Here is a 115343-nt window from a genome sequence, read left to right on the forward strand (position 1 = left end):
CGAAGGTGCCGGAACCCTGCATGAGCACGGCCGTGTACTCGTTCGGATCGCAGTGGGCGAGTTCAAGCAGCTGACGGCGGATCTTCTGGGTGATCTGCTGGTAGTCCTCGTCCCACGTGCAGTGGTCGAAGAGCATCTCCTCCTTGACCGTGCGGGTCGTGGTCAGCGGTCCGGGGGTGAGCAGCTTGTATTCGTTGGTCATTGGTGTTCCTTCTCTATTGGTTTGGTTATGGGATAAAAGATCGATGCGATTGGTGCGGCGGCATTGAATGCCGTGGCCGTGGGGCGTCGATATGCTCTGCTCGACACACTCATGGCCGTTCGGCCTCGCTCCGGGGTTTGCTCGCGCAGCGTAGCAAACCCCTTCGCTGCCTACGGTCGAGCAGAGCATATCGATGCCCTGTTCCTTCTCCGCGTCTGATTCATGGGGTCAATCGGCGATGCCCGCCGAATCAGGCTTTGAAGCGAGAGGCGTCAGCCTTCCTTGGCGGCTCGCTTGCAGGCTTCCGAGAAGTCCTGATGCTGTTGGAGCAGGTCCACGGTCAGGGGCTTGTCGAAGGTCTTCGGGTACTTCGAACCGTTGGACGGCTCCTTCTCGCCCTGGTACAGCGGCGTCGGATAGGTCTCGAGCAGTTCCTTGCGGCCCTGGTCGATGATCACCCCGGCCATCTTCTGCGCCAGCGGGTTGGTCTTGGCGCCCTTGTCGAGCACCGCCACCGACTCGGTCAGCGAGTAGTTGCCTTCGGTGGGATCCACGTAGTCGATCGGCAGACCCTTCTTCTTGTCGGCCGCGGCCTGATGCCGCAGACCGAATCCGACGGCCACCTCGCCCGAGCGCACCGACTTCAGCGGGCCGGAACCGGACTGTTCGAGGTGCGGACCGGCGTTCTTGTAGATGTCGGTCAGGATCTGACGACCTTCGTCGCCGGTGCCGTAGGCGCCCACGATGGCCTGCACCATCAGCCAGCCGGTGGAGGAGCCTTCCATGTCGGGCACGGAGATCAGGCCCTTGTACTTCGGGTCGGCGAGATCCTTGAAGCTCTTCGGCACGGGCACGCCCGCCTGCTTGATCGCCTCGGTGTTGTAGAAGATCGCGCCTTCCTGAGCGGTGGTGGGGCTGCGGTACTTCGGGGCCTTGGTGTTCTCGTTGGTGTTGAGCAGCTTCGAGTGCACGTCGGTCAGGTCGGCGAACATGTGGTTGCGCTGCTGCGCGGAGTCCACGTAGTAGGAGCTCATGGTGAGCATGTCGGCCTCGAGGCTCTTGCCTTCGGCCAGCATCTTGCCGCCCAGCTCGGAGGTGCCGAAGCTCTGCATGATGTACTTGCCCTTGTAGCCGTTGTTGTCGAGCGCGTGCTCGAACGCGGCCACGGCCTCGTCATCGGCGTTCGTGTAGATCACGACCTGCTGGCTGGCGGCCGCGGTGCCGGAGAAGGCGCCGAAGCCGAAGGCCACGAGGATCGCGGCGGCCACGCCGGAGGCGATGCCGGTCACCACGTTGCGTCCGTGGGAGCGCGGGTTGATCGGCGGCAGGGCGAAGTTGCCTGCGGCGATCTGCTCGGCGGTCTTGCGGGCGCCCTGCTTCACGGTGGCGGCCGCGGCTTCGGTGGCCTTGACCTTCACGGGCTTCTTGCGGGTGGCGAAGGCGATCACGCCCTTGACCACGAGGTTGGTCACGAGGATCAGCAGCGAGAGCGCGAAGATGTCGTCGAACTTGGCGAGGTGCTGTAGCGCGGAGATCTTCGTGGTGATGACCTGGGTCTTGGCGCCGGTGAGGAACACCACCGCGGAGATCGTGACCATGGCGTTGACGAAGTAGTAGCCGAACACCTGCAGCACGGTGGGCCACGCGTTCGGGGTGACCACGCGCACGATGGTCTTGAACCAGCTGTCGCCCATGAGCTTCGCGGTGGTCTCCCACGAGGCGTTCATCTTCGACAGCGAGTCCTTCATCATCTGGTACGGGGTGGCGAAGTAGTGGATCATGTTCGCGATGATCAGGATCCAGAAGGTGTTCTGCATCGGCGTGCCGCTGAAGGCGAACAGGAACGCGATGCCGAGCACCATGCCGGGGACCGTGTTGATGATCGAGCTGATCGAGTCGACGAAGCGCTTGGCCGCGGCCGGCAGCTTCGAACGGGAGGTCACCAGCGCCGCCGCGTAGGCGAACAGGCAGCCGAGGATGGCGGTCATGACGGCCACGTACACCGAGTTGGTGAACACGGCGGTCAGTTCGGAGTCGGCGAAGATGCCGGTGATGTGGCTCAGCGTGAAGTTGAGCTTGAACGGCCACATCTCGACGAACGGGATGAGCAGGATCACGGCGAACACCGAAAGCACGCACACGAGGACGACCACGGAGGCGATGGCGCAGAACAGGTCGCGCTTCTTGCCTTCGGGCAGATCGATCTGCGAGACCTTGGAGTAGCGGATCGAGTACTTCTCGAGGATCGTCATCAGGATGATCGAGATGATCGACGGGATCAGCATGAACACGGCGATCACGGCGCCGCGGTTGAAGTTCGGGATCGAGCCGAGCATCTGGTTGAACAGGGTCATGGCCAGCACGTCGTAGGTGCCGCCCACGGAGGTCGGGATGCCGTAATCCGTGAAGCTCAGGAAGAAGCTCTGGATGAAGGCCACGCACATCGTGCCGATCAGCGGCCGGACGGTGGTGACGAAGAACGTCTTGATGTGGCTGTCGCCCATGATGTGGGAGACGATGATGAACTTCTTGTCGACGAACTGGAAACTGTTGTTGATCAGCAGGAAGCAGGTGGGCAGCGTGTAGATCACGTAGCCGATGAGCAGGCCGTTGAATCCGTAGATGTCGAACAGCTGGTGGCCGAACAGCTTGGTGATCAGGCCCTCCTTGCCGAAGGAGTAGATGATCGCGAAGCCGTAGGTGATGGTCGGCAGCAGCATCGGCACCTGGGTGAGCAGGGCGATGGCCTTCTTGAACTTCGGCGGCAGGTTCGTGCAGTTCACCGCGTAGGCCAGCAGGAACGCCAGCAGCATGGCCACGAGGGCGGCCGCGGCGGCCACCTTGAGGCTGTTGAACACGGAGGTGAGGAACTCGGGCCTGGAGAGGATGGCCGTGTAGTTGGCCATGGTGGCGGCGCCGTCGCCGGTCTGGAACGACTTGGCGAGCACCAGCACCATCGGGATCACGAGGAAGACGGCGAAGATGACGCTGACGGCCACGAGCAGGGCGGTCAGTTCGGGCTGCCGGGGCTTGGCCGGCCGGCTTTCGTGGTTCTTGATCTCAGGCGCGATGTTGGGCAATTGCTTGCCGGCCTGAATGGCTTCGACGCTCATGCTCAGGCCTCCTGACCGGCGAGGGCGGGCTGACGGTTCGCGGCGTCATCCTCGTTGAACAGCGTGTAGATGTTGTTGCGCTTGACTTCCAGCTGGTGGAGGATGAACTTGCGCACGAACTCGCTGGCCGGGTGGTGGATGATGTCGTCGGGGGAGGCGAACTGGGCGATCTTGCCCTGGTTGAGGATCAGCACCTTGTCGCTCATCGTGCAGGCTTCCTCGGGATCGTGGGTGACCATGATCGTGGTGAGGTTGTACTGGTTCACGATCTGCTTGATCTTGGCCTTGATCGACTCCTTGATCACGCCGTCGAGGGCGGAGAGCGGCTCGTCGAGCAGCAGCAGCTTCGGCTTCATCACCAGCGTGCGGGCGAGGGCCACGCGCTGCTTCTGGCCGCCGGACAGCTCGTCGATCCGCTTGTTCAGGTGCTCCTCGAGGCCGAGCAGGGCGATCATCTCCTTGATCTCCTTCTCGGTGGAGATGCCGGGGTTGTTCTTCAGGCCGTAGGTGATGTTCTCATAGGCGTTGAGGTTCGGGAACAGCGCGTAGTCCTGGAACACGATGTTGAAGCCGCGCTTCTCCATCGGGACGTTCGTCAGGTCCTCGCCGTTGTACAGGATCTGCCCGCTGGTGGGCTGCGTGATGCCGAGGATGATGTTCAGCAGCGTGGTCTTGCCGCCGCCGGAAGGTCCGAGGATCGACATGATCTGACCGTCCCCAATGGTCAGCGAGATGCCGTTGAGCACGTGGGCATCCCCGAAGGATTTGGTGATGTTCTTCAATTCCAGCATGATGTCTGCCTTCTGCGGGGCGCTGCAAGCCCCGCTGTTGGTTTACTTACACAAGCGATGTTCAGTTATGGGTCCGGGTGATTCGTTACTACATCGATCCGGTTATTCAGTTGTGCCGAAAGGTCTGAAATCCGGGTACTGCATTGGCTTTCCGCCTTCCGATAATGATTCTTTCACCGTGAAGGGGCCGTTTTTCATGCCGGTGCTGAAGAGTTCTGTAAACCAAGGTGAACAGTAAGCAAAATTACGTGCCAAAGACGTAGTTTTGTAGTTTTCAGGGCTTTCTTCCGGGCTTCTCCTTGAGGGGAAGCTGGCAGCCGAAAGCTGACTGATGAGGTGACAGGCGAAGTCGGCGTTGAGAGGTCGAACCGTGCGAATGGGTCGGTGTTTTGCCGGTCACCTCATCCGGCCGACTACGTCGTCCACCTTCCCCTCAAGGGGAAGGCAAGATAGGGGTGCAGTATCCCCTGAGGGGAAAGATGAATGGAGGGTAGGGCAAATTCTTTCCGGGCTTCCCCTTGAGGGGAAGCTGGCAGCCGGAGGCTGACTGATGAGGTGAGATGGGTNNGAATGGAGGGTAGGGCAAATTCTTTCCGGGCTTCCCCTTGAGGGGAAGCTGGCAGCCGGAGGCTGACTGATGAGGTGATGGGTGAAGTCGGCGTTGAGAGGTCGAACCGTGCGAATGGGTCGGTGTTTTGCCGGTCACCTCATCCGGCCGACTACGTCGTCCACCTTCCCCTCAAGGGGAAGGCAAGATAGGGGTGCAGTATCCCCTGAGGGGAAAGATGAATGGAGGGTAGGGCAAATTCTTTCCGGGCTTCCCCTTGAGGGGAAGCTGGCAGCCGGAGGCTGACTGATGAGGTGACAAGCGAAGTCGGCCCTTCAGAGGGAAGGCAGGAAAGGTTGGATCGGGTTATGAGTGCGCTCACCCGTGGAAGACGCGGTCGCGGATGTAGCGGCCGGAGTCGTCGAGCGCGGCGGAGTAGCGCGTGTAGTCGCTGAGGATCACGCCCATGTAGAGCATGTCGACGATGGCGACGTGCGAGACGCGGGAGAAGATCGCGTTGCCGTAGATGGTGCGTTCGCCATGGCCCGCGTACAGGCACACGTCGGCCCAGTTGGCCAGGGGCGTGCCGTTGGAGTTGGTGATCGCAATGGTCTTGGCGCCCTGATTGCGGGCGAGGCGCAGTGCCCGCACGGTGTCGTCGGAGCTGCCGGAGTAGGAGAACGCCACGGCGACGTCCTGATCGGTCAGGTGCCCGGCGCTGATCCGCTGCATGTAGGCGTCGGTGTTCATGCGGCACTGCAATCCCAGATAGCCGAGCTTGATGTTGAGGTCGTTGGCGGGGACCACGGAGTTCTCGACGCTGTAGATGTCGATGACGCGGGCGTGGCCGAGCAGGTCCACGGCCCTGCGGAAGTCCTTGGTGGACAGGGATTCGAGCAGATCGTCGAGCATACTCTTTGCGCCGGCGACCGCGCGGGTCGGGATCTCGTCGATGTTGTCCCACGGATGCAGGTCGAATCCGTCGAGCGGATCGAACGACTGGGGGCTTTCGGTGGGGTGGTTGAACGTGTAGCGCAGATCCCGGTAGCCGGTGAAGCCGAGCTTGCGGGCGAACCGGATCACGGTGGGCTGGCTCACCCCGGCGCTGTCGGCGAGTTCGGCGACGGTCATCGACGCCACGTCGTCGTAATGGTCGCGGATATAGGTCGCCACCATGCGCTCCGCCGGTCGGAGCGAAGCGTAGATATTGCCGATTCGTTGACGTATATCGACGGGAATGCCCACGCGGATCCCTCCATCATCGCTGCAAGACAATTGGGAAGCTACCACACACAATCTAGTGCAACGGAGCCGACGGAGAGAACCGGTGGGCTGACGTGAAGATGAACGGGCGGTGAATATCGTGAGGGAGACCGTTCACCAGACCTCCCTCACGATCGCGGTCAGCGTCGCCGCAGCGGCGCCAGTTCGAACACCTCGTCGGACTGGCGGGCCACGTCGGGGCTGTGCGTCACGATGATCACGCACTTGCCCTCCGAGTGCGCCAGCTCCCGGAAGATGCGCATGATGTCGTCCTGCGTGGCGAGATCGAGGTTGCCGGTGGGCTCGTCGGCGATGATTACGTCCGGTCCGTAGCTCAGCGCGCGGGCGATGGCCACGCGCTGCTGTTCGCCGCCGGACAGATGCAGGATCCGCTCGTTTGCGTATTCCTCGGCCAGTCTCACCTTGGCCAGCAGCTCGCGGACGATCTCGGGCTTCGGCCGGTCGAAGGACTTGCCGCTGGCGTCCATCGACAGGACGATGTTCTCCTCCACGGTGAGCGAGGGCAGCAGGTTGAAGCTCTGGAAGATCACGCCGATATCGTGGCTGCGGAAGTCATAGCGGTTGGTCCGTTCCAGATCCTTGCCCTTGTAGAGAATCCGTCCCTCGGTGGGGGAGGTGAGACCGGAGAGCAGGGAGAGCACGGTGGTCTTGCCCGCGCCGGACGGGCCGGTGATGGCATGCACCCGGCCCGCCTCGAACGTGTGGCTCAGATCGTGGATCACCTGCTTGCCGCCCTTGGTGTAGGCATAGGACACGTGGTTGAGCGCCAGCACGGCCGTGTCGGCGGTCGTGGCGTCCTCCGGACGATCGTCGGTGACGGTGTCCTCGGACCGATCGGTGGACGTGGTGGTTTCGGTGGACGTGGTGTCCTTGTCGGTTTCGGTTGTCTTGTCGGTTTCGGTTGTCTTGTCGGTTTCGGTTGTCGTGGTCATGATGACTCCTTCCGAGGTCTGGTACTGACCTGATACGGGTATTCGGATGGTACGGGGACGGGGATCAGGACCGGTCGGCCAGGATCTGCAGCGGCTCGTACCGGATCACCGAGATGATGCCGGCCAGTGCCGAAAGCAGCGTGAGTCCCAGTCCAATGGCCACCATCTTGGCCACGATCGCGAAGTTCACCGTGGCGTTGACGTTGCTCACGTAGCTGATCGCCCGCTGCATGCCGCCCGGTCCGCGCTGGCTACCGGACTGCTGCGCGTTCGACTGCGTACCCGAGGAGCCCGTGGAATCCGAGGAATCATAGGAGTTGGAATCGGCGGAATCGGAACTCGAGGAGCCGGAATCCGTATTCGATGAATCCTGCTGATCGGGGCCGCCCATGTCGGCGTTGCGACCGAACTGCGCCTGCTGCGACTGGGCCTGCGATTCCTGCGACGAGATCTGCTGGGCCAGCAGCTGATTCGACACAGGCACCGACGCCGCCGCGCCGCCGGCCACGCCGAGCGCGATGCCGATCATCGTCACGATCAGCAGCTCGACGGCGAATTGGGCCGCGACCTTCGCCTTCCGCACGCCGATGGCGGTGAGCACGCCCACCTCGTACTTGCGCTCGCGGATGTTGAACAGGTTGATCACGATGAGCACCACGGCGCCCACGGCCAGCACGATGATCAGCAGCGTCAGCGCGAACTTGGCGAGATTGTCGAGCGGCACCAGCGAGGCCTCGTAGTTCTCCACGTCGGACGACTGCACGGTGTAGGTGTCGTCGAGGCCGGCCTTCTCCACATCCTTGGCGAAGGTCTCGTAATCGCTCTTGCTGCCGAGCACATAGGTGAAGTTGAGCTGGGTGGCCGCGGTCTTCGAGGAGGAATCCGAGGAACTGCTCGAGGAGGCGGCCTTGGCGGTGGTGTCGGAGTCAAGGCCAAGCGACTTGAGCGTGGAGACCGAGGTGTAGATCGCGTTTGCGGCGTCCTGGCTGGTGCCGCCCATCGGACCGCTCTGCGTGGTGTTCTCGCTGGTCGTGTTCTTGTAGATGCCAACGATCTTGAGCTTGTAGGTGACGGACTCGTCGGTCGGGCTGGTGACGGTGATGGTGTCGCCCACCGACAGATCGTTGAAATCGGCCAGCGACTTCGAGATGATGGCCTCGCCGTTGCTGGCCGAATCGTAGCCGAAGACCTCGCCGTCCACCATGGTGAACGAGCCGTTGCGGGCGTTGGCCACCGCGGTGTCGGAGGAGAAGCCGGTCAGGGAGAAGTCACCCTGCGTCATGCCTCCCATCTGACCGCCGTCGCCGCCGGGGCCGCCCTGACCCTGTGCGTCGCCGCGGTTGGCATTATCGGAGCCGGAGGAGCCGGAGGAACTCGACGACGAGGACGACGAACTCGAGGAGGAGTTGCTGGCGGAGGTGCTGCTCTCCACCGGCTGGAAGTCGTCGGTGGCGCTTACCGAGGTCTCCTCGGTGTAATAGGTGCTCACATCGACGCTGGAGGCCTTGGCGTACTTGAGATAGTCGGCCAGGGTGAGTGAGCTCTGATCGAGCGCGGAACGCATGGCGTCGAAGTCCGGCTTGCCGTCGGAGCTGGAGGAGCCCGACGACGAGGACGAGCTGCGCGCCTGACTCATCAGCTTTTCACGGTCCACGCTGATCGTGGCCGTCACCGTGGTGTTCTGCAATCCCTCGTCGCGAGCGGTCTGCGCGGCGTCGCGTATCGACAGTCCGATGGTGGCCGCCGCGGCGATGATCGCCACGATGATGACGATGAGGATGTTGCGCCCCTTGTTCCTCGTCACCGACCTGACGGCGTTCTTGACAATAAACATGATCGTCCTTTGATATCGGGCCGTGTCCGGCCCCGGTTGATTGGTCCTGCGCGTCGCCCTTCGCTCGCGCGCTACTTTCGAGGGTCGTCCGCGTTGATGGAAGATCTCTGGCGCACGACTCGAAACGTCCCGGCAAAAACGCCGAAATTGCCCGAACGATTCCTGAAAGTCGACTGGGAGCCGAAATCCGCGGTGTTGTGACGGCAACGGAGTCGTGACGGCAACGGAGTCGTGACGGCAACGGAGTCGTGACGGCAACGAAGTCGTGACGGCGGCGGAAGCGGAGGCGCTAGCATGGAACACATGCTTGACACGTATGGAATCCTGTATGACGAAACGCTCGACAATCCCGACGCCACGCGCATCAAACGAGTGGCCGAACTCATGAAAAGCCGTGGCCGCCGCAAGGCCGGCAAGTTCCTCATCGAGGCGCCGCAGGCCGTACGCGAGGCGCTCGCCTGCCGCGCCGATTTGATGGAGGACCTCTACGTCGAGGTGGACGGCGAGGGCTCCCCGGTCAGCGAACGGGCCGGCGAGATCGAACGGGAGATCCTGGCGGGGACTCCCGAACGGGTGCCGGCCGGCGCCCGCCGCGTGTTCATTCACCACGTTTCCTCCCGCGTGATGGCCTCGATCACCACGGACGCGCAGGGCATCTTCGCCATCGCCGACATGGGCGATCTGGTCGGACCCCTCGCCGACTTCTCCCTCTACGAATCGATCGGCCGGGCCGAAGGGGCGCGTGGGACGGACTCCGCCGAAGGGTCGGCGGCCCACGTCCCGATGGTCGCCGCGTTCTGGCAGGTGCGCGATCCGGGCAACGCCGGTACGGTGATCCGCACGGCCGACGCCGCCGGCGCGGACGCCGTGGTGCTGGTCGACGACTGCGTGACCCCGTACAGTCCCAAGGTGATCCGTTCTACGGCCGGATCCCTGTTCCACATTCCGGTGCTGCGTGCCTCGGTCGACGACTTCTTCGAATGGTGCGCCTCCAGCGGTCTGACCACCATGGCGGCCGACGTGTACGGCACGGAGACGACGAAGCCGCGGTCGCTGAGCGAGTTGATCGCCGCTCCCCGCGGCGGCGACGATTCGCGGTCGGGCCGCGCCGTACTGTTCGGCAACGAGGCGCGCGGACTGGAGACGTCGATCCTCGAACGGTGCAACGACATCGTCTCCATTCCGATCTACGGACGGGCGGAATCGCTGAACCTCGCCACCAGCGCCTCGGTGCTGCTCTACTCGCTCGCCATGCGCGACCGCGCCTGACCGTACCGTGCGACCGCGCGTGACCGTCCTCATCCCGAGTCCATCCCCCTAATGTCCATCAATATCCACATGCCCTATGTCTAGTCATATGGGGACAATGTGAGATTGGTGTTTCGCGCCGGGGCCGGTCCTTCCGACCATCCGCTCCGGGGCGGAAATGTTGTAAGCAAACGTTGTTATGCCTATGGAAAGGTGTCCCTGTGGCAGATGTTGCATCATTCGATGCCGAAGCGGTGACGGCTGCCGTCGCCGAAGGCATCGAGAAGATTCAGAACGCCTCCACCCTGGAGGAGTTGAAGGCTATCAAGTCCCGGTACGCCGGCGCCGAATCGGCGATGACCCTCGCCAGCAAGGCCATCGGTGCGCTGCCGAAGGACCAGAAGAAGGACGCGGGCAAGCTGATGGGCAAGCTGCGCGCCGACTTCGGCCGCGCGTTCGGCACCAAGGAGTCCGAGGTCAAGGCCGCCGAGGAGGCCGCGAAGCTCGCCAGCGAGACGGTGGACATGACCCAGCCCGTCAACCGCAAGCCGCTGGGTGCCCGCCACCCGCTGCCCAAGGTGATGGAGGACGTGCAGGACTTCTTCGTCTCGATGGGCTGGCAGGTCGCCGACGGTCCCGAGGTGGAGACCGAATGGTACGACTTCGACGCCCTGAACTTCGGTCCCGACCATCCCGCCCGTCAGATGCAGGACACCTTCTACGTCAAGGGCAATCAGGCCAAGGACGCCGCCGGCTTCGTCGGCTCCAACATGGTGATGCGCACCCAGACGTCGTCCGATCAGGTGCGCGCGCTGCTCACCCGCGGCGTGCCGCTGTACATCGCCTGCACGGGCCGCGTGTTCCGTACCGACGAGCTTGACGCCACCCACACCCCGGTGTTCCACCAGTGCGAGGCTCTGGCCGTCGACAAGCACCTGACCATGGCCAACCTCAAGGGCGTGCTCGACAAGCTCGCCGTGGCCATGTTCGGCCCGGAGGCCAAGAGCCGCCTGCGCCCGAGCTACTTCCCGTTCACCGAGCCGAGCGCCGAGCTCGACCTGTGGTTCCCCGACAAGAAGGGCGGCCCCGGCTGGATCGAGTGGGGCGGCTGCGGCATGGTGAACCCGAACGTGCTCAAGTCCGCCGGCATCGACCCGGACGTGTACACCGGCTTCGCCTTCGGCGTGGGCATCGAGCGCACGCTGCTGCTGCGCCACGACATCAACGACATGCACGACCTGGTCGAGGGCGACGTGCGTTTCTCCGAACAGTTCGCGATGGGGGAGTGAAGTACCATGCCGATGATTGATATTGATTGGCTCAAGGACCATGTCGAGGTTCCCGAGGACCTCACCTACGAGCAGCTGGCCAAGGATCTGGTGCGTGTGGGTCTCGAGGAGGAGGAGATCCACCGTTCGCAGCTGACCGGCCCGATCGTGGTCGGCTACGTGGTGGACGCCACCCCGGAGCCGCAGAAGAACGGCAAGATCATCAACTGGTGCCATGTGGACGTCGGTGACGAGTACAACGAGACCGACGAGAACGGCAACAAGGTGCCGCGCGGCATCATCTGCGGCGCGCCGAACATGGCCGCCGGCGAGAAGGTCGTCGTCACGCTGCCCGGCGCTGTGCTGCCCGGTGACTTCCGCATCGAGCCTCGCAAGACCTACGGCCACATCTCCAACGGCATGTGCGCCTCCGAGCGCGAGCTCGGTCTGGGCGATGCCCACAACGGCATCATCCTGCTGCGCGAATACGGCTTCTCCAAGGAGGAGTACGACGCGCTCGAGCCGGGTGACGACGCCATGGAGCTGCTGCACCTGAACAACCCGCTGCTGGAGATCAACATCACCCCCGATCGCGGCTACGCGTTCTCCTACCGCGGCGTGGCCCGCGAATACCATCACGCCACTGGCGCCGCCTACGTCGATCCGGCCATCGAACTGGGCGAGAAGGCCCCGCACGAGGCCAAGAGCATCGACGGCGCGGCCCCCGTGAAGGACATGGACGTGTTCGTGGAGGACAATAACCCGATCCACGGCGTCGTCGGCTGCGACCGCTACTACGGCCGCATCGTGCGCGGCTTCAACCCGAGCGCCCCGACGCCGAGCTGGATGCGCCGCCGCCTGATCCGCGCCGGCATGCGATCCATCTCTCTGGCCGTGGACGTGACCAACTATGTGATGCTCGATCTGGGCCAGCCGCTGCACGCCTACGATCTGAACAAGATCGAGGGGCCGATCGTGGTCCGTCGCGCCGGCGAGGGCGAGCAGCTCACCACGCTGGACGAGAAGGAGCACAAGCTCAGCCCCGAGGATCTGCTGATTACCGATTCGCCGAACGGCGAGCGTGCCTCGCGCATCCTCGGTCTGGCCGGCGTGATGGGCGGCCTGTACGGCGAGGTCACCGACGAGACCACCGACCTGTTCATCGAGGCCGCGCACTTCGATCAGGTGACCATCGCGCGTTCCGCCCGCCGCCACAAGATCCCCTCCGAGGCGTCCCGTCGTTTCGAACGCGGCGTGGATCCGCAGCTGCAGCCCGCCGCCGTGGAAATGGCCGTCGAACTGCTGACCCGCTACGGCTCCGGCGAAGGCTCACGCACCCCGGTCGACTACAACCAGACCAAGCGTCCGAACGACATCCGCTTCAAGGTGAGCGAGGTGTCCCGCGTGGCCGGTCTCGACCTCGACACCAACCGCATCTCCGACATCCTCACCGACATCGGCTGCCATGTGGGCGGAGGCGGCAACGGCGAGTTCTCCGTGCTGCCCCCGACGTGGCGTCCGGATCTGACCGAGCCGTGCGATCTGGTCGAGGAAGTGGCCCGACTGGTCGGCTACGACGAGATCCCGGTGATCGTGCCCCCAGTGCCCGTCACCGGCGACACCGGTCTGACCCTCGAACAGCGCCGTCAGCGCTGGGTGGCCGATACGCTCGCCCAGTACGGTCTGGTGGAGACGCTGAGCTACCCGTTCGTCGGCGACGCCGACTACAAGGCGTTCGCCATGGACGCCAAGGCGATCAAGCCGGTGAGCGTGGAGATCACGAACCCGCTGGCCGGTGACCGTCCGTTCCTGCGCCGCTCCCTGCTGCTGACGCTGGCCCGCACCGTGCAGCGCAACATCCGTCGCGGCCTGCAGAATGTGAGCCTGTACGAACTGGGCCATGTGTTCCTGTGGGATCCGAACGCTCCGGCGATTCCGGCCCTGCCCGGCGGCGTGAAGCCGACCGACGAGCAGCTGGCCGCCCTTGACGCCGGTCTGCCCGATCAGCCGCAGCATGTGGCCGCCATCTTCACCGGCAAGGCCGAGGATTCCGGCTGGCTGGGCGAGACCCGCGACGTGGACTGGTCCGACGCCGTCGAGGCCGTGCGCCGCGTGTTCGACCGTCTGGGTGCCGAGCTGAATCTCGTGCAGCCCGCCGCGGCCGACGTGCCGGCCGAATGGCATCCGGGCCGCTACGCCGAGATCGTGGCCGCCGACGGCACCAAGGTCGGCGAGGTCGGCGAGTTCCACCCGCACGTCAACGAGGCGCTGGGCTTCCCGGAGCACTCCGCGGCGTTCGAGCTGAACCTCACCGCATGGCTGCCGACGCTGGACGATAAGCCGGTGCAGGCCAAGCCGATCTCCACGTTCCCGCCGGTTCGTCAGGATCTCGCCTTCACCGTGCCCGAGTCGGTCACCGCCAGGCAGCTCGAGGACGTGATCCGCGAGGCCGCCGGTGACGCGCTGGAATCCATCGAACTGTTCGACGTGTTCTCCGGCGAGCAGGTGGGCGAGGGCCAGAAGTCGCTGGCCTACGCCGTGGTGTTCCGTTCCCCGGTCAAGACCCTGGACGCCTCCGACAGCGAGGCGATCCGACAGGCCATCGTCGAGAAGGCCGCCACGCTGGGCGCCCAGCTGCGCGCCTGACATCCTGACCCCCGCGACCCAGTGAGGTTGCGGGGGTCTTTTTTCTCTTCCGGTTTTCCTCTGCGGGCGAAGATCGCGCGGGTTTGCGGGCAAATCCGTGATTTTCCCGGCGGCCACTGCTATGAAAGGAACTATGAGCACACAGCACGTATGGAACGATCAGGCTCCCGAAGACCGTCCGTCCGCGGATCGGTCCGGGGGCTCGACCGGGAACCGATCCCGCGGGACGGAGACGCCGTCCGTCCGTCAGCAGCCGGAATACGGCCAGTATCTGGAGCCGGAATACGGCGAGATGGCGAACCGGTACCCGAACTGGAATCCATACGTGTACGGCGAACCGGATCCGGAGCCGGCGAAGCAGGACGGTCCGGCCCCGCAGACGCCGACGGCGAATCCCAACGGGCAGTATGGACAGAACGGTCGGTATGGTCAGACCGGCGGCAATGATCCGTACGGACGATCCCCGTATGGTCAATCCCCGTACGGTCGTTCCCCATACGGCACGCCGGGATACGGCTATGGTCCGCAGACGCCGCCGCCCGGCGACCCCAACGATCGCAGCCGGTATCGCGGCGGCATCGATCTTGAGGACCCGAATCAGAACCCGCTGTACGGCCGATGGGATCCGACCGCGATCATCGCGTTCATCATGGCGCTGATGGGCGTGCCCATCATCCCGATGCTGCTCGGCGGCCTTTCGGTGTACCGCACCGGACTGTTCCGCATGAAGGGCCGCGGACTGGCGATCGCCGCCGTGATCATCAGCCTGATCACCATGGCGCTGGCGGTGTACCTGACGGCCACCGGCATGGACCCGTACCAGTTCATCGCCCAGCTGTACGGATTCGATTCCTCCGGCGGCACGGGCGGATCCGGTGGTGCGGGCGGTTCCGGGGACGGGGCGACCAGCGTCTGACGGCGTCCGACACCGTCAGACAGTGTCCAACAGTGTCCAACACGCGGACTCTCGATATATTGCATAATTATGCATAGTTCTGCATAGGTGTGTATAATCGTCGCTTGTTACTGGACGAGAAGGCCGTAATGCCATCCATTGCGGCCGATATAGGGAGAGTCATGGCACGATATACGGTCGCGGTTGCCGGAGCCACCGGATATGCGGGTGGCGAGGCGTTGCGCATCCTTGCCGCGCATCCGAATATGGAGGTCACCTGCGTGGCGGGTCACTCCTCGGTGGGGGACAAGCTGGGCAAGCACATGCCGCACATTCCGCAGCTGGCCGATCTGACGGTGGAGGACACCACCCCCGAGGCGCTCAATGGTCACGATGTGATCATTCTGGCGCTGCCGCACGGGGCATCCGGAGCCCTGGCCGCACAGCTCGACCCGAACAGCGTGGTGGTCGATCTGGGCGCCGACCACCGTCTTGAGGAGCAGTCCGCCTGGGACGAATACTACGGCGGCGACTTCTACGAGCACTGGACGTACGGCATGCCCGAACTCATCACGGGCAAGGCCGCCGACGGCTCCTACCTGCGTCAGCGCGCGGCGCTTCCCGGCGTCAGGCGCATCGCCGGACCGGGCTGCAACGTCACCGCGACCACGCTGGCCATGCAGCCGGGCATCGCCGAAGGCCTCGTCGAGCCCGACGATCTGGTCGCCGACCTCGTGGTGGGTTATTCGGGCGCCGGCAAGAACCTCAAGCGCACCAATCTGCTGGCCGCCGAGGCCATGGGCTCCGCGCTGCCCTACGGCGTGGGTGGCACCCACCGTCACATTCCCGAGATCCTGCAGAACTTCGCGCATGCCGCCGGTCTTGACGCCGCCGAGGCAAGCCGGTTCACGCTGGGCTTCACGCCGGTGCTCGCGCCGATGTCCCGCGGCATCCTCGCCACGGTCTCCTCGCGCATGACCGACAAGGCCCTTGCCATGAGCGACGCCGAGATCCGCGCCGTATGGGAGAACGCCTACCGCGACGAGCCGTTCATGATCCTGCTGCCCGAAGGCGTGTTGCCGGCCACCGGCAACATCATCGGATCGAACGCCGCGCACATTCAGGTGGCGGTCGACCGACGCGCGAAGCGCCTGCTGGCGTTCGCGGCCATCGACAACCTCAACCGCGGCACCGCGGGACAGGCCGTGCAGTCGCTCAACATCGCGCTTGGACTTGAAGAAAACACTGGACTGACAATGATTGGAGTGGCACCGTGAGCGTAACGTTCGCCAAGGGATTTTCCGCAGCCGGCGTGGCCGCCGGCGTTTCGGCGGTGAAGGGCAAGAAGGATCTGGCCGTGGTGGCCAACGACGGCCCGCTGGACGTGGCCGCCGGCGTGTTCACCTTCAACCGGTTCTGTGCCGCACCCGTGCAGTGGTCGCGCAAGGCCGTGGCCGACGGTCACATCAAGGCCGTCGTGCTCAACTCCGGCTGCGCCAACGCCTGCACCGGCGAGGCCGGCTACCGTCAGTCCGCCGACACCGCGGCCGCGATGGCCGGGCTGGAGGGCGTGGACGCCGCGAACGTGGCCGTGTGCTCCACCGGCATGATCGGCGACCTGCTGCCGCTCGACAACGTGCTCGCCGGCGTGAAGGCCGCGCACGCCGAGCTCGCTTCGAGCGCGGAGGCCGGCGAACTGGCCGCCGAGGCCATCCTGACCACCGACACCAAGAAGAAGACCGTGGCCCTCGAGGGCGCCGGCTACCGCATCGGCGGCATGGTCAAGGGCTCGGGCATGATCGCCCCGCAGCTGGCCACCATGCTGTGCGTGATCACCACCGACGCCAAGGTGAGCGCCGAACAGGCCCGCAAGGCGCTGGGCGCCGGCGTGGAGACCTCGTTCAACCGCATCGACGTGGACGGCTGCATGTCGACCAACGACACTGTGCTGCTGCTCGCCTCCGGCGCCTCCGGCGTGGAGCCCGACGAGGCCGAGTTCGATGCGCTCGTGGCCCAGGCCTGCGCCTCGCTGTCCCGCCAGATCATCGGCGACGGCGAGGGTGCCTCGCACGACATCCGCGTCACCGTGACCGGCGCCACCAGCGAGGAGGCCGCGCTGGCCTGCGCCCGCGCCGTGGCCGCCTCCAACCTGCTCAAGTGCGCCGTGGCCGGCAACGACCCGAACTGGGGCCGTGTGGTCTCCTCGCTGGGCACCGTGCCCGAGGAGGTCGCCCCCTACGATCCGAACAACGTGACCGTGGACGTCAACGGCGTGCGCGTGTGCGACGGCGGCAAGCCGGGCGCCCCGCGCTCCGACGTGGACATGACGCCGCGCGAGGTGCATTTCGACATCGATCTGGGCGAGGGCGAGCAGAGCGCCACCGTGTGGACCGACGATCTGACGCACGAATACGTGCACATCAACGCCGACTACGAGTCGTGAGCCGGCCGAGGGCAATGATTCCGATTCCAAGGAAATAAGGACAATGGTTAAGGCGGAAACGAAGAACGTGGTAGGCCCCGGATTCCACTTCGACGTGCATACCGATCTGCGCGCCGATCAGAAGGCCGAGGTGCTGATCGAGGCATTGCCGTGGCTGGAGGAGTTCTACGGCCAGCGCGTGGTCATCAAGTACGGCGGCAACGCGATGGTCGACGAGAAGCTCAAGCAGAACTTCGCCGAGGACATGGTGTTCCTGCGTCAGGTCGGCCTGCATCCGGTGGTGGTGCACGGCGGCGGCCCGCAGATCTCCAACATGCTCAAGGCCCTGGGCATCAAGTCTGAGTTCAAGGGCGGTCTGCGCGTGACCACGCCCGAGGCCATGGACGTGGTGCGCATGGTGCTCACCGGCAAGGTGTCGCGCGAGCTCGTGGGACTCATCAACTCCCACGGTCCGATGGCGGTCGGCCTGTCCGGCGAGGACGGCGGCCTGTTCTCCGCCATGCAGCGCAAGCCGATCATCGACGGCAAGCCCACCGACATCGGCTTGGTGGGCGACGTGGTGAGCGTGGACGCCTCTGCGGTGGAGGACCTCATCGCGGCCGGCCGCATCCCGGTCGTCTCCTCCGTGGCGCCGAACGAGGACGACCCCACCGAGGTGCTCAACGTGAACGCCGATTCCGCGGCCGCCGCGCTGGCCGCCGCCCTTGGCGCCCGCAAGCTCGTGATCCTCACCGACGTCGACGGCCTGTACGCCGACTGGCCCGACCGTGATTCGCTGGTCGGCCGCATCGGTGTGGAGAACCTGCGCGATATGCTGCCCGAGCTGGAGTCCGGCATGCGTCCGAAAATGGAGGCGTGCGTGCGGGCGATCGACGGCGGCGTCGAGCAGGCTCACATCATCGACGGTCGCAAGCCGCATTCGATCCTGAACGAGATCTTTACCACGCAGGGCATCGGCACCATGGTCGTGCCCGAGGATGGCATCGAGATGAGGAGCGCATATTATCATGGCTGATAATCTGGAAACGCTGGGAAGCAACGACAACAAGTGGCTGGGAGCCTACAAGGACGTCCACATGAACGTCTTCGGCACCCCGCTGCGCGTGATGGACCACGGCGAGGGCGCCCACCTGTGGGACGTCGACGGCAACGAATACCTTGACTTCCTCGGCGGCATCGCCGTCAACGCGCTCGGCTATGCCCACCCGGCATGGGTGAAGGCCATCGCCGAGCAGGCCGCCAAGGTGGCCCATGTGAGCAACTACTTCGCCACCGAGCCGCAGATCGAACTGGCCTCGAGGCTGGTCGAGCTGGCCGGCGCCCCGAAGGGCTCCCACGTGTACTTCGGCAACTCCGGCGCCGAAGGCAACGAGGCGGCGATCAAGCTCGCCAAGCTGTACGGCCGCACCCTGCCCGGTGCGCTGCCCGACATCGGCGGCAAGCCCGCCCGCATCCTGGCCATGACCCACGGCTTCCACGGCCGTACGCTCGGCGCGCTCTCCGCCACTTGGAAGCCGGCGATCCGCAAGCCGTTCGAGCCGCTGGTGCCCGCGATCGAATTCGTGGAGGCCGGCAGCGTCGAATCCCTGCAGCGCGCGTTCAACGAGACCGGACTCGGCCACTACGGCAAGGGACCGGTGGCCGCGGTGATCATGGAGATGATCCAGGGCGAGGCCGGCGTGGTCCCGCTCGGCGCCGACTACGTGAAGGCCGCCCGCGAACTGTGCGACCGTCATCACGCGCTGCTGATCATCGACGAGGTGCAGTGCGGCATCGGCCGTACCGGCAAATGGTTCTCGTTCCAGCGTGAGGATCTCTCCGGCGGCATCACCCCCGACGCCATCACCTTCGCCAAGGGCGTGGCCGGCGGCTTCCCGATGGGCGGCCTGATCGCCTTCGGCGACAAGCTCTCCTCGCTGTTCACCCCCGGCTCGCACGGCTCCACCTTCGCCGGCAACCCGCTGGGCGCGGCCGCGGGCCTCGCCACCCTCAAGGTCATCGAGGACGAGAACCTGCTGGCCAACGTGGAGGAGCGCGGCCGTCAGCTGCGCGAAGGCCTCGCCTCGCTCGACAACCCGCTGTTCGGCGAAGTGCGCGGCCGTGGTTTGCTCGACGCGGTGCAGCTGGCCCATCCGTGCGCCCACGCCGTGGCCGACTGGGCACTCCAGCGCGGCCTCATCGTCAACGCCGTGGCGCCGAACGCCCTGCGCTTCGCGCCTCCGCTGATCATCACCGAGCACGACGTGGACCAGTGCCTCGAGATCCTCTCCGGGGTGCCCGCCGATCTGCCCGACGACTGATCGCCTGTATTGCACCTGTATCGATCGTCCGATGGCATCACGCCGGCTGATCTGCCGGTCGGTGCCGTCGGACCGTTTCACCATTCAACCCTTCCGTCAATCATCCGTAAACCCGAATCCGTAAGGAGCACACGATGGCACACGAACTGCGGCACATGCTGCGCGACGACGACATCAACCACGAGGAGCAGAAGCAGATCCTCAAGCTCGCGGAGAAGTTCCGCGCCAACCGCTTCTACTCCCGCCCGTTCGAAGGCCCGCAGGCGGTGGCGGTGCTGTTCGACAAGCCCAGCACCCGCACCCGCTCCAGCTTCTCCATCGGCGTGGCCGAGCTCGGCGGCTACCCGCTGGTGATCGACAAGTCCAGCTCCCAGCTGGGCCGCGGCGAACCCGTCGCCGACACGGCCCGCGTGCTCACCCGCATGGCCTACGGCATCGTGTGGCGCACCTTCGGTCAGGAGCGCGTCGAGGAGATGGCCAAGTATGCCACCTGCCCGGTGGTCAACGCGCTGACCGACCAGTTCCACCCCTGCCAGGTGCTCGCCGACCTGCAGACCATCGCCATGCACCGCGGCGGCGTGGATGCGCTGGCCGGACAGACCATCGCCTACCTCGGCGACGCGGCGAACAACATGGCCAACTCCTACCTGCTCGGCGGCGCCGTCGCCGGCATGAACGTGCGTGTGGCCGGCCCGGAGGGCTATCTGCCCGATCCGCAGATCGTGGCCGATGCCAAGCGCATCGCGGCCGAGAACGGCGGCTCCATCCTCGTGACCACCGACGCCAAGGAGGCGGCGGCCGACGCCGACTGCGTGTTCACCGACACCTGGGTCTCCATGGGCGAGGAGGCCGAATACGCCATCCGATCCAAGCCGTTCTGGAACTATCAGGTGAACGCCGAACTGATGTCGGTGGCCAAGCCGGACGCCCTGTTCCAGCACTGCCTGCCCGCCTACCGCGGCAAGGAGGTCACCTCCGAGGTGATCGACGGACCGCAGTCGGTGGTGTGGGACGAGGCCGAGAACCGTCTGCACGCGCAGAAGGCCCTGCTCACCTGGCTGATCGCATGGCAGCGTGAGGATCCGTCGCTGTTGGGAGAGCTCGCCTGATATCCATGTCATCCATATCATCCATGTCCGATTCCACTCCGTCATTGCAGCGGCCGGCGACCCGTGCGGCGCGACTGAGCGCCATCGAGCAGGCGCTGGTCCATCACATCGTCACCTCGCAGTCGCAGCTTTCCCAGATCCTCGCCGATCAGGGCATCGCCGTGACCCAGGCCACGCTGAGCCGTGATCTCGATGAGATGAACGCCACCAAGACCCGTCTTGCCGACGGGACGGTGGCGTATGCGATCGGTCATGCCGCCACGGCTCCGGCCCGAGGGGAGAACGGGGGAGAGTCCCGGGGCGAACAGCAGATGTCCCGGGTGCTGTCCGGTCTGATCACCTCGGTGGCCGCGGCGCGGAATCTGGTCGTCGTGCATACGCCCTCCGGGGCGGCGCAGTACGTGGCCAGCGTGATCGACAAGCAGCCGGCCGCCGACGTGCTGGGCACCATCGCCGGAGATGATACGGTAATGATGATCTGCATCGACGACGACAGTGCGCAGAGCCGGGCCGACTGGCTGCTCGCACTGGCGTCGAAGAACTGAATATCAATACATGTATTGACGGTGGGTCGAGGCTGGTCCGACGCTGCGCGACTCACCGATTTGCATACTTATGCATACTCATGCATAATATACGCAGCACCATTCGCGAACCAAGCCATACCGGCCGTACGTCCGGCTAGAAAGGGAAGTCATGGCGGATAACAATCGTCTTGTTCTGGCATATTCCGGCGGTCTCGACACCTCCGTTGCCATCTCGTACCTCAAGGAGCGCACCGGCAAGGACGTCGTCGCCGTGTCCCTCGACGTCGGTCAGGGCGGCGAAAGCCTCGAAACCATCAAGCAGCGCGCGCTTGCCTGCGGTGCCGTCGAAGCCTACGTGGTCGACGCCCGCAACGAGTTCGCCAACGAATACTGCATGATGGCCCTCAAGGCCAACGCCATGTACGAAGGCGTGTACCCGCTGGTCTCCGCCATCTCCCGCCCGCTGATCTCCAAGCACCTCGTGCGCGCTGCCCACCAGTTCGGCGCCGACACCATCTCCCACGGCTGCACCGGCAAGGGCAACGATCAGGTGCGTTTCGAGGTGTCCATCGCCTCCATCGACCCGAAGCTCAAGGCCATCAGCCCGATCCGTGATCTGGCCCTGACCCGCGACGTGGAGATCGCGTTCGCCAAGGAGCACAAGCTGCCGATCACCCAGACCGAGAAGAGCCCGTACTCCATCGATCAGAACGTGTGGGGCCGCGCCATCGAGACCGGCTTCCTCGAGGATCCGTGGAACGGTCCGACCAAGGATTGCTACTCCTACACCGACGATCCGGCCTTCCCGCCGGTCGAGGACGAGGTGACCATCGAATTCAAGCAGGGCATCCCGGTGAAGATCGACGGCCGCGACGTCACCCCGCTGCAGGCCATCGAGGAAATGAACCGTCGTGCCGGCGCCCAGGGCATCGGCCGCATCGACCTGATTGAGGATCGTCTGGTCGGCATCAAGTCCCGTGAGCTGTACGAGGCTCCGGGCGCCGTGGCACTGATCACCGCCCATCAGGAGCTCGAGAACTGCTGCCTCGAGCGCGAGCAGCACCGCATCAAGCGCGACATCGACAAGCGCTGGGGCGAGCTCGTGTACGATGCGCAGTGGTTCAGCCCGGCCGTCAAGTCGCTCAACGCGTTCATCGAGGACACCCAGAAGTACGTCTCCGGTGAGGTGCGCATGGTGCTGCACGGCGGTCGCGCCGTCGTCACCGGCCGTCGCTCCGACAGCTCGCTGTACGACTACAACCTCGCCACCTACGATTCCGGCGACAGCTTCGACTCGAAGTCCTCCAACGGCTTCATCGACATCTACGGCCTGCCGAGCCGCGTCGCCGCCGCCCGCGACATCAAGTTCGGCAACGGCATCGACGTCCCCGAAAACGCCGTCGAGTAAGAGGTGTCGAGTAAGCGTCGCGGAGTAAGTCATGTAAGACGCATCATCGGATGAGGACTCCCATGCCCGCATCCAAATCCACGGGAGTCGGCCCATCAAGGTCGGCTCCCTTTGTCTTTATCGCACGTCAGCGGTGGGCGTTGATCCACAGGATGGCGAGCTGGGTGCGGTTGGTCAGGCCGAGCTTGTCGAGCGCGCTGCTGACCCGGTTGCGCACCGTGCCTTCGCTGAAACACAGTCTCTTCGCGATATCGCGGTTGTCGAATCCCTCGGCCACGAGCGCCGCGACCTCGCGCTCGCGCTCGTTGAGCGTCGACTCCAGCGCCGCCACATCGGCCGACGGCGTGCCGTGGTCCGGCGTCGATCCGGCGGTCGATGCCCTGCGCCGTTTTGATGGGGAGGCCGAATCGTCTGCAAGGGCATCCGCGCCGTCATCACCGCCGCCGGTGAGCTTGTCGAGCACGTCGGAACCCAGCACCACTTGGCCGGCCATGACCGCCTGCAGCGCCGGCCCCACGGCCGTGACGTCCTGTTTGATGAGATAGCCCTTCGCGCCCAACGCCATCGCCTGCGCGATGTACGCGCGGTCCGCGAATGTGGTAAGGAACAGAATGCGCGCCGCCGGGTCTCGCTCCAATATTTCCCTCGCCGCGTCGAGCCCGTCGAGCCCCGGCATCTGGATGTCGATGAGCAGGATGTCCGGATGCATGCCCGGTGTGGCGAAATACCGTCCGGCCGCATCGTCTCCGTCATTCGCCGTCCACAGCACGTCGGCCGCTTCCGTGGCGGTCAGAATCGTCTCCAACGACTGGCAGACGATCGGATCGTCGTCCACGATCGCGATACGCATCATGCACCCGCCTTTCCATGAGTCCCACGACCTCCACGGGACTCATGACTTTCGTGAATCCCGTGAGTCCCCGTGTCCGGAGCCTTCCGTGTATCGCCGTCCATGTCCCACCGGGCCTTCGGGATCGAAACGAACACGCGCCAACCCCCATCGTAGGGGCCGCAGTACGCGGTGCCGCCCAACGCGCGTACCCGCGATTCGATGTCGGAGATCCCCATGCCGTGTGGGGGAGCGCCGGCGGGATCCACATCGTCGCCTGATGGGACCGCCGGGCCGGGATCGGACACGACCAGCTGCCAGAACGCGGGGAAATCACGCAACGTCACCCGCGCATCACGCGCCATGCTGTGATGCGCCACGTTCGCCAACGATTCGCGGATCACCGTCGCAAGGCACCGCGAGACCGGTGCGGGAGCCGCGTCGACGTCGTTCTCCAGACGCACCTCCAAACCCCGTCCCGTGCCGGCGGATGCGGCGAACGATCGGGCCGCATCCTCGATCTGCGCGGCGACATCGGTGCCGTCGTCCTCCAGATCGTGCACGGACCGGCGCACCATCGTCATCGCATCGTCCAACGTCGTCCCCAATGCGTCGAACCCTCGCGCGGCGACGGCGTCGCCGGTGGCTTCGGCCACCGCACGCCCCGCCTGCGCCTGCATGATCGCGCGCGTCAGCAGATGGCCGACGTTGTCATGGATGTCGCGGGCGATGCGCGTGCGCTCGCCGAGCGTCGCCATGCGCACCGACTGCGCACGTTCCTCGTCCAGATCGGCGATTCTGATCCGGGACGAACGCGACGATTCCCGCAATCGGTCCTCGGTACGGCGCAACGCCTTGCTCAGCACCGGGACGTCGCGCAAATCCGAGCCCATCAGAAACCCCACGCACGTCGCCATGATCAGCAGCGCCGCCGGGGCGACGACACCGCCGAAACGTGCCTCGGCCGCCGCCGGAATCAGCGGCAGCACCCACAGCCAACGCACGATGGCCGGCATCAGCGTGACGAGACGATTCGGATGGTTCGTATGATTCGCGGCCATCGGAAGCCGTGCCATGTCGAAGGCGACGAGCGGCAGGAACAGGCGGCAGTCGCCGATGACCACGGCGACCAGGCAGAACACCGTCGCCGGCAGGAACGCCATGCGTCTGCCGGACAACCATTCGGACAGGCCGGAAACGATCACGGCCATAAGCATCGCCGTGACCAGCACCGCGTCCACGGCCTCGCGCATGACCGGCGCGAACGTGAGGCATAGCGCGAGCAACAGCCCCTTCCCGATCACCGCCCGCATGAGATCCTCCGTCGTCCGTACCGAACCGTCACCACCCAGCCTACCCGCTTCGCCGCGGGACGCATCCCGGACCGCTCCGTGTCCGTCCGCCCGCTCCCGTAACACGTACCCGCGATTAGTCACCTCCGCATTCCGCTCCCTTCCGGACATATGGTGACGAATGTCACCCGCCCCATGCGGATCGGTGACGTTTGCAGGTGGCGGGGCGCATACGCGGGTGGGACGATGAAGACAACCACCCACGGAAGGGAACGGACATGACGTACGACCACACGACCACCGCGACTTCGACGCCGACCGCCGTGACACCGACGACGGCCGAGACACGGACCGCCGACACGTCGACGGCCGCGACGCCGGCCATCAGCGTGGCGAAACTCGTCAAACGCTACGGCGACATGGTGGCGCTCGACCATTTCGACCTCGACATCCGGCAGGGCGAGATCTTCGGCCTGCTCGGCCCCAACGGCTCCGGCAAGACCACGGCCATCAACTGCATCCTCGCGCTGCTCTCCTACGATGCGGGCGCGATCCGCGTGTTCGGCGAGCCGATGACCCCGACCAGCTACGCGCTCAAACGGCACATCGGCCTCGTTCCGCAGAACGTCGCCGTGTTCAACGAGCTGACCGTCGAAGAGAACATCGACTACTTCTGCTCGTTATACGTGGCAAGGAAAGCCGATCGTGCGCCACTCGTCGAAGAGGCGATTGACTTCACCGGACTCGGCGAATTCCGCCGGTTCCGTCCCGGCAAACTCTCCGGCGGTCTGCTGCGGCGTCTCAACATCGCGTGCGGCGTCGCGCACAAGCCCGACCTCATCTTCTTCGATGAGCCTACCGTGGCCGTTGACCCGCAAAGCCGCAACGCGATCCTCGAAGGCATCGAACGGCTCAACGCGGCCGGCGCGACCATCGTCTACACGAGCCACTACATGGAGGAGGTCGAACAGATCTGCGACCGCATCCTCATCATGGACCACGGGCGGCATCTGGCGCTCGGCACCGCCGACGAACTCAAATCCATGATCGACACGGGCGAACGCATCACCGTCGAAACGCTCGACCTCGGCGATGAGACGCTCGCCCACGTGCGTGCCCTCGGCTTCGTCGTCGAGGCGGACTGGAACGGGCGCGAACTCGATGTACGCTGCCGCCGCGGCGATCACAACCTCGTCGACCTGCTCGGCGTGCTGCGCTCCGCGGACGTGAACGTCGGCCATCTCACCAGCCGGCCGCCCACCTTGAACGACGTGTTCCTCGAACTCACCGGCAAGGCGCTGCGCGACTGACCGGCGCACGTCGCACGCCCCACGGAAAGGAGGCAACCATGTGGACCACATTCGTCATGACGTTGAAAACGAACCTGCGCAACAGGCAGTCGCTGTTCTGGCTCATCGTGTTCCCGATCGCGCTCGCCACCCTGTTCAACGGTCTGCTCGGCAATCTCGCGGAAGGCTATGAGCTCAAAGCCATGCCGATGGCGGTCGTCGAGGATGCGAACTGGGCGAAGTCGCCCGGCGCGAAGACATTCATCGACGGACTGTCCGGCAAGAGCGACGCCACAAGCAAGAGCGGAAGCGGCGCGACGGGGGAGAGCTCCAGTGCGAACGATTCTGGCGGCGTGAACGATTCCGGCGGCGCGACCGCGACCGTCACCAAGCTACTTGATGCCACAACGGCCGCCACGGTCGACGACGCTCGCGACAAGCTCGCCGACGGCACAGTGAAGGGCTATCTGCGCGTCGACGGCGACGGAAACATCCGACTGACCCTGTCGTCACGGGCGGCCGAGTCGATGAAGGGCACGGCGGCCACCGATTCGAACGGCGCCGTCACCGTCGCCGCGCTCTCCGGCGTGATCGACCTGTACAACCGGACCGATGCGGCGACCCGCGACCTGCTCCAACGCCACCCGGAGGCGATGCGGGCCCGCGCGTTCTGGTCGTCCATCGGCGACATCGCGGATACGACGCGCGAGACCACGCTCACGAACTCCACGCCGAACGTGACCGCACGCTACTTCTACGCGCTGCTCGGCATGGCCTGCCTCATGGCCATGGGGTATTCGATCGCCGCGGTCACCAGCGCGCAGGCGAATCTGTCTGCGTTGGGCATCCGGCGCACGGTCGCGCCGCTCGGTCGCGGCCGGCAGCTCATGGCCGGATTCCTCTCCAGCTGGCTGTGCTCCGACGTGAGCCTCACCATTGCGCTCGCCTATATCCGCTACGTGTGCGATGTACCGTTGGGAGGCCGCGAGCCGGCCGCCGTGGCCGCTGTCGCGGTCGCCTCGTTCATGGCGTGCGCGTTCGGCACGATGATCGGCGCGATTCCGGGACTCAGGAACAGCGTGAAGGTCGGCCTGACAAGCGCGATCCCGTGCACGCTGTCCCTGTTCTCCGGCCTGTACGGCGGCTTCGCGATGCAGCTGAGCGACTGGATCACCCGTCACGCGCCGCTGCTCGCGCTTGTCAACCCCGCCCAGCAGGTGACGAACCTGTTCTACGACATTCTCTACTACGACGACTACCGTCCGTTCGCCACGACCTGCGGCGTGCTTATCGCGATGAGCGCCGTGTTCCTGGCCTCTGGCGTCGTCATGCTCAAGGAGCAACGCTATGAACACCTGTAAGGCCACGCTGCGCGTGCTCGCCGCGCACAAGCTGTACATCATCATCTATCTGGTGCTGATCGGCGTGATGATGCTCGCCATCAGCGGTTCCGCGCTGCTGGGCGGCGGGAACGACACGTCCGACGCGTATGAGCCCGGCCGCGCCACCGTCGCCGTCATCGACCGGGACTCCGACCGAGGAGGCGTCGCTTCTTCGCTACGCACCTACCTCGCCGCGGACAACGACGTGATCGACCTCGACGACGACTCCCAGACGATGCAGCAGGCGGTCGCCTCGAACTGGGTGGACCTCATCATCATCGTCCCGGATGGCTATGCGAACAAGCTGCTCGACTCGGCCACGGAATCCGGGAAGGTGCCGGTCGTCGAAACCGTCACCAGCTACACGTCCGGCGTCGGGTCGATGGCGTCGATGGCCACCGGCGGATTCCTTTCGCTGACGCGCACCGAACTGATCGGTGCGAACGTGACCGGTACGGGCAACATGACCGGTACGGCGAGTATGACCGGTACGGCGAGTATGACCGGTGCGAGTGGCATGACCGGTGCGGCGGGTATGGCCGGTACCGTTGCACGCCCCGACCTCGACGACCTTACCGCCGCGACGAAACGGGTGCGTGCGTTCGCCCGCGACAAGAACGTGAACCACGAGATCACGGTCGACCACACCGACGCGGCCGTCGACGCCGATGCCGCGTCTGCGGTGGAACGTGCGGCGGCCGGCTTCGGTTCCACGATTAAGGTCGCCCTCTACCCGCTGTTCCTTGCGATGACCGTGTGCACGGCGCTCGTGTCCGGCGTATTCAACGTGGGGGAGACGCGGAGACGGCTGTTCGTCTCGCCGCAACGATCCTCGACGATGGGCATGCAGCGCATGGCCACCCTGTGCGGGTTCGCGCTCGTCGTGGTCGCCGCCTATCTGCTCGCCACCGTCGCGCTGATGCTCGCCGCCGGACTTGATCCCACATCCCTCGCACCCGCAGGCATGGCGATGACGATCCTGTCGGCCTGCGTGTACGCGCTGATGACCGTCGCCTGCGGCTTCCTGCTCGGCGAGGCGGGATTCAGCGATACGATGGCCAACGGTTTCGCCAACGTGTTCGGCCTGCTGCTGCTGTTCACCTCGGGCGTGTCCCTGCCCGTGGACATGATCCCCGACTCGATGCTCGCGGTCGGGCGGATGCTGCCCGGCTGGTGGTATTGCACGGCGATCGACGACGCGCTCGGCATCGGCACGGCGTCGTCCGGCGGCGTCGACGCGGGCGGTTGGGCGACGGGCACCGGCATCGTCGCGCTGTTCGCCGTCGCGTTCGTCGCGCTCGGACTCGCCATCGGTCGCATCCGCCGCTCCCGCCCCGCGCCGGTCTCCGCCGCGACGACGCAGCTCGCCGAAGCGTGACGGAAGAGGGCGGCGTCGTGTATGCGAGGGCGTGCGCAGCGCGGTCCAAACATCCGTTCCCCGCTCTTTACAGCGTCGAATACCCGTTCGGAAAGCCCAGAAACGGGTGTTTGGCACCGTAAATCCGGAATACGGGTGTTTCGGCCCGCGACATCAGGTTCGGCATCGGCATCGACGTCCCCGAAAGCGCCGTGGAGTAAGTGCCGCGGAGTGGTCCGCTGATTGCTCCTAGCCGACCGAGGCCCGCATTCTCCCCATGGTGTGCGGGCCTCGGTCGGCTAGGAGCAAGGTTCTTTACGCTGGTAAAATCTGAGAAGGAGGTCGGTGCCTTTCACCCTTAAAACCGCTTATAACGGACATGGTGGAGGGTTCCCGGCCTTTGAAATACGTCTTGTCACCGTCGACAACCTCGTACGAATAAAGCGGAAGTAGCCCCCCGTAAAAGGTCGGCGGGATGCTTCCGCTTATGTCTTCATAATATCACCGTCCCCGCGAGTGCGGGGCAAACTAGTCTAGCCAGTTCTCGTTGTGGGTCATGTTCGGATCATCCCCGCGAGTGCGGGGCAAACGCTATAATAATCATTTAGAGATGCGGCCTCTGGTCCTGAATAGGAACTTGGGTCGCATCTCCTTTATACGTCGAAGAAATCATCCCCGCGAGTGCGGGGCAAACGTGGGCGTACATCCTTATACGGTCCCACTGGTACGTACCGCGCCGAGTCGCTAACGAGACTCTATGCCCGGCATGGAATTGTCTAGAGTCATTGAGTTTGATATTTTTCATGCCCGTATGTAGTCGATCATAGACATTTCGGATACAATCGTGCTCACCACAGTATAGCGAGGTGAGTCATATGGGACTAAGAGAGATACGCAAGCGTCGTGGCATCACTCAGGCCATGCTAGCCGAGTTAAGTGGCATACCCAGACCGAATATCAGCGATATCGAGACGGGTAAAAAACCAGCCGAACAATTATGGTTGGTAACGGCATTGAAACTAGCGGACACGCTGGATTGCGACCCACATGAATTGCTTCACTAGCCCCTGAATTCTCTTTACTTTGGCATACCTGTTGCGGGTATGCTTGAAACCACTAGTGAAAGTGAGGTGATATGGTATGACAACGCTTGTAAAGGAACGTCGCGCCAAGCGCATAGCAAGCGTACACCTTCGTGACTGGTCCGCTGTACGTCGTGAGACGGAGAGAGTTCGCGTCGTTGGCTACGACAACGACGGGCCCATTCTGGACATACCAGATAGTTTCGTCTATCATCCAAACCGCTCCAAAGATGGCGCTCTCGTTCTGCCTAAGGAGTGGGTAGATTGAACTGGACGCCAAACGTGCCGGATAACCAAACGTGCCGGATAGACTGAGAAGTTTCGACGTGGTCAGGATCGATGTTGAGTATGAGGATAATGACGGACATAAGAAAAGGCCTGTTGTTATCGTGCTTATCGGCGATGGTCTCAGCTATGTCGGTGTGAAGCTGACCGGTAAGGATCATCATAATATCGGAGACGTTAGGCTAGCCGATCCTAGCAAGACTGGACTGCATGACAGTGTGGCGAGGTGTGCCCAGCTGGTGAGGATCATCCCCGCGAGTGCGGGGCAAACGGCGTGCGTCTCTTTTGAACGCACCCATCATGCGAATTGAACTAGGGAAGTCGACACGGTCGAGGATCATCAAATGGAAGATTATGACGGACAGAGTTTACGAGGGCAAACGTTCTATGCGCGGACAAGTGATCATGGCTATGAAACTTGCGCGGAACATTTGTCCATGGCTGGCTGTCTGTCAGGGGCCTTCGCGCGGGACTTCGGACATCTGGATGATGGTTTGCTGGCGGGGCTGTTCCATGATATTGGTAAATATTCTGATGCGTTCCAGAGAAGGATTCTTGATCCCAAGCACTCGGGACGGGTTGATCATTCCACTGCAGGAGCTCTTCTGCTGGTACAAAATGGGCGTCCCGAGGCAGCACTGGCGGTGGCTGGGCATCATGCCGGATTGGCTGATGTGGGCAGTCCCGGCGAGTTGGATGGAGCGACCTTCAATGGTCGCATGGCCAAGGCGATAGCGGCGAATGATTGCAACCCTCTTGAATTAGCTGGGGCATGGGGAACGCAGTTGCATGTCCCTCGACAGGCATTCCGGAAGAATGCAGTACATGATTCGGATTCGGTGCATGATGAGGCAGTGATAGAACGGTCTTTCTATTCAAACATGATGTTGACGCGTATGCTGTTCTCATCATTGGTGGACGGTGACCGACTCGATGCAGAGTTCTTCACATTGAACCGCGTGGAACGTGCTGAGCACGAATTGCTGGAACATGTGAAGGCCCAGTTGGGCCCTACGATGATGTCCGAGGGACAAGCACCCTCATGGGAATCATTGCTCGAAGCGGCATCCGCATCATTTGTAGAGCGTGAAGCCAATAACCATGTTGAGATTGAACGACTGACCGGCATGGTGGAACGTGCGGTTCAGCATTATCTCGACAAACCTGACAAGACCTCGTTAGACATCAAGAGATGCGAACTGTTGACTCGATGTCTTGAACATGGGCGAGACGAATCATATGGGACAGGACTGTACACGCTTACGGCGCCAACCGGAAGTGGGAAAACCATATCGTCGATTACATTCGCGGTAGAGCATGCGCGCTCTCAGGGACTCCGCCGTGTCATCTACGTGATTCCTTATACTTCAATCATCGATCAGACCGTCGAACAGTTCGAGAAAATCTTCGGATCAGATGTCGTTCTGCCACACTACGCCGAGGCGCCATATCAGCTTAAGGACGAATCCGACATGAGCGGTATCGACCTAAGGCGCTCACTTGCTGCGGAAAACTGGAATGCGCCGATTGTAGTCACTACAGCCGTACAGTTTTTCGAAAGCCTGTATTCGAATAAAACATCCCGTTGTCGTAAACTCCACAACATTGCGAATTCGGTCATAGTGTTCGACGAGGCACAGACGTTGCCGGTACCGTATCTACGTCCCTGTGTCAGGGCTATCGCGGAACTTGTAAAGCATTACGGTGTTACTGCAGTACTGTGTACTGCCACTCAACCGGAGCTTAAACCACTGTTCGATCAGATTCCCGGAGTTTCTCCAAGAATTCCAGAACTCTCGCCTTTTTCCGAAGCGGAGTATGATGTGTTCCGTCGTGTGACGATTGAACGAATCGGTGACATGGAGTTGGATGCGCTTGCTGACCGACTGAAGCAACACAAGCAGGCGCTATGCGTCGTGAACACGCGCAAGAAGGCCCAGTATCTCTATGATCGGATCGCTGAATCAGAGAATGAGGGTGTCTACTGTTTGACGACGTTGCAATGCGCAGCCGACCGTAAGCGTCTGTTTTCTGAGATTCGCAAGCGTCTTGCAGCCGATGAACCATGTCGTGTGATATCCACATCCCTGATCGAGGCCGGAGTGGATGTCGATTTTCCCGTCGCATACCGGGAGGAGGTCGGACTTGATTCTGTCATTCAGACGGCGGGACGGTGCAACCGTGAGGGCGGGAGCGCGGCGGAGGTAAGCATGGTGTACGTGTTTTCCACGGAAGGCGGCTGCGCGCCATTTCTCACGCAGAATATATCGGCGTTCCGAGATATTGCGGAGCGATATTCGAATCTGGCTTCGAATGATGCGATTCGTGAATATTTCAGGGATTTGCTAGAGATGCGTGACGGTGAAATCGGCGGCAGGGCCAGCGGAAATGATGCATTGGACAAGCGGGGGATTCTGCCGCTTCATGGCTGGGATGCGAGTACTCCCATGCCGTTTGAGCGTATCGCCCGGCAGTTCAAGCTCATCGACACTCCGACCGTGCCCGTATATATTCCCTTGGTTGATGAGGTTTCCGACGAGGGGGCGCGATTATGCGATCGTCTGGAGCGAGGCGATATCGATCGGACGCTCTTCCGGAAGTTGGGTAAATATGCAGTTGAAGTATGGCCGCGGCATCTTGAGCAACTTCGGTCGGCCGGAGCCGTCTTACCGGTCGGATATGGGAAAAATGTCGAAGAGGACTGTTTCATTCTGAGGGATATGAGCCTGTATTCGTCACGGCTGGGGCTGAAACTGGATGACGTATCTGCAGATGGCATCTTTATGTAAGTGTGTATTTCGTGTGTCCAGTCTGTACTTGGCTGGACACACGAAAATGATATGTGGATGAAAACCAACATATTTCAATCCACGCCTTCAAGAGGCGTCCGTCATCTCTAATGAGAATCGCTGCATATGCAGGAAGCCTGTCTCGTTGAGATGCTGCAAATATAATATCGCGGGCCCTTCTTCTTTATGGCTATTCTTAGGTTCATGTTTGTTTTTATCAATCAGTGTTGTATACTCAGAAACCAAGAACCAAAAAAGGTTCTAATCAACTGCTCTCTCAATGAAAGGAGGGGCAATGCCAATACGTTTGGAAGTTTGGGGAGAACGTGCTCTCTTTACCCGACCGGAGTTCAAAACCGAACGTGTCACCTATGATGTCATGACGCCATCGGCGGCACGTGGAATATTGGACGCCATCTTTTGGCATCCTGGTCTGTACTGGCGGGTTGATCGCATTCATGTGCTTAATCCCATCAGATTCGACAATATACGTCGTAACGAGGTTGACAGCGTCGTTGTCGCGAGCAAGATTCGTTCGATGGCGGAAGGCAACGGTGACGGCGGTGCGATTTACGCTTCAGAATCCATCCAGCAACGATCATCCATGGTATTGCGTGACGTCAGATATGTGATTGATGCGCATTTTGAACTATTGCGGAACAAAATGTCGCTGACCGATTCCGCGGCGAAGTTCCAAAATATCTTCGTGCGGCGTGCGTCCAAAGGACAGTGCTTCCATCATCCCTACTTCGGGACTCGCGAATTTCCCGCGAATTTCCGTTTGTGGGAAGGCGACGATGATCCCATCGGTTTTGAGCAGGGGCATCGTGAATTGGGCTACATGTTTTACGACTTCGACTACCATGATTCCGCCCATCCCAATCCGTTGTTCTTTCGGGCTGCGCTGGATAACGGTGTGCTGGATCTTGAATCAGTGGAGGTCCGATCATGATTATCGACGATTTGTGCCATGAATATGACGTTTTGGTATCCAAGAATCAGGCGCCGGTCTACGGATATGACAATATCAATGCGCCGTATGGTTTGGCCATTAATGACGATGGAACATTGATTGCGGTACATCCATTGGGGGATTTCAGTGGGAAGAAACCAAGAAATATCATTTCGGTTCCTGCCCGTGTTACCCGATCCTCGGGCATTGCATCCAATTTCCTCTGCGACACCGTTGCTTACATGCTCGGCTATGACGCTAAAGGTAAGCCGGAGCGTGCAGCGCGGTCATTCAAAGCCTGTGGGGAACTGCATCATCTCATACTGAAAGGAGTCAAGGAGCCAGCGGCAGTTGCGGTATGCAAGTTCTTCGAACGTGAAGCTCAATGGGAGACCGCGCGTCGTCTGATGGGAGACATGGTCTGGGAAACCGCTCTGTCGATGAACTTCGTCTTGCAATACTCCGATGGTTTGCATACAGAATTTGTCGGAGATGTTGTTAGCGTGAAGGAAGCCTGGGATTCCTATTACAATCGCGAAGATCAGAACGATTCGGAGACGATAACCAGTCTGGTTTCCGGGAAAAAAATCATTCCGGAAAAAACCCATCCCAAAATCAAGGGGGTTGTTGGGGCTCAGTCATCTGGAGCCTCATTGATATCATTCAATGCCCCAGCGTTTTGCTCGCGTGGCGCCGAGCAAAACGAAAACGCACCGATGAGCAAGCGAGAAGCCTATGAATACACAACAGCGCTGAATGCATTGCTCAGGGATCAGGATCGAGTCCAACGTCTCGGTGACGATACGATCGTATCGTGGGCACGTTGCGGCGAGACCGCATATCCTGACTTGTTCGGCCATTTGCAAGGCCACAAATCCAATGGATTGAATGAGTCAACGATCAAAGCGGCAATGAGCTCTCTGGCACAAGGCCATCCCTACGACTATGGAGGTATTCATCTTCGGCCTGATGAGGAGTTCCATGTGCTTGCATTGACTCCTAATGCTGCACGACTATCGGTTCGTTTTTATTTGACCAATTCGTTCGGTGAATTCGCCCGCAATATTGAACAGCATTATCGTGATACCGAGATTCTGCGGCCTGATCGCGACATGACGATTTTTCTGCCGACATGGCGTTTGCTTAATCAAACTATCAGACAGCAGAACAAGAACGTGAAAGTATCGACAGAACTAGCCGGAGCGGTTATGAAGGCGATACTGAACGGCACTGCATATCCGGTGACTCTGATCAATGCCGTGGAGCGTCGAATCAATGCTGAACGTGACATTTCCCCTGATAAGGCTGCGATTATCAAAGCATATTACCTACGCAAAACAACCAATGAGAAATTCAAGGAGGTGCTGCAAATGAATATCAACACAGAGAGCGACTACCTGCCATATGTACTTGGGCGTTTGTTCTCCGTATATGAACAAATTCAGTTAGCGGCCATACCTAGTATCAAAACAACAATCAAAGACAGGTATTTCACTGCGGCGGCAGCGACTCCAGCTCGTATATTCCCGATTCTGGGAAGGCTGGAAGTGCCTCATATGAGAAAATCTTGGGAATACGAAGGCCAGAAGAAGAATCTCGCCATGCTTCGTGATGAACTTGCCGAAAAGATAGGGGATCGTTATCCGGTCCGATTGACCCTTGAGGAGCAAGGGGCCTTTCAGCTTGGATACTACTTCGAGAACCAACGACGATTCATCAAGAAAAACAAGAACGTAGACAAGAACATAGACAATAACGGACAAGGAGCAGACCATGACTGAGCATACCCCCATCGAAAACCGTTATGATTTCACCATTCTTTTCGACGTGGAGAATGGTAACCCTAATGGGGATCCAGACTCTGGCAATATGCCGCGTGTCGATATTGAAACCGGAAACGGGTTGGTAACAGATGTCTGCATCAAACGTAAGATTCGTGACTACGTGCAGTTGGCTATGGATGGTGAATTCCCTTGGCGTATTTACATCCAAAACAGAAAGACCCTCAATCGGCTGGATGCTGAGGCGCTAGAGGCCGAAGGTATTAAGGCCCCGCTTGAGAACAAGGACCTTGCCAAGGAGATCAAGGCGCTGAAGAAGAATGATCCTAAGCTGGACCGTCGATTGCGAGACTACATGTGCGCTAATTTCTTTGATATCAGAACGTTTGGTGCCGTGATGACTACCTTTGTCAAAGGCAATCTGGCGAGTGGACAGGTGCGCGGGCCGGTCCAGTTGGGCTTTGCCCGCTCCATCGACCCCGTCGATGTGCAGGAGATTTCCATCACTCGTATCGCTGTAACGACGGAGGCCGACGCCGCAGAGAAGAACAACACGATGGGCAACAAGTTCATCATCCCGTATGGTCTGTATCGTATGAATGGTTATGTATCAGCCAAACTTGCCCAGAACATCACAGGTTTTTGCAATGAGGACCTTGATATGCTGTGGCAGGCAATTCTGAACATGTTCGAATTCGACCGTTCTGCCGCTCGCGGAAACATGGCCGTTCGCAAGTTGTACGTGTTCAAGCACAGCAGTGCACTCGGCGATGCTCCATCGTGGAAGCTGTTCGACGCCATCGATGTGCATAAACGTGATGACGTGGATGTCGCACGCCGCTTCAGCGACTATGACATCAAAGTGAACAAGGAAACAATTCCGTCCTCGATAACAGTGGACGAACTGGTCGATCACGGAGTGTAATGCCATTGATGCCGGAGCCGGGAGATTTTTGCTTTGTTTTCTCGACTCCGGCGTATGTACATTGTTTCTATAAGCAAGGGGGTGCCCATGCCAGCGGATTATCCTGAGGACGATTGGTTGGCTCTTTCAGGGATTCAGCATTTTTCGTTTTGCAGGCGACAGTGGGCGCTGATTCACATTGAGCAGCAGTGGCAGGACAATTACCTTACGACTGCAGGTTCCCTGGAACATGATCGCGCGCATGATTATGCTCAGTCAGAGACGCGCGGTGATTTACTCATCATGCGTGATCTACGGGTATTTTCTCGTCGCCTAGGTATTACCGGTGCATGCGATGTTGTTGAATTCCGTCAAGATATCAATGGTGTACCCCTACAGGGACGGACTGGTAGCTGGTTGCCGTATCCTGTGGAATACAAGCACGGCAAACCTAAACGACTGGATGCGGATCGACTCCAGTTGTGTGCTGAGGCCATGTGCTTGGAAGAGATGCTGGCATGCCCTATTTCTGAAGGCGCGTTATTCTATCAACAGATCAAGCGGAGAGAGCGGGTTTCCTTCGACTCTCAGTTGAAGGGGCAAGTCGCCGCAATGACACGTGAGATGCACGATTTGCTCAAACGCGGATATACTCCAAAAGTCAAACCGTCAAAGTCATGTCGTTCGTGTTCATTACGTGATATCTGTCTGCCAGAACTGAACAAAACGCTATCCGCTAGGAAATTCATTGAAGAAACGGTACACGCGGAAATCGGAGAAGGAGATCCTCGGGGATGAGGCAGTTGCTCAATACGCTTTACGTCACTAGTGAGGACGCTTACTTATCGTTGGAAAATGACAACGTTGTCGTGCAGCAGGGGGATTCCGTTCTCGGGAAGATTCCGCTTCGATCTTTGGAGAGCATTATGGATTTCTCCTATAAAGGTGCTTCTCCGGCATTGATGGGAAAATGCGCTGAATTTGGTTTAGGTCTTTCGTTCTTCTCCCCAAGAGGACGATACTACTGTTCCGTACTTGGTGAGAAGAATCGCAATGTTCTTCTTCGACGTGAACAGTTCCGTTTCGCCGATGATGAGAGCGAGGCGTTGCCCTTTGCGCAATCATTTATCGTCGGGAAAATATACAACTGCCGTTGGGTTCTTGAGCGAACCAAACGTGACCACACGCTGCGAGTTAACAGTGAACGTATCTCGGAGCAAAGTGAAAAACTACGGCAAGCCCTGTTGAATGCTTGTAAGTGCTCATCTGTAGATGGACTGCGTGGCGTGGAAGGACTGGCCGCTAAGGACTATTTCTTTACGTTTGATGATCTGATTCTGCGGAACAAAGACGATTTCTTCTTCCAGGAGCGGAGCCGTCGACCACCGTTGGATCGGATGAACGCATTGCTGTCGTTCATATATGCATTGTTGACTAGTGATTGTGTCGCTGCCTTGCAAGGAGTGGGGCTCGATCCCTATGTGGGGTTTCTGCATACTGATAGGCCGGGAAGGGCCTCTCTAGCATTGGATCTTGTCGAGGAATTCCGTCCGGCCATTGCCGACCGGTTCGCACTGACTTTGGTCAATACCGGGAAGATTAAACCATCCCAGTTTGAGATTCGTGAGAATGGCGGAGTCTTCCTTTCCGATGAGGGTCGTAAAACCGTGCTTGCCGCATGGCAGAAACGCAAGCAAGAGACGATTACTCATCCATTTTTTAAGGAAAAGCTACAGTGGGGGTTGGTTCCTCATGCGCAGGCGCTGTTGTTGAGCCGTGCCATTCGCGGAGATTTAGATGCATATCCACCATTTATGTGGAAGTGATGCAATCGTAGAAAATGTGCATAGGAAAACAATAGCCTGGCAGAAACGAGATGAATGATGATGGTTGTTGTAACTTACGATGTCAACACGGAAACATCAGCAGGCAAACGACGATTGCGGAATGTCGCTAAAATCTGCATGAAGTACGGCCAGCGTGTGCAGAACAGTGTTTTCGAATGCTTAGTTACGCCGTCCGATTATCTATTGCTGAAGCATGATTTGTCGGCGATTATGGATGAGACATGTGACAGTCTGCGCTACTACAATCTTGGATCGCGGTATTCTTCGAAGATTGAACATCATGGTGTAAAAAGACACATTCCAGTTGACGATGTGATGATGCTTTGATTGTCGACATTCAAGGCCTTCTACGAGTGCGATAAACAAGCTCTCATGAAATCTGGGATCTTTCGCACCGTCGTGATTGAATTTTTAGGAGACACTTTCGATTCTTCTTGATGGTTGATAATTACAAAGTGGACGATTATATGGCAATTGCTGAGCAGCGACGTAGCTTTTCGTGAATATGCGACTGCCTATCCGCTATAATCAGCATCGGTAATGGAAGTCCCTTTCACATGCTGGAAAGGGCTGACCATTTCCGCGGTCGCCCCCTCCCACGAGGGGCGTGGATTGAAATCAGAGGATGTCGCCGCGGCGCACGCCCGTCGTGGTCGCCCCCTCCCACGAGGGGCGTGGATTGAAATACCAAGACCCAAGCCGGCCGCCAGATCTGGCAGGTCGCCCCCTCCCACGAGGGGCGTGGATTGAAATTAGCAAGGAGAGAAGGAACAAGGTGAACCCGAAGTCGCCCCCTCCCACGAGGGGCGTGGATTGAAATGCATACTGCGCGACCATCAGATGCACACTCTCCGTCGCCCCCTCCCACGAGGGGCGTGGATTGAAATTCGTCCATCAGGGACTCCATCAGCGCCGCCGCGGGTCGCCCCCTCCCACGAGGGGCGTGGATTGAAATAAGGGACAGGTCAACACCGGCGGCACCGTCAGCGGTCGCCCCCTCCCACGAGGGGCGTGGATTGAAATGCCTCGTCTGAGACCGCATTCCGCGGCCAGTCGGTCGCCCCCTCCCACGAGGGGCGTGGATTGAAATTGCCGCCTGCTGGACGTGCCGAAGACGACGGCCAAGTCGCCCCCTCCCACGAGGGGCGTGGATTGAAATTTGGCCGTCCGCGCATTCACCGCCGTCTCGTGCAGTCGCCCCCTCCCACGAGGGGCGTGGATTGAAATACGTTCGACTCCGAGCGGCCGCCAAGGAGGCCGAGTCGCCCCCTCCCACGAGGGGCGTGGATTGAAATATGTTGGTTTCGGGGCCGATGCGGATGACCGAGTCGCCCCTCCCACGAGGGGCGTGGATTGAAATACCCACAACCGCTACACGCCCCTGCTGGACCGCGACGTCGCCCCTCCCACGAGGGGCGTGGATTGAAATACCGTGCCGCTGGTCCTGCCCGCCGCCGCATACATGTCGCCCCTCCCACGAGGGGCGTGGATTGAAATACCCGCCTCACCGAAGCCTTGAACTAAGGGAGGACGTCGCCCCTCCCACGAGGGGCGTGGATTGAAATCGTGTGCAGGCGCGCTATCTCTCCGCGCCGCAAGTCGCCCCTCCCACGAGGGGCGTGGATTGAAATACGATCGGCACGTGCATGTTCGTCATGTGCGTGCTGTCGCCCCTCCCACGAGGGGCGTGGATTGAAATGAATACGCGCTCCGCCCGAAAGCCGGCGAATGATGTCGCCCCTCCCACGAGGGGCGTGGATTGAAATCCACGTTATTGCGGGAGGGAGGCCATTTTGTTGGTCGCCCCTCCCACGAGGGGCGTGGATTGAAATGGCAACGCCTTGAACCCACCACGATTGATCCGACCGTCGCCCCTCCCACGAGGGGCGTGGATTGAAATAAATGATCACTGCGATTTATCACCGTGCCCGGCAGTCGCCCCTCCCACGAGGGGCGTGGATTGAAATAGCCAGCCCACGGGGCAGCAGGCTCCCGCTCCCGTCGCCCCTCCCACGAGGGGCGTGGATTGAAATTTGGGCTGGGGTTTCGATGCGGGTTTCGAGCTGGTGTCGCCCCTCCCACGAGGGGCGTGGATTGAAATATTTCCTCGGAGGTGCAGGGGATGACGACGTGTTGTCGCCCCTCCCACGAGGGGCGTGGATTGAAATCTCTCCAATATGTGTGCAACCGGGCAGTTCGAGCGTCGCCCCTCCCACGAGGGGCGTGGATTGAAATACGCATACGTCCTGAAGCATGTCCTCGGTCTGGTCGAGTCGCCCCTCCCACGAGGGGCGTGGATTGAAATCACAGGATGTCACCACGACGTACCCCGTCCGTGCGTCGCCCCTCCCACGAGGGGCGTGGATTGAAATTGGCGGTGCCACCCCTAATCGTCAATGCCATTCCGTCGCCCCTCCCACGAGGGGCGTGGATTGAAATTCGAACGCGGCGGCCATGCGCTGCTGCTGGCCCTGGTCGCCCCTCCCACGAGGGGCGTGGATTGAAATACCCCGAACGCCCTCGCATGGCTCCGCCAGCACAGTCGCCCCTCCCACGAGGGGCGTGGATTGAAATGACTCCCGCACGGTCCACTAGGTGTTCGCGTCAACGTCGCCCCTCCCACGAGGGGCGTGGATTGAAATTCGGCCTCAACCGGTACTCGACCCCGTATGAGCGTCGCCCCTCCCACGAGGGGCGTGGATTGAAATACACTCACCGCATGGCTCAAGGCGCAGGTCATCAGGTCGCCCCTCCCACGAGGGGCGTGGATTGAAATCGTGTCTCCGGACTCCAGTTCTGGCCGCCCAGCGTCGCCCCTCCCACGAGGGGCGTGGATTGAAATTCCTTGGGTAGGTTGGGTGCCGTTTCGCACGGCGGTCGCCCCTCCCACGAGGGGCGTGGATTGAAATCATCCGGCGAGGAAGGTGGAGAGGAGTGTTAGGGCGTCGCCCCTCCCACGAGGGGCGTGGATTGAAATGTGGTGTAGCTCTTCGGGATGCCGAGATACGCAGTCGCCCCTCCCACGAGGGGCGTGGATTGAAATACCGACATGGACGTCACCATGATGACCAACCTCGTCGCCCCTCCCACGAGGGGCGTGGATTGAAATATCCAATACCTGCCCGCCGACGCGGCCCTCGTGTGTCGCCCCTCCCACGAGGGGCGTGGATTGAAATAGGCTACGAGCGGGAACCGAACGCGACGAATCCTAGTCGCCCCTCCCACGAGGGGCGTGGATTGAAATCATGTGAGTGTCACGTGGATGTCGGTGGTGCGGGTCGCCCCTCCCACGAGGGGCGTGGATTGAAATAGCCCGCAGGGCGACGACGACATCCGATTGGACGGTCGCCCCTCCCACGAGGGGCGTGGATTGAAATCGACGAATCCGGCGCCCATCTGGGATGAGATCCGGTCGCCCCTCCCACGAGGGGCGTGGATTGAAATTGGAAGCGCTGCGCCTCGTCGCTGCCGTCGGAGGTCGCCCCTCCCACGAGGGGCGTGGATTGAAATCTGCAAATCACTTCCTGACGGTCGATCATGAGGTCGTCGCCCCTCCCACGAGGGGCGTGGATTGAAATAAGGTCGCCGGTCGCATCGTCACCCGCGGCGACGTGGTCGCCCCTCCCACGAGGGGCGTGGATTGAAATCTGTACGATCTCATCGCCTCCCAGCGCGACGCCAGTCGCCCCTCCCACGAGGGGCGTGGATTGAAATGCCGACGGCCACCAGGAAACCGCACGAATCAACGGTCGCCCCTCCCACGAGGGGCGTGGATTGAAATTGAATGTCCGACAGATCATAGACGGTCTGGTCGGGTCGCCCCTCCCACGAGGGGCGTGGATTGAAATCGGCGCGTGGAAGCCGAACCCGAGAAGGCGAAGGGTCGCCCCTCCCACGAGGGGCGTGGATTGAAATTTCATGCCGATTGATCATGTGGTGGAGCCGGTCGGTCGCCCCTCCCACGAGGGGCGTGGATTGAAATTCAACGTGCCCGGCCGTCTCCGAGGCCTCGGACCGTCGCCCCTCCCACGAGGGGCGTGGATTGAAATATTGGAACACCCAATCAGGGCATGGCGTAAGCCATAGTCGCCCCTCCCACGAGGGGCGTGGATTGAAATCTGCTCAACGATCTCACGGCGCAGTTCACGCGCGTCGCCCCTCCCACGAGGGGCGTGGATTGAAATTTGATGTAGCTGAGGCCGGTGGCGTGCAGCAGGTCGCCCCTCCCACGAGGGGCGTGGATTGAAATGCCGAATTCTCCGGCCCCTTGGGCGGCCGAGGCAGTCGCCCCTCCCACGAGGGGCGTGGATTGAAATTTGCCCGGATACGATCGGCAGTATCTGGGCAGCACGTCGCCCCTCCCACGAGGGGCGTGGATTGAAATTCGTTCAGCCTCGTGATCTACTGCCCCGACCCGCGTCGCCCCTCCCACGAGGGGCGTGGATTGAAATGGTTGCCATGATCGACTCCTTTGATCGTTGGTAAGTCGCCCCTCCCACGAGGGGCGTGGATTGAAATATTTCAAGGGCAGCCAGTTGAGGACGCTGGTCGGTCGCCCCTCCCACGAGGGGCGTGGATTGAAATTGTGAGAACAGCCCCGACCGGCTCACCCCGGTGCGGTCGCCCCTCCCACGAGGGGCGTGGATTGAAATGTCAGGGCCGTCCTCGGGGCGTCCAGCAGGCGGCAGTCGCCCCTCCCACGAGGGGCGTGGATTGAAATGCTCGTGGCCGGGGGTGATCACGTCGCCCGGTTGTGTCGCCCCTCCCACGAGGGGCGTGGATTGAAATTTCTCGGCGGCGTCCGACCACTGCTTGTTCGCGTCGCCCCTCCCACGAGGGGCGTGGATTGAAATGTATCTGTGGAGGTGGTGATGAGGTCGTCGCCTGTCGCCCCTCCCACGAGGGGCGTGGATTGAAATATCGACCCCGAAAGCGTGACCATCTGGGAATCGGGTCGCCCCTCCCACGAGGGGCGTGGATTGAAATAAGGAGAAGCTGGGCAAGGCGTCCGGCTACGCCTGTCGCCCCTCCCACGAGGGGCGTGGATTGAAATCACTGCCTGCGGTTGCGCTTGTCGAGCTTCTGCCGGGTCGCCCCTCCCACGAGGGGCGTGGATTGAAATCAGTCGTGCGCCGGCCTTCTTGGCGCTTGCCCTGTCGCCCCTCCCACGAGGGGCGTGGATTGAAATCATTGGTTCCTCGTCGTCGATCAGATGCATTGCGCGTCGCCCCTCCCACGAGGGGCGTGGATTGAAATCCGAACCCGATGTGCTCGTAGGGGCCACCAAGGGGTCGCCCCTCCCACGAGGGGCGTGGATTGAAATACGTCGTCGTGCAGGCCCTCGATCACGCCGTTCGGTCGCCCCTCCCACGAGGGGCGTGGATTGAAATGCCTCGATCTGTTCCTCACGCAATTCGATCCCCGGTCGCCCCTCCCACGAGGGGCGTGGATTGAAATTTCCATGTGGTTGCTGGAATGGTGGCGGTCTTGGTCGCCCCTCCCACGAGGGGCGTGGATTGAAATACCGTCATGAACGGCAACATAGTGATCGATCAAACGTCGCCCCTCCCACGAGGGGCGTGGATTGAAATCACGCAGTCGATCGGTGTCGGGTCGCGGGGCTCGTCGCCCCTCCCACGAGGGGCGTGGATTGAAATTTGGTGCCGTGGTTGAGGTCGTCGAGCACATTGGTCGCCCCTCCCACGAGGGGCGTGGATTGAAATCTGCGGCAAGGATTCGATCGCCGCGTGGCTCGCGTCGCCCCTCCCACGAGGGGCGTGGATTGAAATCATTCCTGACCTCCTTGGTAGCTGATGATTACATGGTCGCCCCTCCCACGAGGGGCGTGGATTGAAATCAGGAGCCATCCATGAGCGACAAGCCCATCATCATGTCGCCCCTCCCACGAGGGGCGTGGATTGAAATCCGTGTAGTTCAAGGCCATGAGCGTGTTCGCCTGCGTCGCCCCTCCCACGAGGGGCGTGGATTGAAATGGGTCGTCGGTCAGCCAGCCGGTGGTCTGCCGCAGGTCGCCCCTCCCACGAGGGGCGTGGATTGAAATTTCGACATGTACGACGACGAGGACGTGCTGGACCGTCGCCCCTCCCACGAGGGGCGTGGATTGAAATTCACCGAACTCGTTAAGCTCGCTAATGTACCCGGTCGCCCCTCCCACGAGGGGCGTGGATTGAAATAATTCGCTGATCGACCGTGGCGTGTCCCGTCGCGTGTCGCCCCTCCCACGAGGGGCGTGGATTGAAATTGGAGCATTCCGCAGAGCAGGGAGGGCATATGAGTCGCCCCTCCCACGAGGGGCGTGGATTGAAATTCTCGCTTGGCAGTAATACTGCTAAGGAGGATATGTCGCCCCTCCCACGAGGGGCGTGGATTGAAATGACCAGACTCTGCAAGACCATGCATACGGCCAGGTCGCCCCTCCCACGAGGGGCGTGGATTGAAATAGCGTGTACGGGTACGCCGCATGGGGCGTCACCGTCGCCCCTCCCACGAGGGGCGTGGATTGAAATAGGCTCACGAAGTGGTCCTTGAGCGTGGAGGGGGTCGCCCCTCCCACGAGGGGCGTGGATTGAAATCACTCGTCGTCCGACGCGGTCTCGGGATCCAGGTCGCCCCTCCCGCGAGGGGCGTGGATTGAAATCACGTTGTACAAATGTTCAGGACGTGATACGCCAGTCGCCCCTCCCGCGAGGGGCGTGGCTTGAAATTTGTTGCCATAGGCTGTGTTTTGTCAAGTTGAGGTAGGCCGTTTCGGCGTTTCTTTTGGTCCGTTTGAACGGCTGGTTTTAGGCCGTTTGGGCGTTGGCCGGTCCTGTCGTTGGTTGTGTTTGGTTATTGCATGAGGGCGTGGGTCTTGCGCCAGGATTCGCCCTCGAAGCGGATCATCCGTCCGTGGTGGACGGTGCGGTCGATGATCGCGGCGGCCATGTTGGGGTCGCCGAAGATCCTGCCCCATCCACTGAACTCGATGTTGGTGGTGTAGATGATGCTCTGGGTCTCGTACGCGTTGGTGACGACCTGGAACAGGAGACGACTGCCTTCCTCGTCGATGGGCACGTAGCCGAGTTCGTCGATGATCATCAGCGGCATCCGGCCGATCAGCGCGAGCTCCTTGTCGAGCCGGTTGTCCGTTTGGGCCCTGAGGAGTCGCATGACCAGGCTCGCGGCCGTGAAGTATCGTACGGGCGTGCCCCTGCGGCACGCGTTCCTGCCGAGCGCGATGGCGAGGTGGGTCTTGCCGGTGCCGGGAGGCCCGAACAGGACGAGGTCGTCGTGGCCGGCGATGAAGTCGAGGGTCTCGAGCCGCTGCCTGCCGTAGTCGACGGGGAAGCGGACCGGGGTCCAGTCGTACCCGTCGAGTTCCTTATCGGCCGGGAACCCGGCCTGTTTGAGGAGCCGGGAGCGTTTGGAGCGTTCCCGGGATCCGATCTCGGCGTTCATCCACGATTCCATGAACTCCATCTGGCCGGGGGTGGCGTGGGCGAGCTGGTCGGCGAGGACCTGACGGGTCAGCGGCAGTCGTCTGGCCAGTCTCATGATCGTTTCGATCTTCTCGCCGGTGGACGCGCGGCGGCGTTTCGTGTCGGGCATGACGACCGGCGGGCGATGGGCTCCCATGGCTATGCCTCCTTCCCTTCCCGTTCCCGGCCGGGTTTCATGAACACGTCGTACCCGGTCAGGTCGGGCGCGGCCTGCTCGTACGGCCTCTCGCCGGCGGCGATGCGGCGGGCCATGGTGGTCAGGCTGGCCTCGTCGAGCTCGTGGCCCTGCTCGATGATGTGCTCTCCGGCCTGGACGGCGGCCTCGAACCCGGATTGGTCGCTGGCCTTGCAGATGAGCCGGAACGCGTTGCGTCTCGCCTTGGCGTCCATGTGGTCGATGGCGAGCCGGAGTTTGCCGGGAAAGTCGTCGCGGATGGTGGAATCGGGCCACGCGTTGGTCTTGCGGCCCAGTGCGGGCAGGAGCGTGGCGGGGTTGCGCACCGTGGCCGGCGCGTCCCCGTACACGCGCGGCAGTCTGGCGCAGGTGCGCCCGTCCTGGGTGCGGATCGTCACGTCGAACGCGCGCAGCCCGACGTCGAGATTCCAGCCGCGCCATGAAGGGCCGGCGAGGTAGTACTTGCCGTCGACCTGCACGCGCCCGTCCTTGTCGGCCTTCCTGGTCTCCCAGCGGATCGCGTCGTAGGGCTTGGCTGGCAGCGGCTGCATGCTCGTCTTCTCCCCGGCGAACAAATCCGCGACCGGCGCCCCCTTGCGGTAATGGGCCGCCCTGGCCATGCCGTCGCACCGCTCCAGCATGTACCGGGTCAACTGGCCGTAGGACTCCGCGTCGGGCAGGGGCACCATGATGTTGCGGCGCAGGAACCCGACCGCGTTCTCCACGCTGCCCTTCTCGTTGCCCGACTCCGGATTGCAGAACCTGACCTCGAGCCGGTAATGCGCCACGAACAGTTCGAACACCTTGACGATGCTGACCTTGTCCCATGCGACCCTATGGCCGGCGCCGGTGGCGTTGTCGAGCACCAGCGCCGGCGGGGCCATGCCAATGTGCTCGAACACCATACGCAGTCCCTGACACACGCATTCCGCGTTCTCCCCGGGCAGGGCCACGCAATAGCGCATGTTCGAATACGGGAAAGTGACCACCAGGCAATGCACGTCGACCCGGTCCCCGCCGACCACGGCCCGCGACAGGCCGAAATCGACCTGCGCCTCGCCCGGACGCCATTGCAATTCCAGGAACCCGTCCTGCGGAGGCCTGTGCTCCTCTCGCCAACGCTTCACGTACCGCTGCACCGGCGAATACGAGCCCTGGTAGCCATGCTCGGCAACGAGCCGGTCGTACACGCGTTTGGCGGTGTGCCGCTGCTTGCGCGGCATGAACCGGTCGGCCTCCAGCCATCCGTCGACCGTCGACCTGTACGGGTCGAGCTTCGACGGCCGCACGGCCGCCCGTGGCGGCTCGGGCGAGCAATCCTCCTTCCCGGCGTATTTCGCGACCGTGTCGCGGGCCACGCCCACCTCTTTCGCGATGCTTCTCCATGACATGCCATGCGCGTCAAGCACCCTGATACGTTGTTGTACGGACACCGGTACCGTCATTCCTTTCCTTTCCCGAGAAAACCAACAAGGTTTGCTTCCGACTCGGGAAACTAGTACGGCAGGACGGGCCGGTGTTCGATTCTCACCACACGCTGATATGGACTAAAAGCTGCCGCTCATTTGGAAACTTTCCACATGCACACACGGCCCACTTTCTATTGAACAGACACACCATAGGCGATGATGTACGCCTGTCCGAGGTCGCCCCTCCCGCGAGGGGCGTGGATTGAAATATCCCGACCACCACCACGCGCATGAAGGCCACCGGGTCGCCCCTCCCGCGAGGGGCGTGGATTGAAATCATTCCTGACCTCCTTGATTGGTGATTCCCATTAGTCGCCCCTCCCATGAGGGGCGTGGATTGAAATACCGTCAGGCCATACATGAGGCCGCGGACCTTGCCGTCGCCCCTCCCATGAGGGGCGTGGATTGAAATCGTGCTGAACAGTTTCCACGCAAGATAACGGCTAGGTCGCCCCTCCCGCGAGGGGCGTGGATTGAAATGGTGAGTTCTCCGACCCTGTAGAACAGGAGACGTGGTCGCCCCTCCCATGAGGGGCGTGGATTGAAATTTCACGCAGACTAACGCCCGCATCCGGTCGGAGTCGCTCCTCCCGCGAGGGGCGTGGATTGAAATTGGTTGTCCACGTAGCTGCGCTGCGTGAGCCGGGTCGCTCCTCCTGCGAGGGGCACAGATTGAAATCTGAGAAATGAATGAGGTGTCGAGCAATTATCTTCCTGTTGCTTGAGAAAGGACCTCTTAGGGCTCGATCTCTTGGAGTTTCTTTGAGGATATGCATAAGGGGTGGGTGTTTTAGGGTCAGCGTGCTTATGGATGCAGGGCATGGAATGTGGGATTGTGTGGAGTGGGGATTCCGTGCTGGGTCATGTGGGTTTTGTTGTGGGGGAGAGCGTTGGGATTCCAACGGAGATGGTTATGCGGCTGGCGGGGTTTGGCAGGGAAGGGGAATATCCATGGGAGCGGGACTCTGCGCTGCAATTAGTGGCAGAGAATGGCGTTGGTGGAGGATTGCCGTGTTCCGTGATACTGGTTTGTGGTAGGGAGTGATGGCGAATGGCGATTCTGTATGACGTGTCATGGATTGCTGTCAGGGAATGATGATGGCGGCGATCGGAGCGTTCCGTGTCGCATGCGACACCGGCGTCATGCACGTCATGCACCCACACCTATCGCACGCCGTGCATTCGCCAAACAATACTCAACCAACTCCAACCCACACCAACCCCACCCACCCCACATTGTTGGACCGCGCTGATACGCTGAACAACAGCGATTTCGCGCTTGTCATCAGTGTCATTGCGTCAGCGCCACTGCAGCAATGTCATTGCGTCAGTGTCATACGAGTGTCATAAGGAGCATTGCATTCATCATGGCTGAGAACACCGAACACCTCGCCCTGTGGGGCGGCCGCTTCACCTCCGGTCCGTCGCCCGAGCTGGCCCGACTGAGCAAGTCCACCCAGTTCGACTGGCGTCTGGCCGACGACGACATCGCCGGCTCCCGCGCCCACGCCCGCGCTCTGGGCCGCGCCGGCCTGCTCACCGACGACGAGCTGTCCCGCATGGAGGCCGCCCTCGACGAGCTGCAGCGCCGCGTCGACTCCGGCGCCTTCGCCCCCATCGAGGACGACGAGGACGAGGCCACCGCCCTGGAACGTGGCCTGCTGGAGATCGCCGGCGACGAGCTCGGCGGCAAGCTGCGCGCCGGCCGTTCCCGCAACGACCAGATCGCCTGCCTGATCCGCATGTGGCTGCGCCGCCACGCCCGCGTGATCGCCGGCGAGCTCATCGGCCTCGTCAACGCGCTGATCGCCCAGTCCGAGAAGGCCGGCCACACCGTCATGCCCGGCCGCACCCACATGCAGCACGCCCAGCCCGTCCTGCTTGCCCACCAGCTCATGGCCCACGCTTGGCCGCTGATGCGCGACATCAAGCGCCTCATCGACTGGGACAAGCGCATCAACGCCAGCCCCTACGGCTCCGGCGCGCTCGCCGGCAACACGCTCGGTCTCGACCCGGAGGCCGTGGCCCACGAGCTCGGCTTCTCCAAGGTGACCGACAACTCCATCGACGGCACCGCCGCCCGCGATCTCGTCGCCGAATTCGCGTTCATCGCCGCCATGACCGGCGTCGACATCTCCCGCCTGTCTGAGGAGATCATCATCTGGAACACGCAGGAGTTCGCCTTCGTCAAGCTTGACGACGCCTACTCCACCGGCTCCTCGATCATGCCGCAGAAGAAGAACCCCGACATCGCCGAGCTCGCCCGCGGCAAGTCCGGCCGTCTCATCGGCGACCTGACCGGCCTGCTCGCCACGCTCAAGGGCCTGCCCACCGCCTACGCGCGCGACCTGCAGGAAGACAAGGAAGCCGTGTTCGACCAGGTCGACACCCTCGAGGTGCTGCTGCCCGCCTTCACCGGCATGGTGCGCACCATGCACTTCGACGCCGACCGTCTCGAGGCCGAGGCCCCCACCGGTTTCGCCCTCGCCACCGACATCGCCGAATGGCTCGTCAAGAACGGTGTGCCGTTCCGCCACGCCCACGAGCTTTCCGGCGCCTGCGTGAAGATCGCCGAAGGCCGCGGCCAGGAGCTGTGGGACCTCACCGACGCGGACTTCGCCGACGTGTTCGCCGACTTCCTGCCCGCCGACAAGGCCCCCAAGGTTCGTGAGGTGCTCTCCAGCCGCGGTTCCGTCAACTCCCGCAACGGCAAGGGCGGCACCGCGTTCGGCCGTGTGCGCGAGCAGATCGTCGACGCCAAGGCCGAGGTCGAGGAGCTCAAGCTCTTCGCCTCCTCCACGTCCGACGGCCCCGCCTACAAGGCCCCCGAAACGCTGTAAGCAATCCATTTCCGGGATCGGCCATCCGGCCCGACACCATCCGGCCCGACACCATCCGGTCCGGACCCGCCCGACCAACCCGCCCCGCGAACGCCGCCGGCACATCATTGCCCGACGAGCCTCGTTCCCGGGGCGGGTTTTTCATTCCTGCGGACGAGTGCCGCGCCTCCGTACAGTATCTAGAATCGGACGAGTAATACGCCAACATCGTGAACGGATGGGAGCATCAAGCATCGTGGGACGTCTGCTGACCAGAAACGACATCAGAGCATTGGTCGACCATCATGGCAGGGAGATCCTGACGCACGAGCACATGCAGTTCGAACGCACCTGCTTCCAGCACGGAGCCGTCACCACCTACGCCCATTCGATCCGCGTGGCCTGCCTTGCCGTGTACTTCGCCGACCGGCTGCACCTGTGGCATCACGTCGATCTGCGCTCGCTGATCCGCGCGGCCCTGCTGCACGACTACTTTCTCTACGACTGGCATGCGTGGGACAACGGCACGCACCGCCTGCACGGCTTCACCCACGGCCACGCCGCCCTCGCCAACGCGTTGAAGGACTTCCATCTCAACGCCGTGGAACGCGACAGCATCGCCAACCACATGTTCCCGATGACCCCGCGCCCGCCGCGATACCTTGAAGGCTATCTGATCACCATGGCCGACAAGATCAGCGCCACCCGCGAAACCTTCTCGATGGCCCGGTTCTCCAAGCCGGAACTGCCGAAGCCGGAACTGCCGAAACCGCCGCGCCCGCAGCGACGAATGAAGGCCACGCAATGATCGCATCCGCATCCGCCATCACCGCATCAGCCCTGACCCTGCCCGCCATCACCCTCTTAGCCATCGCTCTCCCCACCGTCGCCATCCTGCTCGAGAAGCTGTTCCTGTGGGGCGTGCTCTACAGCTTCTGCGGCTGGGTGTACGAGACGATTCTTGTCTCCGTGCAGGAGCGCCGGTTCGTCAACCGCGGATTCCTCAACGGCCCGCTGTGCCCGATCTACGGGGCCGGCGCGGTGCTGGGCATCGTCCTGCTCACCCCGTTGCGCGGCTACCCAGTCACGATCTTCTTCGCCGGTGCGATCGGCGCCTGCCTGCTCGAATACGTGACGTCGTGGACGATGGAGAGGCTCTTCCACGCCCGCTGGTGGGACTATTCGAACTTCCGGTTCAACCTCAACGGCCGCATCTGCCTGCTCGGTGCGATCGTGTTCGGCATCGGGGGCCTGCTGATCGTGGAGGTCACGCAGCCGGTGGTGTATCGCGTGACCGACATGGTGCCGCAGCAGTGGCTGCACCTGGCCGCCGTGGTGCTGATCGTCGTCACGGCGATCGATCTGACGGTGACGGTCGTCGGCTTCAGCGGCTTCTATGAGCGCCTTGCCGAGTTCGCCGGGGAGATCAGGCAGACCGCGGGCGGATTGCGGCAGACGGCCGGTGAGCTGAGGCAGACCGCCGTCGCCGCCGTGCCGACCGCGGTCTCCGGCGCGGTATCGGGTGCGGTCTCCGGTGCCGCGGAGACCCTGTACACGGTGGCGGGCGCGGCCGGCAGCCGGATCAGTGTGGCGGGGGAGCGTCTCGGCACGGCCGTGGAACAGGTGAGAAGACTGTCCGGCACGCCGATCGCCACCGCGAACCGGATGTACGATCGCCTGTACGAAACCCTGACCGGCATGCTCAGCGGCCAGCAGAAGCGCATGATCCGTTCGTTCCCGCACCTGCGTGCCAACGGATACACCGACATCATCGTCCAGCTGCGCAAGCGGCTGACCGAGGTCCCGGCCGAATCGCAGGATACGTCCGGATTGCAGCAGACATCCGGCGATCCGCACCGATCCGACACGCGGAACGGCCGGTAGAACCTGCGGGACTGACACGCCTGAGCCCCGTCCGATCGGCCGTCGAGGTCGATATGGCCCGGTAGGGTGAACAACGATAGCGAACGGGAGCCTTTTCGGCTGAGAGGAGGCCGCGCGGCAGGTGTCGTGCGACTTCGACCGTTGACTTGATGCGGATCATGCCGCCGTAAGGATCGTGGTATCGGATGTGTGCACGCGAGGTGATTGCAGTCCTAGCGATTACAGCCCCAGCGATTGCGGACCGAGAACCCGGCGATGACGGCGGGATGGTCGGCCGAATAATCGAAGACAGCATGATTGGGTTCATGAAGGGGCGCACCACCACGGGTACGGCTTGCTTTCGTGCGCCCTTTTTTCGTATCTGGAGGAATCTATGCAGGTGAACGGGGAACAGGTCGCACTCGCCGAACCGGTGAGCGTCGCCGACTATCTGGAATCGCACGGCTACCGCGCCGAGCGCGTGGCCGTGGAGCTCGACGGGGCCATCATCCCCCGCGAGCGTCGGGCCGAGACCATGCTGCACGATCAGGCCGTCATGGAGATCGTCCAGTTCGTTCAGGGCGGCTGAGGCGCCGCGCCGTTTTCCATCCAAACCGTGTCCATCCAACCCCAATGAAGGAGCCATCATGATCCCCAATCCCGTCACCGAGGAATCCGTCGCCAACACCCCGCTGCCCCCGCAGCCGAGCGTCGTCAATCCCGTGGGCACCGCCGCCCCGACGCCCGAAGTGGTCGACAAGCCGCTGAACCTCGGCGGCCACGAGTTCGAGTCCCGGTTCATCCTCGGTTCCGGCCGCTACGATCTCAACCTCATCAAGGCCACCGTGGAGCACGCAGGCACGCAGATCGTGACGATGGCGCTGCGCCGCGCCCAGACCACGGAGAACAGCGTGCTCGACTACATTCCCGAGGGCATCACGCTGCTGCCGAACACGTCGGGCGCCCGCAACGCCGAGGAGGCGGTGCGCATCGCCCGGCTCGCCCGCGAGGTATGCCACACCGACTTCGTGAAGGTGGAGATCGAGCACGAGACCAAGTACCTGCTGCCCGACAACGCCGAAACCATCCGCGCCACCGAGATGCTGGCCAAGGAGGGTTTCGTGGTGATGCCGTACATGTTCCCCGATCCGATCGCCGCCCGCCAGCTCGAAGAGGCCGGCGCGGCCGCGGTCATGCCGCTGGGCTCGCTGATCGGCTCGAACATGGGTCTGCGCATGCGCGACTTCATCAAGATCATCATCGCCAACGCCAACGTGCCGGTGATCATCGACGCGGGCATCGGTCGTCCGAGCCAGGCGTGCGAGGCGATGGAGATGGGTGCCGACGCGGTGATGGCCTACACGGCCGTGGCCTCGGCAGGCAACATCCCGCTGATGGCCAAGGCGTTCAAGGACGCGATCGCCGCGGGCCGTGCGGCGTACCTGTCGGGACTGGGCAAGGTCACCGAGGGACAGGCCGTGCCGTCCAGCCCGACCACCGGATACCTGCACTGACCGGGTACCTGCACTGATCGGATACGGGGCCGGAACACGACACCGGAACAGCCGGAATAACCGGAATAGCCGGTGCGGCCGGAACATCACAGCGGAACGAGGAAGCGACAAGGGAAGGTCATGGGACTTTCGGACGAACAGTTGGAACGGTACGCACGTCATCTGATCCTCAAGGACGTCGGCGTGCGCGGGCAGAAGCGCCTGCTCAGGGCCCGGGTGCTGATCATCGGCGCCGGGGGACTGGGCTCGCCGGTCGGCCTGTATCTGGCGGCGGCCGGCGTGGGCACGATCGGCATCGTGGACGACGACGTGGTGGATCTGAGCAATCTGCAGCGGCAGATCATCCACACGAACGATTCGGTCGGTGTGCCGAAGGTCGAGTCCGCGGCCCGGCGGATGACCGCGCTGAACCCCGACGTGACGGTCAACGCGATCCGCGCCACGGTGGATGCCGGCAACATCGCCGATCTCATCGCCGACTATGACGTGATCGTGGATGCCACCGACAATTTCGCCGCGAAGTTCCTGATCAACGACGCCTGCGTGCTGGCCGGCAAGCCGTTCGTGCACGGCGGCGTGGTGCGGTTCGCCGGGCAGGTCATGGACTACGTGCCCGGCGAGGGACCGTGCTATCGATGCATCTTCCGCGAGATGCCGGCCGCCGGCGAGATTCCGACCTGCCGCGAAGCCGGCGTGCTCGGCGCGGCCGTGGGCGTGATCGGCAGTCTGCAGGCCGTGGAGGTGGTCAAGCTCATCACCGGCGCCGGCGATCCGCTGGTCGCCCGGATGCTCACCGCCGACATGCTGACCATGAAGATTCGCACCGTGCCGCTGCCCGAGCGGGTGCCCGACTGCCCGGTGTGCGGCGAGCGGCCGACGATCACCGCGCTCGACGCGGACAACTACGTGCAGCCGGCCTGCGCGATCTGACAGGGCGAGATCCGACAGGGAAGACAGGGAAGAAGGGAGACGAATCACAATCATGCTGATCGACGATGACGACGAGCCCGAGATCGGGCGGATGACGCCGGAGGAGTTCGCGAACCTCGACTACGGTACGGTGACGCTGCTCGACCTGCGCGAGCCGCACGAGGTGGAGGCCCACGGCATTCCCGGCGCGATCAACGTGCCGTTCGACCCGCTGCCGCATGTGCTGCGCACCGTGCCCAAGGACCGGCCGGTGGTCGTGTTCTGCCGGGAGGGCAGCTGGAGCGAGGAGGTGGCCGAGATCCTCGCGGACCGCGGCTACGAGGCGATCAACCTCGACGGCGGGTTCCAGGCCTACGAGCGGTATCTTGCCGAACGGGACGAAACGGGCGGCGAAAACCGCATGTGATGTCGTCGGAGCCGGCGCCGTCGTCCGGCACTGTCGTGATGTCCTGAGAAACTGTAGTGTTGCTGGAACCAGCGATATTCAACACAATTGAGGAGTGGTAGGGAACCCATGTCTCAGGTCAGAAACTACAAGGAAGCGGGCTTCGACTCGCTGCTTGAGGAACTTGAATGGCGAGGACTCGTCAACCAGTCGACCGACAAGGAGCGTCTGGCGCAGGCGCTGAACGGGGACCCGATCACCTATTATTGCGGGTTCGATCCCACCGCCGCGTCGCTGCACATCGGCAATCTGGTGCAGCTGATCAACATGCGTCACCTGCAGGCCGCGGGCCATCGCCCGATCGCCCTGGTCGGCGGCGCCACCGGTCTGATCGGCGATCCCCGCCAAAGCGGCGAGCGCACGCTCAACCCCAAGGAGGTCGTCGCCCAGTGGGCCGACCGTCTCAAGGCCCAGATCGGCCGCTTCCTCGAAACCGAGGGCGATTCGGCCGTGCGGTTCGTGAGCAACTACGACTGGACCGCGCAGATGAGCGTGATCGACTTCCTGCGTGACGTGGGCAAGAACTTCCGCATGGGCACCATGCTGGCCAAGGACACCGTGGCGCGTCGTCTGAACTCCGAGGAGGGCATCTCGTTCACCGAGTTCAGCTACCAGGTGCTGCAGGGCAACGACTTCCTGCACCTGTACGACGAGTACGGCTGCACGCTGGAGCTGGGCGGATCCGACCAGTGGGGCAACCTCACCTCCGGTCTCGACCTGATCCACAAGGTGCGCGGCGTGGACGTGAACGTGTTCACCAGCCCGATCATCACCGACGCGCAGGGCAAGAAGTTCGGCAAGTCCGAGGGCAACGCCGTCTGGCTCGACCCGACCATGCTCAGCCCGTACAAGTTCTACCAGTTCTGGATCAACCGTCCGGACGCGGAGATGGAGAGCCTGCTCAAGGCGTTCACCTTCCTGCCCAAGGACGAGATCGAGCGTCTGGTGGAGGAGTCGAAGACCAATCCGGGCCGTCGCGAGGCGCAGCGTACGCTGGCCTGGGAGGTCACGAGCTTCGTGCACGGCGAGCAGGCCACCCAGCAGGCCATCGACGCGGCGGGCGCGCTGTTCGGCCGCGGCGGCGATCTGGGCGGACTGGACGAGTCCACGCTCGAGGCGGCGCTGGACGGCCTGAAGGTGAACGGCGAGTTCCCGCAGGCCGCACAAGGCGATCGTCTGATCGATCTGGCGGCGGCCACCGGACTGGTGAAGTCCGCGTCCGAGGCCCGTCGCGCGATCAAGTCCGGCGGCTTGTACCTGAACAACACCCGTATCGAAAACGAAGAACAGACACTGACGGCGAGCGACTTCCTGCATGGTCGCTTCGCCCTGATCCGCCGCGGCAAGAAGAACATCGCGGCGCTTGAGGAGGCACGATGAGCGAAGAGCGTTCCAACCATTCCGAGGGCCGTTCCGGCTCCGGTCGTTCCGGCGGCTACGGCAAGGGCGGCTACAACAAGGGCCGCGGCGGCAAGTTCGGCGGCGGACGCGGCGGCTACGGCAAGGGGCGTGGCGGATTCGACCGTCGCGGCGACGGCGAGGGACGTCGCTTCCACCGTGACGGCGAGTTCCACCGCGGAAACGGCGATCGCCCGAACCGCGGCGAGGGCCAGTCAGAGGGGCGCGGCGAGAACCGTTCCGGCGGCTTCCGCAAGGATTACGGCAGGAAGCCGTACGGCGACCGCAAGTTCCATCGTGACGGCGATCGTCGTGACTTCAGGCGTGACGGTGGTTTCCGCAAGGACTTCCACAAGGACGGCGACCGCCGGTTCGACGATCGTGACGATCGTCGCGGCGAGGGTCGTCGTTTCGACCGTGACGGCGAGCGCGGCGGCTTCAAGCGTGACGGCGGATTCCGCAAGGACCGCGACTTCCATCGTGACGGCGACCGTCGTGACTTCCGCAAGGGAGGCTTCCATAAGGATGGCGAGCGCGGCGATCGTCGTGACTTCCATCGCGACGGCGAGCGCGGCGGTTTCCGCAAGGACTTCCATAAGGACGGTAGCCGTCGCTTCGATCGCGAGGATCGCGGCGGTTTCCGCAAGGACGGCGAGCGTCGTGACTTCCATCGTGACGGCGATCGCAATGATCGTCGTGACTTCAAGCGTGACGGCGGCTTCAAGAAGGACCGTGACTTCCATAAGGACGGCGGTTTCAGGAAGGACTTCCATAAGGATGGCGAGCGCGGCGAGCGTCGTGACTTCCATCGCGATGACCGCCGTGATGACCGCCGTGGCCCGCGTAACGACCGCCCGCGCAATGACCGTCCGTTCGACCGTCAGGGCGGCAACCCCCGCTACCAGCGTGACGGCGAAGGCTCCCACAGCTTCTATCAGGGCGGTCGCCGCAACTCCGACGGCACCGTGTCGTATCCTTCCCAGAACCCGTACACGGACCGTCGCCCGAACGAGCCGAAGATGCCCAAGGGTCTGGAATGGCGGATGCTGTCCAAGGACGAGAAGGAGCGTCTGCGCGGTCTGAGCAAGGAGCATGCCGAGAACATCGGTCTGCACATGCTGGCCGCCTACACGCTGGAGGAGAGCGATCCCGATCTGGCCCTCGCGCACGCCAAGTGGGTGGCCCGTCAGGCCTCCCGCATCGACATGGCCCGTGAGACCCTGGCCTTCGTGGCCTACCGTCAGCAGAACTACAAGCTGGCGCTCAAGGAGTTCCGTACCGCCTACCGCATGAACGGCTTCCTTGACTACCTGCCGTTCATCGCCGACTGCGAGCGTGGCGTCGGCCAGCCGAAGAAGGCGATCGAGATGGCCTCGCAGGATGACGTGCGCGCCCTGCGCGGCGAGTCCAAGGCCGAGATGCTGCTGGTGATCGCCGGTGCCTACGGCGATCTGGGCCTGTGGGACAAGGCGATCGAGCTCGTGCACACGCTGGGCCGTTCCAAGGGCATCTCCGGCGAGTACCGCATGCGCGCGGTGCAGGCCGAGCAGAACTTCCTCGAGCAGGCCGGTCGTCATGACGAGGCCATGAAGCTCGATGATCTGCTGGACCGTCTGGAGGACGAGTACGCCGAGGTCGACGAGGAGGACGATGACACCGTCGTCGACAACGATCTCGAGGACATCGACGACGAGCTGCTCGAAGGCCTGGGCATCGACACCGACCCGTCCCATTACCCGGATGACGAGCCGGCCGATGAGGATGCCGAGGACTCCGATCAGGAGGCCGACGAGGACGACGATGTCGATGCCGACGGCGATTCCGACGACAAGGCCGAGCCCGAGACCACGTCCGCGGTGACGCCCGAACAGATCGAGGATCACGATACCGACGAGGACAATCCCCGCAACGCCGACGACGAGACCCGCCTGCCCGCGCAGGAGGCCGAGGACGGTGCGAACGCCGACGAGGATCCCGGCGAGACGGCCGAAGCCGACGCCGAGCAGTCCGAAGAGGCGGCCGACGCCGAGCAGTCGGACGATCAGGACGCCGATCAGGATCAGGAATAGTCAGACAGCACAGACGACAAGGACAGGTACAGGTATGACTCAGTTCCTCAAGGGGACCGACCGGCCGATCAGCGAGGCCTACCGGCTGGCGCTGCTCGATCTCGACGGCGTGGTCTACCGCGGCAAGAACCCGGTGGAGCATGCCGCCGACAGCATCCGCGAGGCCGAACGGGCCGGCATGGCGATGGAGTACACGACGAACAACTCCTCGCGTTTCCAGGCCGTGGTGGCCGAGCAGCTGCGCGGATTCGGCCTTGACGTTCAGCCGTGGCAGGTCATCACCTCGTCCGTTGTGGCGGCCCGCATGGTGGCGCATCACGTTCCGGCCGGCTCGAAGGTGCTGGCCGCCGGCGCGCCCCATCTGCGCGAGGAGATCACCAAGGCCGGTCTCACGCTCGTGGACCGGGTGGAGGACGATCCGGTCGCGGTGATTCAGGGATGGTACCCGGAGATCACGTGGAACGAGCTGGCCGCCGTGGCGTTCGCCGCCCAGCGTGGCGCCATGTTCCTCGTCACCAACCGCGACCTGACCATTCCGCGCGAACTGGGCATCGCGCCGGGCTGCGGCTCGCTGGTGAACGCCGTGATCGAGGCGGTGGGCCGTCAGCCCGTGGCCTCCGCCGGCAAGCCGGAGTCCGCGATGTACGACGAGGCCCGTCAGCTGGTCGCCGACGCGCAGGCCGAGGCCGGTCACGCCGAAGTCGAACCGGTGGCCAAGGACCGCTGCATCGCCATCGGCGACCGTCTCGACACCGACATCGAGGCGGGCAACCGCGGCGGCTACGATTCGCTGGTGGTGCTCACCGGCGTGGCGAGCGCGAACTCGCTGATCGTGGCCGAGCCGATCCTGCGCCCCACCTTCATCGCCCGTGACCTGCGCGGGCTCAACGAGCCCCATCCGCAGCCGGTCAGGCAGGAGGACGGCTCGTGGCGCTGCGCCGACGCCGTCGCCCGTCTGGCCGACGGCACGCTGAACGTGGAGGGGGCCGGCGACGCCGAGGCGGCGCTGGGCAGCCTCGACGCGCTGCGCGCCGCATGCTGCGCGGTGTGGGAGGCCATGGACAATGGAACGGACGCCGATGACCTCGCCATCCCCGAATTCCATGTCTGATATCACCTCGTCGGACGTCACCGAGGCGTCCGACGTCATCGCCTCGGTCAGGACCGATCTCGCCGCCATGGACGATCGGTCCGACGAGGAACGAATCGACGCGTACCGGCAGATGCTGCGGCAGCTGCGGCGGGAGCTCGACCGTCTCGACTGACACCGTACCGGCCGACACCGAAACGACTGATGGACGAGCCTGCCACATCATCAATGGCAACGATGGGATCAATGGGAAAGGATGGCCGATGAGCCAGCGACTGGACGCCGAACTGGTCGAACGCGCGTTGGTGCAGTCGCGTTCCCGGGCCCAGCGGCTTGTCAGGGAGGGCAGGGTCACCGTCAACGGCCGGGTCGTGACCAAGCCCGCGGCCGCGGTCACCCCGTACGACGAGATCACCGTGGACAGGGGAGAGGACTACGTCTCGCGCGGCGCCTACAAGCTCGTCGGCGCGTTCGACGTGTTCTCGCCCCTCGGCCTCGTCTCCCCGCAAGGGTTGCGGTGTCTGGACATCGGCGCCTCCACCGGCGGGTTCACCGAGGTGCTGCTGCGCCGGGGTGCGACGCACGTCGTCGCCCTTGACGTCGGCCACGGCCAGCTCGCCGCCCGCATCGCCGACGACGTGCGCGTCACCGACATGAGCGGCGTCAACATCCGCGACGTCAAGGCCGACGACCTGCCCTGGCGGCCCGACATGATCGTCTCCGACGTCTCCTTCATTTCACTGACCTACGTGATCCCCGTGATCGCACGCATCGTCGCGCCGAACACGCAGATCGTGCTGCTGGTCAAGCCGCAGTTCGAGGTCGGCCGCGAGCATCTGGGCAAGAACGGCATCGTCGAGCATGAGGAATACCGCCGGGCCGCCCTCGAGAAGGTGACCGCCTGCGCCGAGGAACACGGCCTGACCGTGCGGGGCACGGCCGACAGTCCGATCTCCGGCACGCACGGCAACCACGAGTACCTGCTGTGGCTCAGCGCCTGAACGGGGTCGTGCCTGTCACCTCATCGGTTTGCCTGTCACTTATTGGCTTGCCTGTCACCTCATCCGACCGACTACGTCGGCCACCTTCCCCTCGAGGGGAAGGCAGGTGCTTTCTGATTTGGGCTTCCCCTTGAGGGGAAGCTGTCATCCGTAGGATGACTGATGAGGTGTCTGTGAGGTGTCGTGAATGAGACGCCTTCCTCAGCCGTTGATGAACTTGTCGATCTGATTCTGCGTGCCGAGCAGCACCAGCTCCGCGCCCAGCGGCATCAGCGTGTCGTTGGTGCCGTGCTGGAACTCGTGTCCGGGCACGTTCACGCCGATCACGGTCACGCCGTACTTGTCGTGCACCTGCGCCTCGGCGATGGTACGTCCCGCCACCTGCGGGGGCGTGTGGATCTTCACCACGGTGTACTCGCCCTCGATCTCGATGTAGTCGAGGAACTGTCCGGTCACCAGATGGCCGACCCTCTTGCCGGCGTCCGTCTCCGCGTTCACGATATGCCGCGCGCCGATGCGCTGCAGGATGCGCGCGTGCTCGTTCGACACCGACTTGGCCCACACGTCGCTGATGCCGGCGTCAAGCAGGTTGCCGGTCACCAGCACCGACGCCTCCACGCTGTCGCCGATGGCCACCACCGCGGCGTCGAAATCCGAGGCGCCCAGCTGCTCGACGGCGATCGGATCGGTCACGTCCGCCTCCACTGTGGGCACGGTGCCCGCCCAGCGGGCCACCAGCAGCGGATCCTTGTCCACCGCCAGCACATCCTGATCCAACGACTGCAGGGTCTGCGCCACGGAGCAGCCGAAGCGTCCCAGGCCCACCACCAGCACCGATCGATTGAATCCGTCGTTGCCCATATCCGTTCTCTCTCCTTCTGCCTTGGCGTCGTGTGCCGTCGTCTGTCGTCGCCGTCGTGTCCCACACGGCCGGACTCTTCCTACCCGACCACTATATTCCCGACCGGTCACCGATCGCCGTCCGACCACTGTCCGATCCTGTCCGATCACCGTCCGGCCGTTGCCCGGCCGCCATCCGCCCCGTCCGGCGAATGCGGTTTCCCGGTCCGTCCCCCGAATATGAAATCTGCCATACCCGACGGTGAAATATCGGGCCGAGGGGCGTCCGGCCGGCCCCGGCCGTTCCATGATGGCGGTATGGGAACCATACAGGGGAAACTGGTCGCGTCGATTCTGGCCGTGGTGCTCGTCGCGGTGGTGGGGGCCACCGGTCTGGGCGGATACCTCGGCTATCGGATGATCCGCGACGATCTGGACGATCAGGCCGATTCGACGTCGCAGAAGCTCGACGCCATCAACGAGAACATCAAGGATCAGGGCGATCTCATCAACGATTCGCTCAGCGGCGTGGATCTGGGACTGAAGGTCAACGGCATCCCCACCACCGTGGAGCTCAACCGCCGCCAGCCCACGGTCAACGCCCCGTCCCTGCACGTCGGATCGGACAACACCATCGCGCTGACGGTGCCGGTCAACGCGGTCGTCCGCGTCAACGGCACCGTCTACCGGCATCCGATGACGCTGAGGTTCGACCGGCTGTCACGCGAGGTGCGGCACAACACCACGATCACGATCACCCGTTCGACGGGCGAACAGCGCACCGTCACCATCCCCGCGCTGCCGACCGACTTCCCGAATCTGGAGCTCGGCGGACAGAACTTCACGCCGCTCCCCGGCGACTACTACGGCAGCGTGGGATCGGGCGACTCGGCCTACGTCTACCAGATAAGCACGTCGGGCAACCTGAAGTACTACCGCCGTGGCATCGACATCGACAACCTCAAGAAGGTCGTGCTCGACGGGAAGACCTACTACGCGTTCTTCGAAGCGGTGCCCGAATACAACCAGATCGAGAACTTCAGCCTCAAGTTCGGGCAGATCGTGCTCATGGACAGCCACTACCGGCAGATCAAGCGCCTCCGCCTGACCCCGACCCGCAAGCTGCCGCAGGGCGGATACTCCGAAAACCACGACTTCATCTTCCTCAGCCCCACCCACTACCTGCTGATGGCCGAGGTGTATTCGCCGATCGCCGACGGCAAGGGCAACGTCAACGAAATGCGGTCCACGTACATCCAGGAGGTGAACGACGGCAAGGTGACGTTCGAATGGCTCGGATCGGAGCACCACGAGCTCGACGACGCCTATCAGGAGCTGCTGGGCGGCAGCGAGGACTACATGCACTCCAACAGCCTCATCATCGACCCGAAGGACCACAACCTGATCATGTCGATGCGCAATCAGGACGCGGTGATCAAGATCGACCGCAACCGGGGCACCGGGGCGATCCTGTGGACGCTGGGCGGCAAGAACGACGACTTCGGGCTGTCCAAGGACCAGCGGTTCTCCCGCCAGCACTACGCCTACTTCGACAACGACCACAACCTGCTGCTGTTCGACAACGGCGTGGCCTCGAAGCACACCACGATCAAACGGTTCACGCTCGACGAGAACGCCCGCAAGGTGACCGCGTTCCGCAGCTTCGACCTCGGCGACCACTTCTCGATGTACTGCGGCAACGTGCAGCAGGTGAGCGACAGCGAATACCTGATCGGCTGGGGCATCGCCTCCACCAAGGTGATCGCCACGCTGTACGACTTCAGGCAGGGGAAGGTGCTCAGCGAACTCGTCTCCTCCAACTCGCAGACCTACCGCACGCAGTACTTCCGGTAGACGGTACTGAGTGCGGTAGGCGACGTTTCCGGCAGGCGACGTTTCCGGCAGGCGGCGACCGCCTCAGCGCTTGAGCCGGTAGTAGCGCTGGGGCTGGGGCCGGGCCGGCACGGACTCCACCAACCCCTTGGCGATCAGGGCCTTCAGCGCGTTCGCCACGGCCAGCGGGGTCAGATCGAGGTCGTGCATGATGTCCCTGACGGAGGCCGAGGGGTTCTCCTTGAGCAGGGTCACGATGTGCTGGGCCACGTTGCGGGCGCGGTCGTCCTCCGGGGGCCGGCGCCGGGGGACCGTGATGCGGAACTCGTCGATCGTGTTGCGGATCGTCGCCGGATCGCTGCCCTCCTGATTGAGCGTATGCTCGATCTGCACGTATCCGGCCCCGCCGTTCTCCAGCACGTACCCGCCGTCGGGGTATGGCGTGGAGGCCAGCAGCGCGGCGAGATACTGGTTGCGGGTCGATCCGGTGCCCGGCGTGGTCAGGGTGCTGCGCGTCACCGCGCCGAACAGGCCGCCGGGATTCGACACCTCGATGCGGTCGGTGAACACGTCCACATGCACCTGCGTGCCGCGGGCGTCGGGGGAGTAGTCGCGGTGCAGCAGCGCGTTGGTCACCACCTCGCGCAATACGGTCAGCGAATAGTCGGCTGGCCCGCCGCCGTCGAGGCTGCGGTCGTCGTCGCCGGCGCCCGTCCACTGCCGCAGCGACTCCACGGTGTCGTCGATCATCACCGGCACCGGTCCGACGATGGTCTCCGAGGCGATCAGTCGTTCACCCTCGACGAAGACCTCGGTCCGGGAGTTGCCGGGGAACACGGCGATGGTGACGTTAAGACGGGGGAAATACTTCTGCGGGTAGCGGCCCAGCGCCAGCAGTCCGGCGATGGTGGGGCGGAACGTCGTCCCCTCGGGCTCCCGGTCGAGCACGCGCAGGTCGTGCAGCATGTCGTCGTCGCCGCGCCCGGCGAACACGTGGGGGTGCAGTTCCCGCTGCCGTCGCAGCAGTCCGAGCACGAGATGGGGGTTGAGGTCGTCCAGCGTCGCATCGGGCACGGTCTCCAGATCGTAGGACGGCTGCACATGCTCCTCGATCAGCCGATCGACCTCGTAGTCGGTCATGCGCCGGTCGCCGTCGCCGGTACGGATGAACGAGCCCTTGTGCGGTCCCAGCGCGGTGATGAAGCACGGCTTGTCGCGCGGCAGCATCTCCTCGACGCGGGCGAACACCAGATTCGTGCCCTCGAACGGACAGGTGACGATCGTGGGCCGTACCGGCGGGGTCATCTTCTCGCAGGCCTGACTGAGCGCCTCCTGCATCGACCGGGCGTTGAAGCCCTCGACCGGCGTGAACCCGGCCTTTTCGGAAAGTCCGAGGATGATGTAGCCGCCGGAGCCGTTCGAGAAGGCGGACAGGGTGTCGGTGATGGACGAGGAGAGCTTGCGCTTGCACTCCTTGACCTCGCACTGCTGGGTGTCGTTGCCGATGATCCTCATCAGTTCGATGAGGGAGGCCATCTGCGCCGCGTAATCCTCGTCCATGCCAGTCGCCTCCTCGACGTCGGCCGATCCGCCGCCCGCCTTCGCCTACTTGGTCCTGTTCCGTCGCCCGCCGGACTTCTGCCTGTTCGGCTTGCCGGACTTCGGCTTGGCAGGCTGGGGCTTGGCAGGCGCGAAGACATCGAACCGGGCGATCAGCGAATCGCGCAGGGCGGGGATGCAGCCGATGCCGTAGCCGACGATGCCGCCCACCAGCACGGCCCAGGACTCGGGATCCCGGCCGCTGAGCATGAAGCCGACGAACATGATCATGAAGATCACGCCGGCCATGCTGGAGATGCGGCGCTGCCGCTCGGTCATCTCCCAGGTGCGGCGGGGGAAGGCCGCGAACCCGACGCCGATCACCGCGCAGAACAGGCCCACCAGAGCCGTGAGTGCGTATTCCATGAGTTGCCGTCCCTCCGCTGCGAATCGTCGATGGCCGCGTCGGCGGCGGCCGTGGATAATCGTCTCCAATCTTAGGCGGTGGACGGCACCCGCCCGGCGTCGGATGGGGGAATCGGCGAAAATCCTAGGGAGCGTGTATAAAAAGATATTTGTACCTAACCGTACTGCCCGGGGTCCGCATGGACGGCACACAATGCCGCCGGTCGGTCGTCGTGGCGATCCGCTAGGCAAGCAGCGGATCTGGTTTTCAAATGAAGAGAGGTTTACTCGTGAAGAGTAAGAAAATTCTCGCGGCAGTGGCTTCCATTGCCGCCATCGCGTCGCTCGCGGCCTGCGGCGGCGTGAAGGATGATGGCGCCTCCAGCGATTCGAACGCCATCACCATCGGCACCACCGACAAGATCGTCAGCCTCGATCCCGCGGGCATGTATGACAACGGCTCCTTCGCCGTGATCATCAACGTGTTCCCGTTCCTGTTCTCCCAGAACTACAACAGCTCCGAGATGAGCCCCGACATCGCCGCCGATGACGGTACCTGGAACGCCGACGGCACCGAGTTCACCGTCAAGATCAAGAGCGGCATGAAGTGGGCCAACGGCCACACGCTCGACTCCAAGGACGTGAAGTTCTCCTTCGATCGCGTCAAGAAGATCAACGACGAGAACGGCCCGTCTTCGCTGCTGGCGAACATCACCAACATCACCACCCCGGACGCCAACACCGTGGTGTTCAAGGATTCCGTGCCGTTCGACGTGACCCTGAAGCAGGTCCTCGGCTCCCCGGCCGGCCCGATCGTCGACGATGAGGTGTTCTCCGCCGACAAGCTGACCGACGCCGACACCATCGTCAAGGAGAAGGCCTTCGCCGGTCCGTACACCCTGACCTCGTTCAAGATGAACGAAGCCGCCAGCTACGCCAAGTACGACGGCTACAAGGGCCTGACCCCGGCCAAGAACAACGCCGTGCAGGTCAAGTACTTCGCCGACGCCTCCAACCTCAAGATGGCCGTCGAGCAGGGACAGGTGGACGTGGCCTACCGCACCCTGACCCCGACCGACATCGACAGCCTCAGCAAGAACGACAAGGTCAAGGTCGTCACCGGCCCCGGCGGCGAAGAGCGCTTCCTGACCTTCAACTTCAAGATCCAGCCGTACGGCGAGGCCCAGAAGGACGCCGACGCCAACAAGGCCAAGGCCGTGCGTCAGGCCGTCGCGAACCTGATCGACCGCGAGGCCATCGCCAAGAACGTGTACAAGGGCACCTACACCCCGATGTACTCCTACATCCCCACGGGCGTGACCGGCCAGGTCGAGACCTTCAAGGAGAAGTACGGCGAGAACGGCAAGCCCAGCCTCGAGAAGGCCAAGAAGGTCCTCTCCGACGCCGGCGTGAAGACCCCGATCGACCTCAAGCTCCAGTACAACGCCGAGCACTACGGTTCCTCCACCGCCGACGAGTACGCGGCCCTCAAGTCCCAGCTCGAGCAGGGCGGCCTGTTCAAGGTCGATCTGCAGCAGACCGAGTGGACCCAGTACCAGAAGGACCGCGTGGTCACCGACTCCTCCAACGGCGTGTACCCGGTCTACCAGCTCGGCTGGTACCCGGACTACTCCGACCCGGACAACTACCTGTCCCCGTTCTTCCGTGATGGCAACTTCGTCAACAACGGCTACTCGAACAAGACCATCAACGACCTGATCGTCAAGCAGGCCGGCGAGCAGGACAAGACCAAGCGTCTCGCGCTGCTCAAGCAGATCCAGGAGCTGGAGACCGAAGACCTCTCCACCATCCCGCTGCTGCAGGGTGCCCAGACCGCCGTCACCGCGAAGAACATCTCCGGTGTGACGCTGGACGCCTCGTTCCGCCTGCGCTACGCCTCGATCACCAAGTCCTGACGTCATAGCCGTCAGGTTCCGTGACCGATACTGATTTCACTGGGGATGCCGGTACTGCAAGGTGCTGGCATCCCTTTTGGCCGTAAAAGGCAGACCCATAATCCAACCAAGGAGACAAACGAGTGGAAGCGAAAGCCACCGCGGAGGCCGATGCTTCGCCCATCAAGGCGAAGCCCTCCGAAACCAAACCAAAGAAGAACAGGATATCGAGCGGATTCTTCAAGTTCGTCGTCGTCCGGTTCCTGCTCATCATCCCGACCATCTTCATCCTGGTCACCATCGTGTTCTTCGTGATGAGGGCCACGGGCGACCCCATCACCGCCGCGCTCGGCGGTCGACTCACGCCGCAGGAGCTACAGGCGAGAATCCATCAGGCCGGCTACGACCGGCCGCTGATCGTGCAGTACGCCGAATACCTCGGCGACCTGCTTCACGGTGACCTCGGCACCACGCTTACCGACAACCAGCCGGTCACCACCATCCTGACCCGTTACGGCGCCGCCACCTTCGAGCTGGCGTTCCTCGCGCTCATCATCGCCCTGATCGTCGGCATCGGCCTGGGCCGCATCGCCGCCCGCCGCCGCGATCACGCGCCCGACGCCGCCATCCGCACCTTCGCCATCCTGTGCTACGCCACCCCCGTGTTCTTCCTCGGCCTGCTCCTGAAGCTCATCTTCTCCATCTGGCTGGATTGGCTGCCGAGCTCCGGACGCAGCTCGCTCGAAAGCGAAATGCAGTTCGGCCGTCTCGTCTCGCCCACGGGCTTCTACATCATCGACGCCCTGCAGCTGGGCGACCCCGCGGTGCTGCTCGACGTGCTGCAGCACGCCATCCTGCCGGCACTGGCCCTCGGCCTGCTGACCGCCGGCGTGTTCATCCGTCTGGTGCGCACCAACGTGATCTCCACCTACACCTCCGGCTACGTGGAGGCCGCCCGCTCCCGCGGCGTGAGCGAAAAGCGCCTGCTGAGCAAGCACGCGTGGAAGCCGGCACTGATCCCGATCATCACCGTCATGGGCATGCAGATCGCCCTGATGCTCGCCGGCGCGGTGCCCACCGAAACCACCTTCGAGTGGAAGGGCCTGGGCTTCATGCTGTCCACCTACCTGAAGGCCCGCGACTTCGTGGCCGTTCAGGGCATCGTGATCCTGATCGCCATCATCGTCTCGGTGGTGAACTTCATCGTGGATGTGATTTCCGCCCTGATCGACCCGAGAGTGAGGTACTGACATGTCCGCAGCCAATGCAGCCAAGGCATCCCACGGTGCGCCCACCGTTCCCGGCGACGACCGTCTCGAGGAGCTTCGTCAGTCCACGAAGACCAGCTTCTTCGGCAAGCTCCCGATCATCAAGCAGCTGCGCATCGCCGTCGGCTGGCAGAAGGGCATGCTCGTCACCGGCCTGATCCTGTGCGGCTTCTTCCTGCTCGTCGCCATCTTCGCGCCGCTGATCGCCCCCTACGGCTACTCGCAGATCAAGGACGCCAGCGGCCAGGCCTTCCCGACCCAGGCCGCGCCGAGCGCCGAGCACATCTGGGGCACCACCGTCGGCGGCTTCGACGTGTTCAGCCGCACCGTGTGGGGCGCCCGCACCGCCGTCATCGCCATCATCGTGGCCGTGCTGTGCTCCATCTTCGTCGGCGTGCTGCTCGGTCTGGTCTCCGGCTACTTCGGCGGCTGGGTCGACCGCGTGCTCGTCGTGATCGCCGACGCCGTCTACTCCTTCCCGTCGCTGCTGCTCGCCATCCTGATGGCCATCATGATCTCCCACGGCCAGTCCGGTCTGTGGGCCGGCATCTTCTCGTCGGGCCTGTCGATCACCGTGGTCTACATCCCGCAGTACTTCCGCACCATCCGTGCCGAGGTCGTGCGCATGAAGGAATCCGCGTTCATCGAGTCCGCCCGCGTGATCGGCGCTTCCACCTGGCGCATCATGACCAAGCACCTGCTGAAGAACTCCACCCGTACGCTGCCGGTCATCCTCACGCTGAACTCCTCCGAGGCGATCCTGACCCTCGCCGGTCTGGGCTTCCTCGGCTTCGGCATCGAGCCGACCGCCGCCGCCGAATGGGGCTACGACCTCAACCGCTCGGTCTCCGACGTGACCGCCGGCATCTGGTGGACGGCCATCTTCCCCGGCGTCGCCATCGTGCTCATCGTGCTCGGCATCACGCTGGTGGGCGAGTCGCTCAACGATCTTTCCGATCCGCGACTGCGCACCCGCAAGTCCGCCGGCGAGGTCATCGGCAGCATCGAGGACACCTCGGTCGACCCGTCCACCCAGAAGGACGCGGCCGAAGTGGTGTTCACCGATCCCAACACCGGGGACGCCAACGAGGCTCCCGCCGCGAACACCGTCAACAAGGGAGACGAATCATGAGTGGAACGCAGATCCTGAACAAGGACGTCGTCGCCGAAGGCGATCTCGCCGCCATCAAGAACCTGAGCGTCTCCTTCGTCACCGACGCCGGCCCGATCAAGGCCGTGGACAAGGTGAACCTCACGATTCCGAAGAAGTCGATCGTCGGCATCGTCGGCGAATCCGGCTCCGGCAAGTCGGTGACCGCCAAGTCGATCCTCAAGCTCCTGCCCGAAACCGCCACCACCTCCGGCGCCATCTACCTCAAGAGCCGTGACGGCTCGCAGCAGATGGACGTGCTCGCCCTCAACAGCGAGCAGCTGCGCCAGATGCGCGGCGAGGAGGCTGCCATGGTGTTCCAGGAGCCGAACTCCGTGCTCAACCCGGTGTACACCATCGGCTGGCAGATCGCCGAGGGCCTGCGAGCCCACGGCATCACCGACAAGCACGAGCAGCGCGCCAAGGCCGTCGACATCCTCAAGAAGGTCGGCATCCCCGACGCCGAGACCCGCATCGACTACTACCCGCACCAGTTCTCGGGCGGCCAGAAGCAGCGCATCGTCATCGCCATGGCGCTGGTGCTCAACGCCGGCCTGATCCTGGCCGACGAGCCGACCACCGCACTGGACGTGACCGTGCAGGCCGAGATCCTCGACCTGCTGCGCATGGCCCGCGACGAGTTCGACGCCTCCGTGCTGATCATCACCCACAACATGGGTGTGATCGCCGACGTGGCCGACGACGTGATCGTGATGTACCGCGGCCATGTGGTCGAGCAGGGCAGCGTCGAGCAGATCTTCTACAGCCCGAAGGAGCCGTACACCAAGCGACTGCTATCCGCCGTGCCCCGCATCGGCCAGAAGCTGGTCGTGCGTGACGAGCAGGGCCAGATCATCGAACGCAAGACCGACTACCGCGAAGAGCCGATCGCCGTGAAGGCCCGGGGTCTGGAGATCACGTACCCCGGCCATCTCATGCAGCCGCCGTTCAAGGCTGTGCGCGGCATCGACTTCGACATCCACCGTTCCGAGGTCGTGGGCCTCGTGGGCGAGTCCGGTTCCGGCAAGTCCACCACCGGCCGCGCCATCGCCGGCCTGCAGCGCATCTCCGGCGGTTCGCTCAACGTGCTCGGCGTGGAGATGAACGGCTTCAAGGAGCGCGAGTTCAAGCCCAAGCGCGCCGACATCGGCTTCGTGTTCCAGGATCCGGGCAGCTCGTTCAACCCGCTGATGACCATCGCGCAGAACGTGGCCGAGCCGCTGCTCGTACACGGCAAGTACCATTCGCTGGCCGAGGCCCGTAAGTACGTGGAGGAGCTGCTCGAAATGGTGCAGCTGCCCAAGGCGTACATGGACCGCTTCCCGCACGAGCTCTCCGGCGGTCAGCGCCAGCGCGCCTCGCTGGCCCGCGCCCTGGCCCTCAAGCCCCCGCTGCTGATCGCCGACGAGCCGACCTCCGCGCTTGACGTGTCGGTGCAGGCCAAGGTGCTGGAGCTGTTCAAGAAGCTTCAGGTGGAGATCGGCTTCGCCTGCCTGTTCATCACCCACGATCTGGCGGTGGTCGACATGCTCGCCGACCGGATCATGGTGATGCACAAGGGCGAGATCGTCGAGCACGGCGACGCCGACCAGATCATGCGCAACCCGCGCGATCCGTACACCCGCAAGCTGCTGGCCTCGCTGCCGATCCCGGATCCGCGCGAGCAGCGCAAGCACCGTGCCCACCTGCACGAGCTGCTGGCCGCGGAGCAGGCGTGATCACACTCCGTGTGATTGCCGGTCTGATTGCCGGCTGATATCGGGCCGGTTGATTGCGGATTGATCCCGACATCCCGTCATCCTTGCTATGCCAAGGGTGGCGGGATGTTTTCGTATGGCGACCATATGGCGACGCGCCGATTAAGTTTTGCGGATTGACAAATATAGTTCGAGAGTCTTACTATATCCATGTAAGCGAAAAGCCCACCGGACGGAACCGATCGGAATCGACAGGACCGGACGCCGGGGGATAGACCAAAGGAGCTCTCATGGCACTGTGGGACATCGATAAGATTCCGTTCGTCGGCAAGGAGAAGGGCCCGAAGGAGGGCCTCGCCTTCCACTACTACGACGCCGACCGCGTCGTCGCCGGCAAGAAGATGAAGGACTGGCTGCGCTTCGGCGTCGCCTGGTGGCACACCTTCGATCAGGAGCTCGTCGATCCGTTCGGCACCGGCACCGCCCAGCGTCCGTGGTACGGCAAGTACTCCAACCCCGAGGACGAGGCTCTGGCCAAGGTGGACTACGCCTTCGAGTTCTTCACCAAGCTGGGCGTCGAGTACTTCTGCTTCCACGACCGCGACATCGCCCCCGAAGGCGACACCCTGCGCGAGACCAACAAGAACCTCGACAAGGTGGTCGACAAGATCGAGGAGAACATGAAGGCCACCGGCGTCAAGCTGCTGTGGAACACCTCCTCGCTGTTCACCAACCCCCGCTTCGTCTCCGGCGCCTCCACCTCGCCGTACGCCGACATCTACGCCTACGCCGGCGGCCAGCTGAAGCACTCCCTGGAGATCGCCAAGCGCCTCGGCGCCGAGAACTACGTGTTCTGGGGCGGCCGCGAAGGCTACGAGAACCTGTGGAACACGCAGATGAAGCGCGAGCAGGAGCACATGGCCAAGTTCTTCTATATGTGCCATGAGTACGCCAAGGAGATCGGCCTGGACGCCCAGTTCCTCATCGAGCCGAAGGCCAAGGAACCGACGATGCACCAGTACGACTTCGATGCCGCCACCGCCATCGCGTTCCTCAAGACCTACGACATCGACTTCATGAAGCTCAACCTGGAAGGCAACCACGCCAACCTGGCCGGCCACACCTACCAGCACGAGATCCGCACCGCCCGCGAAGCCGGCGTGCTCGGCTCCCTCGACGCCAACCAGGGCGACAAGCTCATCGGCTGGGACATGGACGAGTTCCCGACCGACCTGTACGAGACCTCCACCGTGATGTGGGAGGTGCTGGCCAACGGCTCCATCGGCCCCCACGGCGGCCTGAACTTCGACGCCAAGCCGCGTCGTACCTCCTTCTACGCCGAGGACCTGTTCCGCTCCCACATCGCCGGCATGGACTCCTTCGCCGCCGGTCTGCTGGTGGCCGACAAGATGCACAAGGACCACTACATCGAGGACCTGCAGGCCGAGCGCTACAGCTCCTACGAGACCGGCATCGGCGCCTCCATCGAGAACGGCACCGCCACGCTGGCCTCCCTCGAGGAGTACGCGCTGGACAAGCCGCAGTCCGAGCTGATCGCCGCCACCAAGTCCGATCACCTCGAGTCCGTCAAGGCCACGATCAACAACTACATCATCGAGGCTCTGGCCGAGGCGTGATGAGACAGTCCGGTGGACTGTCGAGTAGCCTCGGGCGGAGGGTTCCTTTGCAGGGGCCCGGAGCGAACGTGGTGCGGCCATCAGGCCGTCCGTTCTTGCGGGATCGAGGCGTGATGAGACAGTCCGGTGGACTGACAATCCGAGGGCTGACAGTCTGAGGATCGTACTTCCGTAAGGTTATTTTCAGCGGGGCATCCGGTTTTCCGGGTGCCCCGCTTTCGTATGCGCATGACGCATTCGGCGGTTTAGGCGAGTTTTGTGGTCTCCCATGGCCAAAACCGCAGGAGAATGCGGGCAAATCGGCCGAATTCGCTGATTATGCCGGCACGATCGCCGAAGAAAACCACAAAACTCGTCTATCAGTCGTCGGATCGGCGAGCAGGAGGGCAGGTGCTGTCGCGTACCATCAGCGTGGTGGGCAGGATCAGAGGATTCGAGACGGCCTTGTTGTTGCTGCGATCGATGATCATCGAGGTGGCGGCCCGGGCCATGTCCTGCAACGGCTGGCGGACGGTGGTCAGAGCCGGGCCGAGGAACGCCGAGGTGGAGACATCATCGAACCCGATGACGGAAAGATCCTCGGGAATGCGCAGGCGCAGCTGACGCGCCGCCTCGTAGACGCCCATGGCTTCAAGGTCGCTGAACGCGAAGATGGCGGTGGGGCGCTTCCGTGGGTCCTTGAGCAGCGACAAGCCATGACGGTAGCCGTCCGAGGTCTGGAAGTTGCCTTCGCGGACCAGATCGGGGTCCGGGGTCAGCCCCCGTTCCGACAGAGCGGAGGCGAATCCGTCGAACCGGGCCTTCGAGCACATCATCTCGTCCGGGCCGGTGATCACGCCGATGCGCGTATGACCGAGCGAAAGCAGGTGACGCGTGGCCAGCACCCCTCCCGTCCAGTTGTCGGCCAGTACCGACAGGGTGTCGGGGGAGGGGTCTCCCGAGGGGTCGATGGTGACGTAGGGGATCCGATACCGTTCCAGTTTGCGTTTTTCGGCGTCGGTGACGTTGGCGAACATCAGGATCACGCCCAGCGGCTGTCGGTGCAGCATTTCGTCAAGCCATGCGGAATCCGGGTGCCGACGGTCGCCGCTTTCCGTGGTGATGACGCTCAGGCCATGCTCCCTTGCCTCCGCGAGCACTCCCTGCATGATCTCGAAGCCCCAAAGACTGTCGAAGTATTGGAACACCACTTCGACCATCCTGCGGTTTCTTACGGTCGCGATCCGTTTGGTATAGCCGGCCTGACGCAGCGCCTCCTGAACGGTTTTGCGGGTCTTGCTCGCCACGTCGGTACGGCCGTTGAGTACCTTGGAGACGGTGGCCACCGATACGCCGGTCTGCCGGGCGATGTCGGCGAGCTTCGCCGTTCCCGCGGCGTTGTTGCGTTTGCGGGGTGATTCGGCCATGATGCCTCCTATCGCACCGTTTGTTTTCGATATTGCCGTATCGACTGTATCACGAAACTTTCGAAAACCGTGAATGTCGATCGTCTGGCATCGAGATATGGCTGTTTGTGTTGAAATGTATTGTCTGATATGAAATTCAGCAGGTTGGTTTGACAGATTGACTAACCGGTATTACAGTGATCGGTATCGAAAGTATTTATAAAGTTTCGATGTGTTTTCGAGATGGCGATCATCGGAATATCGTTGAGTGTTCAGTGATTGTTGACAAAGATCCAGTGCTGTTGCCTGAGGATCGACGCAATGTCGGTATTTGGCATCTCGAAAGTTTCGAAAATCATGATGGGCCGGCGGATGATTCCGGCGGCGTCGACCAAAGGAGGTTGTCATGAACGAATCTACGACGGAATGGAAGGCGGTCGTCACCGACGACGACCAGCCCAAGCTGCCGGTGCGGATCGGATCCGCGCTGGTCATCGGCGTGATCCTATGGCTGGGCGGCTATCTCGGCATCAACGCCGTGCTGCTGCCGGCCAAGGTGGTGGTACTCGATGCGGCGAACAAGACGAACATCATCGCCGTGCTCGCCACCAGCGGCATGATCGTGGCCACGTTCGCCAACATCATCTTCGGCGCGGCCTCCGATCTTACCCGGTCGCGATGGGGACGGCGCACACCGTGGATCGTCGTCGGCTCCGTCGCGTCCGCACTCAGCCTCGTCGTCGTGATGAAGGCCACCAGCGTCGCCGTGCTCGTCGTCTCCTGGTGCGTCTACCAGTTCTTCCTCAACGCCATCGTCGCTCCGCTCATCGCCGTGCTCGCCGACCGCGTGGCTCCCCGTCATCGCGGCACGCTCACCGCGTTCTACGCGTTCGGATCGGCCATCGGCCAGTACGGCGGCCAGCTCGTCGCCGCCCAGTTCCTCGACAAGGTCGACCTCGGCTTCATCGTGCTCATCGTCGCCACCCTACTGTCCGGACCCGTCGCCGCGGTGCTGCTGCGCGAACCGTCCAGCCTGAACATGCCGAAGCAGGAGTTCACCAAGGACATGATCCTCAGCCACTTCTCGCTGCCGGTGCACGGTGCGCGCGACTACTACCTCGCCCTGTTCGGCAAGTTCATGATGCAGTCCGCCTGCTACGCCGTCTCCGGATACCAGCTGTACATCCTCACCGACTACATGAACCAGGACTCCGCCAGCACCTCGCGCTACGTGTCCATCGTCTCGATGTGCATGATGGTCTCCGCCCTCGTCGTCTCCCTGATCGCCGGACCGATCTCCGACAAGATCGGCCGCCGTAAGCCCCCGGTGATCGTGGCCTCCATGCTCATCGCCATCGGCGTGTTCGTGCCGTTCGTCTCCAACGAGCCGTGGACCATCGTGGTCTACGCGGTCATCGCCGGCATCGGCGTCGGTGCCTACAACTCCGTCGATCAGGCGCTGAACGTCGAGGTGCTGCCCGATCCGGCCACCGCGGCCAAGGATCTCGGCATCCTCAACCTCGCGAACACCGGCGGCCAGATCCTCGGCCCCGTCATCGCGGCCATGGTCATCAACGCCGTGGGCTACCACCTCATCTTCCCGATCGCCGCGATCATCGCCATCATCGGCGCCGTACTGATCGGCCTGATCCGATCGGTGAAATAACGCGGCCGACGCCGCATGTCTCATCCGCGCCGAACGCAAACTCAAAACCCAGACAAAGGAGTTCACCATGACCATCACCATCGCCAACCCGGTACTTCCCGGCTTCCACCCCGATCCCTCGATGATCCGAGTGGGGGATACCTACTACATCGCCAGCTCCACCTTCGAATGGTGGCCCGGCGTGCGCATCCACGAATCAAAGGACCTCGCCCACTGGAACTACGTGGGATCCGCCCTCGACCGTGTCTCGCAGCTCGACATGCGGGGCAACCCGTCCTCGGGCGGCATCTGGGCGCCCGATCTTTCCTACGCCGACGGAAGGTTCTGGCTGATCTTCACCGACGTGAAGACCGTCAACGGCGCCTTCAAGGACTGCGTCAACTATCTGGTCACCGCCGACGACATCCGGGGACCGTGGAGCGATCCGATCCGTCTCAACGGCGTGGGCTTCGACGCCAGCCTGTTCCATGACGACGACGGGCGCAAATACCTCGTCCAGCAGACCTGGGACCATCGCGAATACCACCATGCCTTCAACGGCATCACCATCACCGAACTCGACGTGGACACCATGCGGCTCATGCCCGAGACCACGAGAACGCTGTGGGAAGGCACCGACGTGAAGGTGACCGAAGGGCCGCACCTCTACAAGATCAACGGATGGTACTACCTGTTCGCCGCGGAGGGGGGCACCCAGTACGAGCATCAGGAATCCGTGGCCCGATCGCGCACCCTTGACGCGCTCTCCTTCGAAGTGATGCCGAACAATCCGCTGATCGGCAACTACGACGCTCCCGACGGCTACCTGCAGAAGCAGGGGCACGGCGCACTGGTGGATACCCCCGCCGGCGAATGGTACTACGCCTCGCTGTGCGGTCGGCCCTGGCGGCACGAGACCGAACCGTCCCACGGGGTGCGCGGCTGGTGCACGCTGGGACGCGAAACCTCGATCCAGAAGATCGAATGGGACGCCGACGGTTGGCCCTATGTGGTCGGCGGGAGGGCCGGTACCCGGTACGTCCCCGCGCCGAAGGACGCGATCCTCACCGAAGCGCCAGAGGATCACAGCCAGCATGATGAATTCGACGCCGACGTGCTGGGACCGGACTGGAACACCCTGCGCGTGCCGTTCGACGAGCACATGGGCAGGGTCGGCGGCGGGTCGCTGACCCTGCGCGGACAGGGTTCGCTGTGCAACCTGTTCGAGCTGTCGCTGATCGCACGGCGCTGGCAGGCCTTCGACTTCGACGCCGAAACCAAGGTGTCCTTCGATCCGAAGACCTACATGGCCATGGCCGGCCTGACCAACTACTACAGCGATCTGTTCTGGTCGTGGGCGTTCGTCACCTACGACGAACGGCGTCGCACCCGCGTGATCGAAGTGGCGCAGAACGACAACGGCGACTACACCTCGTTCCTCAAGGACGACGCCATCGCCGTGCCCGACGGGGCCGACGTGTGGCTTCGCACCTGCGTGCGCACGTCGACCTACACGTACGAGTACTCCTTCGACGGCGATACCTGGCATGAGATTCCGGTGAAGCTGGATGCCAAGGTGCTCTCCGATGATTACGTGGCCCAGCGCTACGGTGGCTTCTTCACCGGCGGATTCGTCGGACTCGCCGCGGTGGACGTCTCCGGCTATGGCGAGGAGGCCGTGTTCGATCACTTCGACTACCGGGAGCTCGCGTAATCGGTGACCGGTTCGTCGGCGGGCTGGCTCCGGAGCTTCGGCTCCGGAGCCTTTTCAATAGGGCGGGCACTTTCGACGGGATAGGTGTGGCACGGAATGTCGTATTGGTTCGGTTGGGGATTCCGTGGCATGGCGCGTGGGATTGGCCTAGGTGGAATCGTTGGAAAGACAACGATGGTGGTTATGCGATGGAGGGGGATTCTGGCAGGGAAGGGGCATCTCGTCGAAAAACGCTGCTCCGTACCTCGGTTTGGTGGCAGGGAATGGCGGTGATGGGTGATCGTTGCGTTCCGTGCCATGATGCGGGACAGGGAACGGTGATGTGGGGGATTCGTGTTCCCTGCCGTGACGTCCAGACGACGAATGGCCGGCACCTCCATCTTGGGGTGCCGGCCATTCGTCGTTATGTGGTGCTGTATGTATGTCGGTCGGGTGGATTTCCCGTCACCTCATCCGACCGACGGTGTCGGCCACCTTCCCCTCGAGGGGAAGGCAACGAATCGACGGCGTCGGACCGCGCCGCGTTACCTACCGCGCCTCAGCCACGGCGGCGGGCGTAGGCCTCGTATACCTCGGGGGTGGGATCGGCGGACTCGCGGCCCTCGATCGAGATCTCCCATGCGGGCGGTTGGGCGGAGGCGTCGTCTCGCACGGCGAGGATCCATGCGGCCTGACGGGCGGCGCCGATGGCCACGTACTCGTCGGTGGCGGGCAGCGTCACGTCCATGCCGAACACGGCCGGGGCGAGCCTGCGCACGGCAGCGGACTTCGCGCCGCCGCCGATGAGCAGGATGCGGTCGATGCGGGCGCCGAGCGCGCGTACCAGTTCGATGCAGTCCCGCTGCGAGCACAGCAGGCCCTCCACGAAGGCTCGGGCCAGATTCTCGCGGGTGGTGTTCCCCAGCGTCAGTCCCTCCAGACGGGCCGTGTCGTCCGGACGGTTCGGCGTGCGCTCGCCGTCGAAGTAGGGGATCAGCGTGATGCCGCCGGCACCGGGCTCGGAGGCGAAGGCCAGTTCGGCCAGTTCGTCGTAGTCCACGCCGAGGGCGTGACGGCCGGCGTCGAGGATGCGCGAGCCGTTGATGGTGCAGGCCAGCGGCAGGAAGTGGCCGGTGCAGTCGGCGAAGCCGCTGATCGCGCCGGTGAGATCGTACACCGGGTTCTCGGCGATGGCCGCGGCCACGCCGGAGGTGCCGAGCGAAACCGACACGTCGCCCACGCTCATCGACAGGCCGAACGAGGCCATGGCGTTGTCGCCGCCGCCGGGGGCGATCAGGCAGCCGCCCTCCACGTCGCCGCCGGCGATGGCGGGATCGGCTTTCACCGCCGCCGCTTCGGCCGGGGCGAGCACCTTCGGCAGGACCACGTCGTGACGTCCCAGCACCATGTCGAGCAGATCGGTGCGGTATTCGTTGGCGGCGGCGTCGAAGTAGCTGGTGCCCGAGGCGTCGGAGCGGTCGGTGAACAAGGCGTCGAGGTGGGCGTCCTCGCCGTCGGCGACGGGGCCGTATCCGGCGATGCGCCAGCTCAGCCAGTCGTGCGGCAGGCAGATCGCGGCGATGCGCTCGGCGTTCTCGGGTTCGTTCTCGGCCACCCAGGCCACCTTGGTCAGGGTGTAGGAGGCGACGGGGGAGGAGCCCACGGCCTTCACCCAGCGCTGCTTGCCGCGGGCCTCGATCGCGTTCTCGTCGTCGCCGGCCGGCTCGTCGCCCTCGGCCGGGGCCTCGCCGAGACTGCGGATCAGCGCGGCGGCCTGCGGGGCGGATCGGGTGTCGTTCCACAGCAGGGCGTCGCGGATCACCGAGCCGTGCTCGTCGAGCAGCACCATGCCGTGCTGCTGGCCGCCCACGGCGATGGCCTCGACGTCAGCGAGACCGCCGGCCTGTTCGGCGGCTTCGAGGAAGGCCTGCCACCACGCTTCGGGGTTCACGCTGGTGCCTTCGGGGTGCTTGGCCTGGCCGAACCGGACGAGACGGCCGGTGGCCGCGTCGGTGACTCGGACCTTGCAGGACTGGGTGGAGGTGTCGACTCCCGCCACGAGCACGGGTGCGGTCGATGTGGTCATGATGGCTCCTTCGCAATGATCGGGGATGATCGGGGCATCGTTGCCGGTCGGCGTCGATGCGGGTGCTGCCATCCAGTATACTCATTTATTAGATGAAAAAACTAACCGTGGTGTGTTGCTTGCTCGTCGGAGGATGAGCGGGGGCTGAACATGGTGAAAAGTGTTGTATTCTATGGAAAGCAAGTTAGTTAGACGCAATTCCGAACCAAGTGCGAGGCTCCATGGCGGCGCTTCCCGACGGTTCGAAAGGAGCGGACGAAAGGAGTGGACGGATGGCCCGTTCGAGAAGCATCAATCAGGATGATCTGCGCAACCACAATCTTTCGGTGGTGCTCTCGGCGCTGATGCAGTCCACCGTGCCGCTCGGCCGGGCCCAGCTGGCCAAGAGCACCGGCCTGACCAAGGCCACGATGTCGCTGTTGTCCGAGATCCTGCTCAAGAACGACGTGGTGGAGCAGATCCAGCCGTTGCGCGAATCACAGAACGGACGGCCCAGCACGCCGCTGGCGTTCCGATCCGGCAAGTGGGCCGGTCTCGGCATGCAGATCAACACCGACGGCTACGGATACATCGCCGTGGATCTTACCGGCCGGACCATCGGGGAGCGATGGGTGCCGTGCGTGATGGACGACGCCGATCCCGACGAAGTCTTCGCCGCGCTTGACGAACTGGTCCGGCCGGTCGAGGCCGATCTGCGGGACGGGGGGTATCGTCTGGTCGGCACCGGTCTGGCCCTGCCCGGACTGATCACCGCCGACCAGCGGCTGCTCAACGCGCCGAATCTGGGATGGTCGAATATGAGTCTCGACCGGTTCGACGTGGTCAGCCGCCTCGACGCCTTCGCCGACAACGAAGCGAATCTCGCCGCGATCGCCCAGATCCCCGGATACGCCACCAAGCGTCCGGACCGTCCCGGATCGCTTGGGCCTTCGGACTCCTTCCTTTACATCTCCACCGACGTCGGCGTCGGCAGCGCGTTCGTGCGGGCTGGCAACGTGGTGCGGGGGGATCATGGATTCGGTGGGGAGCTGGGCCACGTCTCGGTGGAGATGAACGGCCCGAAATGCCGGTGCGGCCGCAACGGATGCCTGGAGATGTACGCCGGACGCCGGGAGCTGGTGAAGACCGCGGGGATCGCGGAGGGCGACGCCGCGGCCCGCAGCGAATACGTGGACGAGCTGTATGCCCGTTGGCGCGGCGGCGACACCAAGGCCGTGCTAGCCATCGATCAGGCCCTCACCGCCATGGCGTCGGTGGCGGCCTCAGCCATCAACATCCTCGACGTGGACACGATCGTGCTTGGCGGATTCTGGTCGGGATTCCAGGAGGACATCTGCACGCGGCTCAGGATGCGCATCACCCCGCAGGTGTTGGCCCGCTACGTGCTCGACGTGAAGGTACTGGCCTGCCGGAGCATGGAGCATCCGGCGCTCTACGGCGCGGCCCTCACCGGTCTGCGCCGTCTGGTCGATCATCCGGTCGACTATCTGGAGATCTGACCGGGATATCCGATCCGGATGATCCGGACGGTCCGGCTACCGCAGTTCGAACAGATCCCAGTGATCGGCGAGGAAGCCGTTGACCGCCGGCACGGAACCGATGCCGTATCCCACGATCGAGGCGATGATGACGGCCCATGAGGCGGTGCCGCTGTGCATGACGTAGGTGACGGCGAGCATCACGATGAACACCATGGTGAGCACCACGGCGACCGTCATCTGCACGCGATCCATGACGGAGGCGGATCGGGGCATGGCACCCAGCATCACGCCGATGATGACGGCGATGACGGACAGCAGAACGATAACGAAAACGGGCATGCCGTCCATTGTCGCCGGGCCCTGTGACAGGGCTGCGGCGGCGGGCGGCATGCCCGTCGATAGCGCCGTGGTGCTACTGCGAATGCCGTGAACTACTACGGCTTGGCGATCCTCCGCTCGTCGGCCGGCGGGTTCTCCTCGGTGGAGAACAGCGCGCGGCCATCGCCGTTGGCGCGGAACTCACGCACGTAGCCCATGCGCTCCACCGTGGTGGCGGCCAGCGGCTGCGGCAGGTCGTCGGGGGAGAACCATCCCACGTTCAGGCTCTCGTCGTCACCGACGAACGGCTTCGCATTGCCGCCGGGGGCGAGCCGGCAGACGAACAGGTGATCCATGTACATGGCCTGATCGCCGTTGGCGTACGTGAGCATGTCGGGGGAGGACTTGACCGAGACCAGCTCCGTGGGCACGCAGTCCACGCCGGTCTCCTCCTTCACTTCGCGGATCACCGTGACGGCCGGCTCCTCGCCCGGCTCGTTGATGCCGTAGACCATCGCCCACTCGCCGGTGTCGGATCGCCTGCCGAGCAGCACGCGGCCGTCGGCGTCCTCCACGTAGGCGGAAACGCCGATCAGCCACAGCGGATCGTGGCCGATCTTCTTCCTCAGATCGAGGATGAACTGCGGGGTCGTCATCTCACTCGGCCTTTCCGGCCTTCGCCGCCTGCTCGGCCATCCAGGCCTCGACGTCGTCGGGCTGCTTCGGAATGGCCTTGCTGATCCACTCCGGACCGTTCTCGGTCATCAGCACGTCGTCCTCGATGCGGATGCCGATGCCGCGGTACTCCGGCGGCACCAGCAGATCGTTCTCCTTGAAGTAGAGTCCCGGCTCGATGGTGAACGTGATGCCCGGGGTGATCGGACGCTCCTGATACGACTCGAAGCGGGCCTGCGCGCAGTCATGCACGTCGAGGCCGAGATGATGCGCCACGCCGCAGGCCAGCCAACGGCGGTGCTGCTGGCCCTCGGGGGAGAGCGACTCCTCCACGCTCACCGGCAGGATGCCGAACTCGTGCAGCGACTCGGCGATCGAACGCATCACCGCGTCATGGATGTGGTGGTAGGTGACTCCCGGCTTGGCCGCGTCGAAACCGGCCTGCTGGGCCTTGAGCACCGCTTCGTACAGGCGGCGCTGGAACGGCGTGAACTTGCCGTTGGTCGGGAACGTACGGGTGATGTCGGCCGTGTACAGGCTGTTGACCTCCACGCCGGCGTCGATGAGCAGCAGTTCGCCGCTGTCGATGCTGCCGGTGTTGCGCACCCAGTGCAGGGTGGCGGCGTGCGCGCCGGAGGCCACGATCGTCTCATAGCCCTCGTCGTTGCCCTCCTCGCGGGCGTTGGCGTTGAAGGCGCCCTCGAGGATGCGCTCGCTGCGCGGCTTGTCGAGCGCGCGCGGCAGGGCGGCGAGCATGCGGTCGAATCCGCGGTGCGTGGCGGCCACGGCCTTGCGGATCTCGCCCACCTCGTACTCGTCCTTGACCATGCGGGCCTCGGCGGCGAACTCGTGCAGACGGTCGTCCGCGGCGCGGTTGCGGTCCGGATCGTCCCAGCCGTTCTGCTCGCGGATGGTCTCCACCTCGCCGGTGATCTCGGGATCGGCCTCGCGGATCACGCGCAGCTGCACGGCACCGTTCTCCGGGCCGACGTCCTTGCTCAGCGCGTCGTCGAGCTGGGAGATGTCGCGGGTCTCCAGTCCGGTCATCGTCCTGAACTCGGCCAGACCCGGACGGGCGCCCACCCAGTATTCGCCGTAGCCGGAACGGTAGTAGTCCTCGGTGTTCTGATCGGCGCGGGGACGCAGGTACAGCGTGGCGGTGTGCGTCTTGCCGGCCTTGGCCTCCGGGGAGTCGGGGGCGACCGGGTCGAGCACCAGCACGGCGCCGGCCTCGTAGTCCTCGCCCAGTCCCGTGTAATAGGCGAACGAGGTGTCGGCGCGGAACGCGTAGTCGCAGTCGTTGTTGCGGGCCTTGGGCTGGCCGGCCGGCAGCACGATGCGGCTGTCGGGGAAGCGCCTGCCCAGCGCCTCGAGACGGGCCGGAATGTACTTGCTGGATTCCAGCGGAGCCACGCCGGGATCCACGGCGCCCCAGCCTTCGGTCATGAACGCCTTGAACGATTCGGACTTCGGGGAGAGCGTGCGGTTCGTCACGCGCTCGCCCACCGCCTGCGCGGTCAGCTCCTCCTCGTCGGCCTCGTATCGCTTCGCCGCCTGTGTCTTGCGTGCTTCGTCGTCTGCCGACACCATGAGCTCCTTTCATGAGAACAGTCAGTAACCTCTGCTCATTGTAGGACCCGTATGCTGGTCTGACCGTTCACAAAGACGTCATTTTCCGGTTCGTCGTAAACACTGCGCCCGACTCGTCGGCGGTTGGTTCGTCGCTCACCGACCCTTGGGGTGGCCGGACCGGCCGGACTTCTCAGTCATAGTTGGGGATGACCATCATCTCAGGCTGTATATAGCAACTGATGAGGGTTCCGGTAATTCGGTCCATGTCGTCGGTGTCGAGTCGGCCGATTCTGACGGGATTGCGCTCCGTGAGATCCAGTGCGCGAATCTGTTCGACCTGCGCGTAGCCGTCGATCTGTCCGTTGCCGTCGGTGCGTTGAACCGTCGAGATGGGCAGATGCAGTTCGAAATCGCCGCGGCCATGGGAAATCGCGATGACGACGGTCAGGCTGCAGTGGCGATTGAAGTCATCGTTGCTCACGACGACGACGGGGCGTCGTTTCCTTTGCTCATGACCCTTGGCGGGATCGAGGTCGACGAGAATCACGTCGCCGTATCGCCATGCGGTCACAATTCCTCCTCGCCCACTGCGGGACCGGAGAGCTCTTCGGTCGCATGGTATTCCTCGGTCCGGTTGCGGAATACGTCGGCGAGACGCGGAACCCGAATGACCCTGACGTCGGTATGAATCGGTCGGAGCACGATGGCACCGTCCCTGACGGTCGCCTCGATGCGGGATCCGTCGGTCATGCCGACCTGTTCGCGCAGGTCCTTGGGCAAACGCACGGCTTGGGCGTTGCCCCATTTGCTCAATGTCAGTGTGGCCATATTCGTTACCTTGCCCTGTCGATGGAATGATCGATGGAATGTATATCTAAGTATATACATTATGGGGGAAGGTGACGCTGACAGCGTACGGTCACGGCGGGCGCCTAGAATGCTACGAGCATTTGTTGGTTTCCGTTGGCAAGACCCTAAGGGGCATGAAGGCGAAGTATGTCTTTCGAACATCCGAACACGGCAGGTAGGACCCTCGACGAGGTGTATCGCACGATCATGGGGCGCGCCCCCGAACACGACTTCGATCCGAAGATCGATCGCATGGCCACGATCATGGACATGCTGGGCAATCCGCAGCAGTCGTTCCGCGTGGTGCACATCACCGGTACCAACGGCAAGGGCTCCACGGCCCGCATGGTCGAATCGATCTGCCGCCACTACGGTCTGCGCACCGGCCTGTACACCTCGCCGCATGTGGAGAAGGTGACCGAGCGCATCCGCATCGACGGCCAGCAGCTCTCCGACGACGAGTTCGTCGACATCTGGGATCAGGTCAAGGATTTCATCGATCTGCTCGACGCGAAGTCCGCCGAGGTGGGCGATCCGAAGATGAGCTTCTTCGAGGTGCTCACCACCATGGCGTTCTGGGCGTTCGCCGACGCCCCCGTGGACGTGGCCGTGGTCGAGGTCGGCATGGGCGGGCTCTGGGACGCCACCAACGTGCTCGACGGCGACGCCTCGATCATCGGTCCGGTGGACATGGACCACATGCAGTGGCTGGGCGACACCGTGGAGCAGATCGCCGAGCAGAAGGCCGGCATCATCAAGTCGAACTCCACCGTGATCGTCGGTCCGCAGCCGCACGCCGAGGCGGTGCTGCCGATCATCGAACGCACCGTGCAGGAGAAGCACGCGCAGGGACTGGTGCGCGACGGCGAGGAGATGGAGGTCGTCTCCCGACAGCCCGCGGTCGGCGGACAGATCGCCACGCTGCGCACCCCCAACGGCCTGTACGAGGACGTGCCGATCTCCATGTTCGGCGAGCACCAGGCGCATAACGCGCTGGCCGCGCTGGCCGCGGCCGAAGTGGTCGTGCCGGTCAACGGCCCGCTCGACGGCGACGTGGTGGCCGAATCCCTCAGCTCCGTCAAGGTGCCCGGTCGCATCGAGGTGGTCCGCACCTCGCCGACGATCATCGTCGACGGCGGCCACAACCTCAACGCCGTGACCGCCCTGCGCGACGCCATCGAGGAGAACTTCGACTTCCAGCAGCTCGTCGGCGTGGTCTCGATGATGAAGGACAAGGACGTCGAGGAGGTGCTCGGCCTGCTCGAACCGATGCTGGAGACCATCGTCGTGACCGAGAACTCGTGGAAGAACCGCGTGATGCCGGCCGAGGATCTGGAACGGCTCGCCATCGAGGTGTTCGGCGAGGATCGCGTGATCCGCAAGGACTACCTGCCCGACGCCATCCAGACCGCCGTGGATCTGGTCGACTCCGCCGACGACACCGGTGTGGGCTACGGCCACGGCGTGCTGGTGTGCGGCAGCTTCGTCACTGCCGGAGACGCCCGTCTGCTGCTCAAGGAGCGGATGAACGAGGATCTGAAGAAGCCGAAGGCCGAGCGCGTGAGCGCCGACGGCGACGCGGACGCCGCCTGATCGGCATCGTCTGATCGACGTCGTCTGATTGACCCGGCTCGGTCGGCATGTCCGATCGGGCCGCTTGCGGGCATCCGACTCCCCAACACCCGCCTCCGACCTCCACCCCGACCCACGACACCCCCAACCTCTTATCTATGTATCTCAAGGAACTCACCCTCAAAGGCTTCAAATCCTTCGCCTCGGCCACCACATTGCGATTCGAGCCCGGCATCACCGCGGTGGTCGGTCCCAACGGTTCGGGCAAATCCAACATCGTGGACGCCTTGGCCTGGGTGATGGGCGAGCAGGGCGCCCGTAACCTGCGCGGTACCTCCATGGAGGACGTGATCTTCGCGGGCACCTCGTCGCGTCCGGCGCTCGGCCGCGCCCAGGTGAGCCTGACCATCGACAACACCGACCGTGCGCTCGACATCGACTACACGGAGGTCACGATCAGCCGCACGCTGTTCCGCAACGGCGGCTCGCAATACGCGATCAACGGTTCGCCGTGCCGTCTGCTCGACATCCAGGAACTGCTCAGCGACACCGGGCTCGGCTCGCAGATGCACGTCATCGTGGGGCAGGGACAGCTCGACCGGATCCTGCACGCCGACCCGGCCGGCCACCGCGCGTTCATCGAGGAAGCCGCCGGCATCATCAAGCACCGCCGGCGCAAGGAACGCGCCCTGCGCAAGCTCGCCGCCACCGAACGCAACCTCACGCGCCTCGACGACCTGCTCGGCGAAATCCACCGGCAGCTCGGGCCCCTCGGCCGTCAGGCGCGCATCAGCCGCCGGGCCGACGGCATCCATGTGATCATGCGCGACGCGCAGGCGCGACTGCACGCCGACGACGCGACGCGGCTCATCAACCGACGCACGCAGGTGAGGGAGGAGCTGACCGGCGTGCGGAGCGAACTGACGTCGGCGCAGCGCGAACTCGCCGACGTGAAGATCCAGATCGAACGGGCGGAGGAACAGTCGCGGCGCACGAGTCCGGCCATCGCGAGGCTTGACGAGACCTGGCATGAGATGAGCCAGTTGCAGGAACGATTCTCGGCGCTCGCCTCGCTGGCCGGGGAGCGTCGACGTTCGCTGCTCTCGCGGATCGTGACGGACACGGGACAGGACCCCGACCTACTGCTCGCCCGCGCCGACGAGCTGGCCGGGCAGGCCCGTGAACAGCACCGAACGACCGCCGAAGCGAAGACGACGCTGGACGAGGTCACCCGGCAGCGGGCCGACGAGGAGCGGCGCCTCGCCTCGCTGCGGCACACCGCCGCCGAACTGCGGGACAGCGCCCGCAAACGCGAGACGCAGGTGGCCGAGCTCAATGCCATGATCGCCCGCGAGGAAGCCCTGGAACTGGCCTGCCGCACTCGCCGGCAGGACGCCGAGACCCAGCATGCGGTGCTGATCGCCCAGCTGGACGACGCGAAGCGCATCCGTCAGGAGCTGGAGCAGGAGGCGGCCGGACACGTCGACGCCGATGACGAAGCCCTGACCGCGGCGTTGAAGGAGCAGGACGACGCCAAGGCCGTGGTTTCGGCGCTTGCGGAGCGTAGCCGGGCGATCGAGACGCGCATCGTGGCCCTGCAGGCGAAGGCCGATGCGCTCGCCGACACGCTGGAGTCACGCAGCGCCTCCGACGAGCTGGCCCGAACCGACGAGGCCGGGGTGCTCGGCCGTCTCGCCGAATTCGTGCAGGTGCGCGACGGATGGGATCAGGCCGTGGCCCGCGCGCTGGGAGCCTACGCCGAGGCGCTGGTCGTGCCGTCCGGACAGCATCTTCTGCACGCCCTGGAACTGGCCCGTGAACGGCATCTGGGCAAGGCCGTGCTGCTCAGCGCCGGCACCGATGCGACCCCGATCGCCGACAAAGCTGATACCGCCGCCGAAGCCGACATCCTCGACGAGGACCGGTGCGCCGCCTCGCTGATCCGGATCGCCGACGGCGCGGACGGTACCGACGGTACTGCCGCCCATGCCAATGCCATCGCAGGGAACACCGACCGGTCAATGGCCGAGGCCGTGGTCCGGTCGGTCCGTGCCCTGCTCGCCGACACGGCGATCGCACACAGTGCCGAGGAGGCCCAGCGGCTTACGGCGGACGGCCCCTGGCGCCGGGCGGTGACGGCGTCGGGCGAACTGTTCTGCGCCGGCGTGGCGGCCTCGGGCGGCTCGGCCCTCGTCCAGAGCGACCTGTCCCTGACCGCCCGGCGACAGCGGACCATGGAGGAGACGGCCCGTCTGCGCACAGAACTCGATGACGTGAACCGTCAGCTGCAGAAGGCGCGACGGACGGCGGAGGACGCCGCGGACCGGGTCCAGCGGGAGCGGACCGAAGCCACCGAGCGCCGGATGCGCGCCGAGCGGGCTGAAGCGGCCCTGCGCGACGCCGCGGCACGGGTGGACGGGCTCACCGGCCAGATCGACGCCCTCGAAGGCCGGATCCGCGACATCGACGAGGAACGTGCCGAACATCGGACGACGCTCGACGATCTGCACGACACCATGACGCAGGCCGAACGCCACGATCAGGACGGCATCGACTTCGACGAGCTTGCCGCCCGCGAGCAGGAGACGGAATCGGCGCTCGCCGCCGCCCGTGACCGGGAGGTTAACGCCAGACTGCAATGGACGGAATCGACCCGGACCGAGCAATCGCTGGAACGGCAGATCGCCATGCTGCGGGACAACGCCCGACAGGCCGCATTGCATCGCGAGCGGATCAGGGAACGCAACGCCCGCTATGAGGCGCAGGCGAAGACGGCCCTGACGATCGCCGACGCCGCCCGTCTGGCGGCGGATGATCTGTCACGGCGCATCAATGAGGTGGAATCCCGCCGCGCCGACGAGCGTCGGGCCGCTTCCGCGCACGGCGAGAACCTCGCCCGGCTGCGGGGACGGCGAAGCGAGATCGAACCGATTCTGGCCGCGTTGCGGGAACGCGAGCATACGCTGGACCTCGAGCGAGAACGACTGGCCGCATCCTACGATCAGCTGTCGCGCAGGATCTCCGACGATCTGGGCATGACCTGCGACGAGGTCATCGGCGGATACGGTCCCGCGCTGCCCGTGCCCGTGCTGGACGACAACGGCATGCCGGTGCCGCTTTCGGACGAGGCGGGGAACGACGACGAGCCCGAATACCGGACGGTGCCTTATGACCGTGCCGAACAGGCCGCCCGGCTGGACAAGGCGAAGCGGGATCTGGCCAGACTCGGCAAGGTCAATCCGCTGGCCACCGAGGAGTTCGAGGCCCTGCAGTCGCGCAACCGGTATCTCAACGATCAGCGGGCCGACGTGGCGAAATCACGCGAGGATCTGCTCACCCTGATCAGGCGGCTCGACGCCACGATGGTCGACGTGTTCCGTCGGGCGTTCGACGACACCGCCGCCGCGTTCGAAACCATGTTCGGCGTGCTGTTCCCCGGCGGACAGGGGTCGCTGGTGCTCGAGAACCCGGACGATCCGCTCGCCTCGGGCGTGCTGGTGCGGGCCCGCCCGGCCGGCAAGCGTGTGCGCCGGCTCAGTCTGCTCTCCGGCGGCGAACGCTCGCTGACCGCGCTGGCGTTCCTATTGGCGATCTTCACCGCCCGGCCCAGTCCGTTCTACGTGATGGACGAGGTGGAGGCCGCGCTGGACGACGTGAACCTGACCCGCCTGCTCGGGGCGTTCGAGCGTCTGCGCGAGCACGCCCAGCTCATCGTCATCACCCATCAGCAGCGCACGATGAGCATCGCCGACGCCCTGTATGGCGTGACCATGCGGGCCGACGGCGTCACCGCGGTGCTCAGCCAGCGGCTGGCCGACCGTCCGGGAGTCGATCGTCCGGCTTCCGGCGATCAGACCGGTGATTCCGACGGCGATCCCGCCGGTGATTCCGACGGTGGCCGTACCGGCGATCCGCCCGTCTGACGCGCCGACCCCCGACCGGCGTCATGCCGGCGGTTACAGTGGAGACGGGACGCGGTTCGGACCGACGAGGGTCCTCCGCCGCGTCGCCGTCATCATCCGTACCGACCATCCGTACGGATTCGCCACGGAAGGGGTGATCGAGATGTCCAGCGCGTTCGCCAAGGACATGTGGCGCACCGTCGGCCACGGGTGGAAACGCTTCGTCTCCATCATGATCATCACCGCATTGGGCGTGACCATGGCCACCGGGCTGAAGGCCTCCTGCGTGGATCTGCGCCGCAGTGCGGACCTGTTCTTCGACGGGCAGGATCTGTACGACGTCTCCGTGGTCTCCACGCTGGGTCTGACCGACGACGACGTCTCCGCGATCGGCCGGGACGTGGACGGGGTCGATCACGCGGTCGGCGTCTACGGCGAGGAGGTCGCCATCGACGTCGACGGCGGGCGATCCAAGGCGAACGTGACCGCCTTGGACGACGGCAACATGGACGAGCCGCTGGTGACCGACGGGCGTCTGCCCCGCACCGCCGACGAAGCGGTGACCACGGACAGGTATCTCAAGGACTCCGGGTCGCGGATCGGCGACACGGTGACCTTCGGCGATCCGATCGCCTCCGACGACGACATCTTCGCCCGGCATCCGTATACGATCGTCGGCACGGTGATCGATCCGGCCGACATCAACAACGCCGAGGGAGCCACCGCGTTCCGCGACAACGCCTCGTCGGCCGACTACGATTTCTTCGTCGCCCGGTCCGCGGTGAACGATTCCGCGAAGGGCGTCTACACCGCCATCCATCTCACGGTCCGGGGAGCGAAGGACGAACAGGCGTACGGCACCGCCTACACGGCGCTGATCGACCGGATGAAGACCCGTCTCGCCGGCATCCAGGACGATCGCGAACAGGCCCGCACCAAGCAGATCAGGGACGAGGCGGACGCCGACATCGATGCCGAGGAAACCAAGGCGAACCGGGAGATCGCCGACGCTCAGGCCAAGCTCGACGACGCTCAGGCCAAGCTCGACGGGCAACGCACTCTGCTCGACGGTCAGGCGGCGCAGCTCGAATCGGCCATGGGCGGCCTCACCGTGGATCAGGCCGCGGCCGCGGGCGTGGACGCCGCCGTACGGCTGCGCGACGCGCGCAACCAGCTCGACGAGGCCCAGCGGACGCTTGACGGACAGCGCCGGGAATTCGCGGCCAACCGAGACGACGCCCGGAACCGCATCGCCCGGGCCCGGCAGAAGGTCGACGACATCGAACCCGCGCAATGGTATGTGCGCGACCGCACCGCATTGGGCGGATACGCCAGCATCGACAGCGACGCCAAATCCATCGAGGCCATCGGTACGGCGTTCCCCATCCTGTTCCTGCTCGTCGCCATGTTGATCAGCCTCACCGCCATCACCCGCATGGTGGAGGAGGAGCGCGGCCTCATCGGCACGTACAAGGCGCTCGGATACCGCAAACGGGAGATCCTGCGCAAATACGTGGTCTACGCCGGACTCGCCTGTCTGCTGGGCGGGATCCTGGGAGACCTGTTCGGCTTCGTTGCCCTGCCGAAGATCATCTTCACGATCTTCGAGACCATGTATCTGCTGCCGGCGTTCACCCTGCACTTCGACTGGGTGTACGGGCTCGGTGCGGTGGCGCTGTTCGTCATGGTGGTCGTCGGATCCGCCGTCTGGGCGTGCCGGGGCGAACTGCGGCTCACCCCGGCCGCCCTCATGCGTCCCAAGGCGCCGAAGGCGGGACGGAAGATCCTGCTGGAGCGGGTGCGTCCGATCTGGAACCACATGTCGTTCCTCGGCAAGGTGACCGCCCGCAACCTGTTCCGCTACAAGTCGCGCGCCCTGATGACCATCTGCGGCATCGCCGGCTGCACGATGCTGCTGATGTGCGGATTCGCGATCAGGGATTCGGTCGTGGCACTCTCGCCCAACCAGTACGGCGGCGTCACCGCCTACGATCTCATGGCCGTCACCTCGCAGGACGACCATGCCAAGGCGATGAAGGCCCTGAAGGCCGACGACGAGGTGAGGGACGTGCTCGGCGTACGGATCGACTCGGCCACGTTGTCGTCCGCCGGGGCGGGCTCCGATTCGTCCGCTGATTCGTCCGCTGATTCGGCCTCCGGGCGTGAGGAGAACGTGCAGCTCGTCGTCGTGCCCGACGGCGCGGACCTCGGCGACTACATCCACCTGCGCGAGGCGCAAAGCGACTGGAGCGCGGCCCTGGGAGGCGGCGCCACGGTACGGCTGACGGACGACGGCGTGGCGATCACCAAGAACGCGCAGCAGATGCTCGGCCTCGACGTCGGCGGCGTCGCGCACATCAAGGACTCCGCACTGCACGGCGCGAACGCCACGGTGGACGCGGTCGTGGAGAACTATCTGGGCAATTCCGTGTTCATGACCCAGCGGCTCTACGAACGGCTGTACGGCGACTACCACGCCAACGCCATGCTGGCGCACCTCGACGGCGACTCGGCGGCGCAGATCCGGTTCTGCGACTCCCTCGCCCGCGACGACGCCTACCTTTCCGTCACATCCACCGCCGAACTGGTCCGCGACTTCACCAAGAACTTCACGTTGATCAACACCGTGGTCTACGTATTGCTCGTCCTCGCCGGGGCGCTCGCCTTCGTGGTGCTGTTCACGCTGTCCACCACCAACATCTCCGAACGCGAACGCGAGCTCGCCACCATCAAGGTGCTGGGATTCAACCGCCGCGAGGTGCGTCGCTACGTGAACCGGGAGATGATCATCCTCACGCTCATCGGCGTGGCGGTGGGGCTGCCGCTCGGCCGGCTCGCGGGGGAGGGGCTGACCATGGTGCTGCGCATGCCGAGCATCTACTTCGCCGTGTACGTGCAGTGGCCCAGCTACGTGATCTCCGGCGCGCTGTCGCTGGCGTTCGCGCTGCTCGTCACCCTCGCCACGAACCGGATGCTCGACCGCATCGACATGGTGGGCGCGCTGAAAAGCCCGGAGTGACGCCGCTCCGTGATGCCGCGCTCCGTGATGTTTCTCACAGCGCAACCTGCCGTGTGTTGTCGGCCGGCCCGGTAGGCTGGACCTTAGCAATGCAACCCCGTAACGAAAGGAACGAACCATGGCAGCTCTCACCGCTGAAATGAAGACCTTCATCAACGACAACCTCGGCTGGATCGCCACCCAGAACGAGGACGGCACCCTCGACCTCGGCCCGAAGATGTCTCTGTTCGTGCTCGACGACAACCACATCGCCTACCACGAGCGCACCGCCGGCCAGGCCTACAAGAACCTGCAGGCCAACGGCAAGCTGGTCATCGCCTTCGCCAACCTCGCCGAGAAGAAGGGCTACCGCTTCCGCGGCAACGTGGTGCTGCACTCCGACGACGCCATCTACGAGGAGCAGGTGAAGGTCGCCGAGGAGAAGGGCACCAAGAAGCCCGCCGTCATCCCGGTGCTCGAGATCACCGAGATCGAGGACCTCGCCTCCGGCCCGAACGCCGGCAAGACCATCGTCAAGGACTGATTGACACAGACTGATTGGCTGGCCTGATCGGGCTCATCGTGCAACGGGACGGTACCGTGGAATGTTCACGGTACCGTCCCGTTTTGCTAAGGCGCTTATGGTCGGAAGTGCTTGACCACCCCCAGTCTCGCCATGCTCGACAGCCCCGCCGGCCGGGGGCGAGGGTTCCTGCCTTCCCCTGTGAGGGGAAGGTGGCCGGCTTTTGCCGGTCGGATGAGGTGACTCGAATGAAGCATGGTCACGCATGGCCACGATATGGCGGCCGTGCGTCGCCGCCAGCCCCTACTCCGTCGCCCCGATCCCCATCGCCCAGTCGTGCAGGCGCTGCGCCTCGGGGGAGCGGATGACGGTGAACCGCAGCCACGAATAGCCGTTCATCACGAACAGCGGCATGTCCAGCGACTCCACGCCGGCGCGAACACGCCACGGGTAGATCCGGCGCTGCACGCACTGGATGCGAGACCGACGGGTGATCATGGTGACGAAGCTGAGCCTCCTCGCGCCGGTGACGACGATGCGGCCGTCGTCGAGCAGCGCATAGCCTTCGGCGCGCAGCTTCAGCCACCGTTTCGCGAAGACGTAGCCGCCGGCCAGCAGCGGGACGGTCAGCAGCCACAGCAGCCAGAGCACATGGAAGTACGGTTCGAACACCGGATGGCCGGCCGGGAACCTCACCTCGCCCAACGGCGTGTCAGGGCTCGGTGCATAGTAGCGGGCGATCATCAGGATGCTAGCGGTCATGACGGCGGCGACGGCCGCGGTCCAGACGAGCGGCATGACCAGCAGATAGCGTCCCAGACCGCGGGCGGTCCGCTTCACCCGGACCGGCTGCGGCCCGTGCGATTCCTCGCGCAGATCCCATTCCGGCAGCATGTCGTGCAGCGTGGCATACAGTCTGCCGTCCTCGATGACGGGCAGAATGCTGCCCCGGGCGTCGTCGTCCTCCCCGTCGCTGTCGGTGCCGGGCGTGGCCAGACCGACCTGCACCGAACTTAAATGCAGTGCGCGGCGTAGCACCGACTGTCGGATCGTGATGGCCTGCACCCGACGTACCGGAATGGTAATGGACCGGCGGGTGATCAGCCCGCGCACGATGATCAGATCGTCGCCGCGGCGCCACACTTCGAACCGGTGAAAGAGCAGCAGCGATTTGACGACGCTGACGACGAGCATCGACGCCAGCATGGCCGCCGCGACCATGATCGCGGTCATGACACTGCCCGCGGCGAACCGGTATACGGCGTATTCGGCCCTGTAGACCATGCCGGCGGGCAGCAGGTCGCGCAGATTCTGGGCGAAACCGTAGATCACGGCCAATGCGGCGAGGAACCCCAGATCGGTGAGTGCGAACAGGATCGTATCGCGGACCGAGGCGCGGAACACCAGCCGGCCGTCGTTGTGGTCCGTATCGGGAAGGCGTGTTTCGCCGTGGTCAGTCGGGCCGATGCCGTCAGCGGTTGGGGTGGGACGGCCGGCCGCCGCATCCATCGTCTGCAGTCGCAGTCGCTCCAGCTTGTCGCCCAGACCGGCCGGCACCGCGGTGAGGACGATGGCCGATCCACCGGAGGTGCCGCCGGCGTCGATCGTGACGCTGACCAGTCCGAAGGGCTTGAAGAAGAACGGCTGGCTGACATTGACCGTATGGATGTGATCGTAGGGGATGGTGGTGCGGATGGTGTTGAACACCCCGGTGACCAGCGTGATCTCGTCGTCGCCGAGACGATACCGCCGGCACGCCCAAAGGGCGATCTGCCACACGGCCATGCCCGCCACGGCCAGGGCGATGACCGTCCACACGACCTGCCGCGAGGGATGCATCCACGCGACCAGTACCAGCAGCGAGACCATGGTGCCGACCATGGAACGGGCGCGTTCGGTGATGTCGATGATCAGCGACAGCGGATGGACGCGCCTCCATCGGCCATGGACAGGTCCGTTATCCGGTCCGTTATCCGTTCCGCCCATCACACGTCGTCCTTCGAGGTGAGCACCCGGGAGCTGATCTGCTCCACGATCGCCTCCGCCGTCTCGTTCTCCAACGCGGCGATCTCATGGTCGTCCACGGCGGTGTGGATCTCCACGGCGGTCAGGCCGAACCGCCGAAGCAGCGGCCCCTGCATGGTCTCCACATGCTGCACGCGGTTGTAGGGGATCGTCGTCGTGGTGCGCAGCAGCCATCCGCGATGCAGCATCACGTCATGGTCGCCGAGCGAATACCGGTTGAACCGGTAGGCATACCGCGTCCGCAGCGGCTGCGAGGCCAGATCCGTCAGGATCAGCGCGACGGCGACGGCCGCTACGGGAAGATGCCACGGCGTCCACCATCCGACGATCCGGCAGACCACCAAAACCACGGCGCATGCCGCGACGCCGGCGAGATCCCGGCCGATCGCACGCAGCAGCCATACCCGTTTCACCGATTCGGGCAGGCTATGCCACCGTCGTTCGCTCATATGATCCCCCTTGTGACGCTCACTACAGGGTATCAGGCGGCATTTCGGTTCACTCGTTGCCGGTGCCGGAAAAAGAGTGAATCGGAACCGAACGATATCGAACGTCGAAGGGCGCTGTCATCGATGAGATGCACAGGAATCCTGTGAATGCGGACAACATTTGGTTCACTCTTTGCGGGACCCCGAAAAGAGTGAACCGCGCGGGACGGCGGTCGTTGCTAAGCTGAAGGCGGTATCGGCCGGCAAATATAGGAGACGCTCATGGCATCCAGCATCAAAGCCGTGTTTTTCGACATCGACGGCACCCTGACCAGTTTCGTCACCCATGAGGTGCCCCAATCCACCAAGGACGCGATCGAAGCGCTCAAGGCCAAGGGGATCAAGGTGTTCATCGCCACCGGCCGCGCGCCCTCGCAGATGACCATCGTCACCGAACGGCTCGGCATCACCTTCGACGGCTACATGACCATGACCGGCCAGTACTGCTTCGACGACCACGGGTTCCTCAAGAAGCACGACATCAGCAAGACCGATCTGCGGATCTTCCTCGACTATCTCGCCGCGCACCCCGAAGTCGGCGCGAACTTCGCCGAGGAGGACTACGTCTACTTCAACCAGATCACGCCGACGATCCGCGAGCAGTACGCCGGACTCGGCGCCACCGCCCCCTCGCTGGTGGTGGACGACGTGAACCGCGTGTTCGAACACCCCACCTACCAGTTCTCCGCATTCGTCGGCGAAGCCGAGGAGCAGCGGATCGTCGACCTGCTGCCGGACTGCCGGTCGGTGCGCTGGCACCCCTCGTTCTGCGACTTCATTCCCGCCGACGGCGGCAAGCCCGCCGGCATCAGGGCGTTCATGGAACTCTACGGATTCGCCCGCGAGGAGACCATGGCCTTCGGCGACGGCGGCAACGACGCTGACATGCTCGCCTACGCCGGCATCGGCGTGGCGATGGGCAACGGCGGCGACAAGGCCAAGGCCGCCGCCGACTACGTCACCGATACCGTGGACGATGACGGCATCCTCAACGCCCTGAAGCACTTCGACGTGCTGTAGGGCCTAAGGCCTCAGTGGATGCAGGCCTCGATGTTGTTGCCCTCGGGATCGTGCACGAACGCCGCGTAATACGTCGGCCCGTAGTTCGGGCGGGGTCCCGGCTCGCCGTTGTCGGTGCCTCCGGCGGCCAGCCCGGCCGCGTGGAACGCCTTGACGGACTCCTCGTCCTTCGTGCCGAACGCCACATGCATCGGCGTGGTCTCGCCGTCGGCCCGGCTCACCCACACGCTGGAGCCGTCGTCGGCGGCGAACTGCACGGCGCCCGGGAACTCCACGCCCTTCGCATAGCCGAGCGGGGTCAGCGCGGCCTCGTAGAATGCGGCCTGCCTCTCGAAATCCTTCGCCTTGATGGTCAGATGATCGATCATGATGTCTCCTTCGTCGCTGATGGAACATTCACGTCTCATTGTAGGGGCGGAACACGGCCCCTCCGGTGCCGCGGCGGCATAATGGGGAGGTCGGACAGTCATCCGCGGAAATGGGAGGGGCGCCATGCGCAAGAGCGAGGCGAAGGAACGGCCGATACTGGGGTCGAAGGTGTTCCTGTACGTGACGGAGTTCTTCTCCGGCATGGCGGTGATGGCGGCCGAACTGGGCGCGTCGCGACTGCTCGCCCCCTACTTCTCCAGCTCGCAGATCGTGTGGACCATCATCATCGGCACCATCATGATCGCGCTGGCATTGGGCGCCGTGTTCGGCGGCCGATGGGCCGACCGCAACCCGGACCCCGACCGCCTCTACCTGCGCATCCTCGCCGCGGCCGTATGGATCTCGCTGATCCCGCTGGTCGGCAAGTACGTGATCCTGCTGGTCTCCGGCCTGCTCATCGTCACCGTCTCCACGAATTTCCTCGTGATCGCCGCATTCGTCAGCTGCATGCTCATCTTCGTGCCGCCGCTGTTCCTGCTCGGCACGGTCACCCCCGGACTCAACAAATTCGCCACCGACTCGCTGGAGGACAACGCCTCCGTGGTCGGCCGGCTCTCCGCATGCAACACCGTCGGATCGATCCTCGGCACCTTCCTGCCCACCTTCGTCACCATCCCGGCCGTCGGCACCTTCGTCACCTTCCTGCTCTTCTCCGGCCTGCTGCTGCTCCTGCCGCTGATCTACTTCCTGTCCTCGCACGTCATGCGCGCGGCCAGCGTCGCGGCGATCGTCGTGTTCGTCGGCTCGGCGGTGTTCTCGCCGATGACCGGCTTCGCGTTCTGGGAACGCAACCTCGCCTACGAGGGCGAGTCGATCTACAACTACCTGCAGGTGAAGAACCTCGCCGACCGCACGATCCTGTCCACCAACGTGCTGTTCGGCGTGCAGTCGGTGACCATGAAGACCGACGGGCTCACCGGCATGTACTACGACACCGCGCTGGCCGCGCCGGCGCTCGCCGACCACGCCGATTCCGCGCTGATCCTCGGCATGGGCACCGGCACCTACGCCCGGCAGCTGAGGCGGTACTATCCGAAGATGCGCATCCAGGGCGTGGAGCTCGACGGCAAGATCACCTCGCTGGCGGGAAGGTACTTCGACGAACCGTCCGACATCCCGGTCAGCACCTACGACGGCCGCGCATGGCTCGCCGCCAGCCGTGACAAGTACGACGTGATCATGGTCGACGCGTATCAGGACATCACCATCCCGTTCCAGATGAGCTCCGACGAATTCTTCTCGATGGTGCGCCGGCATCTCAATCCGGGCGGCGTGATGGTCGTCAACATGAACATGATCTCCGACGGGCGCGGCTCGATCAACGAGGCGCTGCAGACGACGATCGCCAACGTGTTCAACGGCGCCTGCCGCGTCGGCACCACGTATACGGCCGACGTGCCCGGCACGACGAACCGCGAGCTGTTCGCCAAGGCACCCACCGAGGCGGAGACGGGGAAGTTCGCCTCTTCGGGGACATCGTGCGACGATTCATGGCGCAGGACCGGCGGCATCGCCACGGTCGGCGAGCCGGTGACCAGCACAATGCGGCGGGACGTGAAGGCCGGATCGCTGGTCTCCACGACGCTGGAGCGCACCGGCGACCAGGATCTCGCCGCCTACATGGACGGGGTCGCGGGCCGGATGCGGGCCGTACGCGACCCGTCGCCCGGCTCCGCAGACCGGTCGCTGGTCCTCACCGACGACCGGGCCCCCGTCGAGGTGCTTGGCATGAAGGCCATCGACCAGCTCATCGCCGAGGAGGCCGGCCCGTACCGGCAGATCCTGAAGGAACAGGGCATCGGCGGGCTGATGAAGTCGGTGTCGTAACGGTTCCGCCGGTTTCGCGGCTCCGGCGGGCCGGTGGCGGTCCCGATGGAGGTGCCGATGGCGGTCGGCGCGCCACGCCGGTTGCGGATCGGGAAAACCGTGGTATTATCTTCAAGGCTTGAGTAATCAAGAAAGTGGAGAAATCCCACCTGGAAGCCTTTCACGGCCTCGGGTCCAAGGCCTACAGCCTTGCCGGAACCGCCGATCGTGCGGTTCGGCGCGGGGAGAGTCCCGCAAGTCATGATCGACCTTCGATTGTGCATGGACATGCGGATGCCGTTCGTTCCCATGAGCGGATGGCGGGGCATGATGCTGTATGTTTCGGACGCAGATGGAATTTCGTCTGGCAGTAGGGAATGGAGTCATCATTAGCGCCGAACCACGTATCAACGAAGAGATTCGCGTATCGCAAGTACGCCTGATCGGCCCGAAGGGCGAGCAGGTGGGCGTCATCGCAACCTCCGTCGCGCTGAATCTGGCACGCGAGGCCAACCTCGATCTCGTCGAGGTCGCCCCGAATGCCAAGCCGCCCGTGGCCAAGCTCATTGACTACGGCAAGTTCAAGTACAACGAGAAGATCAAGGCTCGTGAGGCTCGCCGGAACCAGAGCACCGCCGAAATCAAGGAGATCCGTTTCCGCCTCAAGATCGACGATCATGACTTTGACGTCAAGAAGGGGCATGTGGAGCGATTCCTCTCCGGTGGTGACAAGGTGAAGGTCACCATCATGCTGCGTGGTCGTGAGCAGTCCCGCCCGATCGGTGGCGTCGAACTGCTACGTCGACTGGCCGACGAGGTGTCCGAGCTGGGCACCATCGAATCCCAGCCGCGTCAGGACGGCCGCAACATCATCATGGTGCTGGCCCCGAAGGGCAAGAAGGTGCACACCCAGTCCGAGCAGCGTCGTCGCGGCGCCTCCGCCCGCGCCGAGCGTCAGGCCCGTCAGGCCGCGCGTCTCGCCGCCAAGAAGGAAGCGCAGAACGCCGCCGCCGAGGAGGCAAGCGCCGACCTCAAGGCGATCGCCGAATCCCACGCCGCCGAAAAGACTTCCGCGAAGAAGACCACTCATCATAAGGAGGGCAGCAATGCCGAAGATGAAAAATAACTCCGCTCTGTCCAAGCGTGTCAAGGTTTCTGGCACGGGCAAGCTGGTGCACGCCGGTAGCGCCATGCGCCACAACCTGGAGCACAAGTCCGCTCGCAAGCGCCGCGCTCTGAAGGCCGACGGCGTGCTCGCCAAGCCGCAGGCCCAGAAGCTCAAGAAGATGCTCACCGCCTGATTTCGGCGTCACGCAATAGAAGACTTAATAGGAAAGCTGAGGAAATAACAAATGGCACGTGTGAAGCGCGCAGTCAACGCCAAGAAGAAGCGTCGCGTCGTTCTCGAGAGGGCTTCGGGCTACCGCGGCCAGCGTTCCCGCCTGTACCGCAAGGCCAAGGAACAGCTGCTGCACTCCTTCAACTACAACTTCCGCGACCGCAAGGCTCGCAAGGGTGACTTCCGCAAGCTGTGGATCCAGCGCATCAACGCCGCCGTCCGCGCCGAAGGCATCACCTACAACCGCTTCATCCAGGGCCTGCACCTCGCCGGCATCGAGCTGGATCGTCGCGCTCTCGCCGAGATCGCCATCTCCGATCCCGACACCTTCAAGACCATCGTGGAGGCCGCCAAGGCCGCTCTGCCCGAGGACGTCAACGCCCCGAAGGCCGCCTGAGCATATCGGCGAACCGATGGGTCGAACGACTCCTGTCTTGAGTGATTGAGACGATGAAGCCCCGCATCCGTGCGGGGCTTTTTTCATATGCGGCAAGCGACGGCAAAGCGATTCCGGCATGAAGACATGACGGTCATAATTGGGGGAAGACATGGGCGGTATGAATGCCACGGACGGTACGGATGCCACGGACGGTACGGATACTACGGGCGGTACGGATGCCAGGAGCGGATTCGGCGGGCTGATCGACCGGTTCCTCGCCTACATCGATGTGGAGCGGGGGCTGGCCGTATCGACCGTACGAGCCTACGAATCCGATCTGCGCCGGTATGCCGCATGGCTGACCGACCACGGCCGGCACGGCATCGCCGAGGTGACGAGGGCCGACGTCGAGGGGTTCATCGCCTCGTTGGACGGCGAATCCGCCAGAAGCCGGGCGAGGCGTCTGGCCGCCGTGCATGAGCTGCACCGGTTCGCCGTGGGGGAGGGACGTGCCGCCGCGGACGTGTCCGAAAGCGTGAAGGCGCCCAAAAGCGCGCACACCCTGCCCGACGTGCTCACCATCGACGAGGTGTCCCGCCTGCTCGACGCGGCCGCGATGGGCGGTTCGCGCGATCCGGTCGTCCTGCGCGACAAGGCGCTGCTGGAATTCATGTACGCCACGGGATGCCGCGTCTCCGAGGCGGTGGGCGCCGACCTGTCCGACATCGACCTCGACTCGCATGTGGCCCGGCTCACCGGCAAGGGGTCGAAGCAGCGGCTGGTGCCGTTGGGCTCGTACGCCTGCACGGCGATGCGCGGGTATCTGGACGGCGCCCGCACCGAGCTGATGGGCCGGGCGAAGACGAAGCCGGAGATGCGGGCCATCTTCCTCAACAAGCGCGGCCGCCGGTTGTCGCGGCAATCCGTGTGGGAGGTGGTGAAGGCCGCGGGGCAGCGCGCCGGCATCACCCGGCCGCTGCATCCGCACACCCTGCGCCATTCGTTCGCCACGCACCTGATCCAGGGCGGGGCCGACGTGCGCACCGTGCAGGAGCTGCTCGGCCACGCCTCCGTCACCACCACGCAGATCTATACGCACGTCAGCCCGCAGGTGCTGATGGAGACGTATCTGACCAGCCATCCGCGCGCCCGGTGACGGAAGTGTCTTCGTGGGGGTCAACCACAATAAAATAAACAACCAAACCCCCACCATTAAGGAAGAAGGAAAGAAGAAAAAAGAATGAAAGCACGCAAATACGTGGCAACCCTAGCCGCCCTGACAATGCTCACTGCCGTAGCCGTAGCCCCGGCAGTAGGCACAGCAGCAGAAAACGAACTACCGCAAGGATTGACAGATGCTCAACTGAACTCCTCATATGGTTTTGCCAAGTGGGTCAGTCTTAACGGAGACACTGAAGACCAGAGAGAAGATGCGAATAGAGCTATTTACAACCTATCTGCGTTTATGAAGGACGATCCCTCCTATACAAAGCTGGGTGCCGACGGTGATGCCACCAGTTTGGCGAATACCCGCAGGGCGTTGCAGGAGGACATCAAATCCAATCAGTTCCGTACGTCGTTAACGAACGAACCGTGCCGCATGGACCTGCCCGCAGGCAAGGGACGTCGATGCGACGATCCCAACAAGCGGCTTCAGGCCCAGCAACTCAATTTGCAGTTGCTCCTTGGAGAGGAGTTTATCGCCAATGCGGTGAGTGCGACAGGCGGTCACTGGGGCATTACCGATGCGCAGGGCATTGCCTGGGGCGAAGGCTACAAGATCTTCTACAACGGTGGCTCCACCGGAATCAACGAAAAAGCCAACTATGAAAAAGACATGACCGACGGCAAACTCGACGGCAAGGCCGAGGACGGATCCTCGGTCGGTGAAACAGGCCATTACGTGAACTACGTGGATGATCGATACGCGTATGCTTCGGTCGGAGTATATGGCATCGACGGATTTGTTCAGAATTACTTCCTGGGCAGCAAGGGAACGGTCACCAATGCCTATATGCCCGGCTGGGGGTTCCCGAATGATATCCTCCCCTACGAGGAGAGAGGAATAACCAATCAGGCTATGACTCTTCCCGAGAATCTTCTCTCGAAGTTCGACCAGTACACCGCCCTGCTGGATTCGACCACCACATACACGGTGTCGTTCGACAGTGCGGGCGGTACGGCGGTGGCCTCACAGTCGGTGCGTAAGAACAACAAGGCCACGCAGCCGGCCAACCCGACCCGCAATGGTTATTCGTTCACCGGATGGTACAACGGCAACACCAAGTATGATTTCTCCACTCCGGTGACCTCGGATCTGAAACTCACCGCCCGTTGGGCGAAGAACACGGTGTATCGCACCGTGAGCTTCGACTCCGCGGGAGGCACTTCGGTGCCGTCCCAGCGGGTGGTCGACGGCGCCAGGGCGGCGCAGCCGTCGGCGCCGACGCGTTCGGGTTATTCGTTTGCCGGCTGGTATGCCGGCAACACCAAGTGGGACTTCAGCAATGCTGTCACCTCGGATCTGAAGCTCACCGCCCGGTGGACGAAGAACCAGACCCCGCAGCCCACGGTGAAGCAGGTGCCGGTGTACCGTGTCTACAACCGCAACAGTGGTCTGCATCATTACACGACGAACAAGGCGGAGAACGACATGCTGGTGCGTTTGGGTTGGCGTGACGAGAACCACGGCAAATCCTCGTTCGTCACCGTGAGCAAGGACACTCCCGGCGCCCGGCCCGTGTACCGTGAGTACAACCGTCGTTCCGGTAACCATAACTGGACGCTGAACAAGGCGGAGCATGACATGCTGGTCCGCCTGGGCTGGAAGAACGAGGGCGTCGCCTGGTACACCAGCCCCAAGGGGCAGAACGTGTACCGTCTCTACAACCCGAAGCCCTACCACAAGCCGAAGAACGGTCGGGGCAACGGCGGCGGCGAACACGTGTACACCACCAGCTATGGCGAATACCTCGCCGTCATCAAGGCCGGATGGCGAGGCGAAGGCATCGCATGGCAGTCACTGTAGTCTGACCCATCGGCTCGAAATGCAGGGGCCGTCGATCATCTTCTTATGGGGTGGTCGGCGGCCCCTGTCCGTTGTCCTCTTCGGCATAATGGACGATTCGGGATTACGTCGGTATCGGTGAAAAAGACGCATAGATATGGAATCGGCGGGGTTGGCAAGCGTCTGATCCGTTTACCATAAAAATGATTTGCAACGATTTTGCAAGGTGTTTACGGCAGACGACGTATTTCGGTCGTGAAGAAACCGTGTACACGGTGGTTTTCTCAGTATGATTGAGCGTACTGGAAAAGTTTGTTCGCGGGGGAGTGGTGATGGAACATGAAGCACATGGCGAAGTCGATAACGAAGGGAATGCTACGGGGGTTGGATATCGCCACGAGCCCGAGCCCCACCATGATTCTGGAACGTCGTCGCAGGGAGCTGCGGGAGTCGGATCAGATCCACGACGCATGGGAGAGCGTAGGGCGGAGCTTAGGGCACTCGATGAGCTCATTCGCAGCGGAGACGAGCAGGCGATAGACGTCATCCTCGAACGCCGGTTCTCTGGTCCGTTGCCCTCCCCGGAGGTGCTGGCCGGGTATGGTGACATCGATCCGTCGCTGCCGGGGCGGATCGTGTCGATGGCGGAACGCCAGCTTGACGCGAACATTCGAAATGAGTCGCGGCTGACGCTGAGCGAATCAGTTTCCGTGGCAGTGGCGTCCGTGGCGGCGTCGGTGCTGCCGTGGTGCGTGTGCGTCGTGTCGATTCTGGCTGGGCAGAATGCCGCCGCCGTACTGGGCGGTGCCGCCGGCGTGGCTGTCGCCGGGGTTTCCGTGGTTCGCGCCATCCGAGGGGTCCGCGAGCCGAAGGGAGGGGAAAAGGATTCGGGTTCGCACGGTTCCTCCGGACAATAGCCACAACCGGCTATGGCCGTTTTTCTTTGTATTTTTTTGGCCGTTGCCGTTTTCTTTTTGATCTTCGTATCGTCGAAGAGCTTCCGGGATTTTTCGATGTCCTTTTGTCGTTTTCGTTTTGATGCCTTCGTAGAGCATAGGTGACATGTTGGATGGTGCATCGATCGGAAGACCGTAGAAACAACCGACCTGCCATACTGATATTCGTCACGGATTCTGGTTACTCTGTTCTGTATGCCTACTGATCTGTTGGGGCGCGAGTATGAGACCTTTCCGGCGCCCGATTCCCTCGACCGGCATGGGCCGGCCCGTATCATCGCGATGTGCAACCAGAAGGGCGGGGTCGGCAAGACCACCTCGTCGATCAACATCGCGGGAGCCCTGTGCAACTACGGGCGCAGGGTGCTGATCGTGGACTTCGACCCGCAGGGCGCGGCCTCGGTGGGTCTGGGCATCAACGCGAACGCGGTGGACGACACGATCTACACCGCCCTGTTCTCCCCGGCGATGGATCCGCATGTGGTGGTGCAGCACACCCGGTTCCCCGGGCTCGACATCATTCCCGCGAACATCGATCTGTCCGCGGCCGAGGTGCAGCTGGTCACCGAGGTGGGCCGCGAGCAGGTGCTGGCCGGCGTGCTGCGTCCGCTGAGGGACGAGTACGATCTGATCATCGTCGACTGCCAGCCGTCGCTGGGTCTGCTGACCGTGAACGCGCTGACCGCGGCCGACGGCGTGATCATCCCGGTGGCGGCCGAGTTCTTCGCGCTGCGCGGCGTGGCGCTGCTCATGCAGTCGATCGAGAAGGTCAAGACCCGCATCAACCCGTCCCTGGAGGTGGACGGCGTGCTGGTGACGATGTACACGCGCACGCTGCATTCCGAGGAGGTGATGACCCGCATCTACGAGGCGTTCCAGGAGAAGGTGTTCCACACGGTCATCACACGGTCGATCAAGCTGCCCGACGCGACGATCGCGGCGGCGCCGATCACCATGTACGCCCCGCAGCACAAGACCGCGAAGGAGTACCGCGAGGTGGCGCGCGAGATGGTGGCGCGCGGGGTGGTCGCATAGACGCGCTCGTGGCCGAACCGTCCCCCGAGGGCGGGTTCGGCGGGTTCCGGGTCGATCTGGAGGAGTATTCCGGGCCGTTCGACGTGCTGCTGGGCATGCTGGCGAACCGGAGGCTGGAGCTGACCGAGGTGTCGCTGGCCGGGATCACCGGCGAGTTCCTCGACTACATCGGCGGCATGGATCCGGCGCGTGATATGGACGAGGCCAGCGCGTTCGTCGACGTGGCGTCGGTGCTCGTGGAGGCGAAGAGCGCGGCGCTGCTGCCCGAGGACGAGACGGGGGAGCGCGACGAGCAGAGCATGGAGGCGCTGCGCGAGCGTGACCTGCTGTTCGCCCGTCTGCTGCAGTACCGGGCGTTCAAGCGGGTCGCCGTGGAGCTGCGCGGCCGGATCGAGGCCAACGCGGGATGGCATCCGCATCCGGCGTTCGTGGATGAGGCCGTAGCCGCCCGGCGGCCGGAGCCGTCGTGGACGGTGGATGCCGGCGAGCTGGCCGCGTTGGCCGCGCGGGCGATCGCCAACGCCCCGGCGCAGAAGGTGTCGGTGGGGCAGCTGCATGTGCCGCTGGTCGATCTGCGCGAGCAGGCGGCCGTGGTGCGCGACCGGCTTCGCGCGCTGGATGCCGGCGGGTCGCTGACCTTCGACGAGCTGACCCGGGACGCGGCGTCGACCATCGAGACGGTGGCGCGGTTCCTGGCCGTTCTGGCGTTCTTCCGGCAGGGCGTGGTGCAGTTCCGGCAGGACGAGCCCTACGCCGAGCTGCATGTGCGCTGGGTAAGGGACGGCGAGGGTCGGCCGGCCGAGGATGACGGCGTGACGGCCGGCGACTACGAGTGACCGAGTGGCCGGAGACGATGACCGGAATCGGATGGTCGGTACGGCGATTGTGAATGACGGAAGTGGAGGAAGCATGGCGGATTTTGACGTCGATGAGTTTCCCGGCGGGCTGAAGGCCTGCTTGGAGGCCGTGCTGATGGCGGCGGACCGGCCGTATGCCGCGGCCGATTTCGCTCGGGTGCTCGGCGTGGACGACGCCGCGGTGGAACGTGCGCTGGAGGATCTGCGGGCCGACTACGACGGCGTCGGCGGCGGCTTCGGCGGTGACGCCGGTGACGGCGGGGCCACCGCCGTCGCACCCCGCGGGTTCGAGTTGCGGCATACCGTGCGCGGATGGCGTCTGGCGACCCGTGCGGCGTTCGAACCGGTCGTGGCCGCGTTCGTCAGTGACGGGAAGGTCTCGCGTCTGTCGCAGGCGGCGTTGGAGACGCTGGCGATCATCGCCTACCAGCAGCCGGTCACGCGCGGCAGGGTGGCGGCGATCCGCGGCGTGAACTCGGATGGCGTGATCCGGTCGCTGCTGGTGCGTGGTCTGGTCGCCGAGCGGGGCGCCGACGAGGAGACCGGCGCGGCCCTGCTGGTCACCTCGGACCTGTTCCTGGAGCATCTGGGTCTTGACGATCTCGGCCAGCTGCCGGCGCTGACCCCGTTCCTGCCCGAATCCGCGCAGGTCGTCCAGTCTGTGGACACCCCCTAATCGATGTGTCGTCTCCCCCGGTTTCGGGGGAGTTGCCGATGTTTGCGCTCACAATGATGTGGCGCGGTTTTCTGCGTGATTTCTAGGGGGTATATCGGCGTAATCCCCCTACCTCGACACCCCGAGGAATCAAGGGCGTCGAAGCCCGTGCGGTATGTTTTCCATCCTTTTCCGATACATTGGAATGATCTGCTTTTCAGCGGTATCGAAAAGGAGTCGCATCATGAACGTATCGTACACCGTGGCCTCGGGGGGGGGGCTTCAGCTTCTTGGCCTGCCATCATTGACGCAGACATCGTCGTCTCGTCCGGATGGGGTCGGTGATCGCCATGGCCGGTAATGGTGAATTCACTGCCGAGGAACGTTCGTACCTCTCCTCGCTTCCCGCGGTGGCCCGGGTCACCGGCAGCAGGATCTTCTACTCCACGGAGTTTCAGGACGAATGCATGCGGCGCTACTGGAGTGGCGAGTCGCCGACCGCGATCTTCCGTGATGCGGGACTGGATCCCAAGATCATCGGGGCCAAGCGCATCGAACGGTGCATCAGGCGGTGGCGCGACGCCGAGGAGCATTCCGCCGATCTCATGGCGCGACGCCGGGAATCGCTCAGGCGGGGCAGGATCGACAGGGCCGATCAGACGCCGCGGTCACGGGCCGCGGGGGACGCGAGGATCATCGCTCTGCAGGCCAGCATCATCAGTCAGCTGGAGGAGCTTGTGGACCAGCTGGAGCAGACCCGGAAGGCCATGGAGGCCGATCGGGAGAACGGAAAGTAGTCAACGATGTCGTTTCAGGATATGCTCTCGGCGCTGCGGTCGCACTGGCGGGCGGAGCTGCTCGTCATCGTGCTGATCGTCGCGTCGATGGCCGGATGGCTCACCCTGCAGCCGCGCACCTATACGGCGGCCGCGCGCACCTACGTGAGCTTCAGCGCCGACGCGGGATCCGGCACCGATGCCGGCACCGATGCCAAGGCCTCCGGCAAGACGGCCTTGGGAACCCAGGCCGGCACCGATTCGTCGATGCAGTACCAGCCCACGGACTACGTGTCCCAGCAGCTGCAGCTGATCCCCGCGCTGGTGACCACGCCGGCCGTGCTCGACGACGTGGCGAAGACCATGAACGTCCCGTCCGAGGATCTGCGCGACGACGTTTCGGCCTACGTATCCGACAGCTACTTCATCATGATCGAGGCCAAGGGCGCCGACCCGCAGCGGGCGGCCGCCATCGCCAACGCGGTCAGCGACAGCCTGTCCGACCAGCTCGCCTCGCGCACCCGCAACACCGCGAACCTGTACATCCCCTCGCACTTAAGGCTTTCCGTGGTGGAACGGGCCGAGGCTCCGCAGCGGCCCACTTCGCCGAACGTGAAGGCGAGGATGGCCATCGGCGTCGTCGCGGCGCTGGCATGCGCCTTCTTCGTCGGCATCCTGCTGGAACTCACCGACAACAAGGTGCGCGGCGCCGCACAGATCCAGCGGATGCTCGGCATCCCGATCCTCGGCACCGTGCCGAAGTCCTCGGTGATCTCCTCGCGCTGCCCGTCGATCGTCAACGCCCCCGCGTCGATGGAGTCGGAGGCGATCCGCCGTCTCGCCCTGAACCTCACGTTCGTCACCCCCGACCGCGACGAGCTGTCGAACGTGTTCGTGGTGGCCTCGTGCGGCGCCAGCGAAGGCAAGACGTCCCTGTCCATCGAACTGGCCGCCGCGTTCGCCGAACAGGGCCGCAAGGTTCTGCTGGTGGGCACCGACATGCGCCATCCCACCATCGCCCGACGTCTCGGCGTCGAGGAGCAGGTGGGCCTGAGCCATCTGCTCACCGGCCAGGTCGACATGGCCACCGCGGTGAGCCGGTACTGGAAGCCGAACCTGCATGTGCTGCCGGCCGGCAAGCGCGTGGCCAATCCAAGCCTGATCATCAACTCGAAGTCGATGAGTGACTTCCTGCATCTGGTGTCGAAGGAATACGACTGGGTGATCCTCGACACCGAGCCGCTGAGGGTGGCCAACGACGCCCTCGTCTTCGCCAAGGCCGGCGCCAAGATGGTGTTCGTCGTGGCCCAGGGTCTGGCCACCCGCCATCAGCTTCGTGACGTGGACCGGGAGATGGAGTCCATCGGCATCGAACCGGTGGGCGCGGTGCTGAACCTCGACCGGGTGTCGAAGTCCGAGACCCGGGCCTACGGCTCGTACTACCACGATGCCGGTCGGTCCCACTCGGCCGAACGCCCGGACGGAAAGGTGCCTGCCGCGGGCGGTGACCTGCGATGAGCGGCGACAACAGGATCCGCGTGCTGCTGATCCATGAGGCGATGGGCGGCGTCGCACGCAACGTCATCGATCTGGCGCTCGGACTGGACGCCTCCCGGTTCGACATCACGCTGATGCACGGCACGAGCCGCATGGACGAATACTTCCGCTCCCGGTACGACGAGCTGGACCATCGCGTGCGTCTCGTCGCCTGCGACGAGCTGGTGCGTGAGATCAGTCCCGTCCACGATCTGCGCGCGCTGCACGCCATCGCCGCCGTGATCGGCGAGGAGCGGCCGGACGTCGTGCACTGCCACAGCACGAAGGCCGGTGCGCTGGGCAGGATCGCGGCCCGGGCCTACGGCGTGCCGGGGATCTTCTACACGCCGCACGCCTACGCGTTCCAGTCGCCGAAGGTCCGCCCGTGGAAGCGGTCCGTCTATGCGATAGTGGAGCGCCTGCTCAGCCGTCACGCCACCACCCGCACATTCAACGTGTCCTATGGCGAGCGCGATCAGGCGCTGGACCGGCGACTGGACCGTCCCGACAAGTTCCATGTGATCGTCAACGGCATGCGGTCCGTGGCGCTGCCGACGCGATCGGCGGCACGGGCGGCGCTCGGGCTGCCGCAGGACGTGCCTTTGGTGGGCGTGGTGTCCCGGATGGTGGATCAGAAGGATCCGATGACCGCCGCCCGCATCCTGTGCCGGCTGATGGCCCGGCGGCCCCGTCTGCATGCGGCGTTCGTCGGTTCGGGTCCGTTGGAGGAGTCCGTGCGCCGGTTCTGCCTCGATCGCGGGTATGCCGGTCGCATCCGGTTCGCCGGCGAGCGGGACGACGCCGATCGCATCGTCGCCGCGTTCGACGTGTCGTTGCTCACCTCCTTGTACGAGGGGATGCCGTATTCGCTGATCGAGTCGCTGCGCGCCGGCGTGCCGGTCGTCGCCACCGACGTGGTGGGCAACGACGAGGTGGTGGTCGATGGCGTCAACGGCGCTCTGTTTCCCGCCGGGGACGTGGACCGTGGGGCCGAGGTCCTGTCCGCGATGCTGGACCGGCCGTGCGACGGGGATGCGGTGCGGGAGAGCTTTGCCCGCCGGTTCCGCCTTGATTGCATGATCTCGCGCATCGATGAGCATTACCGCAGCGTCGAAGGCGGCGTGCTGCCCGATAGATACGGCGTGCGACTGCGACGAGAGGGGGAGGTGAGCCATGCTGCCGCTCAAGGCGTGGTACCGGTTCGTCGGTGTGCTGGTCAAGGCGCTGTATCGTCTGCTGTACGGCCGGCGCATGCGCTGGGGTCGGGCGTTCCATGTGCGCGGCGGGTTCCGTGCGACCGTGGACGGCGGCGGGCGGATCGTCATCGGCGACGACGTGTTCTTCAACAACGACTGCGCCGTGCATGCGATGGGGCTGGTCCGCATCGGCGACGGCACGGCGTTCGGGGAGAACGTCCGCATCTACGATCACAATCACCGGTTCGACGATCCGGACGTCCCGATCCGGGATCGTGGGTACGACGTGGGCGAGGTGGTCGTCGGATCGCGATGCTGGATCGGCTCGAACGTCACGCTGCTCAAGGGCGCGAGGATCGGTGACGGATCCGTGGTCGGCGCGGGATGCGTGATCGACGGGGAGATTCCCGCCGGCAGCGTGGTGCGGCGCGGGTCGGCGCCGCACGTCGAGCCGTTGCGGCCATCGACGAAGTCCGAGACCGATATGCCTTCCGCCCCGCTGCGCGTGCTGGTGCTGGACACGGTGATGGACCGTGGCGGCGCCGAGACGATGGCCATGAACTATCTGCGGCATATGGATCGCCGTAAGGTCACCTACGACTTCCTCGTCAACCGCGACTACCGGGCCGCCTACGAGGATGAGATCGAATCGCTGGGCGGGCGGATCTACCGGATGTGCCCGATGTATCCGCAGTACTTCGGCCGGTACAAGCGGGAGTTCCGGCGGTTCCTGCGGGATCATCCCGAATACCGGGTGATCCACTCGAACCTCGAGGAGCGCAGCTACTTTCCGCTGCGCATCGCCGCCGAGATGGGCGTGCCGGTGCGCATCGCCCACGCCCACAACCGTCCGGTGGGCTTCGACGCCAAACTGGTGGTGCGCGAATACTTCCGTCTGCGTCTGCCACGGTACGTGACCCACATGTTCGCCTGCGGGCAGGAGGCCGGCGACTGGCTGTTCGGCCGGCGCCGCCGGGCGCGGGTGGTCCAGCAGCGCAACGCCATCGACACGGCCCGATACCGGTATGACGCCGATACGGCCGTGGCCGTGCGCGCCGAATTCGGCGTAACCGATCCGGACACCCTCGTGGTGGGGCATGTCGGCCGGTTCTTCCCGCAGAAGAACCACGACAAACTCATCGACGTGTTCGCCGAACTGCACCGGATCCGGCCGAACAGCGTGCTGTGGCTGGTTGGCGGCGGGGAAACGGACGACCGTCTGAAGAACGAGATCCGGGCCAAGGCCGCCGAACTGGGACTGACCGACGCGGTACGGTTCCTCGGCGTGAGGGACGACGTGGACCGGATCATGCAGGGCATGGACGTATTCGTGCTGCCCAGCCTGTATGAGGGACTGCCGGTCACCATGATCGAGGCGCAGGCCGCGGGACTGCCGTGCGTGATCTCCGACCGGGTGCCCGCCCAGTGCGACGTGACCGGCAACGTCACCGTCGTGCCGCTGGAGGAGTCCGCACGCCGCTGGGCGCGGGCGGTGCTCGAGCGCCGGGCGCATCCCGCCTTCGCCGACCGGGCGGAGGGTGCCGATCTGGTGAAGGGCGCCGGATACGACATCGTCGTCAACGCCCGGTGGCTGCAGGACTTCTATCTGCGGGCTCTGGAACGGGCGGAGGCATGATGCCGCACGAGATGAACACGGGCCGCCCGAGCCGACATACGGACCGACGTGCGGGCCGGCGCAAGAACCGTCGCAAGGATCGCCACATGGATCGCCGCGAATACCGCACGGTCCGCATGGCGATGGATTCGCGGTACCGCAACCTGCTGCTGGTGTCGATCCTGCCGGTGATGCTCGCCGCCAAGCTGATGGTGGCGTACCTGTTGCCACCGAAGTACTTCTACGACAACAACCGCATCCTCGGCATGGCGAACGGGGATGCCCGCACCGAGGCGTGGGGCGGCTCCTACGAGGTGGCTGCCGGTCTGTTCCGGTCCGTCAACGTCCTCGGACTCACCGGCATGGTCGAATGGTCGCTGCTGCTGGGCGTGCCGCTCACCTTCGTCACCCTGGCGCTCGTCCTGCGCGCGGACGCCCCCGACACCCTGCAGCTGCTGTTCACGCTGGCGTCGGTGGGTCTGCTCAACATCTACATCTTCACGATCGGCAAGGATGTGATCCAGTTCATGTTCTTCCTCGCCGTGTATCTGGTCATCGCCATGCCGTTCGGCGGACCGACGCTGAAGATCGTGCTCGCCGCGGCGATCCTGATGGGGGAGAGCCGGGTGTTCCGGCCGTACTACGTGCTGATCGCCGTACTGGTCATCGCCGTCTACGTCACGCTGACGCTGTTCCGATCCCGCCGCGCACTGCACGCCGGCTCGGTGGCGATGATCATCGTGCTCATGGTGGCCGAGATCTGGCTCATCCTCGCCGTGGCCAGCCGGGTGATGCCGGCCGAATACCAACAGGTGATGACGCTGCGCAGCGGATACGGTTCCGTGATGGAAGGCAACGCGGACTCGTCCACCTTCATCGCCAATCGGGTTTCCGGCGAGGGTCTGCCGACGTTCATGCTCAACTATGTGATCAACGCGGTGCGCATGATGGTGCCCGTGGAGCTGGCGATGCGCGGCGCGTACTACCTGCCGTTCTTCGTGTTCCAGACCATGGTGACCGTGTACCTCGTCAACCTGCTGCGGCAGATCAACCGGATCAACGACCCCGCCCTGACCCTGGCGCTGTGCGTGTTCCTCGGCTACGCGCTCGCCTCGTTCATCTTCGAACCGGACTTCGGCTCCTGGACCCGTCACGAGGCCGCCACCTTCCCGATCCTGCATCTGCTCGTGCTCAACCACTTCCAGCGGATCCCGCTGACCGCCGAGGAACGGATGCTGAAACGGGGTGTGGCATGAACCGGATCAATCAGGACAACCGAAGCGGCCGGGCCGACCGGAGCGTACCCGAGCTGATCGCCTCGGACTGCCGTCGGTATGCGGGGGCCGCGACGCCGTCCGCCGTCATCCGCACCTGGCTGACCCAGTGGGGGTTCCGGTACACCTGCCTGCTGCGCCGGGCCCAGTCGCATCGGCGGGGTCTCGCGCACTACTGGTACCGCTGGCGGCTGCTGCGCATGTCGCGGCGCAGCGGATACCAGATCGGCTACGGTGCCGGGATCGGCGCCGGACTGTTCATCGGCCATCGTGGCACGGTGATCGTCAACGGGCGGGCGCGTCTCGGCAGCAACGTCAATCTCGCCCCCGGGGTCGTGATCGGTCAGGAGAACCGCGGAGCCCGTAGGGGAGTGCCGGTGATCGGCAACCGGGTGTGGATCGGCGCGGGCGCGGTGATCGTCGGCGCCGTGCATATCGGCAACGACGTGCTCATCGCCCCGAATGCTTTTGTGAACGTCGACGTGCCCGACCACAGCATCGTGATCGGCAATCCGTCCCGGATCATCCACCGCGACCATGCGACCGAAGGATACTGCCAGCATCCGGTCGAACCGTCCCAGCCGGACGAGATCTTCACGGTCCGGGACGGCGGCGTGAGATCGCGGGACGGAGGCCTATGATGACCGTCCGCAACCCGCATATCGCGTTCTTCTCCGGCGACATCACCCGGTCCGGCGGCACCGAGCGGGTGGGCACGGCCATCGCCAGCGCGCTCGCCGGCAGCCATGCGCCCGGCATGCCGGCAGCCGGCGTCGCGGCATCCCGTCAGGTGTCGGTCGTCAGCCTGTTCGAGGAACATGACCGGCCCGCGTATCCGCTTGGCCCGGCCGTCGACCGGTTCGCGCTGTATTCCCGGCCCTCGCATGGTGTGTGGCGGTATCCGATCACTTGCGCCCGTCTGCTGCGGGTGGTGCGGCGCGAACGGATCGACGTGCTGATCGACATCGACGGCATCCTCGACATGTACGCCCTGCCGGTCAGAAGACTCACCGGCGTGCGGGTCGTCTCCTGGGAACATTTCAACATGATGACGAATCCCGGCGTGCCGTACCGCAGGATCACCCGGCCGTGGGCGGCCCGCAGCGCGGACGCCATCGTCACGCTCACCGAAACCGACCGCAGGATGGTCGAGCGTATGGTGGACGGACATTCGGTGGGCAAGTACGCGGTGGCCGGACGTACGGTGGGTAACCGTCGTCCGCTCGTGCGCTGCATCCCCAATCCGATGCCGGACGTCGAACCGCATATCGCATACGATGCCGATTCGCGGATCATCCTCAGCGCCGGTCGTCTGACCGCGCAGAAGGGCTTCGACCTGCTGGTCGACGTGGCCGCCCGCGTCCTGCCCGCCCGCCCCG

Annotated in this window: 88 protein-coding genes and 2 CRISPR repeat arrays (2 of these 90 cut by a window edge); of the genes, 65 read left to right on the plus strand and 23 right to left on the minus strand. The window is 63.8% G+C overall.

Annotated features, from left to right (window positions below):
• The 6 genes from CSQ87_RS05900 to CSQ87_RS05925 all read right to left on the minus strand — a co-directional run.
• A protein-coding gene (locus tag CSQ87_RS05900) for a 2-aminoethylphosphonate--pyruvate transaminase (protein ID WP_100512951.1) crosses the window boundary here: on the minus strand, positions 1 to 202 show its 5' portion. Its footprint begins 1007 nt before the window's first position; 202 of the gene's 1209 nt are visible here — the first part of the coding sequence; its start codon is at positions 200 to 202; its stop codon lies beyond the left edge, outside the window.
• Positions 203 to 474: 272 nt separating this feature from the next.
• Entirely contained in the window at positions 475 to 3315 is a 2841-nt protein-coding gene (locus tag CSQ87_RS05905) for an extracellular solute-binding protein (protein ID WP_207761106.1), read from the minus strand.
• Positions 3316 to 3317: 2 nt separating this feature from the next.
• A complete protein-coding gene (locus CSQ87_RS05910; protein WP_100512952.1) occupies positions 3318 to 4106 on the minus strand; it encodes an ABC transporter ATP-binding protein in 789 nt (262 codons plus the stop codon).
• A 925-nt stretch (positions 4107 to 5031) separates the two neighbouring features.
• Positions 5032 to 5898: a MurR/RpiR family transcriptional regulator gene (locus CSQ87_RS05915; RefSeq protein WP_100512953.1), complete on the minus strand. Its 867-nt coding sequence runs from the start codon at positions 5896 to 5898 to the stop codon at positions 5032 to 5034.
• A gap of 158 nt (positions 5899 to 6056) precedes the next feature.
• Positions 6057 to 6869 carry an ABC transporter ATP-binding protein gene (locus CSQ87_RS05920; RefSeq protein ID WP_100512954.1) on the minus strand — a complete coding sequence of 271 codons (813 nt, stop codon included), beginning with the start codon at positions 6867 to 6869 and terminating at the stop codon, positions 6057 to 6059.
• A 64-nt stretch (positions 6870 to 6933) separates the two neighbouring features.
• Positions 6934 to 8703 (minus strand): ABC transporter permease, encoded by a 1770-nt coding sequence (locus tag CSQ87_RS05925; protein WP_100512955.1) that lies wholly within the window; start codon positions 8701 to 8703, stop codon positions 6934 to 6936.
• 303 nt (positions 8704 to 9006) lie between these two features.
• Here CSQ87_RS05925 and CSQ87_RS05930 point away from each other — a divergent pair, with 303 nt between their 5' ends.
• From CSQ87_RS05930 to CSQ87_RS05980, 11 genes are all read left to right on the plus strand, one after another.
• Positions 9007 to 9972 carry a TrmH family RNA methyltransferase gene (locus tag CSQ87_RS05930; RefSeq protein ID WP_100513105.1) on the plus strand — a complete coding sequence of 322 codons (966 nt, stop codon included), beginning with the start codon at positions 9007 to 9009 and terminating at the stop codon, positions 9970 to 9972.
• Positions 9973 to 10172: 200 nt separating this feature from the next.
• Positions 10173 to 11240 (plus strand): phenylalanine--tRNA ligase subunit alpha, encoded by a 1068-nt coding sequence (pheS, locus tag CSQ87_RS05935; protein ID WP_100512956.1) that lies wholly within the window; start codon positions 10173 to 10175, stop codon positions 11238 to 11240.
• Between the two features lie 6 nt (positions 11241 to 11246).
• Complete coding sequence (gene pheT / locus CSQ87_RS05940) at positions 11247 to 13865, plus strand: phenylalanine--tRNA ligase subunit beta (RefSeq protein ID WP_100512957.1); 2619 nt, start codon at positions 11247 to 11249, stop codon at positions 13863 to 13865.
• Positions 13866 to 13998: 133 nt separating this feature from the next.
• A complete protein-coding gene (locus CSQ87_RS05945) occupies positions 13999 to 14781 on the plus strand; it encodes an ABC transporter permease (RefSeq protein WP_100512958.1) in 783 nt (260 codons plus the stop codon).
• A gap of 161 nt (positions 14782 to 14942) precedes the next feature.
• Positions 14943 to 16037 carry an N-acetyl-gamma-glutamyl-phosphate reductase gene (gene argC / locus CSQ87_RS05950; protein WP_100512959.1) on the plus strand — a complete coding sequence of 365 codons (1095 nt, stop codon included), beginning with the start codon at positions 14943 to 14945 and terminating at the stop codon, positions 16035 to 16037.
• A complete protein-coding gene (gene argJ, locus CSQ87_RS05955; protein ID WP_100512960.1) occupies positions 16034 to 17203 on the plus strand; it encodes a bifunctional glutamate N-acetyltransferase/amino-acid acetyltransferase ArgJ in 1170 nt (389 codons plus the stop codon). The genes argC and argJ overlap by 4 nt, the downstream gene beginning before the upstream one ends.
• A gap of 43 nt (positions 17204 to 17246) precedes the next feature.
• The gene (argB, locus tag CSQ87_RS05960; RefSeq protein ID WP_100512961.1) at positions 17247 to 18218 is read left to right on the plus strand and encodes an acetylglutamate kinase; all 972 of its coding nucleotides are present in this window, start codon (positions 17247 to 17249) and stop codon (positions 18216 to 18218) included.
• A complete protein-coding gene (locus tag CSQ87_RS05965) occupies positions 18211 to 19503 on the plus strand; it encodes an acetylornithine transaminase (RefSeq protein ID WP_423734778.1) in 1293 nt (430 codons plus the stop codon). Before argB ends, CSQ87_RS05965 begins: the two co-directional genes overlap by 8 nt.
• A gap of 134 nt (positions 19504 to 19637) precedes the next feature.
• Positions 19638 to 20612: an ornithine carbamoyltransferase gene (gene argF / locus CSQ87_RS05970; protein WP_100512963.1), complete on the plus strand. Its 975-nt coding sequence runs from the start codon at positions 19638 to 19640 to the stop codon at positions 20610 to 20612.
• Positions 20613 to 20635: 23 nt separating this feature from the next.
• The gene (locus CSQ87_RS05975) at positions 20636 to 21157 is read left to right on the plus strand and encodes an arginine repressor (protein ID WP_100513106.1); all 522 of its coding nucleotides are present in this window, start codon (positions 20636 to 20638) and stop codon (positions 21155 to 21157) included.
• 151 nt (positions 21158 to 21308) lie between these two features.
• A complete protein-coding gene (locus tag CSQ87_RS05980; protein ID WP_100512964.1) occupies positions 21309 to 22547 on the plus strand; it encodes an argininosuccinate synthase in 1239 nt (412 codons plus the stop codon).
• Between the two features lie 127 nt (positions 22548 to 22674).
• Here CSQ87_RS05980 and CSQ87_RS05985 read toward each other — a convergent pair whose 3' ends face one another.
• On the minus strand, positions 22675 to 23397 hold the full coding sequence (locus CSQ87_RS05985) for a response regulator transcription factor (protein ID WP_165776774.1): 723 nt from the start codon (positions 23395 to 23397) through the stop codon (positions 22675 to 22677).
• Positions 23397 to 24689 (minus strand): sensor histidine kinase, encoded by a 1293-nt coding sequence (locus CSQ87_RS05990; RefSeq protein WP_100512966.1) that lies wholly within the window; start codon positions 24687 to 24689, stop codon positions 23397 to 23399. The genes CSQ87_RS05985 and CSQ87_RS05990 overlap by 1 nt, the downstream gene beginning before the upstream one ends.
• Before the next feature lie 257 nt (positions 24690 to 24946).
• Between CSQ87_RS05990 and CSQ87_RS05995 the strand changes: the two genes are divergently transcribed.
• The 11 genes from CSQ87_RS05995 to cas2 all read left to right on the plus strand — a co-directional run bounded on the left by CSQ87_RS05995 (position 24947) and on the right by cas2 (position 38663).
• Entirely contained in the window at positions 24947 to 25978 is a 1032-nt protein-coding gene (locus tag CSQ87_RS05995; RefSeq protein ID WP_100512967.1) for an ABC transporter ATP-binding protein, read from the plus strand.
• 38 nt (positions 25979 to 26016) lie between these two features.
• A complete protein-coding gene (locus CSQ87_RS06000) occupies positions 26017 to 27318 on the plus strand; it encodes an ABC transporter permease (protein WP_100512968.1) in 1302 nt (433 codons plus the stop codon).
• Positions 27305 to 28717 (plus strand): ABC transporter permease, encoded by a 1413-nt coding sequence (locus CSQ87_RS06005; RefSeq protein WP_100512969.1) that lies wholly within the window; start codon positions 27305 to 27307, stop codon positions 28715 to 28717. The genes CSQ87_RS06000 and CSQ87_RS06005 overlap by 14 nt, the downstream gene beginning before the upstream one ends.
• Before the next feature lie 854 nt (positions 28718 to 29571).
• Positions 29572 to 29760 (plus strand): helix-turn-helix transcriptional regulator, encoded by a 189-nt coding sequence (locus CSQ87_RS11305; protein ID WP_100512970.1) that lies wholly within the window; start codon positions 29572 to 29574, stop codon positions 29758 to 29760.
• A 647-nt stretch (positions 29761 to 30407) separates the two neighbouring features.
• Positions 30408 to 32852: a CRISPR-associated helicase/endonuclease Cas3 gene (locus CSQ87_RS06020; protein WP_100512972.1), complete on the plus strand. Its 2445-nt coding sequence runs from the start codon at positions 30408 to 30410 to the stop codon at positions 32850 to 32852.
• 295 nt (positions 32853 to 33147) lie between these two features.
• On the plus strand, positions 33148 to 33804 hold the full coding sequence (cas5c, locus tag CSQ87_RS06025; protein ID WP_100512973.1) for a type I-C CRISPR-associated protein Cas5c: 657 nt from the start codon (positions 33148 to 33150) through the stop codon (positions 33802 to 33804).
• Positions 33801 to 35585, plus strand: coding sequence for a type I-C CRISPR-associated protein Cas8c/Csd1 (gene cas8c / locus CSQ87_RS06030; protein ID WP_100512974.1), 1785 nt, complete (start codon positions 33801 to 33803; stop codon positions 35583 to 35585). The genes cas5c and cas8c overlap by 4 nt, the downstream gene beginning before the upstream one ends.
• Positions 35578 to 36510 carry a type I-C CRISPR-associated protein Cas7/Csd2 gene (cas7c, locus tag CSQ87_RS06035; RefSeq protein WP_100512975.1) on the plus strand — a complete coding sequence of 311 codons (933 nt, stop codon included), beginning with the start codon at positions 35578 to 35580 and terminating at the stop codon, positions 36508 to 36510. The genes cas8c and cas7c overlap by 8 nt, the downstream gene beginning before the upstream one ends.
• An 81-nt stretch (positions 36511 to 36591) precedes the next feature.
• Complete coding sequence (cas4, locus tag CSQ87_RS06040; RefSeq protein WP_423734779.1) at positions 36592 to 37287, plus strand: CRISPR-associated protein Cas4; 696 nt, start codon at positions 36592 to 36594, stop codon at positions 37285 to 37287.
• Complete coding sequence (gene cas1c / locus CSQ87_RS06045; protein WP_100512977.1) at positions 37284 to 38315, plus strand: type I-C CRISPR-associated endonuclease Cas1c; 1032 nt, start codon at positions 37284 to 37286, stop codon at positions 38313 to 38315. Before cas4 ends, cas1c begins: the two co-directional genes overlap by 4 nt.
• Positions 38316 to 38372: 57 nt before the next feature.
• Positions 38373 to 38663: a CRISPR-associated endonuclease Cas2 gene (gene cas2, locus CSQ87_RS06050; protein ID WP_100513107.1), complete on the plus strand. Its 291-nt coding sequence runs from the start codon at positions 38373 to 38375 to the stop codon at positions 38661 to 38663.
• 259 nt (positions 38664 to 38922) lie between these two features.
• Positions 38923 to 45061: a CRISPR direct-repeat array (repeat unit 33 nt; unit sequence GTCGCCCCTCCCACGAGGGGCGTGGATTGAAAT).
• Positions 45062 to 45185: 124 nt separating this feature from the next.
• Here the strand turns inward: cas2 and istB are convergent.
• Both istB and istA read right to left on the minus strand, forming a co-directional pair.
• On the minus strand, positions 45186 to 45971 hold the full coding sequence (gene istB / locus CSQ87_RS06055) for an IS21-like element helper ATPase IstB (RefSeq protein ID WP_100512978.1): 786 nt from the start codon (positions 45969 to 45971) through the stop codon (positions 45186 to 45188).
• Positions 45972 to 45973: 2 nt separating this feature from the next.
• Entirely contained in the window at positions 45974 to 47455 is a 1482-nt protein-coding gene (gene istA, locus CSQ87_RS06060) for an IS21 family transposase (protein ID WP_100512979.1), read from the minus strand.
• A 200-nt stretch (positions 47456 to 47655) separates the two neighbouring features.
• A CRISPR array of direct repeats spans positions 47656 to 48092; the repeat unit is 33 nt; unit sequence GTCGCCCCTCCCATGAGGGGCGTGGATTGAAAT.
• A 754-nt stretch (positions 48093 to 48846) separates the two neighbouring features.
• Between istA and argH the strand changes: the two genes are divergently transcribed.
• From argH to CSQ87_RS06120, 12 genes are all read left to right on the plus strand, one after another.
• Positions 48847 to 50319 carry an argininosuccinate lyase gene (argH, locus tag CSQ87_RS06065; RefSeq protein ID WP_100512980.1) on the plus strand — a complete coding sequence of 491 codons (1473 nt, stop codon included), beginning with the start codon at positions 48847 to 48849 and terminating at the stop codon, positions 50317 to 50319.
• Positions 50320 to 50536: 217 nt separating this feature from the next.
• On the plus strand, positions 50537 to 51106 hold the full coding sequence (locus CSQ87_RS06070; protein ID WP_207761108.1) for an HD domain-containing protein: 570 nt from the start codon (positions 50537 to 50539) through the stop codon (positions 51104 to 51106).
• Positions 51103 to 52182, plus strand: coding sequence for a putative ABC transporter permease (locus CSQ87_RS11310; protein WP_100512981.1), 1080 nt, complete (start codon positions 51103 to 51105; stop codon positions 52180 to 52182). Before CSQ87_RS06070 ends, CSQ87_RS11310 begins: the two co-directional genes overlap by 4 nt.
• A 373-nt stretch (positions 52183 to 52555) precedes the next feature.
• A complete protein-coding gene (gene thiS, locus CSQ87_RS06085; RefSeq protein WP_100512983.1) occupies positions 52556 to 52750 on the plus strand; it encodes a sulfur carrier protein ThiS in 195 nt (64 codons plus the stop codon).
• A 58-nt stretch (positions 52751 to 52808) separates the two neighbouring features.
• Positions 52809 to 53675: a thiazole synthase gene (locus CSQ87_RS06090; RefSeq protein WP_165776761.1), complete on the plus strand. Its 867-nt coding sequence runs from the start codon at positions 52809 to 52811 to the stop codon at positions 53673 to 53675.
• Between the two features lie 120 nt (positions 53676 to 53795).
• Positions 53796 to 54605 carry a thiazole biosynthesis adenylyltransferase ThiF gene (gene thiF / locus CSQ87_RS06095; RefSeq protein ID WP_100512985.1) on the plus strand — a complete coding sequence of 270 codons (810 nt, stop codon included), beginning with the start codon at positions 53796 to 53798 and terminating at the stop codon, positions 54603 to 54605.
• A gap of 52 nt (positions 54606 to 54657) precedes the next feature.
• Positions 54658 to 55011: a rhodanese-like domain-containing protein gene (locus CSQ87_RS06100; RefSeq protein WP_100512986.1), complete on the plus strand. Its 354-nt coding sequence runs from the start codon at positions 54658 to 54660 to the stop codon at positions 55009 to 55011.
• A 108-nt stretch (positions 55012 to 55119) separates the two neighbouring features.
• Complete coding sequence (tyrS, locus tag CSQ87_RS06105) at positions 55120 to 56430, plus strand: tyrosine--tRNA ligase (protein ID WP_100512987.1); 1311 nt, start codon at positions 55120 to 55122, stop codon at positions 56428 to 56430.
• Positions 56427 to 58517, plus strand: coding sequence for a tetratricopeptide repeat protein (locus CSQ87_RS06110; RefSeq protein ID WP_100512988.1), 2091 nt, complete (start codon positions 56427 to 56429; stop codon positions 58515 to 58517). The genes tyrS and CSQ87_RS06110 overlap by 4 nt, the downstream gene beginning before the upstream one ends.
• A gap of 34 nt (positions 58518 to 58551) precedes the next feature.
• Positions 58552 to 59628, plus strand: a complete 1077-nt coding sequence (locus tag CSQ87_RS06115; protein WP_100512989.1) for an HAD-IIA family hydrolase — start codon at positions 58552 to 58554, stop codon at positions 59626 to 59628.
• Positions 59621 to 59782 carry a hypothetical protein gene (locus CSQ87_RS10895; RefSeq protein WP_165776762.1) on the plus strand — a complete coding sequence of 54 codons (162 nt, stop codon included), beginning with the start codon at positions 59621 to 59623 and terminating at the stop codon, positions 59780 to 59782. The genes CSQ87_RS06115 and CSQ87_RS10895 overlap by 8 nt, the downstream gene beginning before the upstream one ends.
• 88 nt (positions 59783 to 59870) lie before the next feature.
• The gene (locus CSQ87_RS06120; protein ID WP_100512990.1) at positions 59871 to 60608 is read left to right on the plus strand and encodes a TlyA family RNA methyltransferase; all 738 of its coding nucleotides are present in this window, start codon (positions 59871 to 59873) and stop codon (positions 60606 to 60608) included.
• Between the two features lie 201 nt (positions 60609 to 60809).
• Here the strand turns inward: CSQ87_RS06120 and CSQ87_RS06125 are convergent, their stop codons facing one another.
• The gene (locus tag CSQ87_RS06125) at positions 60810 to 61469 is read right to left on the minus strand and encodes a potassium channel family protein (protein ID WP_100512991.1); all 660 of its coding nucleotides are present in this window, start codon (positions 61467 to 61469) and stop codon (positions 60810 to 60812) included.
• Between the two features lie 297 nt (positions 61470 to 61766).
• Here CSQ87_RS06125 and CSQ87_RS06130 point away from each other — a divergent pair, with 297 nt between their 5' ends.
• Entirely contained in the window at positions 61767 to 63302 is a 1536-nt protein-coding gene (locus CSQ87_RS06130) for an aryl-sulfate sulfotransferase (protein WP_165776763.1), read from the plus strand.
• 63 nt (positions 63303 to 63365) lie between these two features.
• Here the strand turns inward: CSQ87_RS06130 and CSQ87_RS06135 are convergent, their stop codons facing one another.
• Both CSQ87_RS06135 and CSQ87_RS06140 read right to left on the minus strand, forming a co-directional pair.
• Positions 63366 to 64841, minus strand: a complete 1476-nt coding sequence (locus CSQ87_RS06135) for an ATP-binding protein (protein ID WP_100512993.1) — start codon at positions 64839 to 64841, stop codon at positions 63366 to 63368.
• A gap of 45 nt (positions 64842 to 64886) precedes the next feature.
• Complete coding sequence (locus CSQ87_RS06140; protein ID WP_100512994.1) at positions 64887 to 65246, minus strand: hypothetical protein; 360 nt, start codon at positions 65244 to 65246, stop codon at positions 64887 to 64889.
• 269 nt (positions 65247 to 65515) lie between these two features.
• Between CSQ87_RS06140 and CSQ87_RS06145 the strand changes: the two genes are divergently transcribed.
• The 5 genes from CSQ87_RS06145 (at position 65516) to xylA (ending at position 72872) form a co-directional block, all read left to right on the plus strand.
• Positions 65516 to 67141, plus strand: coding sequence for an ABC transporter substrate-binding protein (locus tag CSQ87_RS06145; protein ID WP_100512995.1), 1626 nt, complete (start codon positions 65516 to 65518; stop codon positions 67139 to 67141).
• A 161-nt stretch (positions 67142 to 67302) separates the two neighbouring features.
• Positions 67303 to 68370, plus strand: a complete 1068-nt coding sequence (locus tag CSQ87_RS06150) for an ABC transporter permease (RefSeq protein ID WP_100513109.1) — start codon at positions 67303 to 67305, stop codon at positions 68368 to 68370.
• Position 68371: 1 nt separating this feature from the next.
• Positions 68372 to 69520 carry an ABC transporter permease gene (locus CSQ87_RS06155; protein ID WP_100512996.1) on the plus strand — a complete coding sequence of 383 codons (1149 nt, stop codon included), beginning with the start codon at positions 68372 to 68374 and terminating at the stop codon, positions 69518 to 69520.
• Complete coding sequence (locus tag CSQ87_RS06160) at positions 69517 to 71256, plus strand: dipeptide ABC transporter ATP-binding protein (protein ID WP_100512997.1); 1740 nt, start codon at positions 69517 to 69519, stop codon at positions 71254 to 71256. The genes CSQ87_RS06155 and CSQ87_RS06160 overlap by 4 nt, the downstream gene beginning before the upstream one ends.
• A 269-nt stretch (positions 71257 to 71525) precedes the next feature.
• A complete protein-coding gene (xylA, locus tag CSQ87_RS06165; protein WP_100512998.1) occupies positions 71526 to 72872 on the plus strand; it encodes a xylose isomerase in 1347 nt (448 codons plus the stop codon).
• Between the two features lie 359 nt (positions 72873 to 73231).
• On the opposite strand, the gene CSQ87_RS06170 is transcribed toward xylA, so the two are convergent.
• Positions 73232 to 74278, minus strand: a complete 1047-nt coding sequence (locus tag CSQ87_RS06170) for a LacI family DNA-binding transcriptional regulator (protein ID WP_100512999.1) — start codon at positions 74276 to 74278, stop codon at positions 73232 to 73234.
• Between the two features lie 385 nt (positions 74279 to 74663).
• On the opposite strand from CSQ87_RS06170, the gene CSQ87_RS06175 reads away from it, so the two are divergent.
• Together CSQ87_RS06175 and CSQ87_RS06180 are read left to right on the plus strand one after the other, a co-directional pair.
• Positions 74664 to 75923, plus strand: coding sequence for an MFS transporter (locus CSQ87_RS06175; protein WP_100513000.1), 1260 nt, complete (start codon positions 74664 to 74666; stop codon positions 75921 to 75923).
• Between the two features lie 73 nt (positions 75924 to 75996).
• Complete coding sequence (locus CSQ87_RS06180) at positions 75997 to 77616, plus strand: glycoside hydrolase family 43 protein (protein ID WP_100513110.1); 1620 nt, start codon at positions 75997 to 75999, stop codon at positions 77614 to 77616.
• Positions 77617 to 78154: 538 nt separating this feature from the next.
• Here CSQ87_RS06180 and CSQ87_RS06185 read toward each other — a convergent pair.
• Positions 78155 to 79681, minus strand: coding sequence for a xylulokinase (locus tag CSQ87_RS06185; protein WP_100513111.1), 1527 nt, complete (start codon positions 79679 to 79681; stop codon positions 78155 to 78157).
• 272 nt (positions 79682 to 79953) lie between these two features.
• Here CSQ87_RS06185 and CSQ87_RS06190 point away from each other — a divergent pair, with 272 nt between their 5' ends.
• Positions 79954 to 81180, plus strand: coding sequence for an ROK family protein (locus CSQ87_RS06190; protein ID WP_100513001.1), 1227 nt, complete (start codon positions 79954 to 79956; stop codon positions 81178 to 81180).
• Positions 81181 to 81216: 36 nt separating this feature from the next.
• Here CSQ87_RS06190 and CSQ87_RS06195 read toward each other — a convergent pair whose 3' ends face one another.
• From CSQ87_RS06195 to CSQ87_RS06215, 5 genes are all read right to left on the minus strand, one after another.
• Positions 81217 to 81501, minus strand: coding sequence for a hypothetical protein (locus tag CSQ87_RS06195; RefSeq protein WP_100513002.1), 285 nt, complete (start codon positions 81499 to 81501; stop codon positions 81217 to 81219).
• Between the two features lie 95 nt (positions 81502 to 81596).
• On the minus strand, positions 81597 to 82136 hold the full coding sequence (locus CSQ87_RS06200) for an NUDIX hydrolase (protein WP_100513003.1): 540 nt from the start codon (positions 82134 to 82136) through the stop codon (positions 81597 to 81599).
• A gap of 1 nt (position 82137) precedes the next feature.
• A complete protein-coding gene (locus tag CSQ87_RS06205; protein ID WP_100513004.1) occupies positions 82138 to 83745 on the minus strand; it encodes an aminopeptidase P family protein in 1608 nt (535 codons plus the stop codon).
• Positions 83746 to 83917: 172 nt separating this feature from the next.
• Positions 83918 to 84298 carry a type II toxin-antitoxin system PemK/MazF family toxin gene (locus tag CSQ87_RS06210; protein WP_100513005.1) on the minus strand — a complete coding sequence of 127 codons (381 nt, stop codon included), beginning with the start codon at positions 84296 to 84298 and terminating at the stop codon, positions 83918 to 83920.
• Entirely contained in the window at positions 84295 to 84555 is a 261-nt protein-coding gene (locus CSQ87_RS06215) for an AbrB/MazE/SpoVT family DNA-binding domain-containing protein (RefSeq protein ID WP_100513006.1), read from the minus strand. The genes CSQ87_RS06210 and CSQ87_RS06215 overlap by 4 nt, the downstream gene beginning before the upstream one ends.
• A 168-nt stretch (positions 84556 to 84723) precedes the next feature.
• On the opposite strand from CSQ87_RS06215, the gene CSQ87_RS06220 reads away from it, so the two are divergent.
• The 4 genes from CSQ87_RS06220 to CSQ87_RS06235 all read left to right on the plus strand — a co-directional run bounded on the left by CSQ87_RS06220 (position 84724) and on the right by CSQ87_RS06235 (position 93592).
• Complete coding sequence (locus CSQ87_RS06220; protein ID WP_100513007.1) at positions 84724 to 86169, plus strand: bifunctional folylpolyglutamate synthase/dihydrofolate synthase; 1446 nt, start codon at positions 84724 to 84726, stop codon at positions 86167 to 86169.
• Positions 86170 to 86306: 137 nt separating this feature from the next.
• Complete coding sequence (gene smc / locus CSQ87_RS06225; RefSeq protein ID WP_100513008.1) at positions 86307 to 90071, plus strand: chromosome segregation protein SMC; 3765 nt, start codon at positions 86307 to 86309, stop codon at positions 90069 to 90071.
• Positions 90031 to 93069: an FtsX-like permease family protein gene (locus tag CSQ87_RS06230; protein ID WP_207761110.1), complete on the plus strand. Its 3039-nt coding sequence runs from the start codon at positions 90031 to 90033 to the stop codon at positions 93067 to 93069. Before smc ends, CSQ87_RS06230 begins: the two co-directional genes overlap by 41 nt.
• 118 nt (positions 93070 to 93187) lie before the next feature.
• A complete protein-coding gene (locus tag CSQ87_RS06235) occupies positions 93188 to 93592 on the plus strand; it encodes a pyridoxamine 5'-phosphate oxidase family protein (RefSeq protein ID WP_100513009.1) in 405 nt (134 codons plus the stop codon).
• A 282-nt stretch (positions 93593 to 93874) separates the two neighbouring features.
• Here CSQ87_RS06235 and CSQ87_RS06240 read toward each other — a convergent pair whose 3' ends face one another.
• Positions 93875 to 95557, minus strand: a complete 1683-nt coding sequence (locus CSQ87_RS06240) for a PH domain-containing protein (RefSeq protein WP_100513010.1) — start codon at positions 95555 to 95557, stop codon at positions 93875 to 93877.
• A complete protein-coding gene (locus CSQ87_RS06245) occupies positions 95557 to 96045 on the minus strand; it encodes a PH domain-containing protein (RefSeq protein WP_100513011.1) in 489 nt (162 codons plus the stop codon). Before CSQ87_RS06245 ends, CSQ87_RS06240 begins: the two co-directional genes overlap by 1 nt.
• Before the next feature lie 261 nt (positions 96046 to 96306).
• Between CSQ87_RS06245 and CSQ87_RS06250 the strand changes: the two genes are divergently transcribed.
• Entirely contained in the window at positions 96307 to 97104 is a 798-nt protein-coding gene (locus CSQ87_RS06250; RefSeq protein ID WP_100513012.1) for a Cof-type HAD-IIB family hydrolase, read from the plus strand.
• 11 nt (positions 97105 to 97115) lie between these two features.
• Here CSQ87_RS06250 and CSQ87_RS06255 read toward each other — a convergent pair whose 3' ends face one another.
• Positions 97116 to 97472: a VOC family protein gene (locus CSQ87_RS06255; protein WP_100513013.1), complete on the minus strand. Its 357-nt coding sequence runs from the start codon at positions 97470 to 97472 to the stop codon at positions 97116 to 97118.
• Positions 97473 to 97596: 124 nt separating this feature from the next.
• Here CSQ87_RS06255 and CSQ87_RS06260 point away from each other — a divergent pair, with 124 nt between their 5' ends.
• The 17 genes from CSQ87_RS06260 to CSQ87_RS06340 all read left to right on the plus strand — a co-directional run.
• Positions 97597 to 99360 carry a spermidine synthase gene (locus tag CSQ87_RS06260; RefSeq protein ID WP_243388854.1) on the plus strand — a complete coding sequence of 588 codons (1764 nt, stop codon included), beginning with the start codon at positions 97597 to 97599 and terminating at the stop codon, positions 99358 to 99360.
• A 331-nt stretch (positions 99361 to 99691) separates the two neighbouring features.
• A complete protein-coding gene (infC, locus tag CSQ87_RS06265) occupies positions 99692 to 100465 on the plus strand; it encodes a translation initiation factor IF-3 (RefSeq protein ID WP_100513014.1) in 774 nt (257 codons plus the stop codon).
• A complete protein-coding gene (rpmI, locus tag CSQ87_RS06270; RefSeq protein ID WP_100513015.1) occupies positions 100446 to 100640 on the plus strand; it encodes a 50S ribosomal protein L35 in 195 nt (64 codons plus the stop codon). The genes infC and rpmI overlap by 20 nt, the downstream gene beginning before the upstream one ends.
• 51 nt (positions 100641 to 100691) lie before the next feature.
• A complete protein-coding gene (gene rplT, locus CSQ87_RS06275; protein WP_100513016.1) occupies positions 100692 to 101075 on the plus strand; it encodes a 50S ribosomal protein L20 in 384 nt (127 codons plus the stop codon).
• A 160-nt stretch (positions 101076 to 101235) separates the two neighbouring features.
• Positions 101236 to 102213 carry a site-specific tyrosine recombinase XerD gene (gene xerD, locus CSQ87_RS06280; RefSeq protein ID WP_100513114.1) on the plus strand — a complete coding sequence of 326 codons (978 nt, stop codon included), beginning with the start codon at positions 101236 to 101238 and terminating at the stop codon, positions 102211 to 102213.
• 444 nt (positions 102214 to 102657) lie between these two features.
• A complete protein-coding gene (locus tag CSQ87_RS06285; RefSeq protein ID WP_165776764.1) occupies positions 102658 to 104085 on the plus strand; it encodes an InlB B-repeat-containing protein in 1428 nt (475 codons plus the stop codon).
• A 449-nt stretch (positions 104086 to 104534) separates the two neighbouring features.
• A complete protein-coding gene (locus CSQ87_RS06290; RefSeq protein ID WP_165776765.1) occupies positions 104535 to 104981 on the plus strand; it encodes a DUF2335 domain-containing protein in 447 nt (148 codons plus the stop codon).
• Between the two features lie 234 nt (positions 104982 to 105215).
• Entirely contained in the window at positions 105216 to 106055 is an 840-nt protein-coding gene (locus CSQ87_RS06295; protein ID WP_100513019.1) for a ParA family protein, read from the plus strand.
• 8 nt (positions 106056 to 106063) lie between these two features.
• Positions 106064 to 106891, plus strand: coding sequence for a segregation and condensation protein A (locus tag CSQ87_RS06300; RefSeq protein ID WP_243388856.1), 828 nt, complete (start codon positions 106064 to 106066; stop codon positions 106889 to 106891).
• A 73-nt stretch (positions 106892 to 106964) separates the two neighbouring features.
• A complete protein-coding gene (scpB, locus tag CSQ87_RS06305) occupies positions 106965 to 107588 on the plus strand; it encodes an SMC-Scp complex subunit ScpB (RefSeq protein WP_243388857.1) in 624 nt (207 codons plus the stop codon).
• A 329-nt stretch (positions 107589 to 107917) separates the two neighbouring features.
• The gene (locus CSQ87_RS06310) at positions 107918 to 108364 is read left to right on the plus strand and encodes an HTH domain-containing protein (protein WP_100513116.1); all 447 of its coding nucleotides are present in this window, start codon (positions 107918 to 107920) and stop codon (positions 108362 to 108364) included.
• Positions 108365 to 108370: 6 nt separating this feature from the next.
• The gene (locus CSQ87_RS06315) at positions 108371 to 109861 is read left to right on the plus strand and encodes a tyrosine-protein kinase domain-containing protein (protein ID WP_100513021.1); all 1491 of its coding nucleotides are present in this window, start codon (positions 108371 to 108373) and stop codon (positions 109859 to 109861) included.
• Positions 109858 to 111438 (plus strand): glycosyltransferase family 4 protein, encoded by a 1581-nt coding sequence (locus CSQ87_RS06320; RefSeq protein ID WP_100513022.1) that lies wholly within the window; start codon positions 109858 to 109860, stop codon positions 111436 to 111438. The genes CSQ87_RS06315 and CSQ87_RS06320 overlap by 4 nt, the downstream gene beginning before the upstream one ends.
• Positions 111371 to 112711: a glycosyltransferase gene (locus CSQ87_RS06325; RefSeq protein WP_243388867.1), complete on the plus strand. Its 1341-nt coding sequence runs from the start codon at positions 111371 to 111373 to the stop codon at positions 112709 to 112711. The genes CSQ87_RS06320 and CSQ87_RS06325 overlap by 68 nt, the downstream gene beginning before the upstream one ends.
• Positions 112708 to 113946, plus strand: a complete 1239-nt coding sequence (locus CSQ87_RS06330) for a hypothetical protein (protein WP_243388858.1) — start codon at positions 112708 to 112710, stop codon at positions 113944 to 113946. The genes CSQ87_RS06325 and CSQ87_RS06330 overlap by 4 nt, the downstream gene beginning before the upstream one ends.
• Complete coding sequence (locus CSQ87_RS06335) at positions 113943 to 114605, plus strand: LbetaH domain-containing protein (RefSeq protein ID WP_243388859.1); 663 nt, start codon at positions 113943 to 113945, stop codon at positions 114603 to 114605. The genes CSQ87_RS06330 and CSQ87_RS06335 overlap by 4 nt, the downstream gene beginning before the upstream one ends.
• Positions 114602 to 115343 carry the 5' portion of a glycosyltransferase family 4 protein gene (locus CSQ87_RS06340; RefSeq protein WP_243388860.1) on the plus strand. 440 nt of this gene lie beyond the right edge of the window, so 742 of the gene's 1182 nt are visible here — the first part of the coding sequence; the start codon lies at positions 114602 to 114604; the stop codon falls past the right edge of the window. Before CSQ87_RS06335 ends, CSQ87_RS06340 begins: the two co-directional genes overlap by 4 nt.

Source organism: Bifidobacterium simiarum (assembly GCF_002802905.1).
GTDB lineage: Bacteria > Actinomycetota > Actinomycetes > Actinomycetales > Bifidobacteriaceae > Galliscardovia > Galliscardovia simiarum.

Excerpts from the sequence above, each read along its gene's own strand:
- CSQ87_RS05905 (WP_207761106.1), bottom strand. The coding sequence starts at position 3,315 with ATGAGCGTCGAAGCCATTCAGGCCGGCAAGCAATTGCCCAACATCGCG.
- CSQ87_RS05910 (WP_100512952.1), bottom strand. The coding sequence starts at position 4,106 with ATGCTGGAATTGAAGAACATCACCAAATCCTTCGGGGATGCCCACGTG.
- CSQ87_RS05920 (WP_100512954.1), bottom strand. The coding sequence starts at position 6,869 with ATGACCACGACAACCGAAACCGACAAGACAACCGAAACCGACAAGACA.
- CSQ87_RS05925 (WP_100512955.1), bottom strand. The coding sequence starts at position 8,703 with ATGTTTATTGTCAAGAACGCCGTCAGGTCGGTGACGAGGAACAAGGGG.
- CSQ87_RS05930 (WP_100513105.1), top strand. The coding sequence starts at position 9,007 with ATGCTTGACACGTATGGAATCCTGTATGACGAAACGCTCGACAATCCC.
- pheT (WP_100512957.1), top strand. The coding sequence starts at position 11,247 with ATGCCGATGATTGATATTGATTGGCTCAAGGACCATGTCGAGGTTCCC.
- CSQ87_RS05945 (WP_100512958.1), top strand. The coding sequence starts at position 13,999 with ATGAGCACACAGCACGTATGGAACGATCAGGCTCCCGAAGACCGTCCG.
- argC (WP_100512959.1), top strand. The coding sequence starts at position 14,943 with ATGGCACGATATACGGTCGCGGTTGCCGGAGCCACCGGATATGCGGGT.
- argB (WP_100512961.1), top strand. The coding sequence starts at position 17,247 with ATGGTTAAGGCGGAAACGAAGAACGTGGTAGGCCCCGGATTCCACTTC.
- CSQ87_RS05965 (WP_423734778.1), top strand. The coding sequence starts at position 18,211 with ATGGCTGATAATCTGGAAACGCTGGGAAGCAACGACAACAAGTGGCTG.
- argF (WP_100512963.1), top strand. The coding sequence starts at position 19,638 with ATGGCACACGAACTGCGGCACATGCTGCGCGACGACGACATCAACCAC.
- CSQ87_RS05975 (WP_100513106.1), top strand. The coding sequence starts at position 20,636 with ATGTCCGATTCCACTCCGTCATTGCAGCGGCCGGCGACCCGTGCGGCG.
- CSQ87_RS05980 (WP_100512964.1), top strand. The coding sequence starts at position 21,309 with ATGGCGGATAACAATCGTCTTGTTCTGGCATATTCCGGCGGTCTCGAC.
- CSQ87_RS05985 (WP_165776774.1), bottom strand. The coding sequence starts at position 23,397 with ATGCGTATCGCGATCGTGGACGACGATCCGATCGTCTGCCAGTCGTTG.
- CSQ87_RS05990 (WP_100512966.1), bottom strand. The coding sequence starts at position 24,689 with ATGCGGGCGGTGATCGGGAAGGGGCTGTTGCTCGCGCTATGCCTCACG.
- CSQ87_RS05995 (WP_100512967.1), top strand. The coding sequence starts at position 24,947 with ATGACGTACGACCACACGACCACCGCGACTTCGACGCCGACCGCCGTG.
- CSQ87_RS06000 (WP_100512968.1), top strand. The coding sequence starts at position 26,017 with ATGTGGACCACATTCGTCATGACGTTGAAAACGAACCTGCGCAACAGG.
- CSQ87_RS06005 (WP_100512969.1), top strand. The coding sequence starts at position 27,305 with ATGAACACCTGTAAGGCCACGCTGCGCGTGCTCGCCGCGCACAAGCTG.
- CSQ87_RS11305 (WP_100512970.1), top strand. The coding sequence starts at position 29,572 with ATGGGACTAAGAGAGATACGCAAGCGTCGTGGCATCACTCAGGCCATG.
- CSQ87_RS06020 (WP_100512972.1), top strand. The coding sequence starts at position 30,408 with ATGGAAGATTATGACGGACAGAGTTTACGAGGGCAAACGTTCTATGCG.
- cas5c (WP_100512973.1), top strand. The coding sequence starts at position 33,148 with ATGCCAATACGTTTGGAAGTTTGGGGAGAACGTGCTCTCTTTACCCGA.
- cas8c (WP_100512974.1), top strand. The coding sequence starts at position 33,801 with ATGATTATCGACGATTTGTGCCATGAATATGACGTTTTGGTATCCAAG.
- cas7c (WP_100512975.1), top strand. The coding sequence starts at position 35,578 with ATGACTGAGCATACCCCCATCGAAAACCGTTATGATTTCACCATTCTT.
- cas1c (WP_100512977.1), top strand. The coding sequence starts at position 37,284 with ATGAGGCAGTTGCTCAATACGCTTTACGTCACTAGTGAGGACGCTTAC.
- cas2 (WP_100513107.1), top strand. The coding sequence starts at position 38,373 with ATGATGGTTGTTGTAACTTACGATGTCAACACGGAAACATCAGCAGGC.
- istB (WP_100512978.1), bottom strand. The coding sequence starts at position 45,971 with ATGGGAGCCCATCGCCCGCCGGTCGTCATGCCCGACACGAAACGCCGC.
- istA (WP_100512979.1), bottom strand. The coding sequence starts at position 47,455 with ATGACGGTACCGGTGTCCGTACAACAACGTATCAGGGTGCTTGACGCG.
- argH (WP_100512980.1), top strand. The coding sequence starts at position 48,847 with ATGGCTGAGAACACCGAACACCTCGCCCTGTGGGGCGGCCGCTTCACC.
- CSQ87_RS06070 (WP_207761108.1), top strand. The coding sequence starts at position 50,537 with ATGGGAGCATCAAGCATCGTGGGACGTCTGCTGACCAGAAACGACATC.
- CSQ87_RS11310 (WP_100512981.1), top strand. The coding sequence starts at position 51,103 with ATGATCGCATCCGCATCCGCCATCACCGCATCAGCCCTGACCCTGCCC.
- thiS (WP_100512983.1), top strand. The coding sequence starts at position 52,556 with ATGCAGGTGAACGGGGAACAGGTCGCACTCGCCGAACCGGTGAGCGTC.
- CSQ87_RS06090 (WP_165776761.1), top strand. The coding sequence starts at position 52,809 with ATGATCCCCAATCCCGTCACCGAGGAATCCGTCGCCAACACCCCGCTG.
- thiF (WP_100512985.1), top strand. The coding sequence starts at position 53,796 with ATGGGACTTTCGGACGAACAGTTGGAACGGTACGCACGTCATCTGATC.
- CSQ87_RS06100 (WP_100512986.1), top strand. The coding sequence starts at position 54,658 with ATGCTGATCGACGATGACGACGAGCCCGAGATCGGGCGGATGACGCCG.
- tyrS (WP_100512987.1), top strand. The coding sequence starts at position 55,120 with ATGTCTCAGGTCAGAAACTACAAGGAAGCGGGCTTCGACTCGCTGCTT.
- CSQ87_RS06110 (WP_100512988.1), top strand. The coding sequence starts at position 56,427 with ATGAGCGAAGAGCGTTCCAACCATTCCGAGGGCCGTTCCGGCTCCGGT.
- CSQ87_RS06115 (WP_100512989.1), top strand. The coding sequence starts at position 58,552 with ATGACTCAGTTCCTCAAGGGGACCGACCGGCCGATCAGCGAGGCCTAC.
- CSQ87_RS10895 (WP_165776762.1), top strand. The coding sequence starts at position 59,621 with ATGTCTGATATCACCTCGTCGGACGTCACCGAGGCGTCCGACGTCATC.
- CSQ87_RS06120 (WP_100512990.1), top strand. The coding sequence starts at position 59,871 with ATGAGCCAGCGACTGGACGCCGAACTGGTCGAACGCGCGTTGGTGCAG.
- CSQ87_RS06125 (WP_100512991.1), bottom strand. The coding sequence starts at position 61,469 with ATGGGCAACGACGGATTCAATCGATCGGTGCTGGTGGTGGGCCTGGGA.
- CSQ87_RS06130 (WP_165776763.1), top strand. The coding sequence starts at position 61,767 with ATGGGAACCATACAGGGGAAACTGGTCGCGTCGATTCTGGCCGTGGTG.
- CSQ87_RS06135 (WP_100512993.1), bottom strand. The coding sequence starts at position 64,841 with ATGGACGAGGATTACGCGGCGCAGATGGCCTCCCTCATCGAACTGATG.
- CSQ87_RS06140 (WP_100512994.1), bottom strand. The coding sequence starts at position 65,246 with ATGGAATACGCACTCACGGCTCTGGTGGGCCTGTTCTGCGCGGTGATC.
- CSQ87_RS06155 (WP_100512996.1), top strand. The coding sequence starts at position 68,372 with ATGTCCGCAGCCAATGCAGCCAAGGCATCCCACGGTGCGCCCACCGTT.
- CSQ87_RS06160 (WP_100512997.1), top strand. The coding sequence starts at position 69,517 with ATGAGTGGAACGCAGATCCTGAACAAGGACGTCGTCGCCGAAGGCGAT.
- xylA (WP_100512998.1), top strand. The coding sequence starts at position 71,526 with ATGGCACTGTGGGACATCGATAAGATTCCGTTCGTCGGCAAGGAGAAG.
- CSQ87_RS06170 (WP_100512999.1), bottom strand. The coding sequence starts at position 74,278 with ATGGCCGAATCACCCCGCAAACGCAACAACGCCGCGGGAACGGCGAAG.
- CSQ87_RS06175 (WP_100513000.1), top strand. The coding sequence starts at position 74,664 with ATGAACGAATCTACGACGGAATGGAAGGCGGTCGTCACCGACGACGAC.
- CSQ87_RS06185 (WP_100513111.1), bottom strand. The coding sequence starts at position 79,681 with ATGACCACATCGACCGCACCCGTGCTCGTGGCGGGAGTCGACACCTCC.
- CSQ87_RS06190 (WP_100513001.1), top strand. The coding sequence starts at position 79,954 with ATGGCCCGTTCGAGAAGCATCAATCAGGATGATCTGCGCAACCACAAT.
- CSQ87_RS06195 (WP_100513002.1), bottom strand. The coding sequence starts at position 81,501 with ATGCCCGTTTTCGTTATCGTTCTGCTGTCCGTCATCGCCGTCATCATC.
- CSQ87_RS06200 (WP_100513003.1), bottom strand. The coding sequence starts at position 82,136 with ATGACGACCCCGCAGTTCATCCTCGATCTGAGGAAGAAGATCGGCCAC.
- CSQ87_RS06205 (WP_100513004.1), bottom strand. The coding sequence starts at position 83,745 with ATGGTGTCGGCAGACGACGAAGCACGCAAGACACAGGCGGCGAAGCGA.
- CSQ87_RS06215 (WP_100513006.1), bottom strand. The coding sequence starts at position 84,555 with ATGGCCACACTGACATTGAGCAAATGGGGCAACGCCCAAGCCGTGCGT.
- CSQ87_RS06220 (WP_100513007.1), top strand. The coding sequence starts at position 84,724 with ATGTCTTTCGAACATCCGAACACGGCAGGTAGGACCCTCGACGAGGTG.
- smc (WP_100513008.1), top strand. The coding sequence starts at position 86,307 with ATGTATCTCAAGGAACTCACCCTCAAAGGCTTCAAATCCTTCGCCTCG.
- CSQ87_RS06235 (WP_100513009.1), top strand. The coding sequence starts at position 93,188 with ATGGCAGCTCTCACCGCTGAAATGAAGACCTTCATCAACGACAACCTC.
- CSQ87_RS06240 (WP_100513010.1), bottom strand. The coding sequence starts at position 95,557 with ATGGGCGGAACGGATAACGGACCGGATAACGGACCTGTCCATGGCCGA.
- CSQ87_RS06245 (WP_100513011.1), bottom strand. The coding sequence starts at position 96,045 with ATGAGCGAACGACGGTGGCATAGCCTGCCCGAATCGGTGAAACGGGTA.
- CSQ87_RS06250 (WP_100513012.1), top strand. The coding sequence starts at position 96,307 with ATGGCATCCAGCATCAAAGCCGTGTTTTTCGACATCGACGGCACCCTG.
- CSQ87_RS06255 (WP_100513013.1), bottom strand. The coding sequence starts at position 97,472 with ATGATCGATCATCTGACCATCAAGGCGAAGGATTTCGAGAGGCAGGCC.
- CSQ87_RS06260 (WP_243388854.1), top strand. The coding sequence starts at position 97,597 with ATGCGCAAGAGCGAGGCGAAGGAACGGCCGATACTGGGGTCGAAGGTG.
- infC (WP_100513014.1), top strand. The coding sequence starts at position 99,692 with ATGGAATTTCGTCTGGCAGTAGGGAATGGAGTCATCATTAGCGCCGAA.
- rpmI (WP_100513015.1), top strand. The coding sequence starts at position 100,446 with ATGCCGAAGATGAAAAATAACTCCGCTCTGTCCAAGCGTGTCAAGGTT.
- rplT (WP_100513016.1), top strand. The coding sequence starts at position 100,692 with ATGGCACGTGTGAAGCGCGCAGTCAACGCCAAGAAGAAGCGTCGCGTC.
- xerD (WP_100513114.1), top strand. The coding sequence starts at position 101,236 with ATGAATGCCACGGACGGTACGGATGCCACGGACGGTACGGATACTACG.
- CSQ87_RS06285 (WP_165776764.1), top strand. The coding sequence starts at position 102,658 with ATGGACCTGCCCGCAGGCAAGGGACGTCGATGCGACGATCCCAACAAG.
- CSQ87_RS06290 (WP_165776765.1), top strand. The coding sequence starts at position 104,535 with ATGGGAGAGCGTAGGGCGGAGCTTAGGGCACTCGATGAGCTCATTCGC.
- CSQ87_RS06295 (WP_100513019.1), top strand. The coding sequence starts at position 105,216 with ATGCCTACTGATCTGTTGGGGCGCGAGTATGAGACCTTTCCGGCGCCC.
- scpB (WP_243388857.1), top strand. The coding sequence starts at position 106,965 with ATGGCGGATTTTGACGTCGATGAGTTTCCCGGCGGGCTGAAGGCCTGC.
- CSQ87_RS06310 (WP_100513116.1), top strand. The coding sequence starts at position 107,918 with ATGGCCGGTAATGGTGAATTCACTGCCGAGGAACGTTCGTACCTCTCC.
- CSQ87_RS06315 (WP_100513021.1), top strand. The coding sequence starts at position 108,371 with ATGTCGTTTCAGGATATGCTCTCGGCGCTGCGGTCGCACTGGCGGGCG.
- CSQ87_RS06320 (WP_100513022.1), top strand. The coding sequence starts at position 109,858 with ATGAGCGGCGACAACAGGATCCGCGTGCTGCTGATCCATGAGGCGATG.
- CSQ87_RS06330 (WP_243388858.1), top strand. The coding sequence starts at position 112,708 with ATGATGCCGCACGAGATGAACACGGGCCGCCCGAGCCGACATACGGAC.
- CSQ87_RS06335 (WP_243388859.1), top strand. The coding sequence starts at position 113,943 with ATGAACCGGATCAATCAGGACAACCGAAGCGGCCGGGCCGACCGGAGC.